Origin of the sequence: Gottfriedia sp. NPDC057991, assembly GCF_042886615.1 — a bacterium.
In the GTDB taxonomy this organism is placed as follows: Bacteria; Bacillota; Bacilli; order Bacillales; family Bacillaceae_G; genus Gottfriedia.
The window spans coordinates 341,179-449,821 of sequence record NZ_JBHVQN010000005.1; the positions used below are offsets into that span (position 1 = coordinate 341,179).

The following is a 108,643-nucleotide window of genomic DNA, read 5'->3' on the forward strand; positions in this document are numbered from 1 at the left end:
CTTTAGATCCTCTTAATCCAGTTTGGAATTTCACATTTACATTAAATGTTTTAGCCTTTTCGCTACGATTTTTTAATGTAATATTGCGAGAATCTGTAATATCTTTATCATCGAAACCATATGATCCGAAGCTAATGCCACCAGTTAATTCTTGAATAGACTTTTGTTTGCCATTAATATATGTCGGTGTTTGGTCTACTACTTCTAATTCTACATTCGAATGAATTGCTTCATATGCATCAACACGTCCACTACCTGCCTCAAATACACTATAAGCTTTTGATAACGGATCAGCCGTGTTCATTAAAATCGATTTAATATCTTCTGGTTGTAAGTCCTTATTTGATTGAAGTAATAATGCTGATACACCTGCTACATAAGGTGTCGCCATCGATGTTCCTGATAAGCGTTCATATGCATATTTATAATCTTCAGGTTTTGATCCATCACTTGTTTTATTATTTACATAAAATGGTACAGTTGAAAGGATCGCCACACCAGGGGCTGTTACTTCTGGCTTAATATCATAATTTACTCGAGACGGACCTCTAGAACTAAATCCAGCTAGTTCATCTGATGCTGTTTGTACCTTTTTAAAATCACCAAAAGTGAATTCTGATTTACCAGCTTTGATTGCAGCTGCAATTTCTATACCCTCTTGATTAGAAATAGAGAATGCTGGAATTGCATCAACTGATTCGCCAAGGAAAGATTGGATTGCACCTTCAGCTTGATTTGTTTCGTCGTTGTACATTAAAACGCCAACTGCACCTTTTGCTTTTGCATTTTTAATTTTATCAATTAATGCAATTGTTCCACGTTTAATGAAAGCAATTTTTCCATTTACATCTTTACCATTGAAGTCTGCTGGATTACCTAAACCAACATCAACTAACTGATATGTTTTACCTTTTAATGATGTTAAGTCATCTGAATAATTTCGAGCTAATTGTCTAACTGAATAGTTTTTGCCATTATTTACTCCAGCATATTGATAAACATCTAACGCGATTGATGATGCACCAACTGTTAATGCTAAAGCTGCAGCACCTGGTGAACCAAGCGTATACATTTGATCGCCGCTATTTCCTGCTGCAACAACTGTAGTCACACCACTTAATACAGCATTGTTTACTGCAATCGATGTTGCATAAAGCGGATCATTTAAGGTTGCACCTAATGACATATTTATAACATCCATACCATCTTGGACAGCACGATCGATTCCTGCAATAATGTCTTCCTCAGTACCAGATCCATAAGGTCCTAGCACTCGATAAGAATAAAGGTCAGCATCAGGTGCCGCACCAACTGTTTTATATTCACTATTCGCTACACCACGTCCACCAATAATACCAGCTACGTGTGTACCATGCTCAGTATAATAAGTTGATGAGCCACTAATTTCAGGTTGACCTGATTTTTTCCAATCTGCATAAGTTGTTTCCATTGGATCATTATCGTTATCAACGAAATCATATCCACCTTTATAAGCATCCTTCAAGTCTGGGTGATGATAATCCATCCCTGTATCTAGAATCCCTACTTTAATTCCTTTACCCGTAAACCCTTCAGCATGTAAGCGATCTAGAGCATCATATGGTGTATAGTTTGCAACATTTGCTTCATCTGCTTTTAGTTGATCATTTTCTTTAGGTGGGTCAATTGTAAAAGTTTGGTTACTCCATACCTTTTTTACAGCTTTAGATTTTAGTAGATTCTTAATTTGATTTGCTGGTAATGTCATGGAGACACCATTGAATGCATGTTTATATGAATGATTAATTTTGTAATCTACTTTTTTACTTTTACTAGTTGTTAAAACTTGGTTAGCATCTTTCGTAAAAGTATCATGATCTTGATCGATCTGCTTTTCTGCATCTGATTTTGTTAAAGTTTTACCTTCTACACTCGCTTCAATTTGAGCGACTTTAACTGGCTTACTAGCAAACTCTACAATGACTTTTGTTTGTTCAGTAGAGTCCAAATTAATATTAGAGGAAATTTGCAGCCCAGAGTCTTCACTAGTTGAAAGCTGCTTTAAAGCTGCTCTTTGCTCTGAACTTAAACTCGCCAAAATATCTTCTGACTTACTTGGACTTGCTGCTAAGGACACATTTGATACTTGTCCAGCAGAACCTAAAATAAAACTAGATGTTAATGCTAATACGGTAAAACTTTTTAGAACTTTACTTCTTTCTCTCTTTTCCCCCATTTTTCTTCCTCCAGTTCATTTTTCTTCTTAGTTTGCCTTTAACGTTAATTACTAGAATTAAGTTTTTTTTGACAACTTCTTCTAGTAATCAACAAAATAGAATGACGTTTGTCGTTTTTTTCTATTAATTATATTATTGTGAATTTTCTTTTTTTAATCAATTGGGTTATAACAAACCCTGATTTATCAACGTTTACTCAATACCCTTTAAAAAAATCGACAAATTACAACATAATTCCCCATCGGAATAAACCAATTTCATGCAATTTACATTCAATCTATTAATTTATTAGCCTATTACCACGAAATAAATTTCTATAAAAGACAAAAAAAGGAGCCATCTCTAATTTCACGGGATGTCTCCTTAACTCTTCTGGAACAATTATTTATAAAGTTTTTAGCCATGTTAATCTAAGTAGTGGGGGCATCTCAGGCAGTACTTTCATTTGTAGATGAGATACTTATCTATTTTTAAAAACAATTAGAATAGTTTATTCGATATTTTAAGATTTAAATTACATTAGCTAGTTTTCCATTTAAAATAATCGACTATTATACAATTCCCGAGGCATAAAATACCCCATCCAGTATGGGTAATTATTAACTTTATTTGCGATTTCCTTGGATTTAATTGCAGTTTTGGCAATTTTAATTGCTATTCTCTAATTTTAATTGCGATTCTCAGATTTTATTTGCAGTTCACTGTTTTTTTGTAACTCGCCAATATTTATTTGCATTGTTGAACCTCTTATTTGAATTTTTCAGCAAAAAAACGAGGGTACCCCTTTTGGGACACCCTCATTTTTTTACATGCTTACAAATGTATGTTCAATTGACTCATACAACTCTGCTGCTTTTTGAAACTCTTTGATCTCTATATAGTATTTATATAATTTCTTACCAAACTGTTCGATATAAAATTTATTATTAGTAGAATAAAAGAATGGGAGTGCCTCATCTGATAGATATTGATAAAATTTTTCACGGGCTCCCTCAGCCTTAAGCTTAAATAGTTTAATCAGTGTAATATGTACTGGGCTTTTTAACATTTTTGCTAATGCTAATGCTCTTTTCATCACACTAAGAAGTATCTCTTTTTCTAATAGTATCCCTTCTGTACATGTCTCTAAATAATTGCATAATCTTCTTAAGTAATTTATTGATTTTTTATTTTCGGTTTCATTAATACTTTCTTCAAAATAATACAATGCAGTTTCATATTCTTCTCGCTTAAAGTATTTCACTCCGAGATTATTTAATAAAATAGCCTTGCGTTCTCGATCGCCTAATACTTCACAGTTATGAATTAAATCTTTATAGCGTTCTACAACTTCACTAAAATTCATTTCTAATTCACTACCGTACTGCAATAGCATAAGTGTTTCAGAACTAATTGCGAATAAATAATTATTCGTTCTTTGAAAAAACTTAAGTGCCATTTCGGCATATTTATACGCTAAGATTTTTGAGCTTCCAAAATGATAGGCAATTGCTAGATGGTGATAGTATTCTTCATTTCGATACTCATCAATGTTGATCATCTTTAATACTTTAATTGCCTTTTGATGGTCTTCATTACTTAGGCTAGTATAGTTCGATATATAGTACATACCTTGAAGATGATAGAATAAATTCTTCTCGAAAGGAGATAAATCACTAAATTCTTTTTTCACATATGTAAGTATTTGCTTAACCATATCTAAATTTTGATAATGAAAATAATATCTTGCTCTTAGTAAATTATAATGGGCTGCATATTGTGAATAATCAATAAAGGGCAATTGTTCAAGTTCTGCTTTAATTTCTACAATTTGAGCTTCTTTTTTCATAACTAATGCGTCGTGCCAAAGATGTAATTTTTTCTCTAAATTATAAAACGATTGGACTTCTTGATTAATATTGATTCCTAAACGATCTGAAAATAAAGCGATAATATCAGGTGAGTATGCCGTCTTTCCTCTTTCTATTTTACTAACATGAGTAGTTGTACATATACCTTCTCCAAGCATCGCTTGAGTTAATCCCATTTTTTCACGATAAAACTTTATGATTTCCCCCTCAATCATATGCACCCTCCTCTATCTCTATAACCATATTTATCTAAATATTCTTTACTAAATTTTAATATCCTTTTAAGGAAAAAACAATTAATGATTTATACCTAGTACTAGTAAATTTTAATCCAAACCCAATACATTATTACTATAAACAAGATAGAATCCAAAAATGAAATCCTACCTTAAAGACTAATTTGTTATTTTTTATTTATTTCTAAAGACCTACTCAGCCAACTATGTTAATTTTCATCTTTCTTCATTTAAACCAAATTCCTTTTTTGACTCTTTTTAATCACTTAACCCACTTATTTTGAAAATTTGCTATACTAAACATGTGTGAAAAAATTTTTTTTGACAAAAATTAATATATACGAAATAATTTTTACGTGAAAGGGTTTTCATATTATTATTAAAAAAAACTCTTTTTTCCTATATAATAATAATTAAGCAAATTATATTTCTTTTCTAAATCTTCAAAATACATTTTTTTCAATTTAATACTATATTAAAAATTTATTTATAACTAAAACTCAATTTACTCGAAAGGTGTAAACAATATGGAACAAACGAACAGCTTAGGTAAAATTCGTTCTTACTATGCGCGATTAAGTGATAAAGAAAAAAAGATTGCTGATTATATATTACAAAACCCAAAGCATATAATTCACAGTACAATTACAGAAGTAGCTGAAGACCTAAACGTTGCTGATGCAACTGTTTTTAGATTTTGTAAACGGATTGGATTTAAAGGTTACCAAGCGCTCAAAATTGCATTAGCATCTGAAATTATGACACCGATCCAGCAAATCCATGAAGAAATTAACGAAACTGACGATGAGATAACAATCGCGAATAAAATATTTCAATCTAATATTCGAACACTTGAAAACACTGCCCAAATTCTAGATAGTGCATCGTTTAAAAAAGCAGTAAATCTTATATTAAAAGCTAATAAAGTTGAATTATATGGTGTAGGTGGCTCATCTGTTATTGCGATGGATGCCTTCCATAAATTTATTCGCACAGGAATAAAAGCAAACTCATACACTGACTCACACTTTCAATTAATGTCAGCTTCTCAACTGACAAAAGAAGATGTGGCGATTGTTATCTCGCATTCAGGCTCAAATAAAGACATCCTTCGTATTTTGCAAGTATTAAATGAAAACGGTACCAAAACGATTGGAATTACAGGTTTCCCAAAATCTACGTTAAGTCAAAATGTTGATGTCTCGCTTTACACCTCTTCCGAGGAAACAGAATATCGACCAGAAGCACTGGCATCTAGAATTGCACAATTAAGTATTATTGATGCATTATACGTAAACTTAATGATCTTAAACTCTCATAAAGCTAAAACATCATTTGAAAAGGTAAGAACTGCAATATCAGAAACAAGATCTTAATATTTTTAGGAAAATCGATGTCTCAAATAAAAGTCTTGAGACATCTTTTTTATGGCATCGCTATCCTACATTATTTAGCGATTTGACTAACAAATGTCTTCATAAATTTCAAAAGTTTCATATGCATGATTGCCATTTCTTCAGGCGTAATTGGTTCTTCTTTTTCTAGCCATTGCTCTATAAGTCCAAAGAATGCCGATGAAATAAATGCAGTTGTATATTCATGTGGAATATCAATCATGTATTCTTCTTCTAATAAATCCACTAGTTTTTCATAAATCGTCTCTTTAATATGTTCCTTCATTTTCTTCGGAAAAGCTGGGTCACCTTTTGTACTAATTAAAATTTTTATAAATCTTTGATTTTCTTTTAAATAATGATATACATTAAGAATAGGTGGATAGACCATATCATTTGAATAAAACTCATTCATTTCTTTTGGCCTTATAAATATAAGCCGATCCTGTAATCCTTCCAATATTTCATTTTGACCTTTTTCCATTAAATCATATTTATCTCTGTAATGTAGATAAAATGTACCGCGATTTAATCCTGCTTTTAAAGTAATATCTCTAACTGAAATAGCTTCGAATCCTTTTTCTTCTATTAAATCTAACAACGTCTCTTTTATTAATTTCTTAGTTTTTGCAACTTTTATTTCTCTCAATGATTGACTCATTTTAGATCATCCTTTTGGAATATGTGCTTACTAAACAAATTTCATAAATGTGTTTAGCAATGAACACATTTGTATGATTTGCTTATTGTGATTTATTAAAACTCATTGTAATATCTTCACATAACAATAGTCAACACGTTGTTCAGTGTTTTTATTATAAAGGAATTAGGAGGTTATTGAAATGAACTTATTTAAACAAAAACAAGCTATATTAGCTCCTATACTAGTGTTACTTGTTGCAATTATTTTCAGTCTAACATTGGCATCGTCCGTTAATCCAACACCTAAAAATCTTCCGATTGCGATTGTAAACGGGGATCAAGGAATCCAAGTTCCTACAAAAGGGAATGTAAATATAGGTGATATGATGGTTTCAAAAATAAACAAACTATCTAAAACGAATAATGGTGAAAAACCAGCGATTAAGTGGATTCAAGTTTCAAGTGAAGAAAAAGTGCGCAAAGGACTAAATGAGCAAAAATACTATGCTGCTCTTATTCTTCCAAAAGATTTAAGTAAAAATCAGGCTTCATTAAAAACAGCAAATCCATCACCAATTACAATTAAAATTTTAGTTAACCAAGGGAAAAATGCAAATGGATCAACGATTGCTAGTCAAATGCTGACTCACTTAGTAGAAAACCTTAACCTAACTACTCATACTGAAATTTTTAACGAATTAAAGAAAAACGTGAGCTCAATTTCAGTAAATCAAGCTGAAGTATTAGCAAATCCGATTGTGGCAAATGTTGAAAATGTAAATGTAATCGGAACACATACAGCAAATGGAAACGCTCCTGTCATCTTAATTACACCACTTTGGATGTCTAGCTTAATAGGTGCAGTTATCGTCTTTTTAGCGAAAAAGAAAACACAAACATCAAATTCAATAAGCAAATTAAAAGTTATTTTTGAACAATTACTATTAGGAGTAGTCCTATCCTTACTAATCGGTTTCGGCATAACATTAATGGCAAAGTGGATTGGCTTCACACTTCCAAACTTCTTGGATGTTGCACTATATTTAACAATTGCTTATTTCTGTTTCCATATCCTAATTTCTGCTGTTATGTCATGGATCGGTTTTGGTGGTGTAGGTATTTTTGCCTTAATCTTCTTCTTCTCAGGTTCTTTAATCGGAATGCCAAAAGAGCTATTACCAGCTTTTTCAAAAGATTGGATTTACTCATGGGTTCCAATGCGATTTGGTGCTGATGGATTAAGAGAAATCTTCTATTTTGATAAAGGATTATCCATGAGTCATCCATTGAGTATTATTATTTGGATTGGTGTAATCTCCGTTGTTCTTTTATCATTATCTGCGTTTAAGCCAAAAAAAGAAGAACTAAATCAAACTTTAACAATGAAATAAATTAAAGTATGAAAAAGGGAAACCAACTCATTTGGTTTCCCTCTTCTTATTACTGATCGAATCCTAAATCTTTTAAAATACTATCTAAAGTCTTTCCTTTATAAGTAGTTTTAGGCTTTGGAGCATTATCAACTGTAGGATTTTGTAATCCAAAATTTTTCACGATAAAGTCCATATCTTTTTTATCTACTACTTTATCAAAGTTAAAGTCTGTTGTAGCTTTATTTGTACCCCAATATGTTTGTACAGCTATTGCATCTAAAATATCGATAACGTTATCTTTATTGACATCTCCAGCAGCTGCCTGAGTTAAATTCCAAAGCATTCTCTTTCCAACAATATAACCACGAACATTATCTGATAAATTCATTTTTCGATACATTGTAAAATGTCCAGGCACATCAACTTTTACAGTATAAGGTTTTGAATCAGCTTTTATGCCTTCAGCAATGTATTGACCATTTTTGTTATAAATCGGTGCATCGACAGTCGTTTTTCCATCATATGAAGTAACTGATACTTTTGCACCGATTGTACTTTGATAAATGGAATAATTCATTTGCCCTGTATTTGGATCAAATAATCCTTCTGATAGTAATGCCCCATCTACTCTTGAATAGGCTTGCTTAACCTTATAAGATTCCATATAAGCGTAGACATTACTTGTCTCTACATTTGCTTGGTCAATTGTTGATGCTGTCATTGTATACCAATCAAAAGGCATACCCTTAATCCACTTTTCTGCTGTTTTCAAATCGAAATTAAATAGTTTTAATTCCTCTGGTAAAGCTTTCGTTCCTGTATAGGTAAACGTAAATGTATAAAGAAGTGTACCAGCTGCAGCTGGTACTGAAGACACTGTAACTTGCGCATCTCCATACTGTTTTACTGCATCATTTACTACGACATTTTGAATTCTCGCAAGATTTGGATCAACTTTTAAATTGATTTTAGTTGTTTTTAAGTTTTTCACATTGTTTGAACGAACACTATAATTGACAATATCACCTGTTGTAACGTTTTGTTTATTTGCTTTTAAGTAATAGTATGGAAAATTTTGATCGACAAATACGATTCTTAAATCATTCGATGCATTTCCAGTAAAGTTTCTTGCTGCATCAAATCCATAAAACGCAACTTGCAGTGGTGTAGAACGCTTTTTAACTAAGATCTTGTCAGTATAGTTTCCGTTTTTATCTGTGTATTTTGGCTTTGCAGGGAAAGCACTATCGTAAAACGAGACAACCGCATTGCTTGATTGATCAACCGGAATACCTAAACGACTTGCTTCAGCAGTTTCAGGATCATTTAAATTAATGTTAAAGTCATATAAAAATTGGCCATTCGAATTAAATTGACTATCTTTGTATTCAATAACTTTTTGATCTAAATTATCAAAGGTAGTCGTCATAGTTGGCACACCAGCTTCAAAAAAGAAATCAGCTGTCTTAGTAAATACTTTACCTTTTTCATTTGTTCCAATCATTTTTAATCGATATTTACCCGCTATTGCATTAATCGGTTCGCTACTAATTGGATTTTTCGCATCTCCAGTAAATGGATAGTAAATCGAATTAAACCCTCTACCATTCGTATAATTTTGGTTTTCATTTAATGTGATTGGTACAAATGAACCTACTAACCCTAGATCCTCACCAGTTTCAGCATCTTGTAGTACTACATCTAATGTTTTCATATGTGATTTTAATGAGTATGTAAAGCTTAAATACGGATTCGCATTTTCTGGCCAGTCCGTATTAGTACCAAACATTGGATTGTTAATCTTAAAGGTATCTATTCCTTCATCAACAAAACGTCCACCAAATGGAATTTGAAACGTTTCCGTTGAATCTACTGTATTTGTAAATGTAATATAGCCTTCGTATGTTCCTTTTTCTGCAGATTTTGGAATGTTTAAGTTAAATTTTATATTCTTTTGACTAATTCCATTTAATTTTACAGAACTAGGACCAGTTAATGTTACATTATTTTTAGCTGCATCTTTAGATCCTCTTAATCCAGTTTGGAAATTTACATCTACATTAAATGTTTTCACTTTTTCACTACGATTTTTTAATGTAATATTACGAGAATCTGTAACATCTTGATCATCGAATCCATAAGACCCGAAACTAATACCACCAGTTAATTCCTTAATTGATTTTTCTTTTCCATCAATTATCGTAGATGTTTGGTCCACTACTTCTAATTCTACATTAGAGTGAATTGCTTCATATGCATCTACTCGTCCACTACCTACTTCAAAAACGCTATACGCTTTTGATAATGAATCAGCTGTGTTCATTAAGATTGATTTAATGTCTTCTGGTTGTAAATCTTTATTTGATTGAAGTAATAATGCTGAAACCCCTGCTACATAGGGTGTTGCCATTGAAGTCCCAGATAAGCGCGCATAAGCATATTTATAATCTTCAGGTTTTGATCCATCAGCTGTTTTATTATTTTCATAAAATGGTACAGATGAAAGAATGGATACACCTGGAGCAGTTACTTCTGGTTTAATATCATAGTTCCTGCGAGATGGACCTCTTGAACTAAATGTCGCTAATTCATCTGATGCAGTTTGTACTTTGCTAAAATCTCCAAAATTGAAATCTGATGCACCAGCTTTGATTGCCGCTGAAATAGCTAAACCGTCGTCATTTGAAACAGAGAATGCCGGAATTGCATCAACTGATTCACCAAGGAAAGATTGGATTGCACCTTCAGCTTTATTTGTTTCGTCGTTATACATTAATACGCCAATTGCCCCGTTTGCTTTTGCATTTTTTATTTTATCAATAATCGCAATCGTCCCACGTTTAATAAATACGATTTTTCCTTTTACATCTTTACCAGTAAAATCAGCAGGATTTCCTAAACCAGCATCAACTAACTGATATGTTTTTCCTTTTAACGATGTCATATCATCTGTATAATTTTGTGCTAATTGTCTTACTGAATAGTTTTTACCATTATTTACTCCAGCGTATTGGTATACGTCTAATGCAATTGAAGACGCGCCCACCGTTAATGCTAATGCCGCAGCTCCAGGTGAACCAAGGGTATACATTTGATCACCTGTATTTCCTGCTGCAACTACAGTTGTCACACCACTTAAAACTGCATTGTTAACTGCGATTGAAGTTACATTCATTGGATCATTTAAAGTTGCTCCAAGAGACATATTAATAACGTCCATATCGTCTTGAACTGCACAGTCGATCCCTGCAAGAATAGCATCAGTTGTTCCACTTCCATATGGTCCAAGTACACGGTAAGCGTATAAATCCGATTCTGGTGCTGCCCCTAACGTTTTATAATCACTATTTGCTTTGCCACGACCACCAATGATACCTGCAACATGTGTACCATGTTCAGTGTAATAAGCTTCTGAATTACTAATTTCAGGCTTACCAGATTTTTTCCAATCAGCGTAAGTCGTTTCCATTGGATCATGATCGTTATCAACGAAATCATATCCGCCTTTATAAGCATCCTTTAAGTCTGGATGGTTATAATCCATCCCCGTATCTAAGATTCCGACTTTAATTCCTTTACCTGTAAATCCTTCATTATGTAAACGATCTAAAGCATCATATGGTGTATAGTTTCCAACATTCGCTTCATCTGCTTTTAGTTGATCATTTTCTTTTGGTGGTTCAATTGAAAACGTTTCGTTACTCCAAACTTTTTTAACAGCTTTTGATTTTAGTAGATTCTTAATTTGATTTGCTGGTAATGTCATCGAAACGCCATTAAATGCATGTTTATATGAACGATTAATTTTATAATCTACCTTTTTACTTCTACCACTAGTTAAAACTTGTCCAACATCTTTCGTAAAAGTATCATGGTCTTGGTCGATTAATGTTTCAGCATCTGATTTAGTTAACGTTTTCCCTTCCACACTCGCTTCAATTTGAGCAACTTTAACAGGTTGGTTCATAAACTCGACAATGACACTTGTTTGTTTTGTAGAATCCAATTTAATATCAGAAGAAATTTGAAGTCCTGATTCTTCATTACTTGAAAGCTGCTTAAGAGCCGATCTTTGCTGTGCAGTTAGGTTAGCAAGAATGTCTTCTGCTTTACTTGGACTAGCCGCATTTGATACATGTGCAAGAGAACCTAAAATAAAACTAGATGTTAAAGCTAACACTGTAAAACCTTTAAGAAATTTACCCTTTTCTCTGTTTTCCCCCATCTTTCTTCCTCCAGTTCGATTTCAACAAAATAGCTAATACAATCAATTACAATATTTTTATTTTTCTGATAAAACCAATTGTAATTAATCATTTAAAATGAACAATTTCAGTTCATTTATCTCACTTAAATTATCATGAATATTCAGTTTTTAATCAAATGTGTTATTCCAAGTCTTGTTTTATAAGCATTTATTCTACGGATGAAAAATTTCAACAAAATCCAACATATTTCTCAATAAAATTAACGTGATTTTTAACCTTTTTATGGCTCATTCTATTCTTTAATAAACTTTTTTTAAATTTTAAAATTAAAATATTGTTAATAATGCTTTTTTTTATTTTTTAAAAGCTTACTGATTACTTTGTGAAATTATAAAAATCGGCTTTGATCAATCAGGTTATCGATATGCTTATTCAACATAATGGCAGTTTAGTGGAATAAGGAATGATAAACATATATTGAGTTTCCTTGTTAATTTAATACTGGTGAAAAATTCTAAATTTTCAATTTGGAAAAAATTACTTGTAGTATAATAGTGTTAGTTAAATTATTAAGGAGAAAAATTGTATGAAAAATTTTGCGGATTTATTAATAGAACACATTCAAAAGAAAGAAACAGCTTTAGTGGTTGGATTGGATCCTAATCCTAAGTATTTTCCGTATTTTTTATTAGAATCTGATGCAACAAATGAAAAGGTTTGTCGTGCTATTCTAAAATTTAATAAACTAGTAATAGATGCTGTACATGAACATGTCGTAGCAGTAAAACCACAATTAGCTTATTACGAAGTGTATGGTAGTTTAGGTATTGAAGTATTAGAAAAAACAATTGAGTATGCACGTTTAAAAAATCTTATTGTAATTCAAGATGCTAAAAGAGGGGACATCGGCTCAACATCAAAGGCGTATGCTGAAGCATTTTTAGGAACAAGTAAGTTAAGTGGTGATATGGTAACCGTTAATCCTTTTCTAGGAAGTGATGGATATATGCCATTTATTGAAACGGCTAATAAATATGGAAAAGGAATCTTTTTATTAATTAAAACATCGAACCCTTCATCATTTGAAATTCAAGATCTGAAACTTGAGAATGGCGAAATACTATATACAAACATGGCAAAAGAGATTAATAAATTAGCATTAAAAACAGTTGGAGAGAATAACTACTCTTTCATAGGTGCAGTTGTAGGTGCAACTTATCCTGAAGAAGCAATGAAAATAAGACAATTAATGCCCCATTCAATTTTTCTAGTACCAGGGTTAGGTGTACAAGGTGGTAAAGCAGAAGATATGAAAGCATATTTTGACGAAAAAGGTCTTGGGGCAGTCATTTCGTCTTCTAGAGGAATTACATATTGTTATTATAGTGAAAGTAATAACGATTGGAAAAACATCACAGAGAACAGTATGCTTAATGAAATTGCTGCTGCAACACGTTCAGCGAAAGAACAAATCAATGATGTTCGATTTTCTAAGTTACATCAAGGTTATTAATTATCAAATTAACCCAAAAATGAATATCGGAATGATAAAAAGGATTTTCAAAAATTGAAGATCCTTTTTTCCTTGTTCAACTAACGCAGTGCGTTAGTTTGATAACATTTTGGAGCTGCGATCAGCTCATTTTTTATTCAACAAAATGGCAGGTTAGTTTAAGAAAGTTATAAACGAGGGGTGGAATCATATGTTTAAAAACAAGGAAGACAGAATGTGGGTTTATTTGGCTGTACCAACGTTTATTATAGGAATCATCATTATATATTATAGTGAACGAAATTATTATCAGTGGATTCTTTTTTGGGCGTTTTTGGCTATCTTTTATATATGGCGTTTTTTCTACAGGAGGAAACGGAAGAAAGAAGAAAAAAAATCTTCTTAAACTAACGGGTGCGATTCTTCAATAGAAGATCGCTTTTTCTTATTCAACATAATGGCAGTTTAGTTGAACAAGGATTTCTGTAAATAATGTCGAATGATATCTATTATGTTGTTGGATTTTTATAAGTAGGGGCTGAAATATGAAAAATAACTTAGTAGCACTATCAATATTTTTCTTAGGTTTATGCATTGTAATTGGAAGTTGGGTAATATCCAGTGGATTAGGCGTTAAAGCAAATGTTTCGAGGATACAGTCTGTTCAGCAGCATCAACTACTAACACAGTCAGAATTAGTTAATTATCTAGGTATAAGTAAGGAGGCAATTCAAAAGTTAACTGAGTTACCTGATGATGTTGATACTACGAGCGGACTTCCATATATAAAAATCGGAGAAAAGTTTTATTATCCTAAGTCAGCGATAGATAAATGGTTGTTAAATGTGGATTTAACTACTATAACTATAAATAAGTAAAATGATTAATCCTAAATGATTAATTATTATTAGTTTTCTAATACAACTAACTGATGCATTAGTCGTACAAGATTTTCTAAATATTGTCTAATCAGACAATATTTTTTCAGTTCAAATAAAACAATAATTATACTAAAACGGACCACACATATTAGACACGTGTGGTCCCTTTAATTTCAGTTTCAGGTATATTACCTGTTCAACTAAATATAAAAGTAGTTTGGTCCCTTTCTAGTATATTAAGTATCAAATAGTTTCCCGTCCAATGCTTCAATATATCTTTTAGCAGAATTATAGACAACAAGCTTTGCATTCTCTTTTACAATCCCATGAAATGCATTATAAATTCTATCAAACGTTAACTTCTCTACAGCTAACGATATCTCTTTTACTTTTTTTGCTGGTAATGGAATTAAATTAGGATAACTGTACATAAAACTTACCCAATTTGGATCTGCAACTACTTGAATAATATCTCCAGTTAACAGTATTCCTTTTTGTTCATTTCCAGCTTTCCATTCTAATACTGCTCCACCTTTAAAGTGCCCGCCTAATCGATGAATATCAATTCCTTTGTTAAGCTCTAACATTTCGCCGGACCAAAAAATAATTCTATCACTTTTTCTCGTAACCCACTCTTGATCATCTTCATGTATGTATACAGGTACATCAAATTTTTCAGCCCATTCGATTTGACTAGAGTAATAGTGTGGATGTGATAGAGCAATCGCATTGATTCCACCTAACCGCTTAATTTCTTCAATCGTCTTCTCATCTATATAAGAGACACAATCCCATAATATATTAAATCCATCATTCTTAATGAGATAAGCAGTTTGACCAATCCCAAACTTAGGACTAATAACGATACTATACAAATTTTCTTCTTCAAAACGAATAATATTTTGATAGTTTTGGTCTTTCATTGATTGTAATGTTGTCCAACTTTGACCACTCGGATTGATGTATTGTCTTTCTTCAGAACAAATTGTGCAGTACTCAGGAGGATCAATAGACTCGTTATATTGAACGCCACAAGTCGTACAAATAAAGTTGAACATTTGCTCTTTCATCTCACTTTCCCTTGAATTTAATCTGACAAATTTAAGGTAAAAATTCCCAGTACAAATAGACACATTTAAGTATAGTAAATCAAAAACTGATTTATTACACTTGAATGTGCCTAAATAAATTATAGTCGGTGCATTCTATTATTTAATTTTCGCAACTTTACCTTTTGTCATTTCAATCAATTCATTTGGTGTTAATTGAAAAATTGCTTTTGGATGGCCAGCAGCAGCCCATACTTCTTTATACTGTAATAGATCCTCATCAATAAATGTAATTACTTGTTTTTTATGCCCAATTGGTGAAACTCCTCCAATTACGAACCCTGTTTGTTCACGTACAAAGTCAGCATCTGCTTTACCTAGTTGATCATTTAGTATTTTCTCAATTTGTTTTTCATTTACACGGTTTATTCCGCTTGCTACTACTAGTACAGCGCTATTTGAGCTTTCTAATTTAAATATAATCGACTTTGCTATTTGAGCCACTTCACAATTTAATGCTTCCGCTGCTTCCTTAGCAGTTCTTGCACTATTTGGTAATTCAATCACTTTATTTGAATAACCTAACTCAAAAATTAAATCTTGTACGATTTGTGCACTTTCTTTTAATGCTTCCACCAACATCACTTCCCTAAAAATTGATTTTTTAATTATTCAATAATAAAAGGTAGAATCCTGCTTTTTTTTTCAAATAAATAAACTACTTCCACCAAATTGAATTAGGATATTCACCTGTACTTATATTAATTGTTTCACCAATTTTAGGTGTGGAATACTTTACCTCATTTTCTTTAGCAGCCTTCACAGCACGTTCAATTGGGTCATTCCAGTCATGAAATGCTAATGTAAAAGCACCAAAGTGAATTGGTACAAGAACTTCCCCTTTTACATCAATAAACGCTTTAACAGTTTCTTCTGGCAGCATATGAATTGCAGACCATCGTTTATCATATTGACCACATTCCATTAATGCTATATCAAACGGTCCATATTTTCCCCCTATTTCCTTAAAATGAGGTGCATAACCGCTATCTCCACTAAAATAAATTTTCGTTTGCTCACTAATAATGACCCACGAACACCACAATGTACTGTTACGATCTGTTAAATTTCTTCCTGAAAAATGTCTTGCTGGCGTACAAGCTAATGTTAATTGATCAAATTTAAATTCATCCCACCAGTTATGTTCAGAAATACGCTCTTTTGGTACTCCCCAGCTCACCAAGTGACTCCCCACGCCAAGAGGAACAATAAATCGATCGACTTTTTGTTTGATTTTTTTTATTGTACCGTAATCTAAATGGTCATAATGATCATGCGATAGTATGACAGCATCTATTTTTGGTAATTCACTGATCTCAATTGGCAAACCTCCACTATATCTTTTACCACCAAATTGCGGAAACGGGGTCGGTGCATTCCCAAACATTGGATCAACTAAAATGTTTTTGCCTTCTATTTCAATTAATAATGCTGAATGTCCAAACCAAGTAATTTTCGAATCTTTACTATCTGAATGAAATCTGGAAACATCAATTTTCTCCATTGGAATCCCAGCTCTAGGAATTCGATTCGGATTTTTCTTAACAAAGTCTCTAATCATAGAAATGTTTGTTTTAAAATCCATACTCATACTCGTAGGGACTTGGTTTATAAACTTACCATTTTTGTAATAATCTAAAGCATAAAATGACTCCATTTGATCCTTTGAATATTTCTTCCCAAAATGAGGATATGTATTTAAAAACGTTAAAATAACGATAACTAATATGACTAAAATTAGTAAAAATAACATTTTATTTCTGCCTCCAAACTAACCTCTACTAAATTTTACACTACCACAAATTTAGTAGATTAAACAAACTTTCAGATTGCTTTTTGACATAAAAAATAACTTTCGCTTGATAAAAAAAGTAAAAAAAGAGAGGGAAAATTCACCTCTCTTTAATCAGTTTCTTCTATTATATATACTTAGTTTAAAGTTCTTAATAAATTAGCCATTTCAATTGCTGAAATACCAGCATCCCAACCTTTATTACCAGCTTTAGTGCCCGCTCTTTCAATCGCTTGTTCAATATTTTCTGTCGTTAATACACCAAATATGACAGGGATACCAGTTTGTAGCGTAATAGCAGCAACACCTTTTGCTACTTCATTACATACGTAATCGTAATGAGTAGTTGCCCCACGAATAACTGTTCCTAGCGTAATGATTGCATCGTATTTTTTTGAATCTGCAAGTTTTTTTGCAACTAATGGAATTTCAAATGCACCTGGTACCCAAATAACATCAACGTCTGATTCTTCTACACCATGACGATATAGGGCATCTTCTGCACCACCAAGTAGTTTTGATGTAATAAATTCATTAAAACGTCCTACAATTACAGCAACTTTAAGTCCAGATCCTACTAAATTTCCTTCAAATTTCATCTTAATCTCTCCCATTTTTAATAGTGTAATAAATGTCCCATTTTTTCGATTTTAGTAATTAGATATTTTTCGTTTTCTGTTTTCATTTCAGTTTGAATTGGCACTCGATTATTTATCTGGATTCCGTGAGATTTTAGCGCATCTATTTTAACTGGATTATTCGTTACTAAATCTAAACTCACAATCCCTAAATCTTTAATAATTTGAGCACTTATCGCATAATCTCTTAAATCTGAATCAAATCCTAAGTTTAGATTTGCTTCAACAGTATCAAAGCCTTCTTCCTGTAACTTATATGCTCTTAACTTATTAAGTAAGCCAATCCCTCTGCCTTCTTGTCGCATATAAACAATTACACCTTTGCCTGCTTCTTCAATCATCGATAATGTTGATTGCAACTGAGGTCCACAATCACAACGACAAGAGCCAAATACATCACCTGTTAAACATTCCGAATGAATACGTACAAGTACCGGTTCACCATCGTCAACTTTACCTTTTACGATCGCAATATGCTCTTTACCATCGATCTTGTTTGTATAACCAATCATCTTAAAATCACCAAAATCTGTTGGTAATTTAATTTCAACTTCTCTTTTTACAAGTTGTTCAGTTTCTTGTCTATAATGAATTAAATCTTTAATTGTAATCATTTTTAAATTAAATTTATTTGCGATTTGAATTAGATCCGGTACTCTTGCCATCGTTCCATCGTCATTCATAATCTCACAAATGACACCAACTTCTTTCGATCCAGCCATTCGAGCTAAATCCACTGCCGCTTCAGTGTGACCAGGTCTCTCAATAACTCCTCCGTTTTTAGCGACTAAAGGAAACATATGCCCAGGTCTTCTAAAATCTGCTCCAGTTGATTTATCATTTAACATTTGTAAAACAGTATGTGAACGCTCAAATGCTGAGATACCAGTAGTAGAGTCGATATGATCAATACTTACAGTAAAGGCAGTACCATGAGAATCTGTGTTTTTTGCTACCATTTCATATAAATCTAGTTTTTTGGCTATCTCTTCAGAAACAGGTGCACAAATTAACCCGCGACCATGAGTGGCCATAAAATTGATATTTTTAGGAGTTGCAAATTCTCCGATTACAACAAAATCTCCTTCATTTTCTCGATCTTCATCATCACAAACAATAATAATTTTTCCATTTTTTAAGTCTTCAATTGCTTCTTCTATTTTAGAGAACATGATCTTACTCCTTTATATATAGCCATTTTGAGATAAAAATGAAGTTGTTATTGCCGTACTCTTTTTCGTCTCATTCATACCAAGCATTTTTTCAACATACTTACCTAATAAATCAAACTCAATATTAACAACATCTCCAACATTTTTACTGCCTAAGATCGTATGTGAACGGGTATGAGGAATTAAAGAGATTGTTACAATATCAGTTTCAACTTCAAATATTGTTAAACTTGTACCATCAATCGTTATACTGCCTTTTTGAAGGCAATATTTAGCAAACTGACTTGGAATATTAATTTTATAGATTACTGCATTTTCCATTGATTTGATGGATACAATTTTACCTGTACTATCAATATGCCCCGATACAATATGGCCGCCAAACCGGCTATTTGCTGCCATTGCCCGCTCTAAATTTACTTTTTGGCCAGAAACCAAAGTACTTAGATTAGATGCTTGAAATGTTTCAGGCATGACATCAACAGAAAATTCATTTTTAGTAAAATTCGTAACGGTTAAACAAACTCCATTTATAGAGATGCTATCTCCTAAATGAACATCCTCTAAAATTATTGATGCGCCAATTGTTAGCAATAAAGTTTTACCTTTTTTTACGATATTTTTTACTGTTCCTATTTCCTCAACGATTCCAGTAAACAAGTTTTTTCACCTCATTTCGAAAAAGCACATTACACTCAAGCCCGATAAATGACTTTGTAAAATCCATCTCTAATTTCATAAATAGTTGATCCAACTTATCACACCCTCTAATTCAAATTAATTTGAAAAAGTGAAAAGCCCCTTAGAAAACTCCTAAGGGGCAATAGATGTTTAAGAAAGGAAGCATACTTAAATAAACGCTAGTACAATCTGAGCTATATTAAAGACAGTATTGTAGCACGTCTATTGTTGTACATTTAAAGTATGCACAACGAACTAAGCCTATACGGATAGTATTTTTGAAAACAACCATACCGTATATGCACTCCATCCTTCTCCCATCCAGACTATACTGTCGGCTCTAGATTCTAACTAGATCAGCAACATATAAAAAATCTATATGAAGCTCACGGGCTTAGTATAAAAATATACAACACCGCCGGTTGGGAATTTCACCCGACCCCGAAGGACACTAATTATCAAATTTGGTTTCATTATAACTAGCAATTATTTGGTTGTAAAGAATTTATGATTCTATTTTCTTTTAAAATGATCTGATAAAAAACAAAATTAAAGCAAAAAAACCTTATAAAATATGGAAAATTGCTCACTCTATTTAGTTAAAAAAAAAATTTTTTTTATTCTTATAAATTTAATCATCATGTTTTATATATTTTCTTGCAACCAATACAAAGGTGTATAAATATTAATATTAAAATAATTACAGAAAAAATTGAATTCTATAATTAATATAGAAAGTAAGACTTATGGATTCCAAAATCACATGAAATTAGCTTAATTAAAAACACAATTGAATTCGTTTTTTCATTTGTATAAAATCAAATTTTTTCATTTTATCATTATATTGTTTATTTACACCATGATTATTAATCCCCTCTTAACAAGATCCCTAGAATACTTAACAATCTCAATTATTAAAGCGTTTTCCATTTGATCAGAAATAGAAATAGATAAACCAGATAACTACAAAACAATATATAATTCTAAAGAAATAAAAAGCACTTCATCCACACTTAAAAAGCAATAATTAAATAGAAATAAATAGCTTTATAAAATACCAAACTGAAAAAAAAGGTATGAAATATTAGTAAATCCCGCTTTTAGAAATAATAATAAATATACAGTATGGGGAATTATTATAAAAGTTAGTTTCAAAAAAAGAAACTTCTTTTAATAGAAGTTTCCTTTCTAACTCATTATTCATTTCCAACTTGTAGAATTTTTTCATGTTGTTTTGAATCTCTTTTTTGTAGCCAAATAAAGTACACTGAAACTAATATGATCAATATTAGAATAACCGGTGAAGAAAATAAAAGTATTCCTAAAAAGCAAATTGCTAGAATAAATGAACCGATTTTAAAAAATACGGAATCAAATAATCGCAAACATGCCAATACTCCTAGTAAAGCGTTGCATAAGAAAAATGCATTTGCAATTGCTACGAGTGTTTGAATACTTAGGAAGTCATTAAAATAAAGAATAAATACAATTATGTGAATGCCAAACAAACTAAATAATGAGCGAGTTGCCACATTATTTTTATTTTTAAAAGAAAGCCATGAAGGTAATAAACCGTTTTTGGCTTGATCGGCGATTAATCTTGATACTGCTCCTATTACTAGAAGAACCGTACTAATACAAAGAGCAATTGTAATTGATGAAATAATTGGAGTTGACCAGCTTCCAAATAAACTCTGAAGTAATGGTGCTAATGATTGATCCATCATATTTCCATTTTTAGAATGAATCCACTGGAAAGCAAATGCAACTGTTAGACTTACTATTGCTATAATCGAGAAACTTAAGACCACCGCTCTAGGAATTGTTCGTTCTGGATTTTTTACTTCTAAAGAATAGCTACCAATGACTTCCCACCCGATTAAAGCCCAAAATAATAAAAGTAAACTTTCCCCAAAATCTGAAACGGTAATTGGATTCGATAAAGTAAAGCTCCCATCAACTGTAATTATCGTATGAATACTCCCAACTATAAGCGTCACTACAATGAAGCTAGACATAAAAAAGGCAAATTTTCCAACGTCGGCAATCCTTCTAGTTAAAATGATATAAACAAAACATAGTATCCCTAAAGCTAGCCACTTTTCATTGAAAAAACTTTGATTCGTCAGTAGTTGTAAGTAATGTCCTGCCGTACCTGTAACTGCAATTGGACCAAAACAAACTGCAAGTAAAAAGAAAATAGCTGATAGATTTTTTATTTGTGTACCAAATGCACGCTCAACTGCCAATGGTACTCCGGAATCTCCTGGAATTAACAAACTTAGCTTACCAAACATAAGTGCAAATATTAAACTTAAACCAAGCATTATAACCCAAGCAAAAATAGCATAATTACCAGCAGTTTCATACACTGCAGGTGGTAAAATGATAATTCCCGAACCTAAAATAGGTCCAATCATTAACCCGCTGAGCAAAAGAAAACCAATTTTTCGATTCCTCATTAATATCCCTCCAAAAGTTATTGAAACAAATTGTAATCTCGTATACTTTAATTATATGAACCGATCTCTCATCGGTAAAATGAATAGTTACGATATAAACCATCGGAAAATCCGATACTTAGGAGGCTATTATGGAAATCCGTCATTTAATTACGTTTAAATCAATTGTTGATCTGGGCGGGTTCTCTAAAGCTGCGGTCCATCTCGGATATGCACAATCTACGATAACTGCACATATACAAGCACTTGAGCAAGAGTTAGGAGTACCTTTATTTGACCGATTAGGTAAAAAGGTTCATCTGACTGAGGTCGGTGAGAACTTTTTAGTTCACGCAATCGAAATGATTCAACTTTATTCAAAAGCAAAAGATGTATTTCAAATGGAAAATGAGGAAGTATCCACGTTAAAGATTGGGGCTCCAGAATCTTTAACGATCTACCGTCTTCCACAAATCATCCAAGCTTTTCGATTACAAAATCCGAAAGTAAATATTATGATGAAATCTGGTTCATGTTGGGAATTACAAGATGAATTACGTCGCGGAGATCTTGATATTGGCTTCTTCCTACAGGCTCCATTAACTGATCCAGATTTGTATACGGAAACACTAATTGAAGAACCACTTGTCATTTTACTACCTCCATCTTCTGATACTAGAACACTTTCATCGTTTACATTAAATGCGAATGAAAATATAATCCTCACAGAACAAGGCAGTTATCGTGACTATTTTGAAGCGTTCCTAAGAAGTAAAGGAATCGCAACTGAGTCCGGAATGGAATTTTGGAGTGTTGAAGCAATTAAACAATGTGTTATGTGTGGACTTGGAATATCCATACTCCCACTCGTAGCAGTTCAAAACGAAATGAATCAACAAAAACTAAAAGTCATAAATTGGGATACAAATTTAGGAAGTGTCTCTACGATCATGTCTTGGCATAAAAACAGATGGCAATCACGTGCTGCTAGAAAATTTATGGAAGTTGTTAGAGAACAATCACCTTTATGGAATCAGTCTATTAAAAGCTAGTTTCTTACTAGCTTTTGTTTTTTGAAATATAGCTCTTCATAATGAAACGTCCGAGCATTAAATGAATTTTGTTGATAAGATTTCCGGACTATTTCTTGAACATTCATTTTGAAGTTCTTTTTGGATGGAGTTATTGAATTTTGTTTAGTTTGGGTCGTTTCTCGGCCTATTTTATTGTTATTTTTCTATTTTTTTGATTCATTCACTCTCTTCATTCATGTTTCGTGACTTTATTTACAGTTATCCAGATTTTAATTGCAGTTCTGACATTTTTATTTGTAGATTTGCCTTTTTTATTTGCAGGCCGACTTTTTTTATTTGCACTTCCTTCGATTTATTTGCAGTTTCAGCTTTTTTATTTGCAGTTCCCAATTCAACGAAATGAAAAACAGCTAGCCCTTTGACTAGCTGTTTTTTATACCGTCTGCCGCTCAATTAATTTAATCGCTATCTCCTCTTGATTAATTTCAGAATTAATCGCTTGAATAAAAAGTTTCTTACCCACTTCCCTTAACGGAATTTCGACTGTTGTTAACTTCATTACTTTCGCAATTGGTTGATTATCGAAACCTATTATCGCTAAATCATGAGGTATAGCTATTCCACGATCATTACAGCAAGTCTGCACACCCGCTGCCACTTGGTCACTTGTTACTAACAAAGCTGTTGGCCTCTCTTTTAAATTTAATAAAGATTGGACGATTCTTTCACCATCTTCAAAATAGTAACAATTATCGAATACAAAATCGTTATTTAGTGATTCATTATATTTACTATGAAAATCAATATAGGCAGATTCTCTTTGTTTACTATTCTTGCCTGTTCTACGACCAATACTATAACCGATTTTCCGATGTCCTTTTTGATATAAATATTCTAATGCAATCATGAAACAATTGTATTGATCGATAAATGTTGAGGAGACCCCTGTATTTCTCGTATCTTCAAATAATACTATTTGTCCATATTGCTTATAATTCTCGATCATTTCAATCGAACAAATTCTAGAACAAATAATGAGTGAATCAATTTGTTTAAGCTGCAGCATCTTTAAAGCCTCAATTTCTCTCTTCTTCTCATAATTTGATTGAAATAGTACTAGCTTATAATTATTTTTTATCGCTTCGTTAGCAATTCCATCAATTAGCAATCCAAAGTACGGATGTTGCGAGAACGGAATAACCACTCCAATTAGATTCGTTTTTCCTTTGCTTAAATTTACTGCATTTTGATTTCGTTGATAATTCGTTAACTCAATTGCATTTAAAACTGCTTTTCTTTTTACCTCACTAACATACGGCTCATCATTTAAAACTCGTGAGACTGTTGTAACCGAAACGCCGGCAATCCTTGCAATATCTTTAATATTAGACATTTTCTCACCTTTTCTAAACTTTTTCTTGCTCTGAAACTAGTTCCATACTTTACTCTGTACTTATAATAAAAAGGAGGTACGAATATGCAAATATTTTTTGGGTTACTATGTTTACTATTTATGTGTAGTTCAATATTATTTTTAGCTTCAATTGCTATCATACAACAAGATAAGAAACGAGTTAAGAAATGAGAACAAAATTGAACAATCAGTTAGTTTATTCAATTTAGTTGTTTTTTATCTTCATCAATCCCCCCTTGATTCACATAATCCTAAAAGATGTCTCACTTTTTATGAATACTATAACTTGGCTATGTAAATAATAAAGTAGGTTAGTTATTAAAGGAGGTATTATGATGGATACTGAAAGAGCATTAGAAATCGTAGCTGCACCTGGTATGATTAATGTAACTTGCGATGGAGTACCAGTTTATATTCAGCATGTTAATAAAAATGAAGGGACAGCAAGAATTTATCCTCTTGATCAACCACAAAATGATAAAGAAGTATCACTAAGTCACTTAAAAGAACATTAATTGATAAAAAAGACCCAAAAATAAACCTCTATTAAGGAGGTTTATTTCATTTTTGGAAAAAAAACCCAATTATATAACTATTTAGTCTGATTTCAACTGAAACCTTTAGGAATATAGAGCTTAATGAGTGCAGTATTACTTATGGCATAACTATTAACTAGTTTATTTTTACTAAACGACTAGGTATTGGGTAATATGTCGAATTTACTACATAATTTAAAAAATATTGAAAAAAAAGTCGAAAAATTCTTTGAATATTTTAATTAGTGTGTTATCATAAAAATCAATTCAAGCAACACACATTATATTATTTCGTAGCTAATTGTCAGAATTTTCTATTTTTTAAGGTAAAATTAGAAAATATTAATCTTTCTAAATAGAAAATTAAAAAACTAACAATAGAGGATTAGAGGAGGCTCATATGAATTTATTTCGAAAAAAATCAGTTAACAGTAGTTCGCCTAGTTCACTTAATCCAGTTCTAGGGGCATTTGATCTTACCATGTTAGGTATTGGTGCCATTATCGGTACAGGTATTTTCGTATTAACTGGTGTAGCGGCAGCCAAATATGCAGGTCCAGCACTTATTCTTTCATTCATTATCGCAGGATTAGCTTGTACATTCGCTGCACTTTGTTACTCTGAATTTGCATCTATGATTCCAGAGGCTGGTAGTGCTTATACTTATAGTTATGTTGCATTTGGTGAAGTCATCGCATGGATATTAGGATGGGACATGGTACTAGAGTATGGACTAGCATCTTCTGCAGTAGCAAGTGGATGGTCTGGATATTTCCAAAGTTTATTACGTGGTTTTGGAGTACACCTCCCTACAGCTTTTACAGGTGCATTCGATCCATCTAATCATACTTATATCGATTTACCGGCAGTAATCATTGTTTTAATTGTAACATTCATTCTTACTAGAGGTGTTAAAAAATCAGCAAAACTTAACACGATCATGGTAATTATAAAATTAGCAGTAGTAGCTCTTTTCATCGTAGTTGGTGTTTGGTACGTTCAACCGCATAACTGGACTCCATTTATGCCAATGGGATTCCATGGCGTAACAGCCGGAGCTGCAGTAGTAGTATTTGCTTACTTTGGATTTGATGCAATTTCAACTGCTGCTGAGGAAGTTAAGAATCCTCAACGCAACTTACCAATCGGTATTATTTCTGCTTTAACAATTTGTACAATCTTATATATTGTCGTTTCTCTAATTCTTACTGGTATCGTTCCTTTCAATCAATTAGGTGTTAATGATCCTGTTGCTTTTGCACTAGCATTTATTCACCAAGATTGGGCTGCTGGTTTCATTTCACTTGGCGCGATCATCGGTATTACAACTGTATTAATCGTAATGATGTTTGGACAAACTCGTCTATTCTATGCAATCAGTAAAGACGGTTTATTACCAGGTAAATTATCAAAAGTTAACAAGAAAACTCATGTTCCTTTAACAAGCACTTGGGTAACTGGCGGACTAGTTGCTGTATTCGCTGGCCTTATTCCATTAAGCAAATTAGCTGAATTAACAAATATCGGTACTTTATTTGCTTTCTCTGCTGTTTCTCTTGGTGTTCTAGTATTAAGAAAAACTCGCCCAGAATTAAAGCGTGGATTCAAAACTCCTTGGGTACCTGTAGTACCAGTATTAGCTGTTATATTTTGTGTATATTTAATGCTACAACTTTCATCATTTACTTGGAAAGGTTTCGTAGTTTGGTTAGTAATCGGTTTAGTAATTTATATAACATACGGATATAAAAATTCTAAACTAAACGGTAAAAATAAGTTTGATAAGGATTCAAATCAAACTGCATAAGTAATAAAATCCCACTATATTAACCTATAGTGGGATTTTTTTGTTCGTTACATATTTTCCTCAACTATCTAGAATAATGATAGATATCTACAACAACAAACTTTACAAAAACAGATTTACTTTGTGATATGATACGACTTAAGAAATTATTTTTGAATGAACAGGAGCTGTTAAAATGTTCCCATTAAAAAATTATTATGAATCATTTATTAAAAAGGATCTTATTGGAGTGAAAAGAGATATCGCATTAAAACGACTAAGTAATTTACTTGCTTGTCAAAAGATTAGTAAAGATACGAAAGAAGTTGTACATATTCGTTATTTTACTTGTACCGAAACACTTCAGCCTACTGACACTTATTTAGGTACAATTGCTGTAAAGTTCCAAAATGGTTATGTAGTTGAAACAGCAATTTCTTTGCCTAAAGAAAAATAATTTATTTATTAAAACTTACATCTAGGTATAAGCCTAATTACATTATAGACTAGTTTCATAGTTGGTAAAAAAACATACGATACATTATCCACCTCTCCTAATTGTAATTTTCAATTAGTTACATGACCCTAAGGGAGTTATCCCTTAAATATCGTATGAAGGAGGTCAAATGTATGAGTACTGGACATCACGGACACCATCTTAACGGTTTTGCTTTAATCGTTGTTCTGTTTATCTTATTAATCATTGTTGGAGCAGCTTGCTGGTCTGGACATGACGGATATGGATATGGACACCACTGGTAATCTTTAAAAACTATAAAACTTCTGTTAAATTTTAACAGGAGTTTTTTTATTATATATTAAGAAGCTTGTACTTGCTTAGAATGAATTGTATTGATATGTACTGACCTTTTTAAGACCAACAGTTTTTCTGTTCCAAGGTATAAGTTGAATTTTAAATGAATACCCAATTACACCACGGTTAATAATATGTTAGGTTTCTATTTTTAATTTTAGAGGAGGTTACATATGAATAAACAGCGTGCTCAAGAAATTGCTTCTTCACCTGAAATGGCTAATGTGACATATAATGGTGTGCCAATTTATATTCAACATGTTGATCAAACAAGTGAAATGGCTAGAATCTATCCGCTAGGTCAACCCGACCGAGAGGAAGAAGTTTCAATCAATAGTTTGTCTGAACATTAATACATAACTAACAAAAAACAAACCTCTTAATTTTGAGGTTTGTTTCTGTATTGTTTCTACCTATTACCAACTTAAGCTTTCAATTAAACTGCATTTTAGGCATTTTTGAATCGTATCTTTTTTCTGGAAATCATGTACACAATTTTTTTGAACTGCATTCAGTTCAATTTTTAACTGATTCATATTTCTTTCCAAATGATTTATTTCTTTTATGATTTCTTCTACCCTATTCATATAAGGCTCACACCCTTATTGATAGATTTCTCCGCCTTGTTTTCTAAATTCAAGTGCTTTTTCTTTCATTCCTTCTTCAATGATTGAATCATTCTGAAGTTCTTCTTGTTTTACTAAATCTCGAATATCTTGTGAGATTCTCATACTACAGAATTTTGGACCACACATTGAACAAAAATGTGCTGTTTTAGCTCCTTCAGCAGGTAATGTTTCATCGTGATATTCAATTGCTCTTTCAGGATCAAGAGAAAGATTAAACTGATCACGCCATCTAAATTCAAATCTAGCTTTAGAAAGTGCATCATCTCTTTTTTGTGCACCAGGGTGTCCTTTTGCTAAGTCAGCTGCATGCGCCGCTATTTTGTATGTAATAACGCCTACTCTTACGTCTTCTTTATTTGGAAGACCTAAATGTTCTTTCGGAGTTACATAACAAAGCATAGCAGTACCAAACCAACCAATCATTGCTGCACCGATTGCTGAGGTAATATGATCGTATCCAGGTGCAATATCTGTCGTTAGCGGTCCTAATGTATAAAATGGCGCTTCCTGACAAATTTCTAATTGTTTCTCCATATTCTCTTTAATTAAATGCATTGGTACATGTCCCGGTCCCTCAATCATAACTTGAACATCGTGTTTCCATGCAATTTTCGTTAACTCACCTAGTGTTTCTAACTCAGAAAATTGTGCTTCGTCATTTGCATCGGCGATTGAGCCTGGTCTCAGTCCATCTCCTAAAGAGAATGTTACGTCATAGCGCTTCATAATTTCACAAATTTCTTCAAAATGAGTATACAAAAAATTCTCTTTATGATGAGCTAAGCACCATTGAGCCAAAATAGACCCACCACGAGATACAATTCCTGTCACTCGTTTTGCCGTTAATGGTATATAGCGTAATAATACACCCGCGTGAATCGTAAAATAGTCTACACCTTGTTCAGCTTGCTCGATTAGAGTATCTCTAAATACTTCCCAGCTTAAATCTTCAGCGATTCCATTAACCTTTTCAAGCGCCTGATAAATCGGAACTGTCCCTACTGGTACTGGAGAGTTTCGGATAATCCATTCACGTGTTGTATGAATATTCTTACCAGTAGAAAGATCCATCATCGTATCCGCTCCCCAACGAGTAGCCCATGTCATTTTTTCTACTTCTTCTTCGATTGAAGACGTGACAGCTGAATTACCTATATTGGCATTAATTTTCACATGAAAATTACGACCGATAATCATTGGCTCACTTTCAGGGTGATTAATATTCGATGGAATGACAGCTCTTCCTATTGCAACCTCATCACGAACAAATTCAGCTGAAACATTCTCTCGAATCGCAATAAATTCCATTTCAGGTGTAATAATCCCTTTACGAGCATAATGCATTTGCGTAATATTTCCATGATCCTTTGCACGTAACGGTTTTCTTTTTAACCCTTTAAATACTTCAACATTATGTTGATCTGGCTCTTTTCTATATCCATTATCTTCAGGCTTTACTTCGCGCCCTTCATACTCTTCAACATCATTTCGTTCAATCACCCAGTTTTGTCTAATCGCCTTAAGTCCCTTTCGAATATCAACTGAGCTAGCTGAATCTGTGTAAGGTCCGCTAGTGTCGTATACTCTAACTGGAGCATTTTCTTCTTCTCCAAAAGTGCCAGTTGTTGGACTTAATTGAATCTCACGCATTGGCACCTTAATGTCAGGTCTAGATCCTTCAACATATACCTTCTTACTCCCTGAAAAACTAGACATGATGGAAAAATTCATTTCATTTACAGAATTGTTCATTTGATTTCATTCCCCTTTTTAATTGGTTTAAAAAGGACGAAATCCAATTCATTTAAAGCATGAAAAAAGCCGGAATCTTATTTTTAAGACCCGGCTAAGTGTTAGCAAAACTACATTAACAATTATGAAATCATTAATGAGAAATTTCTAACTTCCCCACGCTGGTATGAACCAGATCAGGTCCTGAGGGTTAAGAAACTTAATTGCGTTTCTCTCTCAGCCCAACTAATTGGACACCCCTAGTCAATCTATTAAATTGTTCAAACTAAATATAAACCCACAAATTTAAAATGTAAATGTTTTTATTTCCCTAAATTTTTACAGAAATTCCAAATAAAAAAATTTTTTTGTTTTTTTATACTCCCAAAAATACTTGATTTCACTATACTTCAAGCCCAATTTCTGGTAATAAAATTAGACTAGTAAAAATAAATTTAGTATTGAATATTATTTTTTATATGCTATGCTAAGATTAATTTTCATACATATTCATCACTAGGGGATCCCTTGATAAGGGCTGAGAATAAAGTAGTTACTTTTAAACCCTCAAAACCTGAACAGGCTAGTACCTGCGTAGGAAAGTGGCGCACTTTAAACTTTTTTCGCGTGCATTGTAACCACTTTCTTTTTTTAGGAAAGTGGTTTTTTTGTTGAAAAAATTTTGATAATGAAAGAGGCTGGGACATGGAACTTATTGCAATTACAGATGATCAGCACTCAGTCGAAGTACTTGCTACAAAAATAATTCAAATAATCGATGCAGTCGACTATGTACATATTCGCGAAAAGTCGAAAAAGGCAATCGAGCTAATATCACTCTTAAATCTACTAAAAATAAACAAAGTAGATATGAAAAAAATTGTTTTAAATGATCGTTTAGATATCGCTATTTTCTCTAACCTATCAAATATTCACTTGCCAGGACATGGTCTTCCACTTGTTGATGTAAAAGAATATTTTCCTAATTTACGAGTAGGAAAATCAGTTCATACACTTACTGAAGCAATACAGGCAGAAAATGATAAAGCTGACTATATTATGTACGGTCATTGTTTTGAAACAGAGTGTAAAAATGGATTAACACCTAATGGGATTGAACTAATTCCAGAGATGAAAAAAACGTTAACTATACCAATCTATGCAGTCGGCGGATTATTACCTGAACATATTCAAGTTCTAAAAGAGAACGACATTGATGGTATTGCTGTAATGTCTGGCATATTTTCTGCCCGAAATCCTCTAGAAGCTGCGCTGCAATATTTTGAAAGGTGCAAATTCGCTTATGAACAAGAAATATGATGTTGTAGTAATTGGTGGTGGAATAATAGGTTGTTCCATTGCTTATTATCTAGCGAAAGAAAATATTCATGTCGCAGTTCTTGAAGGACAGCAAGTTGGACAGAAAACAACTAAGGCAGCTGCTGGAATGCTTGGTGCCCATTCCGAGTGGGATCAGTCCGAGTCATTTTTTACTTTTGCTAGAAACAGTCAATTAACTTATTTTCAACTTCAAGAAGAATTAAAAGAATTATGTGGAATTGATATTGAACTAAAAACAGGTGGCATATTCAAACTAGCTTATACAGAATTAGAAAAAAAACAATTAACTCCATTACTCACTCAAACTTCGGCACTTTGGTATAACCAGGAGGAGTTAAAAAAACAGATACCTGGCGTCCATCCAAACATAATTGGAGCAGCTTATATTGAAGACGACGTGAATGTATTACCTGTTTCTGCCTGTAACGCGTTTTGCAAGAGTGCTCAAATTTTAGGTGCATCTATATTTGAATATACTCATGTATTTCAGATTCAAAAAAATGATTCACATTATTTAATTAAAACAACAAATGGCAATTTTGAAGCAAAATCTATTGTAGTTGCAAGTGGCGTTTGGAGTAATTCATTGTTTGGGCAGCTTGGATTACATCACGAAATTATTCCCGTTAAAGGTGAATGTATCTCGGTCAGAAGTGAAAAGGTTGTATTAAAACATACTCTTTTCCATGAACAAAATTATATTGTTCCAAGGAATGACGGTCGCCTTGTCATCGGTGCTACGATGATCGATAACGAATGGAATGAGAACCCTAACTTAAGAGGGATTGAGTCATTAATACAAATTGCTAAAAAAATGCTTCCCGAAATTGAAGACATGAAAATTGATTCATTTTGGGCAGGATTACGACCGCGAACGCTCGATTATAATCCCTTTATTGGAATTCATCCCGAAGATGATCATATCTTATTTGCGACCGGCCATTTTCGAAATGGTATTTTGCTTGCACCAGCAACTGGAAAATTAATTCGAGATTTAATCCTTAAACGAAAAGTCGATCGTAACTGGATCGAAGCATTTAAAATCAATCGTTAATTTTTATGTTTTGGAGGTGTAAACACTTGGAAATACGATTAAACGGAAAGAACGTCAACATTTCCATCAAAACCTGTACAATTAAGGATTTGCTTAAAGAATATCAACTAGAAAACCGAATTGTTATTGTCGAGGTTAATAAAGAAATTATTTATAAAGAACAGTATTCATTAACTCATCTCTCTAATGGAGATTCTGTAGAATTAATACATTTTGTAGGCGGTGGCTAATCATGTTAAAAGTAGGAAATCATACGTTTCATTCAAGATTATTATTAGGAACAGGAAAATACCCTTCATTTGAAGTCCAGAAAGAAGCTGTTGAAGTATCGGAAGCCGAGATCCTAACTTTTGCTGTTAGAAGAATGAATATTTTTGAGGAATCTCAACCGAATTTTCTCGAACAATTAGATTTATCAAAGTATAAATTATTGCCTAATACAGCTGGTGCAAAAACTGCCGAAGAAGCAGTTAGAATTGCAAGATTGGCAAAAGCGTCTGGCTTATGCGACATGATCAAGGTAGAAGTAATTGGGTGTGATAAATCATTATTACCAGATCCTATCGAAACATTGAAGGCATCAGAAATGTTATTAAACGAAGGATTTATTGTATTACCTTATACTTCTGATGATGTTGTACTAGCAAGAAGACTAGAAGAACTTGGTGTACATGCGATTATGCCAGGTGCATCTCCAATCGGTTCCGGAAAAGGAATTATTAATCCATTAAATCTTAAATTTATCATTGAGCAATCGAATGTACCTGTTATAGTCGATGCCGGAATCGGGTCGCCAAAAGATGCAGCTTTTGCAATGGAGCTAGGTGCTGATGGAGTCCTTTTAAACACTGCAGTTTCTAACGCAAAAGATCCTGTAAAAATGGCAGTCGCGATGAAACTTGCTATTGAAGCAGGAAGACTTGGTTATGAGGCAGGAAGAATTGAAGAAAAAAATTATGGTGAAGCTAGTAGTCCAATTACAGGGTTGGTGAATTCTTGACAAACCGTTATGCAAAGCAAGAATTATTTTTAGGAAGAGATCGTCAATCAAACTTACAAAAAGCCAGTGCCATTATTATTGGTGTTGGTGCATTAGGCTCATCAATAGCAGAAATGCTTGTAAGAGCAGGCATTGGAAATATAACAATGGTTGACCGTGATTACGTTGAATGGAGTAATTTACAAAGGCAGTCTCTTTATACGGAAGAAGATGCTAGAAATAAACTACCAAAAGTAATTGCAGCTAAAAATCGACTTCAACAAATTAATAGTGAAGTTTCGATTACTAGTTTAATAAAAGATATTACTAGTCTTAATATTGAAGAGCTGATTAATGGTCAAACAATCATACTAGATGCAACAGATAATTTTGAAACTAGAATGGTTGTGAATGATGCAGCAATTAAGCATGGGATTCCTTTTATTTTTGGTGCGTGCGTTGGAAGCTATGGCCTCTCATTTCCTATTATTCCAGGAAAAACGCCTTGTCTTAACTGTTTATTAAATCATATACCTACTTTAAATATGACTTGCGATACAGTGGGTGTAATCAGTCCAATTGTGCAGATGATTGCTGCTTACCAAGTAACCTATGCCTTGCAATATCTTACTAACTATGAACTTTTACCAATTTTACAATCGATTGATGTTTGGAAGTATGAAAAATCTGATATAAACATCGAAAAATTAAAAAATAAAAATTGTGCAACATGTGGCTCTATAAGAAGTTACCCATTTTTAAAAGATGATGACCATATGAAGTCATATGTTTTATGTGGAAGAGATGCAGTTCAATTAAGAGTATCATCTCCTAAAATTCCAACGCTAACTAACCTTTCTGAAAGATTACAAGGGTTAGTAAATGATTTAATTGTCAATCCTTATTTATTGTCATGTACTTATGAAGATCATCGCATTGTATTATTTAAAGATGGTCGAGCAATTATTCACGGTACAAAGGAAGCATCTGTTGCAAAAGAACTCTATCGCAAAGTTTTAGGTTGAAATAGAAAAATACCCTTGCAAAGACTAATAATTTAATAGTCTTTGCAAGGGTCAATTATAAAAAATCTCTATAAATTAATTAGACTCATTCCCCACTGAACCCGCTAATGTTAAGCTAGATTCTTCATCGATTGGAAATTCAATAACTGTTCTTCCAACATTAATACAGCAACTATCATGGAAGGAATCAAAAGCTGAGTTGATATCATCTAACTTAATTCGATCTAAAACTAGATCATCTAGATTAAATTTTCCATCTAAATACAGTTTAGAGATAATTGGGAAATCTCTAAAAGGCTGCGTATCTCCGTAAAAGCTTCCTTTAAGAATCTTTCCAACACGGTGAAAACCACCAGCTGGTAAATTAAGCACCTTAGAAGGGTTAAAGGCACCAACAACTACTACTGTCCCACCTTTTCTTGTTCCTTTCCAAGCACTTTCAGCCGCATTTGTATTTCCTGTACAATCAATTGCATAGTTAACACCAAATCCACCTGTTAATTCTTTTAGTTTTACTTCGGCATTTTCTTCAGCTACATTGATTGTATGTGTCGCTCCAAACTTTTTCGCGATTTCAAGATTAGATTCTTTTACATCACAAGCAATGATTTTAGATGCCCCGGTAATTTTAGCTCCTTGAATGGCATTAACTCCTACTCCACCAATTCCGAAAACAGCTACGGATGAACCAGGCTTTACACCAGCAGCATTGACAGCGGCACCATAACCAGTTGCAACTCCACAACCAATTAATGACGCTTGTGCAAGTGGCATTTCATCAGGAATTTTTACACATGACATTTCAGGGACAACTGTGTATTCAGCAAAAGTAGATAATAGAGAATTATGGTATACCTTTTCACCATCACAGCTTAAACGAGAAGTCCCATCAAGCAATGTACCATCGAACATCGGTCCAAAAGCTGATTCACATAAATGAACATCCCCTGTTATACAAAACTCACATGTTCCACAATACGGAACCCAACTTAAAGCTACTTTATCACCAGGTTTTACATTTTTCACATTTGGACCAACAGCTTCAACAATTCCTGCACCTTCATGCCCAAGAATAGTTGGAATCGGTGTTGTTTCATCATCTAATGCGTTTAGGTCACTATGGCAAACACCAGTCGCTACTATTTTAACAAGTACTTCATTCGCTTTAGGCTCTGCTAGTTCTATCTCTTTTATAATAAGTGGTTCACCGTGTCCGGTCATTACTGCTGCTTTCATTTTCATCTTTTTTTCACCCTTTTATTTTAGTAAGCAAACCAAATTGATTTTGTTTTTGTATAAGATTGTAGTGAGTGAATCGCATATTCCTTACCCCAGCCACTTTGTTTCCATCCACCAAATGGACTTGCAAAGTCATAACATCCATACTTATTAACAAATACCATTCCAGCCTCTAATTTCTTAGCCACGCGATTCGCACGGGAAACATCATTTGTCCATAGGCCGGCAGCTAAACCATAAATTGTGTCATTCGCCATTTCAATAACTTCCTCTTCCGTGTCGAATGGAATGACACAAAGAACTGGTCCAAAAATTTCTTCTTGAGCAATCGTCATTTTATTATGTACGTCTGCAAAAATAGTTGGGCGAACAAAATATCCGTTTGCATTTTCACCTGTCAGATCTCTTTCTCCACCAGCTGCCAGACGTGCGCCTTCTTCTATTCCGCTCTTAATATAATTTAAAATACTTTCCATATGTGCTTCTGAAATTTGAGCTCCTTGATTTGACTCTGGATCAAATTGGTCTCCTAATTTATAACTGTTTGCATATTCAGCTAAGCGACTAACTGCTTTCTCATAAATATCACGTTGAACAAATAATCTTGTTGGTGCAGAACATTTCTCACCTTTATGAGTAAATAGACCATAGAAAGAACGCTCAATTGCTGCGTCCACATCTGGCGCATCACTGAAGATAATATTTGGAGACTTTCCTCCTAGCTCAAGGGTAACAGGTTTAAGATTTGAATCTGCAGAATCGTGAACAAGCTGCTTTCCAACACCTGTACTACCAGTAAAGGAAACTTTATCAACCCCCATATGACGAGAAATATATGAACCTATTTTTCCTTTACCAAGTATTAGATTAAGAACACCAGGTGGTAAAATATTAGCTTCATGAATGATTTCAAATAGTCTAATAGCTGAAAAAGATGTCGTACTAGATGGCTTTAAGATTACCGTATTTCCCATAGCTAGAGCTGGAGCAAGTTTCCATGCAGCCATATCGATTGGAAAGTTAAACGGTACGATTTGACCGCAGACACCAATTGGGTCTCTAGTTGTTACAGACAAAAAGTCGCCTTCAACCGGGTTATTTTCCCCATAATATTTGTCAGTCCAGCCTGCATAATATTCGAACATTTCTAATGCTTCTTGAACGTCGTCATTATATGCCTCTGTATATAGTTTTCCATTATCCAGCGCTTCCAAAGTAGCTAATTCTGCCTGATGCTCTTTCATTAACTCACTAATTTTACGCAAAATTTTCGCTCTTTCTTTTCGAGTTACTTTACGCCACGGACCGTTATCAAAAGCATTACGCGCAGCATCAACCGCTTTATCGATATCTTCTTTTGTTGCACCTTGAATTTTTCCGATTACTTGTCCGTTTGCTGGATTAATCGATTCAATTTCTTCTTCACTACTGCTATCTACCCATTCACCATTGATATATAATTTCTTTGATTCTAGTAACCACTCTTTTGCCCATTCCAATTTTGGCTGATCGATACCCTCAAACTGTTTTTTATTCTCAACTTTAGTCAATTTCAAGTCCTCCTCTATTTACTAATTCCTTCACACCATTCTTACCTTTTTCTTTCATTAATTTTGAAACAGTCGAATATCCATGCTTCTCCTTTAATTCAACGACAGAAGGAATTAAACTATTTGCGTACTCTTTACATTTTTCTTTATTTACATTTATGTCTTCCAAACACTTTTCGCTAAATAAGCTCAGTGAATTTTCTAGCATTTTCATAGCATCGATAATATTTGCTCCAGCTGCACCTTCAAAAATATTTAAATTTAATTCGCCATGCTCTAAAGTTGCCTGTACAACTCGATCGCAACCTAAAACCTGGAAGCAACTTTGGATTAACGTTTCAGGTATTACTGGATTTACTTTTCCTGGGAAGAAAGATGAACCCGCCATTACAGATGGCAAAATAATTTCAGAAAAGCCAGCTTCTGGTCCAGAAGATAAAAGCCTTAAATCTTTCCCCATTTTGATTAAACATGTTGCAAGTAATGCTAACTGATTCGAAACATTTGCTAGATCATCTATGTTTTGTGCAGCATCAATCAAATTTTCACGCTTTTGAAGCTGATACCCAGTTACTTTTGAAAGATTTTGAATAACTAAATCTTGGTATGCTTTTGATGCTCCAGTGCCAGTTCCAATTACGGTGCCACCTAAGTTTACTTTTTTCAGTTCCATCACACTCTGTTCAAGTAACTGATGTCTTCTCGATAACATAGCAGCATATCCACTAATAAAATCTCCTAATTGAATCCTCATCGCATCTTGTAAACAGGTCCTTGAAACCGTTGTTATTTCTATAAATGAATCAACCATTTCCTCGATCGTTGTTTGAACTTTTCTTAAAACTAAATCGAGTCGTGCAAACTCCTTAACAACTGCAAGTCTCATGGCGGTATGACAAACATCAGAGGTAGATTGAGAAGCATTCACATCATCGTTTGGATGAATAGGTGAATAAATCCCTCGTGCTCCCCCATTTAATTCATTGGCTATATTTGCAATGACTTCGTTAATGTTCATATTAGAACCAATCCCTCCCCCGCCATGGAGTATATCAACTGGAAATTGGTCCAAATGTCTACCAGAAATTATTTCTTCACAGGATTGTAGAATAAATGATCCTATGGATTCTTCTAATACGCCTGTTTCTATATTTGTTATTGCAGCAGTTTTCTTAACCAATGCAAGTGACTCTATATACTTTGGATATTGACTTAGAGTTTTTCCAGAGAATGAAAGATTTTGTACTGCTCGAACTGTTTGAATTCCATATAAGAACTGATTTGGTATTTCTACAGTTCCAAATGAATCTACTTCTTTTCTTATTTTCTGGTTCTCAATGACACTAATGAAAATCACCACCTTTTTTGAAGTGAAAACGTTTAAAAAATTTCACATCTTGGCTCTCAAAAACTATAAATAAGGGCCAGTAATTGGAAAGTTCGAATGTTGTATTATGTTCATATTGCGAACAACAAAGTTCACATTAAGAACTATAACTAGATTATAAAACCGAAAAATTATCCGTGTCAAACAAATAATTAAATTTTTTGAAATTTATTTATTATTGTTTTTTTAATATGTAATTAAGCTATAATGAGTAACATGAAGATAAATAATGATGTAAAAACCAAAAAAAATTCAAAGCAAGACCTTTCATCAGTACAAGCCGTAGATCGTGCACTTTTATTACTAAAGATCGTTGCTGACAGTGCAAATCCTATCTCTATAGGGAAACTTGCTGAAAAATCAGACATGAATCGAACGACAGCTTGGAGACTTATTGGAACTCTTGAGAATCATGGATTTGTAGAGCGTGACCCTCAAACTAAGGGCTATCAGCTTGGTTATGTGGTTAATCATCTTGCGTCTAAAGTTCCGCAATACGGTTCTCTTGTTCGACGTGCAAGTAAAAGTATGGAGAATTTAAAAGAGGAAATTCAGGAAACAGTTCTCTTAAGTGTTCCTAAACAAAATGGAACATTAACGATTGAACAAATTGATCCAGAAAACAGTGTTAGATTAGTCGTAGATTATGTTAATGCTTTTCTACCTTTACACTGTACTTCAAATGGAAAAATCCTTTTAAGTCAACTTCCACCAAAAGAATTAGAGATATATCTGGAAAAACCTTTGGAAAAATTGACTCCTTATACGATTACTGAACGTGAGCAATTACGTAAGGAAATTATTAATGTTCGAGAAAGGGGATTTGGCACTTCAATTTGCGAACTAGATGAAAATGAAAATGGTATTTCCGCACCAGTTTATGACAAGTCTCAAAATCTTGTTGCCTTCATAAGTGTTTGTGGACCAAGTTTCCGTTTTACAAAAGAGAAAATGTTATCATCAGTAGATTTATTAATTAGTACTTGTCAACAAGTCACAAAATATCTTGATTAATGATTATTTAATGTTTTTATTAGATAAAAGGCATCTGAATCCCCATTCAGATGCCTTTTAACTTTGCTCTTAAATAATTGAGTTTAGTTTTTATAAAAAATATCATCGTACAATTACATGCAAAATAAATGCTCAAAAATAGTTTGACAATTTTGTGAATTATATTTTATACTCTTCATATATTTCACATCGTGAAAAAAGATGTTCATAATATGAACCTGGTATGATGTTCATTCACTTTTTTTCTTTTTATCTGAAAACGCTACCAATACATAATGATATTTTCATTTTCCTTTTTATTTATTTGCTTTTCTATAAAAAGAGTTAAAAGTTTGTTATTAAAATCTACTATACTATTACTAAGGGGGAAACGAGATGAAAGAAAACCAAACAATCAGAATGGATGATGCACCACTTAATAAGTTTCACATTAAAATGGCTGGACTTACATTTGGAGCCCATTTTAATGACGGTTATATTCTCGGTATAATAGGAACCGCACTCACATTACTTACTCCCCAAATGCACCTTAACGCATTTTGGCTTGGATTAATCGGCAGCTCAGCTTTAATTGGGCTATTCTTAGGAAGTTTAGTTCTAGGTTGGGTATCAGATATTATCGGCAGACAAAAGATATTTGTTCTAAGCTTTCTACTTATTACAATTGCTTCATTACTACAATTCTTTGTAGATAATCCATCACAGTTATTTATTCTACGACTATTAATTGGGATCGGGATTGGTGGAGACTACAGCGTTGGCCATACAATGTTAGCTGAGTTCGCTCCAAAAAAACACCGTGGCGTATTATTAGGTTCTTTTAGTGTAATTTGGACTATTGGATATGTTGTATCAACATTCGTTGGGCTTTGGTTGCAAGATTTAGGACCTGAAGCTTGGCGTTGGATGCTAGCTTCTTCAACAATCCCATCAGTGATTATTTTGTTCCTACGAATCGGAACGCCAGAATCACCAAGATGGTTAATTAATAAAGGTCGTATTGATGAGGCAAGAGAGATAGTAAAAAAATATGTTGGTAAAAATATTGTTTTAGATAATGAAACTCCAGTAAAAGAAGATAGTAACTTTTCTGTTTTATTTAACAAAAAATATAGAAAGAGAACAGCATTTAATAGTCTTTTCTTTGCATGTCTAGTAATGCCTTATTTTGCAATCTATACTTTCCTTCCAAATATTTTAAGTATTATGGACCTTAAGATAGGCTTTGGAACAGACTTCTTATTAAATGTAATCTTAATCATTGGAGCAGTCTTAGGAATCTGGTTTACAATCATCTTTTCTCGCAGAGGTTTCTTAATTAGCTCTTTCATTATTCTTGTAGTTTCCTTATTTGTACTAAGCGTTTCACCTAGCAGTGCAACAACATTAATGATTATATGTTTTGCAATTTTCACATTAATCTTATCAGCTGTAAGTAATCTTGTAGGGGTTTTCCCAGCTGAGAGTTTCCCAACAGAAGTGAGATCTTCAGGAGTTGGACTTGCTACTGCTATTAGTAGACTTGGATCAGCAATCAGTACATTCCTATTACCTTTAAGCCTTTCACATTATGGTTTAAATCTTACAATGCTAGCATTAACAGGAGTTTTAGTCGTTGGAACATTAGTTTCGATTGCATGGGCACCTGAAACTAAATACTTGTCACTTAACGATGCTAGTAAGACTGATGGTTTAAAAAAACCAAATAGTAATTCAACTGATATAAAGTCAAATATTTTATAAAACTATTAATTTGTTAATATATTACTTTTAAAAAATATAAAAAGAGCAGGAAAACAAAGTGTTTCCTGCTTTTTATATTTTTAATTTATGGTACATCCACAACAAATGGCACAATAAACACATCTCCATTTTGTTTAAACTGTCCCCATATTTTATATAATCCTTTTTTAGGAAAACTAGTCATAAACTCTGCTTCAGGTCCACTTGATTTTTCATTCATCGGATGGACATGTAAGTAAGTATTCGTATCACCACTAATCGCAACAACATGACCAATAGCACCCAAATAAGGCTGTAAATCAGTAATCCCTTTTTTTGTTTTAGCATCTTTAATCGTAAATGTCATTTTAACTTCAGCTTTTGTCTCTAACTTATTAAATTTTAAAGTGATCTCTTTTCCATCAATTACTTTTGTTAATATTTTATCTGGTATTAGCGAAACCGGTTTGGCTTGCTCACCTGCCACTTGTATTAATTTTGTTTTTACATTTTTATCAGAGCCCTCAGGTTTAAAATCTGCAAATAATTTATATTCACCACCATTTGGAAAATCTGGTGTGACTGTAAATAATCCTTTCCCTTTATATACTGGATGCACATGGTCAAAAAATGATAAATCCTTACTTACAACAATTAAATGCATTAATTTTTCGTGCTCGAGCTCAAATTTGTTTACTGTTTTCCCCATCAAATTATTAACTTGAATATTTAAGTTTACTTTTTTACCACTTTCAGGATTACCCTTAAACGTAAATTGTACTTTGGTTGAATCTTTTTCATCTTTTGTTTTTTCATGAGTCATACTTTCATGTGTAGAAGCTGTATGAGACATATTTCCACAGCCACTTAAACCGATCACAGTTACGAAACTTAGCAATAATAAAAAGTATTTCATCCAATTCCTCCCCAGTATAGTTAATTTTTCGCCAAATAAAAAGCGAACCAATAAGTTCGCTTTTTTATTTAGATAATGTCATACCCTTGATCTTCAATAGCCTCTTTCACTTTCTCAATTGTTTCAGCGTTTGAAGTATTGAATGTTACTTCTTTGTTTTCCAAACTTACGATTATATTATTTGTACCAGACACTCCTTCTACCGCTTTCATAACTGCAGCTTTGCAGTGCCCACATGTCATACCTTCTACTTTTAAAATTGTTTCCATTACTAAATCCTCCTAAATTTTTATGCGTTTTAATCGTAATGCATTTATGACTACCGATACAGAGCTAAATGCCATTGCTGCACCTGCAATCCAAGGTTGCAATAACCCTAGAGCTGCAATCGGTATACCTAAACTGTTATAAAATAACGCCCAAAATAAATTTTGGCGAATATTATTCATTGTTTTCTTACTTAAGCTAATAGCTTTCGGAATATGTGATAAGTCGCCACCTACTAGCGTAACATCCGCTGTTTCAATCGCTACATCTGCACCAGTACCAATCGCCATACCAATATCAGCTTTTGCAAGAGCTGGAGCATCATTAATCCCATCTCCAACCATCGCAACAATTTTCCCTTGTTTTTGTAATTCTGCTACTATATCTGCTTTTTTCTCTGGTAGAACCTCAGCAAATACATTTTCAATCCCAACTTGATCTGCAATCGCCTGTGCAGTGTGTTTATTATCACCGGTAACCATAAAAACTTCTATTTTTAAATCCTTTAATGCTTTTATCGCATTTCTTGAAGATTCTTTAATTGTATCGGCTACAGCAATAATTCCTTCAAGCTTCTCGTCAATTGCTACTAACATCCCTGTCTTTCCTGCAGATTCAAATACGACTAATTGTTCATCAACTGAAGAAAAGTCGATATTCTTTTCATTCATTAACTTTCGAGTACCAATATATACCTTTTTATTTTCAATCATGGCTTCTACTCCATGTCCAGGGATGGCAATAAACTCTGTAAGATCAGTTAGTTGCAATTCCTGTTTAACAGCGTAGTTTACAATTGCTTGTGCTAGAGGATGCTCTGACATTTTCTCTATACTTGCAACGAGCTTCAATAAATCTTCTCGATGATTTAAATTAATGATATCTGTTACTTCAGGTTTTCCTTTTGTAACAGTTCCTGTTTTATCAAGGATGATTGTATTAATTTTTTGGGTAGTTTCTAAAAATTCTCCGCCTTTGTATAAAATCCCGTTTTCCGCACCTTTTCCACTTCCAACCATAATCGAAGTTGGTGTTGCAAGTCCTAAAGCACAAGGACATGCGATGACTAAAACAGCTATTGCTACTTCAATTGACTTAGGCAAATTTTGTGGATCGATTACAAAAAACCAAATGATAAATGTTAAAATGGCTATGCCAATTACAATTGGAACAAATAGATTCGAAATTCGATCTGCTAATCTTTGAATCGGAGCTTTTGAACCTTGTGCCTCTTCAACTATTTTCACAATATTTGCTAATGCGGTATCCTTACCAACCTTCTCAGCTAGAATCGTTAAAATACCATTTCCATTAACAGTTGCTCCAACAACTTGATCATCAGCCTTTTTATCAACTGGTAAAGACTCGCCTGTAATCATTGATTCATCAACTGTAGATACTCCCGAAACAATGACCCCATCCACTGGAATTTTCTCACCTGGTTTAACAAGTAGTAAATCTCCAACTTTTACAGCTTCCAATGGTACATAAATTTCATTTCCATTTTCTAAAACGATTGCTTCTTTAGCTTGTAATTCCATTAGTTTAGAAATTGCTTCAGTTGTTTTTCCTTTAGCAATATGTTCAAAATATTTTCCAAGTAAAACTAATGTTATTAATACTGCACTTGTCTCAAAATAAAGATGCGGCATATACATACTATTATTTATTGTCTTAATTGACTCAACTAAGCTATAAAAGTAAGCAGCCGATGTTCCAAGGACAATAAGAACATCCATATTCGCACTATAATTTCGAATTGCTTTAAATGCTCCGACGTAAAAATGCCAACCTATAATAAACTGAACCGGAGTTGCAAACAAAAGTTGAAACCATGGATTCATTAATAAATGTGGCATCCATATATTTGTACTAAAAGGCAGATGAGATACCATCGAATACAATAGTGGAATTGAAAGTAAGATTGAAACGATTAATTGAATTCGTTTATTTCTTGTTGGGTCTTTTTCTTTAACTGCATTTTCTTCTTTTACAGCTGCTGCATAACCGATATGACTAATTTTATCAATTATCGATTGAAGTGAACGTACTTCAGGTAAATAAGAAATCGTTGCTATATTCATAGCCAGATTGACATTGATTTGAACTATTCCATCCATTTTCCCTATTACTTTTTCGATTCGAGCTGAACAAGCAGCACATGTCATTCCTTCAATATTTAATGTAACTTTTTCAACTACAACCTCATAACCAATCGTATGGATTTTTTCTATTAAATCAGAAGTTTGATATTGCCCTTTATCATATATAATAGTAGCTTTTTCTAATGCAAGATTCACATTCGCTTTTAAGCCATCCATCCGATTTAAACTTTTTTCGATTCGGGTTGCACATGCGGCGCAGGTCATACCCTCTATACCAAGGGTTAACTGCTTTGCATCATTCATTCTAATCAACCCCCTTTACTTTACGTAACGCTTGATAACCTCCATTAATTCGTTTACCGATTCTTTGCCATTGTTTTCTTTAACTGCCTTAACCATACAATGATTCGCATGTCTTTCAATTAAAGAGAAACTTACCTTTTTCATAGCAGCTTCAACTGCCATAATTTGCGTCAAAATATCTATACAATATCGGTCCTCTTCGACCATTTTTTGAATACCTCTTACTTGCCCCTCTATTCTACGAAGACGTTTCATTAAATCGTTAATTTCGTCTTCACTTCTTGGAACCATTTGATCATCATGGCAATTTTCCATTTTATCACCTCACCATTATTATATACTCGTAGGGGGTATAGGTGTCAATTTTTTATTCTATTTATTTTAAGTTGTCCATATGATGATAAAAAGCGAATAGTTAGGGGGTATCATATATGTTCACCAGTTGGGTATGTATTAGCATAATGCTCTTTATAACAATCATTTCGATCCACCTTAAACCAACAAAAAATGACCAGATGCATCAAATGATGTATATGATGATGATCAGTATGACTACTGGTTTAACAATAGGTGTGCTCATTACACTTTCATATCACCAACAATTTTTCCATTCCTTACTCATTTCGATGGGCGTATCTGCACTCATTGGATTATTTATCGGTTTTCGATTACATTTCCTTGCACTACTTGAGGGGATCTTTACTGGAATGATGGCCGGTATGATGGGGAGCATGATTGTCGTTATGATTTCAATATCAGAAGCACAAGCTTTATTATTAATTTGTTTATTGTTATTAACTTGTTCAGCCCTTTTTTGTTCTACTATGTTTTTAAGTCAGCGATTCCCAAAACTACTATCATCATTCTTTCCAGTAATTATTATTTCTAGCCTGTTGCTCATCTTAACTGTGTTTTATTCTTTTACTCATTTTGGAACTACTACTGTTTCCCAGAGCTATAAAATTAATGTATTGAAAAAATAACAACAATTAAACATCGAAATTAAAAGCCCGTATCATAATTACTAAGTAATTGTCGATACAGGCTTTTATTTAAGTTGCTTTAACATAACAAAGGAAAAATTTGTACTTGAAGAAGAGAATACGATTTATTTTACCTATGGAAGGTATACAGAAGAACATGAATGAATGTGGTTTAAAACCAATACTAATAAAAAAAGCGACTTCAAAAAAAGAAGTCACTTAAAAAAAGAAAGAAAAATTATCAGTAAAAAGATATCATTTAAACCTTAAAATAAGCTTAACTTTTTCACTAATCAAATAGTTTATTGTTTACTTCAAGTTGAAAATTCCCTTACCAGTTTCCATATTTATAGGTAATGATGAATGTTCATGAACTATGACCCAAGTTTCATTTACTTTTTTTAAACCGAATGTGAACCGATTAGTCATTTGACGAAGTTTCTCACCAGATTCATCTTGATGAGCAGCAAAAGTAACAGCACAATGTGCAAATGCCAGATTTGAATTTTCTTCAACTACTAGATCATTAAATTCAACTTTAAGTAAAACACCATCCTCACTCAATCCATTAAACCACTCTACTACATTTTCCTTCCATGAAGAAATACCCTGGCTCTCCCAGTTCCCCCAGCAATCATATATATGAATTTCAGGAGCATACAAGGATAGAAATCTTTCAACATCCTTTTCGTAAACTGCTGTTTTGTAATTTTCAAGAACGTCTTGAACTTTGAAAAAACCATCTGACATTAAGTGCATCCCCTTTACCAATTTCAGAAATGTAAGTATGAACTATAGATACATTCTATATTCAAACAGTTTTCCCTTCTTATAGTAAAATGCCAAATAATAAAGTAGGAACCACTCATCGTCATCGGCCATTATTAAACTAAAACGTTGCGTTAGTTTAATCAGTACTGTTCTATTTTAATTAAATAATCAATGACACAATAATCGCACCAGTACCTACTTAGTGCTGTAGCTTCATAGTAATTTTAGATATAGTAAACCACATAGAAAGAAACATCAATATTGCAAAAAAGTCAGAAACAATAACACTGCGACCTACAAATAAATGTTCGTAATGAAATAATGGGGTATTATAAATGGCAATAATTATTGATAGTGCGGCAAAAATAAGATTAAGTTTCTTCTTAATGATTTTATAGAAAAAATAAAAAAGAGTAGCATGAGCCCAAAACTGTGAAATAAACCAAGCGTGTGATAGCCTTATCCCTGATTTAGTATGGAAAAAAAATAAAACTAAAACTAATAAAATAATAAAGGCAATAACTGGAGCAAATTTGACTATATTTATAAGTCTAAGAAAACGATTATTTAATGTAATCGTTTTTGAATTTGCTTTGAGTAAATCCTTTATAACTAAGTAATTAAAATAAATAAACACTAGACTACAAGTAAATATTAAAAACTGCATGAATTAAACACTCCCGTTTTTTACATCAGCTATTAATAATATCATGAAATTGGTAAATTCTGTTAAACTCACGATAAAAATATCTCTTATTTTTTGGTAGATTAATAAAAAAAAAGATAGTAGGAACAAACATCCTTACTATCTTTACTACTGTTAAATTTGTGTTTTTAATCTAACAATGTATCTTTATATTCATTTATTTATCGAAACTTTATAGCTAACAATTTCATCATAATACTTTAAATGAATTTGTTCTTTATTAATTTCATCTTTAAAATATCGTTCATGGATCAATACTTTTGCAATGTACTCTTTTCGAATATGCTCTTTCGCATCTTCAAGAGCAGTAACTGCTTCAACTAAATCTGCCATTTTATTTATGATTTTCTTTGCATTATATGATTGAATATTAGTATCTAAAGTAGATGTATAATGAACAATTTCATTTAATTCCTCCAGCTTTTTCTTTACGATTTCACTTTCATCTACTAATGTTTGAGGTGTTTCCACTAATTTTTCTTCAATATATGATTTAAAGACTTGATAACCATTCATTTTTTTAAACAGTCTCAAAATCTCTAAACCTAAAATATTAGCTGTTCCTTCCCAGACTGTAAGTACTTGAGCATCTCTTAAAAGTCGAGGTGTCACAAAATCTTCTATATAACCATTTCCTCCATGCATTTCAATCGCTTCGTGGGAGAAATGAATTGCTTCTTCTGCAGTACGCATTTTTAATATAGCAATCAAAAGTCTTACTAATGTTTGCTCCTCGGTTGTTCCATTTTCTTTCCCAACCACTCGATCATATAATGCTACTAAATTAAAGACTGCACTGGTTTGTACTTCCTGAATGGTTGCAAGTTTTGCTAATGTCTCTTGTATCATTGGAAATTTCGTTAATATTTGTCCAAATGCCGGTCTATTTTCAGCATATTTTTTCGCTTCTACATAGGCTCTTCTCATAATTCCAACAGAAGCTACAGCATTACAAATTCTAGATAAATTCAATGCTTCCATCATATAGTTAATCCCTCTAGAAGGATCTCCGATTAGAAACGCTTTCGCTCCATTAAATTCAACTTCCCCTGATGGAACAGCTCTTACACCTAGCTTATCTTTTAAGCGACGAATCGTGAATCCATTATTTGTACCGTCATCATCCTTCCAAGGCACTAAAAATAAACTTAACCCCTTACTCCCAGAAGGCGCTCCCTCAATTCTTGCTAAAATCGTTGTAATCCCACACTGACCTGCATTACTAGCAAAATATTTTTCTCCGTAAATTCGATAGTAATCTCCTTCATTAACTGCTTTAACTACATTGGCTCCAACATCTGAACCACCCTGTCTCTCAGTTAAAAAAGTTGCTCCTTCATATAATTCTAATTCCCCAGTCGATAATAAATGGGGGAGATATTTTTCTTTTAATGCTTCACCTGCATATCTTTCAACTAAAAACGTAGCAGCCATTGATAATGTTACCGGACAATAAAAACCAGCTTCAGTCTGTGATAATAAATAACCTTGGGCATAGGAATAAATGTAATTCCCCTTACTACCAAGTTCTGGTATTGGCTTATGGATATAGCTAACAATCCCTCTATTATAAGTATCTTTTACAGTTTGCTTATAACCTTCATTTACCCAAACATGCGAAATATCATTACCATATGCATCATATTTGATTAAACGCGGTTGACCTTCTCGGTCTGTGTGAATTGCACGTTGATCGATTTCATTCGCACAAAGTTCTCCAAATTCTTCTAATTCTCTATTAGCCCATGTAAAAAAATCTTCTTTAAAATATTTTCTTAAAATCATTTGTAAATTAAGATCTTCTTTATAAAAATTCATGTACTCTCCCTCCCAATATTTTTACTGCATCTCTAATAAATTCCGCTCAAGTTTACCCTTCATTTTAATAATTTCTTCTTTTAATTGGATTAAATCGTTTATTTTTTTATCTAACTCTATAATCTTCTGATTTCCATATTCAATTGTTTTTTGTAATTGTTTTTCACCTGTACGATCAATCGTAAATAAATCAATCATTTCTTTTATTTCTTGTAAATCAAAGCCTAAATGCTTACCTCTTTGAATTAAAAAAATACGTGTACAATCTTTTTGAGAGTACCTTCTTCTACCACTTTCAGTATAGGTAGGCATTAATAATCCGATTTCCTCATAGTATCTAAGGGTTCTATGAGTCGTATTAAATTCATTCGTCATCTCTCGAATTGAATAAAACTTCAAAATGCCCTCCTCCTTCTAGCTATAGATTTATTATAAATCTTACGTAAACGTAAGTTTCAAGATGGATTCCTTCGACAAAAAATTCGAGAATAAGAGACTTTTTAAAGTATTTATTCTTAATGTCTCCTACTTTTCCTGCCTTTTTTTGGTATAACGTTTTAAAGTTCTGCAAAACATAACTTTATCTGTAGCCTAGGGCTTAATAAATTGAATTAGTTCCATAATGGTGAACTAGAAGGAGATTACAATGAGGAAAACAATTGCAGATATACTGATTGATTCATTGATTCAAGCAGGGGTTACTAGAATTTATGGTATTGTTGGCGATTCTTTAAATGCTGTTTTAGATTCAATTAAAAGCTCCAAAAGAATTGAATGGATTGGCGTTCGCCATGAGGAAGTTGCGGCTTTTGCTGCAGGTTCCGATTCACTTATGAGTGGTAGTATCGCAGTTTGTGCGGGAAGCAGTGGACCAGGAAACCTTCATCTTATAAATGGATTATACGATTGTCATCGAAGTCGTATTCCTGTACTTGCGATTGCGGCTCAAATTCCAAGCATCGAAATTGGAAGTGAATATTTTCAACAAACTCGTCCTGAGCAATTATTTAAAGATTGCAGTCACTTCTGTGAAACAGTATATAGAGCAGAGCAAATGCCTCGTCTAGCAACGATTGCTATGCAGCACGCAATTGCAAGAAAGGGTGTATCTGTACTTGTATTACCTGGTGACATAGCTGCGCTAGAAGATCGACAAACAGTTCCAGAACAAGTTATTCATGTTACGAATCCACTGATCAGTCCATCTAAACCTGAATTGGAAAAACTCGCTGGGTTCCTAAATGATGGAAAGAAGGTTACTTTACTTTGCGGAGCAGGCTGTGAAGGTGCACATTCTCATTTAATGCTTCTTTGTGAAAAGTTAAAATCTCCAATGGTTATTGCGCTTAGAGGTAAAGAATTCTTAGAATACGATAATCCATATAATGCAGGTTTAACTGGTTTAATCGGTTATTCATCCGGGTATCATGCCATAATGGACTGTGATGTACTATTGATGCTCGGCACAGATTTTCCATACCGACAATTTTATCCAGATGATGCAGTAATTTTACAAGTAGATGTTCGAGCTGAGCATTTAGGTCGACGAGCTGCACTTACTTATGGACTATGTGGTGATGTAAAAGAGACAATAAGTCAGTTATTACCTCTCTTAACAGATGTGAAGGATTCAAGCCATCTAGAAAAATATGTTTCAGCATACAAAAATGTACGTGAAGATCTAGATAAATTTGCTGTCGGAAAACCAGGACGCACACCGATCCACCCTCAGTATTTAACTAAGGTTGTAAGTGATCTTGCAAATGAAGATACGATCTTTACATGCGATGTCGGCACACCAACATTATGGTCTGCAAGATATTTACAAATGAATGGAAAAAGAAGATTACTTGGATCATTTAATCACGGAACGATGGCTAATGCCATGCCTCAAGCAATTGGTGCTCAAGTTTCTCAACCTGGACGTCAAGTAGTCGCATTATGCGGAGATGGTGGATTATCAATGTTATTGGGTGATTTATTAACGATCCATCAGCATAAATTACCTGTAAAATTGGTTGTATTTAACAATAGTGCGCTAAGTTTTGTGGAATTAGAAATGAAAGCTGCTGGTTACTTAGAAACCGGAACAACTTTAGAAAACCCTAACTTTGCATCATTAGCTCAATCGATGGGGATCGAAGGAATTCGTGTAGAAGATCCTGCTGACTTAGAGTCGGCAGTACAACGTGCGTTTGAGCACAATGGACCGGCATTAATAGATGTTTTAGTTAACCGTCAGGAATTAGCAATGCCTCCTAAAGTGAGTATTGAACAAGCACATGGATTTACACTATGGACATTAAAAGCTGTATTAAATGGTCATGCCGATGATGTGATCGATCTTGCTAAAACTAATCTCTTAGATCGATTCCATCTATAATTAAAGAACCCGTTCGATTTGAACGGGTTCTTTTGTTTATTTAGAAATTTAGTAGTCAATATTCCATACTTACAACGGGTTCATGAGTCACTAAAATAGCTCGCTAATCAAAAGTACTTACTCATAACAGATCCATGAGTCACTAAATTGGCTCGTTGTTCTAAAGTACTTACTCATTACAGCTTCATGAGTCACTCAAAATATCTTGATGATTCAAAATAATTTACTCATAAACAATATGAAAAAAACCCGTCAATTAAAACGGGCTCTTTCTTAAATTTGTTCAGTAAGTTTTCCATTTTCAATATAAACAACACGGTCACATAAATCTAGCATCCTTTTATCATGAGTCACCATTATCGCAGCTTTTTGTCTTTGTTTCACTTCTTTAGACAGCATTTCAACAACAGATCTTCCTCTTTCAGAATCGAGACTAGCTGTAGGTTCATCCGCGAAGATTACTTCTGGATCATTCATTAGTGCTCTTGCAATGGCTACTCGTTGTCTCTCTCCACCTGATAAATTTTCTGGATAGTTTCTCATTCTCTTTGATAATCCTAATTGTTCAAGCAGTTCATTAGCTTTCTTCTCTGCAATTTTGTTTTTTATTCCAGCTAATTCGGCAATTAATAGAAGTTGATCTTTAACCGTTAAATACGGGATTAAATTAGACATTTGAAAAATGAATCCGATTTTAGATAGTCTAAATTCATTCAACTTATTTGCTGGGAGATTACTAATTTCAATATCATCTATTAAAATTCTGCCACTAGTCGGAGATAGTAATGCTCCTGCTATTGAAAGAAAGGTACTTTTACCTGATCCAGACGGACCTACAACTGCCACTAGTTCACCAGCTTTTACTTGAATGGAAACTTGATCTAATACCGTTGTCGCTAAAGAATCTCCATCATTATACGTTTTGCTAATATTATCTAGCACTAGTTTATTACTCATTAAAAAGCCCTCCCTATTGCTTCAATCGCATCAATTTTTACTACTTTTAATAATGATATTAATGAGCCGACTATTGCTACAAATAGGAATAATAATGAACTTCCGATGATTAACTGAGCATCAAATACAAAAGGTAAGCTTGCTGGCAATACTTTAGATAATCCAAATGTGATTGAAATACTTATCAATAGACTTAAAAGCGTAAGTGTTAAAACTTGAAAAATAATATTTTTAGCTAAGTAACTAGTTTTTGAACCAATTGCTTTTAGCACGCCAAATTGATTGATTTTTTGAATCGTAATGATATAGAAAAAGACTGCTAACACAAATGCTCCGATAAAGAATAGAAAAACAATCATCATTAGTAAAGAACCCTGTTCTTCTTTATAACCAGGTATGCCTTTTAATGCTTGATTTTTATTAATTACATCTACTCCTGAGACTTTTTCACTTACCTTTTTTGCAGTACTTTCATTTGTTTTTAACGCAATTGCATTAAATGAATTCTTACTATTTACCATCGACCACTCTTTGTAATTCATATGAATAACTGGTGCATGACTATATGATTGATTCTCCGTAAATCCAACAATTTTAAATTCTTTACCCGAGATTTGATCTGAAATATTGTCTCCAAGCTTGATTCCTTTTTCTTTCAAAGAAATATCTCCTACAACTTCATTCTTTGTTGAATTATTAATCATTTCTCCTTCAATTACCTTTGGAGCAGCTAAACCATTCACATCAATTCCAAATAAGGTAGCATCAATTTTTTTAGATGTTCCATCCTTTAGAAACGTAGTCATTTGAACTCCTAAAGTAGTGGAGTTCTTCTCATCAGTAAATTTCTGAACTTCATTTATTTGACTTTCCGTTAACATTGAATGATTAATTTGTTTACCTGATTCCTTTTGTAAAACAAAATAATTTGAGGCCATGCTATCAATAGAAGAAGCATTATCAAAAGATAATCCTTTCGCTAATCCTGAAACGAATAATACTAGGAATGATATAAGGATCATGATTAGACTAATTAATAAAAAACGTAATTTTGCGTGTTTAAATTCCCTTAATGCAAGAAACACCTGTCATTCATCTCCTTTAACATACTAAATTGGAAAGAGTGTAAAAAGTAGCATCACTCTTTGTAATTTAAAGTATAGGAATGTTAGATGAACAACAGGTGAACAGTCGATTACAATTATAAAATCAGAACTCTTTAATATTAGGTATGGATAGATGAAATTTAGTTCCGTCGCCTACTTTACTCCTTACTTCTATGTGCCCATTATGTAATTCAATGATTTGTTTAACGATTGCTAAACCTAAGCCACTACTGGATTCCTTTCGATTCCTTGCTTTATCAACAATAAAAAATCGATTAAATATTTGTTGTAAATCATTTTCGGAAATGCCAATTCCGGTATCTTGAAATTCAATTTGAACACACGCTTCATTACTACTTAGTTTTATTGAGATTGCCCCACCTTCATGATTAAACTTAATGCTATTCGTCATTAGATTTGTCCAAACTTGATGCAGAAGATTCTTATCAGCATACACAAAAGTTTGTGGTAATTCCAAATCAATGGCCAAGTCTTTGTTCCTCCAACTCCATTCAGTTGTAAAAACTACTTGTTTAATTTGTTCGGCAATATCAAAAGTTGTTTTTTGCAATATACTTTCTTCCTTATCTAATGCGGCTAACGTTAATAATTGTTTACTTAACAAGGACATTCTTTTGCTTTCTTCTTCTATAATCGATAAATAATGATTTCTCTGATTTTCTGTTAATTTTTCAGTTTGTAGTGACTGTGAAAAACCTTGGATCGATGCAAGTGGTGATTGAATTTCATGAGATACATTCGAAACAAACTCCTGACGCATCGCTTCAATTTGTCCTAATTTTTGAGACATATGCGAAAAGTGATTAGCCAGTTTTCCTATTTCGTCTTGGCGTTTAATTTGCAATTGAACATTATATTTTCCTTCTGCAATCTTTTTCGTTGCTTCAGTTAATTTAATGATCGGTTTTACAATATATCTCGTACTAACTAAAACGAATATAATACTTAATACGATTGTCAGTAAAAGGAGTATGGAAAAGAGTATACGCAATTCACCAAATTGAAGCTGTACATTTGGTCGCATAAAAAGAGCCAAATGATTAGTACTCGATTTTATAGGAACACCAACTGTATTGCTCAATGTATTATCAAAAAAACCAGTCACAAATAATGATGTTGGAAATTCGGCAATACCATGATATACATTCCCATTTAAAACAGAATCAATCACTTTACGATCTAATTTCTTTTCTCTAAAAGCCCCTCCATAAAAAGATTGTTTTCCTTGAGGATCTACTAATAAAATTTGATAACCCAATTTACTAATACTTTTTAAGTAATTGCTTAATTCGATATCATTATTTTTTTCATAAAAAGTACCAACATCTAAAGCCATTTTAGTTAATTTTTTATCATTATAAGGCTTTAGATTATAGTGGTAATACACATTTGAAAAAAAGAAAGCCAATAAACTGCTAAAAATCATTACCCCGAGGATTGTAAGAACAATTCTTATGTATAAAGTTTTCACTTATCAGTGACCTCCAATTTATAACCAACACCACGTACAGTTTTTATACTAAAGTCATCCGTTAAAGTAGAAAATCTTTCACGTAAACGTTTAATATGAACATTTATTGTTCGATCATCACCTTCAAAATCAGCACCCCAAATTAATTGGATCAACTCATCACGAGTAAATATTCGATCCGGATAACTTGCCAATTGAGATAATAATTCAAATTCCTTCATTGGCAGCATAAGTAATTTTCCATTACAGTAAACTTCATAGCTTTTTCGATCGATAACGGTTTCGTTCAGTTTTATTTTTTGAGCACTAATCATATTGTATCTTCTTAACAATGCCTTAATCCGGAATAGAATTTCTTTTGGTTCAAAAGGTTTTGTCAAATAGTCATCTGTTCCTACAGCAAACCCTTTTTCTTTATCAGAAAGCTCGCTTTTGGCAGTTAACAATATTACCGGAAAATCATAATACTCTCTTATTTCCTCACAAAGCTGGTAACCATCTTTACCTGGCATCATAATATCTACAATCGCTAAATTAATTTGTTGATTTTCAAGCAATCTAGAAGCTTCATCTCCGTTAGCCGCTTCGAATGTCGTATAGCCTTCAGTTTGTAAATACATTTTCAGTAACTCTCTTATATGAGAATCATCATCTACAATTAAAATTCGAATCATAATTTATCCCCATTCTTTAAAATTAGTACAATTGTTTAAAAAATCATATCATATTTTAATTTTAATATCCTTTTTCTATTTTTCATGGGCAAAAATGCGGATGTATTATAACATGAATAAAAAAAGTTTTGTAATATAGTTTGTCCCCCATACATTTCTTTAATTTTAAACATAAAATTAATATGTAGTTTATAATGGCTGTTTTCGTAAATCTTGTTGCCTTTTAAAAAGATGCCTAGTTGAATTTACTCGGGAGGCATCTCAAATTTTCCCTTTTTCTGATACTCCTACAGAAACCCCACACCTTGTTTCTAATCAGCTTCTTTATTTACTCTGTGTTTTAAAATGATCGGTTTATAAACAACAACCATTTCGAAAAGAGTCAAACATAATAGAATTGTGTTAGAAATAGTAAGATTTGCCCCTACTTTTGATATTATTATTTCAACATAATGTAAAAAAAGTTCCTTTAAGGAACTTTTTTGCATATTATTGAAAAAACTAGTTGCCAATTAATTTTGGTGGCACTTTTAATCATTATTTATAATTTTATTTGCAGTGCAACTTTATTCTTCACACTCCTTCTTTAAAAAAATAAAAGAACTGTCTAAAAAACAGTCCTTTAGTTATGTATTTTAATAACACCTATTAAGAAGTTAGACATTTCGACTGCCTTCTCAAACTCTTTTTCTTCCACATAATAATCATACAACTCCTTACCATATCGTTTCATAAAAATAGTATGATTGCGTGACTTAAAGTATGGAAAAGCTGTTTTTTCTATGTACTGTATATATTCTTTCGTTTTATTTTCAATCGAATAGATTAGTAATGTAAACAGGATTTGATAATGTTGATTCTTTAAATTCTTTGCGATTGTTAGACCTTTTTGTGCACTATTTAATAAGGCAGATTTGCGCATTAATTTACCTTCAAATGAACTTTTAAGATAATTATTCAGTCGTTGAAGATAAATTACTGATGGCTTTTTTTCCAATTGTAATGCTGCTTTATAATATTTTTGCGCTTTTTCATAATCTTTTCTTTTATAATATTCCAAAGCAAAGTTATTTAATAACATCCCTGTTTTATCTGGTGCATTGAGCGTTTCACTATCATGAATCAAATTTTTATATGATTGTTTCAATTTTTTAAATTCTAAGTGTCCATCGTTGCTTGATTGTAAAAGCATTATTGATTCAGCATTTATGGCCCGTAAATAATTACTTGTATCTTTAAAATATTTAAGCGCTTTTTCTGCGTATACATAAGCCATTACCTTAGAATCAACCCATCCATATGCGACTGCTAAATGATAGTAATATTCTGGATTACCGTATTCGTTTAGATCAATCTTCTTTAATGTTTGTATTGCTTTATGATGATTTTCTGTACTTGAATTATTGTAATTATTTAAATAATAAATTCCTATTACATGCAAAAGGAGATTTCTTTCAAAAGGAGGTAGGTCTTTATAGTTTCTTTGTATACTTAGAATAATTGTATGAGTGTTTTTATAGTCGTTCTTTAAGAGATAATATCTTGCTAGCAGCAATTGATACAAAGCATCATATTTTGGCGAATTAATAAAAGGGCTTTTTTCTAGTTCTTTTTTATATGAATCAACTTCCTTCATTCTTAGTTTAATAATTGCTGTATGCCAGTTTAGTAGTTTATTTTCAAGATTTTCAAAGTTAGCAATTTCTTTTCGAATATCAATTTGTAATCGTTCTGAAAACAAGGTAATAATCTCAGATGAGTAAGATGTATTCCCTCTTTCAATTTTTCCTACGTGCTTGGAAGAGCAGATTCCTTTTCCTAGTTCTTCTTGTGTTAGCCCGGCTTTAGTACGATAAAATTTTATAACTTCTCCTTCGATCATTGATTGCTCCTCCTATCCTAAAACTTATACTAAATATACAATAGTTCAACTTAGTTTCCATCATGCTATTCACACAATTTATGAGGATATTTTAATGAAAAATTAATAATTATTACTTAGTATACATTTTAATAAATATAGGAAAAATTTAACAGAAAATAAGAAAACCATGAACAGGCAAACTAGTTCATGGTTTAATTTTATTATTCGTAAACACCTACAGAAGTATATGCATCCATAACAGCCTTCGTTTGAGCAGAAGGTACGCCATTTTTATCTGGGAAGAAATCACGTGATGCCTGAATTACCGCTGCTCTCATTTCTTTAAAGTTAGAATCAGCAGTTAGATATTTTAAAGCTTGGTAGTAAATTTTTTGTGCATTGTTTACGCCAACGCCAGTAATCTTATAGCCGTTATTTGTACCACCTTGTGTAATTAAGTATGCAGCCTTGTTGTTAATACCACTATTAATATGCACTCCACCATTATCTTCAGTACCTAAATATCGATCTTGATAAGTATCTGGGTAGTAACCTGAAGGCATATATTTCGTGCTTACACGTACTGAACCTGGATTGCTTAATGAACGGAGACCACCGTCACCTGGTTTAGTTGGAGTGTAAACATCTTCACCCATTTCCCACTCGTTTACTTTTGTTGTATAGATTTGAACGAATGTTCCAAAGATGTCTGCTAATGACTCATTAAGAGCTCCAGACTCTCCACTATATGTTAAATCTAGGCCAGACTTTTCAATCACACCATGTGTCATTTCATGTCCAATTACATCTAATCCACCAGAAAGTGCGCCTAAAACAACTCCATCGCCATCTCCGTATAACATTTGTTTTCCATTCCATGCTGCATTATTCCATTTAGCTCCCACGTGAACTGTACTAATTAAAGTCATACCTTTGTCATCTAAGCTGTTACGCTTAAATACATTTTGATAATATTTGTTTACTTTATCAGCATTAACATGAGCTGAAACCGCAGCAGGGTCATAGAAGAAGTTAGTTGGGCTAGTTGTTGTTACTTCAAATCCAGTAAATCCTAAAAGTGCTGATAAGATGATAAATGAATTTTCAGGCATGCGATGAGCATCAAATGTTGCTAGTGGTACGATAGTAGGGCTTGTTGTAGAACCAGTAATTGATCCACCATATAAATAGCTAGAACCAGTTGATGCATCTTTTCCAACTGGGAAAGTTTGCATTTTACCAAATACGTCCAAGCCCTTTCCAGTAGTAACTGTAAGTTTTGATACATCAACATTATCAATTGCATTGAAGCTATTAATGATTTCACCATTTGTAGCATCTACAAAATAATGGAAATATCCTGGTGCTGGAACAGAAGTTGAAGCCTTAACTAAAAACGCTAAGTAATACTTCCCTTTATATGGATAGATGGTTAATTGTGTATCAATTCCATCATAATTTTTAACAACTCCGATTTGTGAATCAATACTTTCTTTCGCAGTTGCTACAGCATCATCCTCAGAAATTGTAGCTTCAGTCGGAATAATTGCGCGAGATAATGTTTGATTTACATCACCAAATGATGCATATACATTGTTATTTGTGTCTAATGCTACAGTTTGTCCTGAACCATAAATCGGAATTCCTTTATACTGTTCAATTGTTCTTACATGGTAAGTATCAGTCACACTGTTAGCTTCTTCACCTACAATCTTAAATTGTTCCCATGCAGAACCTGATCTTGCTAGACTTTTTACCTTTGAATTCAGGTACGCTTTTACTACCTCTTCCTTACTTAAAGCTTGATTAACTGTCGCTGCACTTGCTTTTACATTTACAAATGAAGGTAAAGTTGTTAGTCCTCCACTAAATGCCACAGTTAATGCCATTACAGCTGGAATTGCTTTTCTTCTCATTCTTTTCTCTTTTTTCATTTTCAAAACTTTCACCCCTTATTTAATTTTGTTGCGACTGCAATTTTCATTATTGAGAAAATTCAAAATTAAATCAATACGTCAAACCCGGGTTCTTTTTTTAGTGGTTTTATAGCTTTTTATCCTAATAGCGACTAATTCCGACAAAAAACCACCGATAATCGACCCAAAAATAACCCGGTTTCAATTTTCTGACAACTGAGCAATAATGAATTTCAACAGGGCTATTGCAAAGGAGTGAAAATTTGAAACAAGCTAGGAAAAAAGTCTCCATCATCGTATGTTTATGTTCTATTCAATTTTACTTGGCAATGCAAACAGTTGGTCAAACGGAGGCAACCTTTTCTAGTCAGGCATCTTCAGAACAAGTCGTTTCAGCTGCCATTGTGTTTCCTAAAACAATCCAACAATTAGAAATAGCTGCAAAAGATCATTCAACTAGAGCAAATCATTTATATGATTCGATCATGAAGACATCTATTACTGGGACTTACACAGAATTATCAAATTTACTCACTACTGTTCTTAATGAGGAACATGAAATAAATAATGAGATTAAGAGTTTACAAAGTATTCAAGAGCAGTTGAACTCTTATCACAATCAAATTCATGAACTTCCAGAAACTGAACAAAGTAACTATGAATATGAGAGAAAAGGCTATCATGTTGTTAACCAACTAATCCATCAATTAAATGAAACAATTAATCTACAAAAGATAGCGTCTATTAAATCTACAATCCAAACCCAACTCAATGAAAGTAAAGAAAAGATTAATAACGATAATAATGAACCTAAAAATTCTACAGGTGTAAGTCAAAGCCAAAGTTCTAATAGTTCTGATACAGATTCAATACAGAGTAGGGATTCTAATAATTCTGATACCGACTCGATTCAAAGCCAGGACTTTAATAATTCCGATAAAGATTCAATTCTGAGCCGAGATTCTAATAATTCCGATAAAGATTCAATTCTGAGCCGGGATTCTAATCATTCTGATACAGATTTAATTCCAAGCCAGGATTCTGATTATACCAATACGGATACAAAGTCAGATTAAAATTCTAATAATTCAGTAAATAAATTTCAAACGAATAGGTGATCTCTCATGTTGAAGAAAATTTTATCAATTGTAGGTACTGTTTTTAAAAGCATTTCTATTGTCATCTTGTGTTTCTTAGCTTTTATTGTGATTTCATCAAGGTTTACAGGTGGGGATTCTACCATTTTAGGCTATCAATTAAAAGCTGTTTTATCTGGATCAATGGAACCTACATTTCATACTGGTTCAATTATTGCCGTAAAACTAGGTGCAAATCCATCATCATATCAAAAAGGCAACATTGTTACCTTTCACATGGACAATAAGCTGATCACTCACAGAATAGCTGCCGTCCATCATAAAAATGGTGAAACTTCATATAAAACAAAGGGTGATAACAATAACGCCCAAGACTTATGGACTGTGTATCCTCAGAATATTGTAGGAAAATATTCTAATTTCACGATTCCATATGTTGGCTATGCATTAAATTTTGTAAGCTCAAAAGCTGGATCAGCACTATTGTTAATTGTTCCAGGTATCCTTTTAACTCTTTCAGCGCTACGCAATTTATTCCAATTAAGAAAAGAGTTTGAACAAAAAACTGCAGGATGAAGTTGGTTAGATCTCTTAAGTACAAAATAAAAGCTTAAGAGTTTAATAAAAAAACCTTAAGGGGGAAATGAAATGAGTTTTACTAAGAGAATTGGTCAAGTTGTAATGAGTGGAGCAGTCGGTTTATCATTAATTAGTGGAGGTACCTTTGCATATTTCAGCGATACAATTAAAACTGATAATACGTTTGCAGCAGGTACATTAGACTTAGGTATGAACCCTAATGCTGTTGTTAACATTAGCAATTTAAAACCTGGTGATGAAGTATATCGTGAATTTACGTTAGAAAACAATGGAACTCTAGATATTAACAAAGTTTTATTAAACACTAAATATCAAGTTCAAGACGTAAAAAATAATAACACAGAAGACTTAGCTAAGCATATTAAAGTAACGATTATGTACAACACAAGCAGTGCTACAAATGAAATCGTTGAAACTACATTATATGACTTACAAAATCAAACTCCTGATTTAACGGCAATAAATCAATTTGTAGGTAGTACAAAAGATCCAGACGGCATAGCAGCAGGACAAAAAGAAAAGATTTTTGTATTATTCGAGTTTGTTGATAATGGAAAAGACCAAAACCAATTCCAAGGTGACAAGCTAAAAGTTGATTGGACATTTAATGCTCAAACTGGTACTGGTACATACTACGAGGACACTGATCCTAACAGCAACTAATACAAAAAAAGCCACCTATTTCAAATTAGGTGGTTTTTCTTTCATTTTGAAAAGTGAGTTTATCAATTAGTGTCTAACATGATCATTAAAGTTGATTGTGATTGATTTCCACTACAGCCTGTTTATGAGTATTTTATTTTCAATTTCTTTCTAAATTACTTACTCATGAACCTTTTATGAGTAAGATATTTTCATTTTTTTACTTCTTTACTTACTCATGAACCCTTTATGAGTAAGCTATTTTCTTCTTCTTCTTTTTTACTTACTTATGAATCTTTGAAAATTAGAAGTTAATCTCTACTTACAAAGCAAATCTTTCGTTAATTAATTTAGCTACTTCTTCTGCACTCATATTTGTGTTATTTATCTTTAGATAATTTTCTTTCTGAATTTCCCCTTCTATCGAATTTAATCTGTATTTTTCCATTGTCTTTATTAAATTATCTTCAGACCATTCAATATCTCTTTTTGTTGGCTTATGCTCTAATCTGTGCGGAGTTTTATTTCGTACAAGTCTCTCATCTAGTTCTGCTTCAAGTTCAACAAAATAGGTTGTTCCTCCTCTTAATTCAAATATGTTACAAACTTTCTCAACATAATCCCAATCAGATTTTTGATCCAGAGCCCACACATATGTAAAAATAATTCCATATAAGCTACTTTTTGACACCTCTTCAAATATTTCATTTCGAAATAAATTAACTAATCTACTACCTTCCTTTGTTCCATAATCAAAAAACTTACTAACTAAGTCGATTGTCATGTGATTATGAAACAATTTTAAATCTGTTATATTTTCTAGTTCATGTCCTATAGTCATTTTTCCGACAGCTTGAGGCCCGAATACTAATACAAACTTCATGGATCTCTCTCCCAAATATATTAATTTTATATAAGCGCCTACAAATGTAACTGAATTTTTTGACTAGTATATCACACTTGAAATTAATTAACTTGATAATAAACTTCAGCATCCTTAAAAAAACAGAACAATCTGAATGAATTGCATAAGAAATAGTAAAAAAGCAGAAACAAAGAAAAGGAAAATATTCTACGTATATTATCTGTTTACTAAAAATTTACGAAGTTATCAAAAATTTTTTATTACATTTGGGAACTATTGTGTTAAAATCAGCATATAATTTAAAAACTTTCCCTAGGGAAAAACTATTTGATGTGTACAATAAAACAGGTGGTGGGAAACATGTCACAAGAATCACAAGAAAAAGTCATATATAAAGAAGCCGGATGGAGACAGGAACATACACAACCTAGTTTGCAAGAGGTTCATCGTTCATTATCTGTTCCAAAGAAAGCTAGTAATTTCCGTAAGTTTCTAGCATTTGCTGGCCCAGGTTATTTAGTTGCAGTTGGATATATGGACCCTGGAAACTGGGCAACTTCAATAGCAGGTGGATCTGCTTTTAATTACAATTTATTATCTGTTATTTTAATTTCTAATCTTATGGCCATCATTCTACAATCATTAGCTGCTAAATTAGGTATCGTTACCGGTAGAGATTTAGCTCAGGCATGTCGAGACCACTTCAGTAAACCTGTATCATTTATGCTTTGGGTGCTTTGTGAAGCCGCAATTGCTGCATGTGACTTAGCTGAATTAATAGGGTCAGCCATCGCTTTAAATCTATTATTTGGTATTCCGTTGTTTTATGGAATTTGTTTGACAACTTTAGATATATTACTTGTTTTACTTTTACAAAATAAAGGATTTAGGTATATCGAAGCTTTTGTTATTTCATTAATCATATTAATTACTGGTAGTTTTGTTTTTGAATTGATTATGTCTCAACCTGATGTAAAAGCTGTATTTGGTGGATTCATTCCAAGTTCTCAAGTTATTACAGATCCAAAAATGCTTTATATTTCTTTAGGAATTTTAGGGGCAACTGTTATGCCTCATAATTTATATCTTCACTCTTCAATCGTTCAAACTAGAAAGTTTGATGTATCTGATGCTGGTAAAAAAGAAGCAATTAAATTCGCTACAATCGACTCAACAGTTGCATTAATGCTTGCATTGTTTGTAAACGCAGCAATCTTAATATTAGCTGCTTCAACTTTCTACAAATCGGGGCATACAAATGTTGCATCAATAGAAGATGCATTCCAGCTTCTTACTCCATTACTTGGAACAACTTTAGCAAGCACATTTTTCGGATTGGCATTATTGGCTTCAGGTCAAAACTCTACTTTGACAGGTACTCTAGCTGGGCAAATTGTAATGGAAGGCTTTTTAAATATTAAGCTTAAACCTTGGATAAGAAGATTAATTACTCGTTTAATTGCCGTTACACCAGCTCTTATCGTCACTTATTTTTACGGAGCAAAAGGAACTGCGGATTTATTAATACTAAGCCAGGTAATCTTATCTTTACAGTTATCTTTCGCGGTTATACCACTAGTCATGTTCACTAGTGATGCTAAGAAAATGGGTAAATTTGTTAATAAAACTTGGCTTAAATCAGTGGCTTGGTCGATTGCTTCAGTTATTGCAGTATTAAATGTATATTTACTTTGGGCAACATTCTTTAAATAATAAATTGAAAAAAAAAGATTGAACAGATGTTTGAATGACATTTGTTCAATCTTTTTTACTTCACTTTTTAAGAAACTTTGCATTGAAAGTAGAACCGATCATTTAAAAAGATCTAAGTTCTTTAAACGAAAAAAACAGAAAAACCCCTATGATTTTTCTGTTTTTTATGATTTATGACCATCTAGATTTAGATGATAATAACTACTAGCTTGTCTGATAAAATCTAATTCAATTTCTGGAATTGTATATGTTTTTGGCTTTTGATCTTCGGGTAATGATTTAAATCTTTCCCAAGATTTTTTCATGCCTTCTTTAATTTCTGGATCATTTTGACTATAGCGACTATTCATTTCCATCAAAAACTTAACAAGTTCTTGCGCTTCAACACTTTCAATTTTATATCCTTCTTGAACTAGCTCTGTTAACTTTCTTCTAAAATATTGATAATCATTTAAATGACGAACATGATCTCCTTCAGTCCATCCTCGCTTCGCTAATTTATGTAAAGTCTCTTTAGTGTATGACTGCTTGGCGATGTTCCTCATCACTTTACGGTCTTCAGTTGATAAATACTTATTTACCCAATCAGGCTTTAAATTAAAATGTGCCATTTGAATCAACTCTGTAACACTTTCATAATCAATTGAATCAGATTTTAGCGATGTTTCAACCTGCTCAATCACATTAATAATCTGATCAATTTGGTCTTTTTTACCTTTCAACATTGCTTTTTGTTCTTTTAACTTCTTAGATAAATCTAAACTACTTTCCGTTAAAATAGATTGAATATCCTTCAAAGAAAATCCTAAAAATTTGAAAGTAAGTATTGATTGAAGATGGACTAGATCAGAATCTGTGTATAACTTAAAACCCGATTCGTCGGTATTTGTTGGTATTAGTAAACCAATTTTGTCGTAGTATCGCAGTGTTCTAACAGAAATAGAAGTTTTTCTGGCAAATTCGGTTATATAATAAAACTTACTATCCACGATTCCTCCTCCTTTCTTTTCACAGTTTATACGGTTACGTAGCGTCATAGTCAATAGTATTAAATAAAGAAGGGCGTGGGGAATTCTCCGAGCTGTAAATAAACGATGAACTGCAATTAAATTTCTAAAACCGCAATTATGATTAAAAATTACTCATACCAGTTAATGTATTATGACATGAAAATTGTACAATATTGGCTATTCCCACATCGAAAACCTTCAAGTATGCTCTAATTCTTACTATATTGTATAAAATCTACTTATTATTTATAAAAAAGGGCAATCATATCAACTACAAATGAAAAGTGCAGCTATGATCCCTCTACATAGTTCATCAGTTATATTTTCAATACAAAAGGCCGCTCCTTCGTCAGTTAACCCGACATATGGAACAACCCACAATTTCAAATAGATCGAATAAAACCCTAAACTTATTTAAAAAATTTATCAATGATTGAAATTTGTTCATTTGTATTTAAAGCAGGTGCATGACCAACTTTAGGTATTGTTTCCATTTGGAATTTTTGCGTTTCCTTCATTTTTAATGCTACATCAAGTGGCAAGACGTCCGAAACTTCTCCTCGTATGAGTAAAATCTTGGACTGAATAGCTTCCCAGTAATTCCACAAAGTTAGATCTTCCGTATGCTGAAATTGTAATACAATTTTAGGATCATAATCTGGTCCTATTCCACCCTCATCTCTTCTACGGCAAGAATTTTGCGTAAAGTCATTCCATTCTTCTTCGCTCGAAACACCAAATGAATGATAAATTAACTTATAGTAATTCTTCAATTCAGTAAATGTTTTAAATTGAGGTGGTGTACCAACATAGCTAATAATTCTCTTAATTCCTTCAATATCTTGTGGTTGGTTTTCTGAAGCACCTGCCCCAATATCATTTAATACTAAATGAGAAATACGACTTAGATGTTTCGGCGTACCAGCAAGTCGCATTCCAATTGCTCCACCCATTGAAGTCCCTACCCATCGAACTTGTTCAATTTCTAAACGATCTAATAAACCAATCGCTATATTTACATAGTTTTCAAAACAGTAATCTTGCTCAGGAGAAGTACTCCACTGACTTAATCCTCGTCCGATCGTATCTGGGCAAATTACATGGTAATCCTTAGCTAAATGACGAGCTAAAATATCAAAATCCCTACCATTCCTAGTTAAACCATGCCAACAAACAACTGTTGGATTTTTTCTTTCTCCCCATTCTGTAAAATGAAGCTCCATTCCATTAATCGGTTCAAACCGAGACTCAGGATAAAAAATATCAATCACTCCATTCATTTTAGTGTCCACTTTATGTAATATTCGATTTTTATAAAAATATCCCTATAAAAAAAACAGAGAAAAAAATGAAACCATTCAGCTTTATTTAAATAATAATAATGACAAATACAACACAATCATGAATATCAAAAAAGAAAATAGAATTGATACAAGAATAATTGAATTATGTGTAGGTAAAAATTTTCCATTTTGAATTTCTTTCCGCTTTTTACTGTATTGAATAGTAGCTAACACTCCAGTAATAAAACCAACAACACATGCATATATGCCAAGAAAAATTGCTAATGTATTAATGAATTGGTTATCACTAATTTTAATTGTAAAGTGTAGTGAAGTTGTTAAAAATCCTACACCAGTAATTGAGATTGCAGTACGCAGCCATGCTAAATATGTCCTTTCGTTTGCTAGATGCTGTTGTGCATATTTAACACTTTCATCTGAGAAATCTTTTACTTTATTTAAAGAAACCATATTAAATTACCCCTATCAAAGATTTATAGAGTGATAAACTTGTAGAAACCATATCTAAGTTTTAGTTTAAACTTTAAAATTTAAGATTTAGTAAAGTTGAGATTACGTTTTGATAAAATTGAAATGGGGTAATGTAGATTTAGATTTTTTATTAGGTGAATAACGGAAGGAGAAATTAACAGAAGACTACTATATAAATAGAACAAATAACGTCATTAGACTGAGCTTTCAAAAATAAAACGGTCAAAAAGATGGTAATTCCGTCCATCTTTCTGACCGTTCAGCTAACTATTTTTCTGTTTGATGGAATTCATTTTGAACCTTTTCCAAAAGGTTTTTATCAGTTATTAAACGATAGCCCGTCAGAGCCAAAGCTTTTGCGCCCGTTACTAGAGCATGATCACCAAGTGGCGATCTCGCAGCTTCACGGAATTCATTCGTATGAGCAATTAAATCATCAGGTCCTATTTTAATATATGCGTGAGAAGTCGGAACTACATGGCTTACATTTCCGGCATCAGTAGATCCAAGCCCGCCGCTTTTGCTATTCACTATTTCCCCCAATAGGCTTAGTTCTTCACCTAAAATCTCATCAAGAGATTCATTAATAATAAAATCATGGACTTCATTTTGGAATCTTTCAATTTTCACAGTACTACCAGTTGCAAGTGCTGCTCCTTCGGCAATATTACGAATCTTAGTAGATACTTCCTCCGTACGCTTCCAAGTACTAGCGCGGATGAAAAATCTCGCTGAAGCATACTCTGGAATAATATTTGGTGCATCGCCTCCATGAGTGATAATTCCGTGTATGCGAACATCACTAGAAAGCTGCTGACGAAGGGCATTAATGCCATTGAATAACTGGATTACTGCATCTAAGGCATTAATTCCATGTTCTGGTGACCCAGCAGCATGAGCTGCTCTTCCATAAAAATGGAAGTCTAATGGATCGACTGCCAAAGATGGACTCGACAAACCTGTTTTACCACTTGGGTGGAGCATAAGAGCTACATCAACACCTTCTAGTAAACCATTTTTTACGAAACTCCCCTTTGCACTTCCGTTTGGCCCACCCTCTTCTGCAGGTGTTCCAAATATGACAACCTCTCCGCCAGTCCCAGAGATGACTTCAGCAAGAGCGATTCCTGCTGCTACACTTGTTGTCCCAATAATATTATGTCCGCATGCATGACCAAGACCAGGTAGCGCATCGTATTCTGCTAAAAAAGCGATGGTTGGGCCTTGCTTAGATGACGTTTTCCTTGCTACAAAACCTGTTTCATGTCCCGCAATATTACGTGTTACATCGAAACCAGCTTCTTCTAGAATTTTAGTATGTGTTTCTGATGCAAAAAATTCTTGATTGCCAATTTCAGGTTTCTCATGAATTTGGTGGCTAATTTCAAGATAGGTTTCCTTCGCTTCCTCAATACTTTTCACAATTTGTTCTCTTTGTGTTTCAATTTGAACTGTCATTTAAACGATCTCCCTTCTATTCTTTTAAATAAGCATGAACTAGCTTTATAGACTTTTAATTTTATCAATCGAAATGACTACCGGAACCGTAGCGCCTTTGTCACGTTTAATAATGTAATCATGAACTTCTTTTGATTGATAAGACTTTACAATCTTTGCAAAGTCCTTGTCATCTTTATTCTTCGTACGAGATGCAATAACATTGATATACGGCATAGCTGCTTTATCATTAGGATCTTCCTTATAAAGTGGATCCTTTGAAGGGTCTAAGCCCGCTTGAACGGCGAATCCATTATTGATGATCGCTGCTGCCACATCATCTAATGATCTAGCTGTTTGCCCTGCAGCAATCGGTTTGATTTTTAAATGCTTAGGATTTTCTTTAATTTGTTCAATACTTCCTTTAGGGTCAAAATTATCTACTAAACTAATTAACTTTGAAGATTGTAATAGTTTAAGTGCACGGCCAGCGTTCGTAACATCATTTGGTATCGTAATCGTTGCTCCATCTGGAATATCACTTAGCTTTTTAAATTTATGTGAGTATATCCCCATTGGCGCAATCACCGTCGAGCCAATCGCTGAAATATCTAAATTATGATCGCCTTTAAATTGGTTCATATAAGTAATCGTTTGAAAAGCATTTAAATCAAGGCTACCGTCATTTAGTGCTGTGTTAGGCTGAACATAATCTGAAAATGATATAATTTTCAATTTAATCCCTTCATTTTTCACTTGTTTTTGTACAATATTCCAAAGTTCATAATCATCACCGTTAATACCAATCTTAACTGTTCTCTCTTTTCCATTACCTGATGATGCATTAGAACCACATGCTGATAATACCGAAACCGTTAATAATAATGCTGCAAAAATAGTAAAAAACTTTTTCATCCTCTTTTCCTCCTTACATATCTTGACCACGTATTTCCTAAACTTTGTATGAGTTGAACAATAACTACTAGTAATACAACTGTAATGACAATAACCAATGTTTCAAAGCGCTGATAACCATATGTAATAGCTAAGTCACCTAATCCCCCAGCACCAACGGCACCAGCTGCCGCGGTCGATCCAATCAATCCAATCGTTGCAGTTGTAAATGATAGAATCAACGATGGAATCGCTTCAGGTAAAATAAACTTCACGATGACTTGAAACTTTGTTGCTCCCATTGAATAGGCAGTTTCCAGCACTCCCTTATCCACTTCTAGCATGGAATTCTCAATCAATCTTGCCAAATAAGGTCCTACAAAGATTGAAAGCGGAACAATTGCTGCCACTACGCCAATGGACGTTCCCGTCAATAATCTAGTAAACGGTATAATGGCAACTAGTAAAATAATAAATGGTACAGATCGAACAATATTTATAATGGTATTTAGCAACGTAAATAAAGGTTTGTTTTCCATTATATGACCTGGCCTTGTTACAACTAGGATAATACCTAAAGGCAATCCTATGATTGTGCCAAAAATAAATGACCCTAGTACAGTTAGAAATGTATCTTGAGTTGCCTGCAAAAACTGCGGCCAAAAGAATTCCCAATTAAGCTCCATTTAACTCAACCTCCCTTACATCTATCCCCTTTTCCGAAATAAATTTAATAGCTTTTGCGCTTTCCTCTTTTGTTCCTTCTAGTGCCACAAGCAAATTCCCATAAGGTCTTTCTTGTAGCTCTGTAATCGATCCATAAAGAATGTTTAAATGTATATCAAATTTTTTAAGAACCTCTGATAATAGTGGATTGGCTGCCTTGTCACCTAGGAAGACTAATTGATAATATTTCCCCTTTGATAATGTTTTCGATAACCTAGACGGCACCTCATTTTGTAATACAGTGTTAACAAAATTCTTTGTAATACTTTTTTGTGGATTCGTAAAAACGTTGTAAACATTGCCTTCTTCGACAATTTCACCATTATCAATGACGGCCACTTTATCACATAAATCACGAATTACACTCATTTCATGGGTAATAAGGAAAATTGTAAGATTATAGGATTTATTTACCTTCCTTAAAAGCTCTAATACATTCTTTGTTGTTTCAGGGTCTAATGCAGATGTAGCTTCATCACATAACAAAAGATCTGGGTCTGTTACGAGTGCCCTTGCAATTCCCACTCTTTGCTTTTGTCCCCCCGATAAGTGCCCCGGAAATACATCTTGCTTCCCTGTAAGTCCAACAAATTCAATTAATTCCATTACCTTTTCCTGAACATCCCGTTTCTTCTTTCCTTCAAGGTATAGCGGCATTGCGATATTATCAAATACCGTTTTGGCTGAAAGTAGATTAAAGTGTTGGAATACGACACCAATTTTTCTACGTGTCTTACGTAACTCTTCATCTTTTAATGTCATTAGGTTCAATCCATCGATCAGAACTGAACCTTCTGTTGGCTCTTCAAGTCTATTTAAACAACGAATTAATGTACTTTTTCCTGCTCCAGAAAAGCCAATGATTCCATAGATCTCACCTTTCTCAATTTTCATATTAATATTATTTAAAGCTTTAATTGGTGGTCTTCCAGGATAAACCTTGGAGACATTTTTAATCTCAATCAAATTCCTTCCTCCAATGCAAGTTATTACAAATACTATAACTTAGTAAACACATTTGAAAACTAGGATTTATATTTATGTTTCCCCCATTTTTCTCCTATGGCAACACATCAAAAAACCCCCTTCTTATCCAATAGGACAGATAAGAAGAGGGGTTATAATATATAAGCCACTTTACTTCTTATCTTTCAAATCGCTTGAACGATTTGCAGGAATTAGCACGGTATTTGTTACGAAACAACAAACCCGTTGCCGAGGTATCGTAGGGCCAGTCCCTCCACCTCTCTGGATAAGTAATAGAATTTATTAAGTTTTTAAATTATTGAGTTCATGTTATCTCTCTTTTTATAATACGTCAAGAATTTTTTAAAAATTTTTTAGAAAAAATTATGTTTGAAAATAGCATTTTTTTACGAGCACTGTTTGAATCGGGTCTTATGTCCTTCATATTCAAATCAAAAAAACTATTTCATATACCGTTTGAAATAGGTCGGTATGCTTATTTTTTTTGAATTTTTATTAGTATTTCATTTAAAAGAAGACCAAAAAAAGCAGACAAGGCTTCTTCGATAAAAGAGAACTTGTCTGCTTAATTGAATCATGCCTACCATAATGCAGGCTTTACTACCATAAACCATAGCATAACCATCAAAAGAACGATGTAAATCCAAATAGATCGACGAAGCTTCTGAATCAGCATTCTCCGGTCATGGGTTGGTTCACTGAATTTCCGAATGGTCGGTGAAAAGGCTCTAGCTAGAAAAAATAATGAACTCACCAAAAGAAGAATGGTCATCACAATCCAAGATGTTTTCCACGACCAATGGCCCACTAGTACCAACAAGACCCCTGATCCAACCAGTACATGCCCAGCATGCTTTGCTAATCTGACAGCAAACCGGAATACATCCAAATAGCTCTGTTGTATCGCGGACTGCGAGGTATGCAGCTTTTTAATGATCGGAATCAATACAAAAAAAGGGCCGATTGATAAGATTACACTAGCAATATGTATGTAAAGAAGCAATCTATACAGCATATAAATTAATCTTGGATGAGACGGAACTCATGAACCCATACCCTCATTTTTGGAAGCCAAGGCATTCCAGGGTGTATTGACAGGATCGATTGCTTATACTCTTCTACTGTCGTATAGCCTTCCTGCTTAGCATCCTCATCAGTCAATTCACCTAAGGCTTGCGAATAAACTCGTTCAACAACATACTGGCGATTTTGAAGGGTCATCACTTCCCCAACATCTGCATATCTCCCGTTGCGGCGAGTAGCAGTTTTTTGTCCTGCCAATACTTTTTCGACATCCTCTTGAAGTGTAACAAGGCGTTCAATTGAACATGTTTTTGGCGGTAAAGCGTTCGTTTCATTTTGATTTGACATTTAATTCATTCTCCATTTCAAATTAAATTTATAGTAAAGGCTATTTAAAAAAACGACTAGTTCCATTTTAATTAATTTAGTACAAAATAAGCAAATTTTATTTAAGAATATTGCAACAAAAAGCACCGTACATGTAGCACCATAATAAAGTCCAATAAAAAAACAGAAAAACTCCCAAAATAGTTTTTCTGTTTTTTTACAGTTAATCCTTATTCAACTAACCCATGATTTAATAATCGTAAACCAAATTTTCAAAGCAGTAAAACCAATTAAAACTGCCAGAATCCCTCGTAAAACCTGCGTTTTTGTTTTTTTGCCTATTTTTGCACCTAATGGTGAAGCGATTAAGCTTGCAATTACAACAATAATTGTAGGCAATACTTCAACTTGACCAGTAGAGATTTTTCCGATCGTTACGCCAATTGAAGAGATAAATGTTATGGCAAGTGAAGAAGCGATTGTCACACGAGTTGGTATTTTTAAGATTGTTAACATGATTGGTACTAGCAGAAATGCTCCTCCTGCACCAACAATACCTGCACTAGTTCCAACGATAAATGCCAGACCTGCAGCAAGCCATACATTAATTGAAATTTGACCATCTGATGACATCTCGACGTTTTTTCTAGGAATAAACATTAAAACGACTGCAATCATTGCTAAAATTCCGTAAACAAGATTAATTCCATGTTCTGAAAGAAGATTTGAACCAAATCCTCCAAGAAAACTTCCTATTAGTACACTTATTCCCATACTTAATATTACTTTTTTGTTTAAAAAACCGCTTTTACGATAGCTTAATACCCCACCTAAAGTAGCAAATACTACTTGGACGGCACTTATACCTGAAACTTGATGTGGAGAAAAAGCAGCAAATCCTAATAATGGAGGAATAAATAAGAGCATTGGATAATTTATAATCGCTCCACCAATCCCTACCATTCCTGAAATAAAGGACCCAAAAAAACCAACTAAGAAAAGTACTAAAACTAAGGTCCACTCCATTTTAAGTCCCCCTATAATAGAAAAGGAGATGTAACTCTCCTTTCAGTGTATATACACAGTTCTATAAACTTGAATTTCAGACTGATTGCAAGCGCTTGTCTTTCGAGGCGCGAAGCCTGGTGAGGAGCGGAGTTACCCTAGACGGTAATGAGCACCGCAGACAGGCGAAGCAACGAAGAAAGCGAGCGTTTGGCGGGCAGTCTGAAAGGAGATGTAACTCTCCTTTTCCACTTAATCTATTAATTCATCCCTTTTTAATCCAAAATTTTAAAACATTGTCTTCTTCGGTATAATTTAATAATTCGTGTCCACCTGATTTAGCCCAAGCTGCAAGGTCGTTTTTAGCACCTTTATCAGTGACATGAATTTCTAGAACTTCTCCTGCTTCAATCTCTGCAATTGCTTTTCTTGTTTTTACAATTGGAATTGGACAAGCTAAGCCTTTAGCATCTAATAATTTTTTAGTTTCCATTTCTATTTCCCTCCAAGTCTCATTAACGTACTGCACAGCGATTTGGACCAATTTCCATTTCTCTCTGTTTTTCTTCATTTAAGTTAATTTTACCCATATTTGCTTCACGGATTTCTTGATATGAGTTTGGTTGTGGTGGTAAGTTCTCAGTTACTAACTTTCTAAATTCACTTTCACTCTCAATGTTCAACCCATGATTCTGATCAAATAAATATCCGAGTTTTTTATAAACACTACCGTCTTCGTTCAATTCACTAATCACCATAAAGTGTGATGGAAGCACGACTAATTCAAGCGATAAATTTCGGTATTTTTTATAAAGGGTTTCGCGTAAGTCCCCTACCCAATCCTCTGCCATTCCAGCAAGATCAGGTCTTCCAATTGAATCGATAAATAAAATATCACCAGAAAGTAAAAACTTTTCATCAATAACAAATGAAGTTGAGCCGATTGTATGTCCAGGTGAATAAATAGCCTCAATACTGATTGCTGTTTCACCAATCATTACCTTATTCCCATCTTCTAATGGACTATATTCAAAAGTAACCTCTTTAGCATCCTTTGGCGGTAACCAGTATGTTGCGCCCGTAATCTCAGCAATTTTTCTTCCACCAGAAATATGATCTGCATGAAGGTGAGTATCAAATACATTTGTGATTTTTACGTTCTTCGTTTTTGCAAAATTAATGTAGATATCCGTCATTCGAGTAGAATCAATAATAGCAGCCTCATTATTTGAGATAACCATGTAGGATAAGCATCCCTTACCGATTCTGACAAATTGATACAGCTGTCCACCATTTTTCAAATTTGCAATTTTAACTGGTTCTAGATATTCACTCCACTCTTTCATACCGCCTTTAAGGTAAGCTACGTCTAGTCCCTCGTCTGAAAGCATCTCTGCAATCATGATGGATGATCCTTCTTTAGCACACACAACTAAAACATCTGTACTTGTAGGAATCTTATCTAAAATGTCTTCAACCCCATCAAGTAAATCAAAATAAGGTATATTTAAATGTTCAAAATTTGAACCTTCTATTTTCCAATCTTTATAATCATCAGTATTTCTTACGTCTAAAATAAATAGTTCTTCTTTATCAAATATTTTTTTTGTAATCTCTTTTGCAGACATTGCTGTGACTGCCATCTTACATACCCCCTACAGTATATTTTTATTCAAAAAAAATTAGATTAACCTTTTATGCTTACAGTTTCCCCAGACCACTCGGTCATTCCAGGAATTACATTAAACACATTAGTAAAACCACTCGAAACTAGCAATTGAGCAGCAAGATCACTACGGTTTCCTGTTCTGCAAACGATATATATTTCATTATCTTTATTTAACTCTGTCATACGGTTCTCCAATTCACCTAAAGGGATTGATACCGCATTTGGTATATGATTAAATGCATATTCTGCTTCTTCTCTTACATCTAAAACGATTATATTTTCGTTTTGTAGCTTTTGACTTAATTGATCGTTCGAAATGACGTTTTCAAATCTTTTTTCAATTGTATTTTCATCTGAAGATTTTCTTAAATAATGAAGTAATACTTCGCCATTTTCGATTGTTCCTAAATATTGATTTCCCGTGCTTTCTGCCCAAGCTTTAATGTCTGCTTTAGATCCTTTATCAGTCGCTTGAACCTCGATTACTTGCCCACTTTCTAATTCCTTCATTGCTTTTCTAGTCTTCACAATCGGCATTGGACAAGCTAATCCTTTTGCATCTAATTTCACGTTTGATTTAATCAGTTCCATCTGACAACCTCCATACTTAAAATACCACTCGGGGTATTTATTTAATCAAAAAAATTATTCTACGTTTCCTTCCCAAGAAAGCATTCCGCCGACCATATTTTTAGCGCTAAAGCCATGAGATTGAAGGAATTCCGTTGCACGACCACTTCTAGCACCTGAACGACAAACCATAATATATTCTTTTGATTTATCTAATTCGTGTAATCGAAATTCGATTAATCCAAGAGGAATATGAATAGCTTCTTGAATTTTTCCAGCTGCAACTTCATCTACTTCACGAACGTCGATAATATTTACTTCTTTTCCAGTTTTTAATTCATTTTCAAGCTCAATCGTAGTAATTTCTTTCATGTTATTCAATCCTTTCTAATTAAATAAATAAGTTAACTTGACCTTCTTCTGCTTCACCAATGTAGGCTGCAACACCAGCATACTGAATATCTTCTAATAACTCTTCGGTTTGTAGACCTAACAGATCCATTGTCATTGTACATGCTACTAAATTAATATCTTGTTCTTGGGCCATTTCAATTAATTGTGGTAAAGGCAATGCATTATGCTTTTTAATAATATCCTTAATCATCTTTGGTCCAAAACCAGCAAAATTCATTTTCGAAAGTCCCATTTTATCTGCGCCTCTAGGCATCATCTTTCCAAACATCTTTTCAATAAAACCTTTTTTTGTTGCTACATGTTCACCTTTTCGTAAAGCATTTAATCCCCAAAATGTATGAAAAATAGTTACTTCATGATCAAATGCTGCTGCACCGTTCGCAATAATGTAGGCAGCCATTGCTTTGTCATAATCTCCACTAAATAAAATGATATTAGTTTTCTTAGTTGTCATATTCTTTCTCCTTATCGTTCTTTATACCCACTAGGGTATATTACAAAACAAAAAAATATATCTTATATATACTATTACCCCTATGGGTATATGATATTAAAAATAAAAAATTGTGTCAAACCATATATTATCTACTTTTTACAAGTAAATTTACTGCTTCTTTCACTAAATCTTCGGCATCTTGCCCGTTTTCATTCGCATTTCGGACACAATCAACTAAGTTTGAGCTTACGATTACGCCAATCGTACGATCCAAAGCTGATTTAACTGCTGATAACTGTGTAATGACATCTTTACAGTCTTTGTCTTCTTCCATCATTTTTAAAATTCCACGAATCTGACCCTCAATCCGCTTTATTCTATTTTTTATTGGATCATCATACTTCATTAAATCACCCCTAACTCAGAAAACTAAATAAAGCTTAAGCATTTATTTTAGAATACATGTGCAATATTCTTACTTAGAATATATACCCCTTAGGGTATGTTGTCAATCATTTATTTTTATATAAATTATCCTCTTTTAGTGAGTTAAAAGTAGAACATCAACAAAATAGATCGTAATAATATGATCTTTTTCAAAGAGTTGAAATATATTTTAGTCAATATTGAAAAAACATTAAATGAATTTCTATAAAAAAAAGTCCCTTTATTATTGTTTTATCTGTCATCTTATTGATAAATACGTGATTTTGGTTGATAAAAAAATTTTAACTAACTTGCAAAAATTAAAATATCTTCTTTTTTGACGATCAATATTTGTAAAGATGTGTGGTCATCATCATAAGTTATTTGATTATTAAAGGGTAATTCATTAGTTCCTATTCCATTGTTTTTAAGATTATTATTTTTTTATAAAGAACTTGATTGGAACGAAAGGGTGCCAGGCTTCTATGGGAGAAGCGGGAAGGCTGAGACCCCGTAGGCGGCGCTGAGGAGGCTAAAGAATCTCGCCCCATGGAAAGCGAGCACACTGTAGTGGAAATCAATAGGACACAACTTACTTATCAATGATTAATCCAACAATTTATTTGACAAATTCTTTTTTCAACAGCATGAAAAAAGATCACAATAATATGATCTTTTTTCGCGTTACCTTGAAATTTTAAGACTTTACAGCCATTTCCATCTCAAAATAAGTACCTACTTCCATAACTGCTTCGTCTTTATGAATAAAGTCATTTTTCTCTTTTAAATAAATATAGTCTTTAGACCATTCACCAATGTTTTGAATAATATCTTTTAAAGCATTAGTGAATATGACTACTTCTTCATTCGTCGTCGTTGGATGAACACTCATGCGAATCCAACCAGGCTTAACACTAATATTGCCATTATCGATTTCATCTGTAATTGCTTTAGACATTTCTCTTGTTATATTTAGTAGCATATGTCCATAAGTACCCGCACATGAACAGCCACCTCGCACTTGAATTCCGTAACGATCATTTAATAACCTAACTACTAAATTATGATGAATATCTTTTAAATAAAAAGAATAAAAACCTAATCTTGGATTGCTTGAGTCTTCGAGTAACATTACATTTTCAATTGTTCTAAGCTCATCTAATACGATGTGTGCCAATTCTTCTTCACGATTTAATATATTCGCTGTACCCATTGCATTTTTCACCTTAATTGCAAGAGCTGTTCTAATTGTTTGCAGAAAGCCTGGAGTACCTCCATCTTCTCTTTCACGAATATTGTTAATGTATTTTTTCTCACCCCATGGATTTGTCCATTCAACAGTTCCTCCGCCTGGATGATCTGGAATTTTATTTTGATACAGAGAAGAGTCAAATATTAAAACTCCACTACTACCAGGTCCTCCTAAAAACTTGTGTGGAGAAAATAGAATTGCATCAAGTTTTTCCATTGGATCACTAGGATGCATATCAATGTCAACATATGGTGCAGAAGCTGAGAAATCTACAAAACAAACGCCATTATAATCATGCATTAGTCTAGCTAGCTTATGATAAGGTGTAATTAAACCAGATACATTAGAACAAGCACTGAATGATCCGATTACTTTTCGTTTATTTTTATAAAACTCAAGTCGTTTTCTTAAAAATTCTAAATCAACTACGTTGTTCGCACAATTAGGTACAACTTCCACATCACAAATTGTTTCTAACCACGAAGTATGATTGCTATGATGCTCCATGCTTGTTATAAAAACAACTGGTCTTTCTTCCTCAGGTATACTTAAACGGAAATTGAAATTTTCATGTATTTTTAGCCCTAAAATACGTTGAAACTTATTCATAACGCCAGTCATTCCTGATCCATCTGTTATGATTGTGTCGGAAGCGCTTGCATTAACATGTTCCTTTATGATCTGTAATGCTTCATGATAACAATTCGTCATCGTGCTTCCAGTTATATTTGATTCCGTATGCGTATTTGCAACATAAGGCCCAAAAGTTGAAACTAATTTTTCTTCAACAGGTCCATATAACCTACCGCTCGCAGCCCAATCTAAATAAATAATTTTCTTTTCACCAAATGGCGATAAGAATGTTTTTTCATTTCCAATAATCTCTTTTCTAAATTGTGAAAAATACTTTTCTAAATTCAATTTTATCGCTCCTAATGAGAATATGTTTTGTGCTTTTTAATCGGAAGGCTCTGTTTAGGTAAATAAGATAAAACCGAGTATTCCAATACCCTATTGGGTATTATATAAAATGCACTGAAGCCAGTCCGCTCATGACGGAGTGGCTTTTTTAAAGTAATTTATCAATTTTTAAACAGAACCAATTAAAAAGAAAATATCTTGCGTCAAAATCTAAATAGAAAACTTATTTACATATACAAATATATGTCAAATTATTCAGCATTAAAAGAATTTTTTCACTTTTAAAATATTAGTAAAATTTTACACTATCTATTTTATTTAAAAAAGGACCCTTTTTGATAGTACTCTTTCATCATTTTTTCTGGGACCATACTACCACCTGTCCCCCAAATGACATGGGTACTATTCTTTATTTTTTTCAACAAATTATTTTTTAGTAAATAATTTTTGCCCTCATTAAATAATTTTATTGGACCGATCATACCAGCTAGTGCTGACGGTTCTAAATAAAGATCCTCAGTATCAGCTAACTCTTTTAACATTGTATATAGTTTTTCATCACTAATTGTATAGCTACCGCTTAAAAAAGGCTCAATGATCTTTCCTACAAAGCCAGATGGTCTCCCTACAGCTAGGCCATCTGCATCTGTTTTATTATCAATACCGAAATCTTGTACAGAAACTTGATCATGAAGTCCAGTCATTAATCCCATCAACATACATGGAGAATGAGTTGGCTCGGCAAAGAAGCAATGAACATTATCTTTAAATAATAGTTTCAATCCAAATGCGACACCACCAGGACCTCCCCCAACTCCGCAAGGTAAATAAACAAATAGTGGATGATTTTCATCAATTGTAATGTCTAATTCTTCAAATTGCTTTTTTAAACGTGAAGCTGCTACTGCATATCCTAAAAATAAATCATTTGAATTTTCATCATCTACAAAATAACAATTAGGATCTGCTTCTGCTTGTATTCGACCTTCTTCTACTGCTTTACTATAATCCGCCTCGTACTCAATGACATTTACGTTTTTACTTCTAAGTAAATCTTTTTTCCACTGCTTTGCATCCGCTGACATATGTACCGTTACTTTAAAACCTAACTTTGCACTAATAATTCCAATACTCATACCTAAATTACCTGTAGACCCTACTGCAATTGAGTAGTTTGAGAAAAACTCTCTAAAAATATCACTATCTATTTTTGAGTAATCATCATCAATCGTTAATAATTGATGCTTTAAAGCTAGGCTTTCGGCATGCTTTAATATTTCATAAATGCCACCTCTTGCTTTAATTGACCCTGAGATTGGTAAATGACTATCACATTTTAAAAATAATTCTCCTAATATAGTTTGTTGAAAATTTTTCTCTAATGATTGTTTCATAGAAGGAATTTGTACTAAAGGAGACTCAATAATGCCATTTGTATCTTTTGTTTCTGGAAAAACCTTTGAAATATATGGGGCAAACCTTTTTAATCGTTCATCCGCGTCGTTTACATCATCTTGAGTAAGTGGTGACTTGTTAATTGCTTTTTGAAACATCTCAAAATTTGGATTCAACCAAAGATATTCCTCTAATTCAATCAGTTTTTTTAAGATTGGATAATTTTCTATATATGCCTGTATATCAATTCTTTCCATCTATTTTCCTCCTAGCCTTAAACAGTTTATATGTAGTTTATCAGATATTATTACTAGAACAGTAACGTTGTTTTCAAAAAGAGTTTCTAGAATAGCTTTGATTGTTAATCTTTTGTAAATTCCCATCAAAAGAGATTGGTTTAGATTTTGATTCAAACTATACTATTTCTATGTATCAGTTGTTGGAGGGAAATATGAATCCTAATCATAAAAATAGTAAGTTATATCTTTTGTTAGAAATACTTATTGTTTCTACTAAACTAGGTTTAACTTCTTTTGGTGGACCAATAGCTCATTTAGGTTATTTTCGCGAAGAATATGTAAGAAGAAAAAAGTGGATTGACGATCAAAACTATGCTGACTTAGTAGCTTTATCACAATTTTTACCCGGACCAGCAAGTAGCCAAGTTGGCATTGGAATTGGCTTAATACGTGCAGGGGTCTTAGGAGGCATTGTCTCATTTATTGGATTTACATTACCATCAGTAATTGCACTTATCTTATTTGCATTATTACTACAAGACTTGGATATAAAAAATTCAGGTTGGATCCATGGACTAAAACTAGTTGCTGTTCCGATTGTTGCACAGGCTATTTTAGGTATGGTGAAGAACTTAACGCCTGATTTAAGAAGGAAACTACTTGCTTTGTTTGCATTGATTGTTACATTAATATGGCAAACAGCATTCTCTCAAATTGTTGTCATTTTAATTTCTTCAATTGTAGGTTTTTTTCTATATCAAGATAATGAAAATAGTGATAAAACTACACTCACTACTAATATCTCGAAAAAGTTTTCTGTGTTTTGTTTAGTTATATTTTTTATTTTATTGGCAATATTGCCTTTAATTAATTCCATATCATCATCTAAATGGATCGCTATATTTGATCGTTTCTATAGAGCAGGATCAATGGTATTTGGTGGAGGCCATGTTGTTCTTCCTTTACTTGAACGTGAATTTGTTCCTACTGGATGGCTAAACAAAGAAACATTTTTGGCTGGATATGGTGTCACGCAGGCTGTACCTGGACCATTATTTACGTTTGCGGCCTATTTAGGAACTATAATGATGGGCTGGCGAGGAGGTTTAATTGCAACAATTGCCATCTTTTTACCCGCTTTCCTTCTTATTTTAGGTACTTTCCCATTTTGGTCTAGTATGCGTCGTAGTTCGAAATTAAGGAGAGCTTTATTAGGTGTAAACGCAGCAGTAGTTGGAATTCTAGTTTCAGCTTTTTTTAATCCAATATGGGTAAGCTCTGTATTTTCGATTTTTGACTTTTTAATCGTAGCGATCTTATTTAGTATGTTAGTAATAATGAAATTACCACCGTGGGTTATTGTACTTGTAGGAGCAATTAGTGGAGAAATTTTATCTAGAATTTGAATTTTATTTTGTTTATTATCTATTCAAACTTTAAGAAAACAGCCCCTCCCCAATTTTAAAAGAAGGGCAAATCCAATAAAAAAGCAGGAAATCTCATACAATGATTTCTGCTTTTTTATTTTCAAATTATTTTAACAATACAGCAATATTTCTCGCAGTTCTTTCAATATTTTCAAATGCGTTTTTCATCACATCTTCAATCGGTAAGATTGCAGGAATCGTAGGAAAAATGGCATCGATTCCTTGTTTATACAATTCCTCTATCCCATCACCAATACTACCACAAATTGCAATTACTTTCGCATTAGATGGGGCACAAGCAGCCGCCCCAACAGGTGCTTTACCATAAATTGTTTGTCCATCCATTCTGCCTTCGCCTACAATTACGATGTCAGCATCCTTACATACTTCTTTAACATTTAATTGTTCAAGAACTAGTTCAATCCCTTTTTTTATTGAAGCATTTGCGAATAGCATTAGGCCTGCACCCATGCCCCCACCAGCTCCACTACCAGGGATCTCTGAGACGGATTTATTTAGATAATGCTCAGCAATCTGATAGAAATTTCCCATTGCTTCATCCATTGTAGCTAATTGAGCCTTAGAAAGTCCTTTCTGTGGTCCAAATATATAGGTTGCTCCATTTCTACCAATTAATGGATTAACAACATCTGCCGCAATAGTGATTTTCGCTTTATCTAAAAGTGGTGACTTTTTTTCATCAGACATTGAAGCTACTTTTAGCAATGCCTCACCATTACATTCAATTTCCCCACCATTTTGATCGAAGAATTGGTAGCCTAGCGCTTGAGCCATTCCAATCCCACCATCATTTGTTGAGCTACCTCCAACACCAACAATAAGCTCAGAAGCTCCACGCTCAATAGCATAAAGAATTAATTCGCCAACACCAAAGGAAGTAGTTTGTAATGGATCACGTTTTTCAGGGGGTACAAGATGCAGACCACAGGTTTCAGCCATTTCGATAAATGCCGTTTTATTATCCTTAGAAAATGCAATTTTAGCTTGAACAGTTTCATTAAGTGGGCCTGTTACATTAATGGTTTCTACTTCTCCGCCATTTGATGCGATTAAAGCTTGAACAGTGCCCTCCCCTCCGTCAGCCAATGGTAATAAATGATACTCTGCTTTCGGGAATACGGAATGAAAGCCTTTATGAATGGCATTAGCTACATTCGTTGCATCTAAGCTTTCTTTAAAGGAATCAGGTAATATAACTACTTTCATTTGTCTTCCTCCTTAAAGTGTTGCGATAATTTGATCTGCTAAGTTAATTAACTCTCCATTAATTTCAATCGCAACTTCTGTATCAGTTTGTTTAGTCACCGTTACAGATTCGTGCGTAATTGAAATCTCAAGATTTATACCTTGCCAATGGAAGGGGAAAGAAAGTTTGTCCCAATTTTTAGGTAAGTTTGGATTAATCTTTAACTTATTAGTTTCCACCGTTATGTTTGCAAAACCAAAGATTGTTGCTAACCAATTAGCACCTAGTGATGCTGCATGAATTCCTTCATCGGATGACTTCGGATTAGGTCCTAAATCGATTAAGCAAGCTTCTTGAAAAAGTCGATAAGCATCTTCTTTTTCTCCACATCTTGCGGCAACAATTGCATGAATCGCTTTACTAAGTGATGAATCATGAATTGTATGCTCCTCATAATAATGCAAATTCTTTTTGACTACATCTTCTTCAAATAAATTTGGGAATAGATATAGTAACATAACTACATCAGCCTGTTTTAAAATCTGCATCTCATTTATTTCTTGTCGTGAATAATCAAAGAGTATTGCCTGACTACCTTGTGTCTGTTTATAAATCGATAAATCAATTTCAGGTTTTGTTAAAAATGTATCATCCTGTGGAATAATCTTGTCTTCGTTTGGTTGTGGTAAGTAAAGTCGATTTAAAAAGTCATTTCCGCTCTTAACTAGGTCTTCTTCGATTTTATTATATTTTTCCATATAGCTTAATGCTTGTTGAACATTATAATTGGCCATATAGTTCGTATAAGCATTGTTGTTAATATGTTCTGTATATTCATCTGGTCCAATTACGTCATTAATTGAAAGTACTTCATTTTCATCAGTCGTACGACTAATCCAAAAACGTGCAGTTTCCTTTAACAATTCTAGACCTTCATTTGCCATAAATACTTCATCAAGTGTATTTTCATAGTATTGACATACTGCAAAAGCAATATCAGCTACAATATGATGCTCAGCTACAGCCGAAGCAACCTTTTGACGAGTACCAGTTAATATATTAATAGCTGCATATTCAGGAGTTTCCTCCATTCCAGAGTATGCACTTTCCCAAGGGAAAAGAGCTCCAGCATAGCCATTTTTAGTAGCCTTATCTTTTGCTTCTTTTATATGAAGATATCGATATGTTAATAATTTTCTTGCTACTTCTGGTTCGGTGAATAAGTGAAAAGGTGCAATAAAAATTTCCGTATCCCAAAATACATGTCCTTTATATCCTTCACCTGTTAAACCTTTTGCTCCAACACTAAACCTTTCATCATGTGATGGTGTCATGATTTCAATATGGTAAAGTGAAAAGTCGATTACGATTTGATCAATCTCTTCCTTTGAAGAAATGCTAACACGCTTTTGTTCCCAAAAATGATTCCACTTTATAGCTGAACTTTCTAGTAGACGCTCGTATCCAGCTGATTTATTTTCTTGAACAGCCTGAATACTAGCTTGTGCAGGTTCTTCTTTTACCTTATCAATTGAAGTATAGATTGCACTTATTTTTTCTAATTCGAACGGCTGATCAACGATTAAATCTTGTTTAATGATGGCCATAAGTTGACGATTCTTTGCCACAAAAGAAACATCACTTGTACTAGGTACATTACACGATGTTGCTAAAGCGATTGTATGATTACTTTCAGTCGTTCTATATACAGCATGCATTATTTTTTTATCGATCACACGAATATTGTCTTCTAAAAGGTGTTGCTTTCCAAAATTAGATGTCTGTGCATCAATACCAGTTGTTATTTTAATTGATGCATCGCAATCCAAACTAATCACAGTAATTTTTGATGCAAGTAAATGTAAATTATCTTTTGAAACAAACCGTTGAAATTTTAAACAAAAACGGTTATCATCTTTGTTTTTCCATACGACTTCTCTTGTTAGTTCACCATTTTGCATATTTAAAATACGCTCATAAGAAAGGATTTCACCTGTAAGGACAGAATAAATCTCACCATTTATTTCAATTTTCATACCAGTTATATCTGGTAAATTTACGATTTCTGTAACATCATTTGATGTGAATTTATTATAAATTCCTGCTACGTACATTCCTCGAGTTTGTTCTGAATAATATTCCTCATGACTTGCTCGTAAACCTAAATATCCATTTCCTAAAGCCATAATCGTTGCGTATTTATTAATAGATTGTAAATCAAATTTATTTTCGTTAATTACATTTACTTTTTTCATAAAGATATACTCTCACCTTTTTCAGCTGATTGATAGATCGCTTCAACAAGTTGTTGGATAGCATAACCTTGTTTTCCATCTGCTAACATGACATTCTTACCTAAACAACGATCAACAAAAGCAGCCATGCTTTTCGAATGGCGGTCAGGATCAGCCTCTTCTCTCTTTAAAAGAGTTACAAGCTCTCCTTTATCATCTGTGTAGATTTCCGCAGGAAACATCAAAGCACCAGCTTGATCTCCACAAAGTTCGACATTCATTTCTGATTTTTCTTTTATATTCAATGCAAAGGATGTTTCTAATTGAATTAAGCATCCATTTTCTAATTCAATATAAGAAAATAAAGAATCTTCTACTTCAAATTTTGAAGGATCCCATTTACCGAATGCACCTTCATCTTTCTTTTGACCAATTTTCTGAAACATTTTTGCTGTTACTTTTTTAACTTTTGGATAGTCCAAAACGTACAGAGCAGTATCAAGCATATGGATTCCTAAATCGATTAGTGGTCCTCCACCTTGTATTTCTTTATTAGTAAAGTTACCCCAACCTGGAATTCCATTTCGTCTTAAAGCCTTTACTTTAACAAAATAAATCTCACCTAATATACCTTGCTTTATATTTTCTTTTACGATCGATACATCATCAGCAAAACGATGATGAAAATCATAGGCAAGTATACGTCCCTTCGCTAGCGCTGTTTCAAACATCTTTCTAGCATCTTCAGCTAAGATAGCAGGTGGCTTTTCACAAAAAACATCACAATTATTTTCTAATGCTTGCATAACACTTTCAAAATGATATTTATTCGGTGTGCAAACACTAACAATTTCAGGACTTTCTTTTGCATACATTTCAGTAGCATCAGTGTAATAGTTAGGAATATTATTACGCCCAGCAAAGCTCCTTAGTGATTCCTCATGTACACCAACTACTGCAACAACTTCTGTATCTTCTCTAGTTTTATAGTAAGCAACGTGAACTTTTTCAGCTATTTGTCCCCCGCCAATAATAGCTACTCTCTTCTTAATCACAATGCTACTCCTTTCAACTTAAAGCTTCTTTTATATGATGAAATGCTTTAATGTACTCATCCTCTAAGTTATTTCCACGTACTCGACATTCAAATGTTAAATAAGCATCATAGCCATCTTTATTTAATTGCTCAAAATGCTTTTTAAAATCTAATGATCCACTCCCCGGTTGGAAGCGATGATTATCTGCAATGTGAATATGTTCAACTAACTCACGATTATTGTGAAGTGCTTCTGATATGCCATCTTCTTCAATATTCATGTGATAAAAATCAGCAATTATTTTCACATTTTTAAACTGATTATCTTCAATATATTTACGTGCATCAGCTAAAGTATTAATCATATGATCTTGATATCTGTTTAATGGTTCCAAGTAAATTGTAGTTCCCGTTTCACCTGCTACTTTATCTAGAAATACTAGTGATTCAGTTACAGCTTTTCGGTCACCCTCTAAGCTTCTTGGTGAAGTCATTGGTGGTAAACGGAATGTAAACATCCCCCATGCTGCTGGAACGACAATCCCTTTTCCTCCTACCTCTTTTAATGCTTTTAAAATCTCTTCAATATCAGCCAACCCTTTTAATCGACGCTCTTCAATAAAGTCACCAATCCAACCATAATAACCACCACAAGCTGTAGTTACAGGTAAACCAGTCACTGCAATTGCTTCTTTAACCTCATCTAAATGATCAACTAAATATTTGCCATCAATTTCAAAACCTTCAAAACCAATTTCCTTTAAATAGTTAAATTTTTCTTTTATGTTTTCTGGGAAAAAGGCTTGATTTTGAGTTCCAATTTTCATCTTTATTCACTCCTAAATAGAAGGGAGTGCTAAACACTCCCAAAACTCTTCTTTTACTTATTAAATTGAACACCCATCTTAATACTTAGTTCAGGTTTTTGATCAACAAATTCCATATATGATTCAGCAACTTCATTAAATGAAACAACTGGTTCAATTAAATCTTCACAATTTAAATACCCGTTCATTAATAATTCCCAACAAGTATTTTCGATGCGCTTACGTGACCAACGAGGATAATCTGGGTTTGGTTCACTACTGCCTCGTGAAAATACGATTTTTGCATTGTTAAAGTGAGCTTCACGACCAAGGTTAAATCCTTCTGGGAAAGGTTTAGCAAATGCGATATAAGAAATTGTTCCACCGTATGCAATTCCTCTTAATGCCGCTTGAAGGGAACTTGAAACACCACTAGTTTCAATAATTGAATCTGCACCTAATTTATTTGTTATTTTTTTAATCTCGTATCCTAAATCGCAATTTATTGGATCAAAGCAATAGTCAGCACCATTTTTTAAAGCGATATCACATCTGTGACTAATCGGATCTACACCAATTACAATACTAGCGCCAGCTTTCTTTGCTAATTGGATGGCAATTTGTCCGATCGCACCCAAACCGACAACTACAACATAATCACCCGCTCTAACATTTGCGTCTCTAACTCCGCTCATCGCAAATTGTGCTGGATCATAATAAACTGCATTCTTCCATGAAGAACCTTCAGGCATTTTACGTAATTTATAGTTATCTACAGCATTAACAATTACAGTTTCCATTATTGGACCATAAGTACAAACTTGATCACCTAATTTATACTCAGTCACCTCATCACCAATTTCACAAATGCTACCTACAACCATATTTCCTAATTGAAATTCACCAAATACGATTCCACGTGCAGAACCTTCTTCACGGGGCATAAACATTTTCCACTCTTCATTGAACTCTTCATCAATAAATGGACTAAGTCCTCTAAAATCAACCACTTCCGTACCATGCTTTGGTGATGCGAATTCTACTTTAATTTTTACTTCATTAGGTTGTACTTGGCGATCTTCGTACTCGACTAATGCTGCTATTCTCGGTTCAACTGCTACTAATTTTTTCATTTTATTTCTTCCTTTCAGTAAAAAATTGTTTCGAATTAACCTTTTACTCCACCTTCAGTTAAATTCCCTTTAATAAAGTGCTCGGATAATGCATACATAATAACGACTGGTAAAGCAGTAACTAAAGATGCTGCCATCATACGACCCCACACATAATCTGGTGTACTAAATAAAGTATTTAAACCGATTGGTAACGTAAAGTTTTCTGAACTTGATAAGAAAATTGATGCAAATAAGTAATCATTCCATGCAATCATAAATGCATATACGAAAACAGAAACGATTCCCGATATTGATAAAGGAATAATAATATAGAAAATTATTTTTAATCGACTAAGACCATCAATCATAGCCGCTTCTTCTAAATCTTCAGGTATTGTATCGAAATAACTCCTTAACATAAAAATCGCTGTTGGAAGGGTCTGCACAATCATCGTAATGATCAATGCCATTTTTGTATCATATAAGCCAAAGCCAGAAATTATTTTGAATAAAGGAACTACTAGTAAAATCCCTGAAAACATATATACAGTGTAAAAACTAGCATTAATTGTGACCCTTCCTTTAAATTTCAGTTTCGATAATGCGTACGCTCCTAATATTCCAAGTACTACTGATAATGTTGCTGCTATTATTGAAACGATTAAACTATTTTTGAAGTAGTTTAAATATGGGAAAATTGTTGGGTTAAAAATGTCAATATAATGCTGGAAAGTCCATTCATGTGGCAATATTGTCGGATTTGTTGCAATTGCTTCTTTTGAACTTTTTAATGACGTCATTAGCATAATAAAGAATGGAAATAACATGATTCCTAGTATTAGGATCAGCACAACGTAGAAACCAGTTTTCTTAATAATTTTATTTCTTTTGCTACTTACTGCTGCCATTTAAGTTCACCCTCTTTCTTGATACGATAATAACAATGAATAATATGATGAATAAGATTACTGAAATTGACGATGCTTTTCCTAGATTATTGAAAGCAAACGCTGTTTCATATAAATAAATACCTAAAATATTTACTTTGTTTGTTAATAAATAAACATCTGTAAACATGTAGAACATCCAAATAAATCGTAAAGTTACAACCGTTAGTAATACCGGCATAATCGCTGGTAAAGTTACAACTTTAAACTTTTGCCAAAGTGAAGCCCCATCAATATCAGCAGCTTCGTATAATGTTTTATCAATCGTTTGCAAGATTGCTAAAAACGAAATAAATGCATAAGGGAAATACTTCCAAATAGCGAAAACGACTACAATAATAAAACTACTAACTGGATTGTCAAACCATAATGGTGCACTTTTAAATAGATGGAAAACATCCGTTCCTAAGTAATTAATAATCCCATATGAGTTATTAAACATATATTTCCAAGCAAAAACTAATGAAATAGATGGAGTTACATAAGATAAGATAATTAAAGATCGAGCAGTTTTACGAAACTTAAATGGTCGATTAAAGAATAACGCAACACCTAGACCAATTACAGTACTACCAGCTACAGTTAATACTGTATATAGAATAGTAATTCCTAAAGATTTATAAAACTCAATATCCTTAATAACATCCGTGTAATGAGACAAACCAACAAACTTAGCTGGTAGTCTAGGGTTAATTGGCTGATCAAAGAAACTTATTTTAATATTAGATAACATCGGATAAGCAACTAGTAATAATAGTAGGAAAATACTTGGTAAAAGTAGTGCCATGGCTAGCTTTATATCAGATTTTTTTCGGACAATCGGTTTCATACTACCTCCTAAAAAACAATCTATTCTCTCATTTAATAGATTGGTGATAAAGAAAAGTTGTTTAAAAAGCAACTTAGCTTGCTTTTCAAGCGTTCGTTCTTCTTAAACAACTTTCAGTAATTAAGAAATTTAAATTGAATTAAAAGTTTATTTAATTACACCTTTTAATTTTTCTCCCGCTTCTTTAATAGCAGAATCTACGCTTTTTCCACCAACAGTCACTTCATTAATTAACTTAGCAACTGCTCCTGAACTTGTAACATCACCCATTTTTAAGAAGTTCTTGTTATCAACAAGACCAAATACTTGAATGTTATCAAACGCGCTAGCGATTTCAGTTGAAAGTTCACCAAATGAATTTACAACTTTATTTTCTTTATATTCTTTGCTTTCTGTTACATCTTTATTTACTGGTTGAGATCCACCTGGAGACATTAATACTAACTTCGTATTATTTTCAGGTTTTGCCATAAACTCTACTAATTTTTCTGCTGCAGCTTTTTGATCATCATCTAAACCAGAAGATATCGTGTAAGCAGAAACTGTTCCATAAACTGCTTTTGTTTTTTCAGTTGGAATTACAAATCCAATATTGTTTGTTTTTCCTTCTTCATATACTGAAGGAAGAATATAAGTAGAATAAACAGCCATTGGAGCAGATCCATTCATGAATGCATCTTTTACTTCTGTAACATCATTAGAACCTGGCATTGTGTATTTTGATAATTCTTTGTAGTAACTTACAGCTTCTTTCATTTCAGGTGTATCTAATGTTAAATTACCTTTGCTATCGAACATATTTGCATTGTTTGATAAAGCGAATTGTGAGAAGGCTTGCTCAGAAAAACCACCTTCAACAGTTGGAAGTGCAATACCGTATTTTTTATTTCCACTATTCGTAAAGGCCTTTGCAATCTTTAAAACATCATCCCAGTTTTTAGGTTCTGTGAATCCTTTGTCGGCAAGCATTTGCTTGTTATACCAAATTCCTTGTACCCAACCGCTAATAGGAACACCTGTATAATTTTTTCCGTCCTCAGTTTTTAAAAGTTTTAACGCACCTTCATAATACTTATCTTCCCCAACTTTAGAGATGACAGATTTAACTGCATCTTTATCAATTAATTCGTCCTTGTCCATAACTTTTGCATAGTCTTGTCCAACTTCAATTACTGCTGGAAGTTTACCAGAGCTTGCTAATGTTACAACCTTTGTATTGTATGCATCTTCCTCAACTGGAACTTGCTTTACTTTAATATTTGGATTTGCTTTTTCAAATTTTGAAATTAAGTCTGTAATAACTGCTAATCTTTCTTGTTCAACAGAAGAATGCATAAATTCGATCGTTACTTTACCATTCTCTTTTTTACCACCACAAGCTGTTAATCCAACAGCTAACATTAAAACCAAGAACATACTTAGAAATTTCTTCATTGTTCTTCCTCCTAATTTACTGGTTTTAACCAAATGTATTGATATGGATCTAAAGAAATAGATTCATTAAATTCTTCAACTTCTTCAGTTAAAATATTTTTGTACTTTCCATTGAAACCGCATAAAACTTTTTCATTTGATAGATTATGAAGAATGACAATGCTATCATCTTCCTCTACTCGTTTAATAGCGAATACATTTTCATTCAAATCAAGTACTTCCATTTTTGTATTCGGATTAAATAGTTTTTCTTCTTTACGTACTTGAATAATATTTGTAAGTTCTGTAAAAATCTTATTTCTTAATGATCCAACTTCATTTAATTCTTTTTCAATTTCAACAAATGAATATTTTTGACGATTTATCGAACGATTCATACCTGTTCTTTCTACACCTGCATAATCATTTCTTGAACCAAGCATACTTTGAATATAAATTGCCGGTACACCTTGGAATGTTAATAAAATTGAATGTGCTAATAGGAATTTCTTTACTCTTAGTTCATCACTCGATGATTGTTTATTTAAAGCATCTAAGTAAGTTACATTAATTTCATATGGACTTTCAGTACCATCTGAATTTTTCTTATAATTTACAAGTGCACCTTCTACTTTTAAATCTTCTACTAATGAAAGTATTTCTTCTTCAGGGATAATTCCACGAATCGGATTTAAACCAATTCCATCATGAGAAGCCAAGAAGTTGAAGAAGGTTGTTTCTTCTCCAGAACCTTCAAGATTTTTTGCCCAATTTGTTAATGCACTTCCATTCCCTTTATGAAGTGAGTATAAAACTAATGGAGGCAGTGGAAATTGGTAAACCATATGTGCCTCATCATGTCCGTTACCGAAATAAGAAATATTATCTAAATGAGGTACATTTGTTTCAGTAATCATTACTGTACCTTTTGCAGCTTCATCTAATAAATCACGGAATAATTTAACGATTTCATGTGTTTTTTCTAGATGGATACAAGAAGTTCCAACTTCTTTCCACATATATCCTACAGCATCAAGTCTTACATATTCTGCTCCTTGTTCCAGGTAAAATAGTAAAACATCAACCATATCTAATAAAACCTGTGGATTACTAAAGTTTAAATCAATTTGATCGTCACTAAACGTTGTCCAAATGTATTTTTCCTCACTATTCGCTAATTTAAACTTTGATAGCAATGGAAGTGCTCTAGGTCTAGTTACTGAGCTTAAATCAATTGATGGATCCATTCCAACGAAGTAATCTTTATATTTTGAATCACCATTTAAATAGCCTTGGAACCATTCACTCTTACTAGAAATGTGATTACATACATAATCAAACATGATTCTCGCTGATTTTGATAAATTCTCAATATGTGACCAATCTCCTAAATCTGGATTTACTTTTTTATAGTCAACTACAGAAAAACCATCATCGGATGTATAAGGATAAAAAGGTAAAATATGAACAAGTTCAAATTTATTTGCTAAATGTGCATCAAACATTTTTTTAAATGTTTCTAATGTTGGTTTTCCCTCTTCTTGAAACTGATCGCCATAAGTAATTAATACAACATCTGACTCATCCCAATTTTGTTTTCTTTTTTTCGTAATTTTTAATTTAGCTTCTTCAATTCGTTTCTCTATTAAGCTATTAATCTGATTTATGTCTTCATTTTCATAAATAAAAGCTAATCTTTCTTTTATTTTACTCATATGATCCCTCCTTGTGGTATCGCTCCCACAGAGATGTAAAAAAAATTGGTACACGACTGGTACCGCTCCCAAATTCAATATATTATAGAAAGCGCTTACTGTCAATTTAAAATATTTATAAAAATTTATTTTTTTATTAGCAATCAATTTACTTTAATAGAATAATTTAAATCGTTTTATTTTTATTACTAAATAATTAGTATTGCTACTTTTTTCTATTCTCCCTATAATTGCCCTAGTAATGTTTACAACATGAAACAAGTTTAATTTAACTATTCGCTGTTCACAGTCTTGACAAATTTAAAAATAAATCGTTACTATCAATGTATATTATGAACAATATTTTTTTGGCAGCCGCTCCTAGCTATTCGTTACAAAAAAATATTTTGATATAATTTTCCCGAACATTACAGGTTCTTAACTTTTTTAAAAATAATTAATAACGATAAAATGTAAACGTTTTTACTAAAATCACTTTAAACAAGAATGGAGTATACAAATGGGCCCTACTATTTATGATATTGCTCGTGTAGCTAACGTTTCAAAGTCCACTGTATCTCGAGTACTAAATAATAAAGATAATATTTCAGAAGAAAGTCGTAATCGAGTAATGAAGGCAATTGAAGAATTAAATTATCAGCCAAATAAATTAGCTCGAGCACTTACATCATCAGGTTTTGATGCAATATTGGTGATGTCTCGTTCTACAAAAACAACTGCCGGAAATACGTTTTTCTCTGAAATTATTCACTCTATTTCAACGAGATCAGAAGTAGAAAATTTCGATGTCATTATTCAGACATCTAAAAATAGCAAAGATGAATTAAATAAATGTATCGAGAAAATTCGTGGGAAAATGATTAAGGGTATTCTAATGCTGAGCTCACCTGCAAATGAAGACTTTTTCAAAGAATTAGATAAATATGAAATTCCAGTAGTAGTTATTGGAAGAGTAGAAGGAAATTATCAACATATTTATTCAGTAGATACTGATAATTTTAATGATAGCTATCAATTAGTCCAACACTTAATCAATCAAGGACACACTGACATTGCATGTCTTCATTCTTCTCTCGATTACCATGTATCGATTGACAGATTGGAAGGATATAAAAAATGTCTAATTGATAACGGAATTCCTCTTCGCCCTGATCGAATTATTGATAGTGGTTATACAATGGAAAGAGCATATGAAGTTTCAGAATCACTTTTGAAATCTAAAGATTTACCTACTGCAATTTTTGCAATAGATGATCTAAAGGTTATTGGACTTTATAATACAACTGCAAAGTTAGGAATATCTATTCCGAAAGATATATCAATTATTGGATATAATAATGGGATTTTTTCACCTTTATTCTCACCACCTTTAACTGGGATTGAAATTCCGATTAAGAAGCTTGGTGAAATAGCTACAGACATACTGTTTAAGCGAATAAAAAATGAACCTGAAAAATCAGAGCACATTATTGTTCCAACAAAGCTGGTCGAACGAAAATCAGTTGCCAAAATAAATTGATTGAAATAATGGGGGTACCATTTTGAATAAACAAATTGAAGCGATTATTTTTGACTTAGATGGCGTAATTACTGATACTGCTGAATTTCATTATTTAGCATGGAAAAAACTAGGTGAAGACTTAGGAATTCCTTTTGATCGAGAGTTTAATGAAACGCTAAAAGGAGTAAGTAGAACAGATTCATTAGAAAGAATCCTAAGATTAGGAAACAGACAAAATGATTTCTCCGAGTCTGAAAAAAATGAGTTAGCAACGCAAAAGAATGCTCATTATGTTGAACTAATCCGTAATATTTCTGAAAAAGACCTATTACCAGGAATCGAATCTTTCTTAATTCAAATCAAGAAAGCAGGCATTAAAATTGCAATGGCTTCGGCTTCAAAGAATGCATTAATGGTTGCTAATGCTTTAGGAATTACCTCTTATTTTGATCACATTGTTGACGCTGCAACGGTCACTAATTCAAAACCAGATCCAGAAGTATTTCTAAAAGCTGCTAAAGCAGTTTCGGCTTGCCCTGAAAACTGTATCGGTGTGGAGGATGCAGCTGCAGGTGTTGATGCAATTAATGCTGCAAATATGTTCTCTGTTGCAATTGGAGACTCTACTATTTTAAGCCATGCAAATTTTGTTTTATCATCAACAGAAGAATTAGAGCTTAATAGAATTATTGATAAGTATTTAGCATCATAAATTATATAAGAATAACTTATTTATCTATAAAACAAAAAAAAACGAAAATCTCATTTTAAAGATTTTCGTTTTTTTTATTATGAAAATATCTCTTCTTGTTTTCCAACCAACTCAATCTCAAAACCTAAATCTTCTAGCATTGCATGATCACTATTTGTCTCCTGACCCTCCGTAGTCAAATAATCACCTATAAAAATACTATTAGCAGCATAAAGGCCAAGAGGTTGTAAACTACGTAAATTTACTTCGCGTCCTCCAGAAATACGAATTTCTTTTGTTGGATTAATGAATCGGAAAAGTGCTAACACTTTTAAACAATAACGCGGATTTAATTCGTTCACGCCCGCTAGTTTCGTTCCATCAATAGCATGTAAAAAGTTTACTGGAATAGAATCTGCATCTAATTGTCGTAATGACCTTGCGATTGAAATAACATCTTGTTTTGTTTCCTTCATCCCAATAATAGCTCCGGAGCACGGAGATATACCTGACTGTTTAACTTTTTCAACTGTATCAATTCGATCTTGATAAGTATGGGTTGTCGTTATGTAATTATGATGCTCAGCTGAAGTATTTAAATTATGATTATATCGATCAACACCTGCTTCTTTAAGTTCATTCGCTTGTTGATCCTTAATAAGCCCTAAACAAGCACATACTTTCAAACCATATAATTCTTTAATTTCCTTAACTGCATCAGTAACAACATTTACATCTCGGTTCGTTGGTCCTCGTCCACTTGCAACAATGCAATATGTACCTGCTTTTAATTCAAAGGCGCGCTTTGCCCCATCAAGAATTTCTTCTTTAGATAAAAAAGGATATTTCTCAATCGGTGCACTAGAAATTGAAGACTGAGAACAATAGCCACAATCCTCAGGACAATAACCACTTTTAGCATTAATGATCATATTCAGTTTAACTTTTTTTCCATAATAGTGTTTCCTAATGATAAATGCACCGTGTAAAAGTGAAAGTAAGTCATCATCTTCACATGACAATATGCTTAAAGCTTCCTCATCTGAAATTTCTTTACCTAGAATAACCTCTTGCGCTAATTTAGTCCAATTCATATGATCACTCACCATTTCATTGATTTTTCGTTAATAATTGCTGAAATTCTAAAATAGATGTTTCTGTAAAGAAATCCATCTGCTCTGGTATGACTCCAAGAATGTTATGACCTGTTAATTTTTCTAGCATAACTAAATTATCTTTTTCCATTTCACTCATAACTGTTGGTACTTTATTAATTAATAAGCCCATTAGATTAATTTTGTGTGATTTTAAATATTCAGTTGTTAATACTGTATGATTAATTGTTCCTAGCTTTAATGATGTAACAAGGATTACTGGTAAGTTTAATAGTTTTATTAAATCAATCGTTCCAAAATTTTCTTTTAACGGAACCGCAACTCCACCCGCTCCTTCAACAAAAACAACATCATGCTTATTTTCTAATTGCTTATATTTTTCTAAAATAACTTGCTCATCAATAAAAACATCTTCTAATCTACTAGCTAAATGTGGTGAAACAGGTGTTTTCATTGTGTATGTACTGTAGTAATCATGTTCTTCTGATAGTTCTAGTTTCTCTTTATAAAAGGCAACATCTTCACCTATGATTCTATTGTTAATATCGACTACTCCACTTTGAATTGGCTTATAAGGAATTGCATTGATTCCTTTGTTTTGCAAGCAAGCCACCATTTGAGCAGTTACATAAGTTTTTCCAATATTCGTATCGATCCCAGTAACAAAATATCCTTTTCCCATCTTAAGCAGCCACCTTTTTTTCATTTTCTCTAGCTTTTGCAAAATGAGAATGTAGGCGCACCGCCAATACTCCTCCAAAAACAGCTAGTAACAAATCTTGCCCAATACTATATACGAGTCCCATCATTAGAACTTGTTTTAATGAAACCGGACTATCTAACCAAGTGTTTAATGAAATGTATACATATGTAATGCCTAAAATATAAACAATCATTAAACCGATTACATTCGCAAAAATAAAATTCTTAAGTTTTGGTTCCTTCATTTTTTCAACGATCGATCCAATTACAAACGCAGCAATAATGAAACCGATTAAATAGCCAAATGTTGGTTTTAAAACATATTCTGGCCCACCACCCGAAGCAAATACTGGTATTCCGATTAATCCAATTCCAACATACAGTAGTTGACTCATCATCCCTTTTTTACTTCCTAAAAGGCAGCCCGCTAAAAATACGAATAGTATTTGAAGCGTAAAAGGAATCACTGGTAAAGGAATCTTTATAAAGGCTCCAATCGATGTTAGCGAGGCAAATAATGATATTGCTGTTAATGATAGTGTCCTATTTTGCATTGTATCCCCCCTATTAGTTTATGAGTTTGACAAATTAGCAAAATTTGACAAACCAACAAAATTAAATTAACATGCAATTGAAATATATGTCAACCAAACTATAATTTTAGGTTAACATATAAAACAGGTGGGGGAACATATATGAATCATGAACTCTATCAAGATTTATCTAAAAAAAATAAACAGTATCTTTGGCACCCATTTACCCAAATGAAGGATTATATAAACGAAGATCCGCTAATTATTTCACATGGTAAAGATCGAAAACTATATGATGTATTAGGCAATGAATATTATGATGGAGTATCCTCTATTTGGTTAAATGTTCACGGTCATAATATTCAAGAATTAAATGAAGCTATTCATGAACAATTAGAGAAGGTTGCTCATTCAACACTTCTTGGAATGGCCAATATACCTGCGATTCTTTTAGCAGAGAGACTAGTTGAAATTTCTCCTATCGGCTTAGAGAAAGTTTTTTATTCAGACTCAGGAGCTACCTCTGTAGAAATTGCGATTAAAATGGCCTATCAATACTGGCGAAACTTAGGGAGAGCCGGTAAAAATACATTTGTTACGATGAAGGAATCTTATCACGGAGATACAATCGGAGCAGTGTCCGTAGGGGCAATTGATTTGTATCATCAAGCATATAACGAGTTACTGTTTCCAAGTATAAAGGTTTCCTATCCACATCTTTATCGTTCAAAATATGTGGGATCTGAAGAAGAAATAATAAATTCCTATTTAAACGAGGTGGAAAATTTATTTATCGAAAAGGCTAATTCAATTGCGGCATTAATTATTGAACCAATTGTTCAAGGAGCAAGTGGTATTATTGTCATGCCAAAAGGATATTTAAAAGCAATACAGGAACTATGCATAAAATATGATGTATTGTTAATAGCTGATGAAGTTGCTACAGGATTTGGTCGAACCGGTAAAATGTTTGCTTGTGAGCTAGAGGGAGTTACGCCAGATATTTTAACTTGCGGAAAAGGATTAACAGGCGGCTATTTACCTGTAGCAGCAACTTTAACGACAAACAGAATTTATGATGCATTTTTAGGTACATACGAAGAACAAAGAACTTTCTTTCATGGTCACAGTTATACAGGTAATCCCCTTGGATGCGCTGTTGCATTAGCGAATTTAGATCTATTTAATACAACACAATTATTACACCATGTCGAAAAAATCTCGTCTTATGTCCAAGAGAAACTGATGCAATTTAATGAATTAAAACATGTTGGAGATATACGTCAAAGTGGCTTGATGATTGGAATTGAACTAGTAAAATCAAAGGATACTAAAGAAGCTTTCCATTGGAACGAACGAATTGGTGTGAAAGTAACGAAAAGAGCAAAAGAGCTTGGACTACTCACCCGTCCCCTTGGAAATGTTATTGTAATTATGCCACCATTAGCGTCAAAGGAATCGGAGCTTGATGAAATGTTAGATATTCTTTATCGTGCTATTTCTGATATTACAGAAATGTAGACTAGTCACTTGAGCTAATAAAACCAAACGTATTTAACTCGTTGTTAAATTTATAAATCTTTTAAAGGTTGAGTTAGAATGGCTTAATCATCATTAAACTTCCATAAAAAAACAGAAAAACTTTTCATGTTAGTTTTTCTGTTTTTTATACTAATAGTCTATATAGTTTTTTAAGTAACTTCTTTAATTCTCTTCAACACTCTCATTAACAATAAAGCAGTAAATAATGCAATCACTCCATTAATATAAAATGAAGTAGTAGCTCCAAATTGTTGCCATAACCACCCTGTTAGCAACGAAGCTGGAAAAAATCCGATTCCGGAAACCATCGCATAGAAACCGAGTGCCGTCCCCCTCGCATCAGGGCTCGCTAATTCTACGACAAGTGCTTTTTCAACCCCTTTTGTTAATGCTGAATAAAGTCCGTATAGAATAAATAGAATGACTAGACCAATGGCTGAGTGAACTTCTGCAAATCCGATATAAACGATTCCATATAAAGCATAACCAGCCGTTAGTATTCCTCTGCGTCCATATTTATCGGAAAAAGCACCTGAAATATAAGAAAAGGAAGAAGCTGTTAAATGAAATAGTAAATACATCAATAATACACTTTGATTCGAGAATCCAAGATTTGCCACTCTTAATAACAAAAATGAATTGGATGAATTTACAATTGTAAACAATAGTACAATTAATAATAGTTTCTTTATATTGGAATCTAAAAGCTCCCATTTAAAATCTAACTTTCTTGCTGGCTTATTTGGTTGCTCAATTGGTTTATTTATTCTTTCCTTTACACTAAATAAAATAATCCATCCAATTGTTATCGGAACCAATGAATATAAAAACACATCCTTAATGTTTTTATTTCCTACCACATGCAAAATAACAATGGCTGTTCCTATTCCTAAAGCAGCTCCTAACATATCCATCATTTGATGAATACCGAAAACTCTACCTTGCTTATTTTTCCCACCAGATTCTGATATTAAAGCGTCTCTTGGAGCTGTACGAATTCCCTTTCCTGTTCGATCAACTAGCTTCCAAATGAAAACTCCGATCCATGAACTTGAGATAATTAGTACAAGCCTTCCTATACCTGATAACCCATATCCTACAATCGCCAAGTTTTTTCTGTTCTTCAGTCGATCTGAACGCTTACCAGAATATAACTTTAATACACTAGCTAGACTTTCCGATAAGCCGTCAATAAGACCGATTATGAAAGGACCTGAGGCTGAAAGAATAATGGGGATTAACGGTGTTACCATGTAAGTACCCATGTCTGTAAAAAAGCTGACCAGACTTAATATCCATACATTCTTACCTCTCATAATCCATTACCTCCTTAAATCGTAATAAAGGAAGATTACAGTCACTCGACTTGCGTTTTTAACAATTTTTCCTTACGTATATTCTCTTTCAACAGCGAGACAAATCGAAACAACTCAAGTGAGAATATGATTCCACTTAACCAAACTGAGCTGAATACAAACCCAGCAGCAATGTCACTAGGCAATAAGTGGTGCAAATAGACGCTGCTTATAGAAAATAGTAAAACAACAAAAATAAAACAAAAGAACATTACGATATTAAGTAAATAAGCTTTGTTATGTCGAATTAACATAATAATGAAGTAACCTAATACTGTCAAAATCAACATAGATTTTTCATTTGGAAAGTTTTTACTTACATTACTACCTAACATAAAGTTGAAGATCCAAGGAACCCCTTCGGATAGGATAAGAATCCCAGCTAAACTAGCGATAAAAAAGAGCAATTCTAGCCATTTATTTTTGTTGTTTATTAAAATGACAAGGATCGTAGCAAGCGAGACTGCCAACAAAACCTTCCATGTCGATAATGAATAAATAAAGTTCATACTCCCATGCCAATTTTGATTAAATAAATTAAAAACAATGGTCTTGAATACGGAATTGAATTTATTAAATTCATTACTAATTTTGTCCTGAATTAATCCAATCATTAAGATAAAGAACGTAACGAAAAAAATTAAACATGTTAGGATAATCAACTTTAATTTCATGAAACTTTTAAATCTCTTGAAACTTGATTCAAAAATTAATAGTAATGACTCTTTAATTATTACCTTATTTGCTTTAACAACAAAGAAAGTGAGTACTATAAAACCTAATAGTATACTACCTAATACTAACCACTTTTTAATTTCTACTTGATAGATATCCCATTTTGGTCCCATGATCTGACCTAACCATATAAAAGTTCCAATCCAAAGAAATACACCAATATAGGAAAAGATAGCAAAGGATCGATACGGTAATTTAATGATTCCAGATATGATGCTTGCGAAATGTCTAATCCCTGGAATAAAGAAAGATACTAATAATAATACCTTCCCATATTTTTCATACCATTTTGACATCTTTTCGATCTTTTCTGGACCCATATGGATATAGTGTCCAAATTTGCGAAAAAACGGTGTACCAAGTTTATATCCTAGCCAATAGGAGATGGTTATCCCAACAATTCCTCCAAGCCAGGCAGAAATAATGGACAAAACAATATTCATTTTTCCATGAAAACATAAAACTCCTACATAACTCATCAATGCTTCATTCGGAATAGGTACTATAATCAATTCCAACATTAATGATAAAAATAGGATTACATAGCCATATTCATTTAATAAATGGATGATTTCGTTCATTTTAAAACCTCAATCTTCAATACTCATGTACTGATTATTTTCACTTAATCTTTTCTAGTGGAAATACTACCTCTACTTCCGTTCCTACATTTTCAACACTTTTAATATTAATTTTCCCATTATGCAAGCTAATTATATTTTTAGCAATTGAAAGACCAAGTCCAGTACCACCACTGGTTTCACGACTACGCGCCTTATCAACTCGATAAAATCGTTCAAAAATATTTTCTAATTCTTCCTCTCGTATCCCAATTCCGTAATCTTTTATTGAAAGAATAGCTGCTTCACTACTACAACTAATGCTTACCTCAATTTTGTCTGAACTGTACTTTATTGCATTATCTAAGAAGATAATAATAACTTGTTTAATTTTAAGTTCATTACCTTTAATTAATATTTTCTGTTTTTGTGCGTGTAGAGAAATTTCTCGTTTATAAACATTTTGCAGTTGTACTAAAGTCGAATTACATAAAGCAACTAAATCTACTGGATTCATTTCGATATTCTTTAAATGTTCCGATTCGGCCAAAGTTAATAGCGTTTTTGTTAAATCTTGCATACGGTTGGCTTCGGAATAAATCGTTTCTATTGCTTCCGTCGCCATTTCCTCATTTTTCAAACCACGTCTTCTTAATAAATTAGCAAAGCTACTAATGACAGTAATCGGAGTTTTTAACTCATGGGATGCATCTGAAACAAACTGTTTCTGTTTTTCGATGTTTTCTTGTAGCCTAGTGATCATTCGATTAAACGTGCTTGCCATTTTGTGTAATTCATCTTTCGTTTCATTTTTTATTAAAATCTTTTTTGGAACCCCACTTTTTTCAATATCTTCCATTGTAGTAATCATAGAAGTAATTGGGTTCATTATGATGCGTGTTAACCATCTTCCAGCCATCATAGATAAAATTGCAGAAACACCAGTAACAATTGCCATTATTGTTAATAACAGATCTTTTCGACCTTCAAGTCCTACTAATAACTCACCAATTTCGAGCGTTCCAATCACCTTTTGGTCCTGTAAAATTGGTACTCGTACGACTATATTTTGATGCTCACTAAAAGGGATTAGCTTCGTTTCTTCTTTTTTAGTGAACTTAGGCTTAATACGATTCAATAGTTTATCATTACTAATTTCTGTCACTATTTTTGAGTTTGGATCAATGATTCGAATATAAGAATGATTAGACATAAATGGATATAATGCTTCTTCATTTATCACCAATGAGTTATGGATTCCATGTTTTTTTAAAATTTCATGCGCCTTTTGACTTACGACATGCTCTTCCATATTGACAGTCGTTTTCATAAACAAATAAAAAACTAACCCGTTAATTAAAACTAGAATGATTAAGATCCATGAAGTAATTAACAAATTTATTTTAGTCGTTATTTTCATCTTAACCCTTCCTCATTGTGTACCCCACACCTCGTATAGTTCGAATTAAAGGAACGTCAAAGTCCTCTTCAATTTTCTTTCTTAAATGTCTAATATACACATCAACAACATTGGTTTCACCTTCATACTCATAACCCCAAACGGTTGTTATGATACCTTCTCTTGTCAAAATTTTATTTTGATTTGTTAATAGATAAACTAATAAATCATACTCTTTTGGTGTTAATGAAATGACTTTATCATTCCTCTTTACTTCCCTAGCTTCTAAATTAACAACTAAATCCTCAATCGCTAAAGTCGGATCTTCGTCTTCGCTTTTCTTAAATTCATGAACAAGATTACTTGATCGTAAACACGAACGTATTCTTGCTAATACTTCTTCGATTTCAAAAGGTTTCGTAATATAATCATTTGCACCGTAATCAAGTCCGATAATTTTATCATGTGTCGCATCTCTAGCAGTTAATAAAATGACAGGTACAAATTGATTTGTTTTTCTTATTCTTCTTAATACTTCGATTCCACTCAATTCAGGTAACATAACATCTAATAAAATTAGATCGACATTCTTGCTTAGAGCTGCCTCTAAACCTGCTTTTCCATTATGTTCAACCAACACTTCATAACCTTCATATTCTATTTCTAATTTTAAAACTCGAGCTATATTCACTTCATCTTCAATAATTAAGATTTTCTTCATTTAACTCACCTATTTTCTATTAATAGTTTTAGTGTCTCGAAAAACTCTATTCTATTTTTAAGACTGATTCTAGTCTTAGAAGTTCCTTATATACATGCCATTATAGAACGTTTAATTCGTATTTTTTTCATTTTAATCTAATTTTAATTGATTATTCATTAAAGTTTCAGTTAGGAAATTTACAATGACATGGAATTGATTTATGAAATAATTTTCAATATTACATAAAAATTTAAGGAGGTATCAGATGAAAAAATTTATAGAAGGGACCATGCAAAGAGCAATTTTAATGATTGTTTGCGTCGTAATGATCGTAACTTGGGGTGCTATTTCAGCTTACCAAATGCAACGCGATTATTTACCAGGTATAAACAATTCAACGCTTACTGTAAGCATGCGTCTACCTATGTACCAGGCTGATCAAGTAAAACAAAATATAACTAATAATCTTGAAAGTGCTGTAAGAACAACAGAAGGATTACAAGATATTGAAACAAGCTCTTATGATGGTGGCGTTTTTATGAGTCTGTACTTCCCAATGAATACAGATATGAAGCAAGCCGAAATTGATGTAAATAGAGCATTAGAAAATGCGGACATTCCTCCGACAATTACATCTAAACCTCTAGTTACAAGACTTACAACTAGTTCATTTCCTATTTTAACTTACAGTTTAACTAGTGATAAATTAGATGACAATACATTAAAATCAATTACACAAATGGATATTGTTCAGCACCTTAAAACGGTTCCTGGTGTATCGGATGTATCAGTATTCGGTGGAGCAAAAGACGGATACGTACTAACAGTTAGAACGAAAGACCTAGCAAAAAATAAACTTAATTTAGACGACTTAAATAAAGCCTTAGCAGTATCAATTCCAGCCTTCCCTGAAGGGGCTATCTTACAAAACCAATTGTCTATTCCAGTTAAATTTGATGGATGGAATTTAAACGAGAAACAACTCGGTGATGTAAAAATCAAAAATTCAGATGGTAATCAAGTTCCACTTTCGGCTTTTGCAACTGTTACTCACGCCCTAAATGATGTAAAAACTGTTGCAAGAACAGATGGAAAAACAAGTGTTCAATTAAACGTTATTAAAACTCAAAGTGCAAACATTACAGACGTAGCAAAAAATGTGAAAGAAAGAATTAAAGGTTTACAACAAGTAAAAGATGGTACTGTAAAGTTAACTCCTCAATTAGACCGTGAAAAAGAATTAAATGATTCACTAAATGGTTTAATTCGCGAAGGTTTACTTGGCTGTCTTTTCTCAATGGTTTGTGTATTCTTCTTCTTCCGAAATGTTAGATCAACATTAACCATTGCAATTTCATTACCAATTTCTTTATTAGCAACAACAGCTATTCTAAAATCAATGGGCATTACACTTAATATCTTAACCGTTTCAGGTTTAATTGTTGCAATGGGTCGTATTGTTGATGATTCCATCGTTATCCTTGATAATATGTACCGTAAAAGAGAACAAAATCCTGATAAATCATTACTATTTTCATTAAGTTCGGCAGTTTATGAAATGACACCTGCTATTTTAGCATCTACGCTTACGACAATTGCTGTTTATATTCCAATCGCCTTTGTAGGTGGAACAATCAGTGCTTCATATAGCGGTTTTGCATGGTCAGTTGTTATCTCTTTAATTATATCGTTCTTTGTAGCAATTCTTGTTATTCCAGCACTTGCACTAATGGGTTGGAAAAATAATACAAAGAAAACAAAAGCTGTTTCGTTAGAACCAATCATGCAGCCTATCTTAAAAAATACAATTAAAAAGAAAAAATTAACTATTACTATATCCGTACTATTATTTATTTTTGCTGCAGCATATGGATCATTTTTACCAGTATCATTCTTGCCAACTGCTAAGACTGGCCAAGTCGCAATTAAACTTGAATTACCTCAAGGTAGTACATTAATGCAAGTTGATACAGAAGTTCAAAAAGTGGAAAATCAATTAAAAGAAAATCCTAAAGTAAAGTCGTATACTGCTAATTTTGGTTCGACTAATACACCTCAAGGTGACGATGTATTCGACCAAGGTGGTGGTTTCCTACAAAAACCTAATGTAGCGAATGTTGCTGTTGTTTTAAAAGACCCAAAAGAAGCAGATACAATCATTAAACAACTTGGAAATCAACTTCCAAAATTATCTAACAACGTAGCTTATACTGTTTCAAGTCAAAGTATTGCCGGTGACGATTCTTTATTGAAAGTCATATTTACAGGCTCTGATCAGGCTACACTAGACAAAATTGCAGACCAAATGAGATCAAAACTTGTGAAGATTGATGGATTAAGTGTTGATGGAAAAGTAGATTTAACATCCGGTCTTCCAAAATATAAAATTACATTTAATCAACAAGCAATTGATCAAAATGGAATTCAATTAGCAGATGTAATGAAAGTGACTAACCGTTATATGTCACAGTCAAAAGATGCTACATTTGTAGTTGACCATGTAAGTCTGCCAGTTGACATGTATCTTGATCAAATTAGTAGTGGAAAAACTCAAGTTCAATTAAATGCATCACCAGAAGATGTCATCAATTCGCTTAAAAATGAAACTTTCCTAACAAGCAGTAACAAAACTGTCAAACTTGACCAAATTGCGTCTATTACGAAAGATACTGCTCCTTCAACGATTAATGAACGTAATGGAGAGCCTTATTCAATCGTTACAGGTCAAATTACTTCAAATGACATTAGTAAAGTTGCCAAACAAGTTGATAACGTCATTAGTAAACAAGATCTTCCAAAAGGAGTAAGTTACTCTATGGGAGGTATTACTCAACAAGTTAAAGAAATGATTTTTGATATGTCGATTGCCGTAGCGTTCTCTATACTTTTAGTTATGGTCATTACTTCATCATTATTTAAAGGCTGGAGAGCTCCAGTTTCAGTATTATTAAGTATCCCACTAGCATTAAGTGGTGTTGTTATCTCTTTAGTAATAGTAGGTGGAGAGTGGAACTTAGCAGCACTAATTGGGGTCTTAATGTTAACAGGAATTGTAGTGACAAATGGGATCGTACTAGTTGATAAAATTGAACGTAATCGCAAAAACGGTATGAATATTGAAGACGCCGTTATCTCTGGTAGTCTTTCAAGGATTAGACCAATCTTAATTACAGCAGCTACAACAATTTTAACACTATTACCATTAGCATTTTCACATCAAAGTGATACTGTCATTTCACAAACATTAGGAATTGTAGTAATAGGTGGGATGATCACCTCTACTTTAAATAGCTTTTTAGTAATACCAATCATTTATCAATGGTTGCATAAAAAGCAGTCAAATAAAGTAATTTCAACTGAAGAAATTAATTCACTTTAACTACACTAAAAAGGTAACTCTTATTTTTGAGAGTTACCTTTTTTAGTTTTAGAATTATATTTTTTGGACTAACATCTTGTACATATTTTCATCTAAATAAATAAAGTAAATATAGTCAAAGACACTGACAAGCTGTCCTATTTGTACATATTGATAGTTTGAAGACCTAAATAATTCAATTTTAATGGGTGATATATATTGAAAAATTGTAAATGTGACTCTGAGCCATGTAGATGCGAACCTAGACCTCCGTGCCCACCAATTAAGCCACTTGTACCACCGAAGCCACCAAGTCCGCCGCCGAAGCCACCAAGTCCGCCGCCGAAGCCGCCGAAGCCGCCGTGTCCGCCGTGTCCACCATGTCCGCCATGTCCGCCATGTCCTCCATGCAAATGTTGTTGCGAACATAAGAGATGCGATTGTCATGAGCACAAGAAATGTGATTGCTGCGAACACATGAGATGCAATTGTCATGAGCACAAGAAATGTGATTGCCACGAGCACAAGAAATGTAATTGCTGTGAACACAAGAAATGCGATTGTCATGAGCACAAGAAATGTGATTGCCACGAGCACAAGAAATGTAATTGCTGTGAACACAAGAAATGCGATTGTCATGAGCACAAGAAATGTGA

Annotated in this window: 95 protein-coding genes and 4 riboswitches (1 of these 99 cut by a window edge); of the genes, 28 read left to right on the forward strand and 67 right to left on the reverse strand. The window is 33.1% G+C overall.

The features are described 5' to 3' along the window. Window positions 1-2,215: the 5' portion of a S8 family serine peptidase gene (locus tag ACFVR2_RS18160; RefSeq protein ID WP_387364743.1), read on the reverse strand. The gene continues 1,946 nt to the left of window position 1, outside the view; 2,215 of the gene's 4,161 nt are visible here — the first part of the coding sequence; it begins with the start codon at window positions 2,213-2,215; its stop codon lies beyond the left edge, outside the window. An 806-nt stretch (window positions 2,216-3,021) separates the two neighbouring features. Next, a complete protein-coding gene (locus tag ACFVR2_RS18165) occupies window positions 3,022-4,281 on the reverse strand; it encodes a helix-turn-helix domain-containing protein (RefSeq protein ID WP_387364746.1) in 1,260 nt (419 codons plus the stop codon). Window positions 4,282-4,829: 548 nt separating this feature from the next. On the opposite strand from ACFVR2_RS18165, the gene ACFVR2_RS18170 reads away from it, so the two are divergent. Beyond that, a complete protein-coding gene (locus ACFVR2_RS18170; RefSeq protein WP_335473299.1) occupies window positions 4,830-5,678 on the forward strand; it encodes a MurR/RpiR family transcriptional regulator in 849 nt (282 codons plus the stop codon). 70 nt (window positions 5,679-5,748) lie between these two features. Here ACFVR2_RS18170 and ACFVR2_RS18175 read toward each other — a convergent pair whose 3' ends face one another. Next, window positions 5,749-6,357 carry a TetR/AcrR family transcriptional regulator gene (locus ACFVR2_RS18175; protein ID WP_387364749.1) on the reverse strand — a complete coding sequence of 203 codons (609 nt, stop codon included), beginning with the start codon at window positions 6,355-6,357 and terminating at the stop codon, window positions 5,749-5,751. Between the two features lie 181 nt (window positions 6,358-6,538). On the opposite strand from ACFVR2_RS18175, the gene ACFVR2_RS18180 reads away from it, so the two are divergent. Then, window positions 6,539-7,729 (forward strand): YhgE/Pip domain-containing protein, encoded by a 1,191-nt coding sequence (locus tag ACFVR2_RS18180; RefSeq protein ID WP_387364752.1) that lies wholly within the window; start codon window positions 6,539-6,541, stop codon window positions 7,727-7,729. A gap of 49 nt (window positions 7,730-7,778) precedes the next feature. On the opposite strand, the gene ACFVR2_RS18185 is transcribed toward ACFVR2_RS18180, so the two are convergent. Next, entirely contained in the window at window positions 7,779-11,936 is a 4,158-nt protein-coding gene (locus tag ACFVR2_RS18185) for a S8 family serine peptidase (protein WP_387364755.1), read from the reverse strand. Between the two features lie 569 nt (window positions 11,937-12,505). Between ACFVR2_RS18185 and pyrF the strand changes: the two genes are divergently transcribed. Together pyrF and ACFVR2_RS18195 are read left to right on the forward strand one after the other, a co-directional pair. Further along, window positions 12,506-13,432 carry an orotidine-5'-phosphate decarboxylase gene (gene pyrF / locus ACFVR2_RS18190; RefSeq protein WP_387364758.1) on the forward strand — a complete coding sequence of 309 codons (927 nt, stop codon included), beginning with the start codon at window positions 12,506-12,508 and terminating at the stop codon, window positions 13,430-13,432. Window positions 13,433-13,956: 524 nt separating this feature from the next. After that, entirely contained in the window at window positions 13,957-14,289 is a 333-nt protein-coding gene (locus ACFVR2_RS18195) for a helix-turn-helix domain-containing protein (RefSeq protein WP_387364761.1), read from the forward strand. A gap of 239 nt (window positions 14,290-14,528) precedes the next feature. On the opposite strand, the gene ACFVR2_RS18200 is transcribed toward ACFVR2_RS18195, so the two are convergent. From ACFVR2_RS18200 to ACFVR2_RS18230, 7 genes are all read right to left on the reverse strand, one after another. Then, window positions 14,529-15,350, reverse strand: coding sequence for an MBL fold metallo-hydrolase (locus tag ACFVR2_RS18200; RefSeq protein ID WP_387365083.1), 822 nt, complete (start codon window positions 15,348-15,350; stop codon window positions 14,529-14,531). Window positions 15,351-15,500: 150 nt separating this feature from the next. Continuing rightward, complete coding sequence (locus tag ACFVR2_RS18205; protein WP_387364764.1) at window positions 15,501-15,983, reverse strand: YbaK/EbsC family protein; 483 nt, start codon at window positions 15,981-15,983, stop codon at window positions 15,501-15,503. A gap of 76 nt (window positions 15,984-16,059) precedes the next feature. Next, window positions 16,060-17,154 (reverse strand): MBL fold metallo-hydrolase, encoded by a 1,095-nt coding sequence (locus ACFVR2_RS18210; RefSeq protein WP_387364767.1) that lies wholly within the window; start codon window positions 17,152-17,154, stop codon window positions 16,060-16,062. Between the two features lie 176 nt (window positions 17,155-17,330). Beyond that, complete coding sequence (gene ribH, locus ACFVR2_RS18215) at window positions 17,331-17,792, reverse strand: 6,7-dimethyl-8-ribityllumazine synthase (RefSeq protein WP_088014180.1); 462 nt, start codon at window positions 17,790-17,792, stop codon at window positions 17,331-17,333. A gap of 17 nt (window positions 17,793-17,809) precedes the next feature. Then, window positions 17,810-19,003: a bifunctional 3,4-dihydroxy-2-butanone-4-phosphate synthase/GTP cyclohydrolase II gene (locus tag ACFVR2_RS18220; protein ID WP_387364770.1), complete on the reverse strand. Its 1,194-nt coding sequence runs from the start codon at window positions 19,001-19,003 to the stop codon at window positions 17,810-17,812. A gap of 12 nt (window positions 19,004-19,015) precedes the next feature. Then, the gene (ribE, locus tag ACFVR2_RS18225; RefSeq protein WP_387364773.1) at window positions 19,016-19,663 is read right to left on the reverse strand and encodes a riboflavin synthase; all 648 of its coding nucleotides are present in this window, start codon (window positions 19,661-19,663) and stop codon (window positions 19,016-19,018) included. A gap of 326 nt (window positions 19,664-19,989) precedes the next feature. Next, a riboswitch (FMN riboswitch) is annotated at window positions 19,990-20,137 on the reverse strand. A gap of 743 nt (window positions 20,138-20,880) precedes the next feature. Further along, window positions 20,881-22,146: an APC family permease gene (locus ACFVR2_RS18230; protein ID WP_387364776.1), complete on the reverse strand. Its 1,266-nt coding sequence runs from the start codon at window positions 22,144-22,146 to the stop codon at window positions 20,881-20,883. 131 nt (window positions 22,147-22,277) lie between these two features. On the opposite strand from ACFVR2_RS18230, the gene ACFVR2_RS18235 reads away from it, so the two are divergent. Next, on the forward strand, window positions 22,278-23,177 hold the full coding sequence (locus tag ACFVR2_RS18235; RefSeq protein WP_387364779.1) for a LysR family transcriptional regulator: 900 nt from the start codon (window positions 22,278-22,280) through the stop codon (window positions 23,175-23,177). A gap of 415 nt (window positions 23,178-23,592) precedes the next feature. On the opposite strand, the gene ACFVR2_RS18240 is transcribed toward ACFVR2_RS18235, so the two are convergent. Continuing rightward, window positions 23,593-24,552, reverse strand: a complete 960-nt coding sequence (locus ACFVR2_RS18240) for a LacI family DNA-binding transcriptional regulator (protein WP_387364782.1) — start codon at window positions 24,550-24,552, stop codon at window positions 23,593-23,595. Between the two features lie 356 nt (window positions 24,553-24,908). Between ACFVR2_RS18240 and ACFVR2_RS18245 the strand changes: the two genes are divergently transcribed. From ACFVR2_RS18245 to ACFVR2_RS18265, 5 genes are all read left to right on the forward strand, one after another. After that, a complete protein-coding gene (locus ACFVR2_RS18245) occupies window positions 24,909-25,088 on the forward strand; it encodes an H-type small acid-soluble spore protein (protein ID WP_056471502.1) in 180 nt (59 codons plus the stop codon). Between the two features lie 421 nt (window positions 25,089-25,509). Continuing rightward, complete coding sequence (gene bcaP / locus ACFVR2_RS18250; protein WP_387364786.1) at window positions 25,510-26,916, forward strand: branched-chain amino acid transporter BcaP; 1,407 nt, start codon at window positions 25,510-25,512, stop codon at window positions 26,914-26,916. 175 nt (window positions 26,917-27,091) lie between these two features. Continuing rightward, the gene (locus tag ACFVR2_RS18255; RefSeq protein WP_025672087.1) at window positions 27,092-27,352 is read left to right on the forward strand and encodes a hypothetical protein; all 261 of its coding nucleotides are present in this window, start codon (window positions 27,092-27,094) and stop codon (window positions 27,350-27,352) included. Between the two features lie 173 nt (window positions 27,353-27,525). Continuing rightward, complete coding sequence (locus tag ACFVR2_RS18260; RefSeq protein WP_097976661.1) at window positions 27,526-27,657, forward strand: YjcZ family sporulation protein; 132 nt, start codon at window positions 27,526-27,528, stop codon at window positions 27,655-27,657. A 225-nt stretch (window positions 27,658-27,882) separates the two neighbouring features. Next, window positions 27,883-28,062: a small acid-soluble spore protein H gene (locus tag ACFVR2_RS18265; protein WP_387364790.1), complete on the forward strand. Its 180-nt coding sequence runs from the start codon at window positions 27,883-27,885 to the stop codon at window positions 28,060-28,062. 63 nt (window positions 28,063-28,125) lie between these two features. Here ACFVR2_RS18265 and ACFVR2_RS18270 read toward each other — a convergent pair whose 3' ends face one another. Together ACFVR2_RS18270 and thiC are read right to left on the reverse strand one after the other, a co-directional pair. Beyond that, on the reverse strand, window positions 28,126-28,296 hold the full coding sequence (locus tag ACFVR2_RS18270) for a hypothetical protein (protein ID WP_387364793.1): 171 nt from the start codon (window positions 28,294-28,296) through the stop codon (window positions 28,126-28,128). Window positions 28,297-28,311: 15 nt separating this feature from the next. Then, window positions 28,312-30,090, reverse strand: a complete 1,779-nt coding sequence (thiC, locus tag ACFVR2_RS18275; protein ID WP_387364796.1) for a phosphomethylpyrimidine synthase ThiC — start codon at window positions 30,088-30,090, stop codon at window positions 28,312-28,314. Window positions 30,091-30,226: 136 nt separating this feature from the next. Beyond that, window positions 30,227-30,341, reverse strand: a riboswitch (TPP riboswitch). Window positions 30,342-30,577: 236 nt separating this feature from the next. Further along, window positions 30,578-30,687: riboswitch (TPP riboswitch) on the forward strand. A gap of 87 nt (window positions 30,688-30,774) precedes the next feature. On the opposite strand from thiC, the gene ACFVR2_RS18280 reads away from it, so the two are divergent. Genes ACFVR2_RS18280 through ACFVR2_RS18300 form a run of 5 tightly spaced genes read left to right on the forward strand, consistent with a single transcriptional unit; the run spans window position 30,775 to window position 34,468 of the window. After that, window positions 30,775-31,389, forward strand: a complete 615-nt coding sequence (locus ACFVR2_RS18280) for a thiamine phosphate synthase (protein ID WP_387364799.1) — start codon at window positions 30,775-30,777, stop codon at window positions 31,387-31,389. Then, entirely contained in the window at window positions 31,373-32,464 is a 1,092-nt protein-coding gene (gene thiO / locus ACFVR2_RS18285) for a glycine oxidase ThiO (protein ID WP_387364802.1), read from the forward strand. The genes ACFVR2_RS18280 and thiO overlap by 17 nt, the downstream gene beginning before the upstream one ends. Before the next feature lie 26 nt (window positions 32,465-32,490). Beyond that, the gene (thiS, locus tag ACFVR2_RS18290) at window positions 32,491-32,694 is read left to right on the forward strand and encodes a sulfur carrier protein ThiS (protein WP_387364805.1); all 204 of its coding nucleotides are present in this window, start codon (window positions 32,491-32,493) and stop codon (window positions 32,692-32,694) included. Window positions 32,695-32,696: 2 nt separating this feature from the next. Next, entirely contained in the window at window positions 32,697-33,464 is a 768-nt protein-coding gene (locus tag ACFVR2_RS18295) for a thiazole synthase (protein WP_098427196.1), read from the forward strand. After that, on the forward strand, window positions 33,461-34,468 hold the full coding sequence (locus tag ACFVR2_RS18300; protein ID WP_387364809.1) for a ThiF family adenylyltransferase: 1,008 nt from the start codon (window positions 33,461-33,463) through the stop codon (window positions 34,466-34,468). The genes ACFVR2_RS18295 and ACFVR2_RS18300 overlap by 4 nt, the downstream gene beginning before the upstream one ends. 75 nt (window positions 34,469-34,543) lie before the next feature. Here the strand turns inward: ACFVR2_RS18300 and ACFVR2_RS18305 are convergent, their stop codons facing one another. Genes ACFVR2_RS18305 through ACFVR2_RS18315 form a run of 3 tightly spaced genes read right to left on the reverse strand, consistent with a single transcriptional unit; the run spans window position 34,544 to window position 38,614 of the window. Next, window positions 34,544-35,710 (reverse strand): Zn-dependent alcohol dehydrogenase, encoded by a 1,167-nt coding sequence (locus tag ACFVR2_RS18305; protein WP_387364812.1) that lies wholly within the window; start codon window positions 35,708-35,710, stop codon window positions 34,544-34,546. Window positions 35,711-35,730: 20 nt separating this feature from the next. Continuing rightward, window positions 35,731-37,257, reverse strand: a complete 1,527-nt coding sequence (locus ACFVR2_RS18310; RefSeq protein ID WP_387364814.1) for an aldehyde dehydrogenase family protein — start codon at window positions 37,255-37,257, stop codon at window positions 35,731-35,733. After that, window positions 37,250-38,614, reverse strand: coding sequence for a lyase family protein (locus tag ACFVR2_RS18315; RefSeq protein ID WP_387364818.1), 1,365 nt, complete (start codon window positions 38,612-38,614; stop codon window positions 37,250-37,252). Before ACFVR2_RS18315 ends, ACFVR2_RS18310 begins: the two co-directional genes overlap by 8 nt. Window positions 38,615-38,860: 246 nt before the next feature. On the opposite strand from ACFVR2_RS18315, the gene ACFVR2_RS18320 reads away from it, so the two are divergent. Continuing rightward, complete coding sequence (locus tag ACFVR2_RS18320) at window positions 38,861-39,658, forward strand: IclR family transcriptional regulator (RefSeq protein WP_387364821.1); 798 nt, start codon at window positions 38,861-38,863, stop codon at window positions 39,656-39,658. 375 nt (window positions 39,659-40,033) lie between these two features. Next, window positions 40,034-41,401, forward strand: a complete 1,368-nt coding sequence (locus tag ACFVR2_RS18325; protein ID WP_387364824.1) for an MFS transporter — start codon at window positions 40,034-40,036, stop codon at window positions 41,399-41,401. An 85-nt stretch (window positions 41,402-41,486) separates the two neighbouring features. On the opposite strand, the gene ACFVR2_RS18330 is transcribed toward ACFVR2_RS18325, so the two are convergent. The 4 genes from ACFVR2_RS18330 to ACFVR2_RS18345 form a co-directional block, all read right to left on the reverse strand. Next, window positions 41,487-42,296: a hypothetical protein gene (locus ACFVR2_RS18330; protein ID WP_387364827.1), complete on the reverse strand. Its 810-nt coding sequence runs from the start codon at window positions 42,294-42,296 to the stop codon at window positions 41,487-41,489. A gap of 68 nt (window positions 42,297-42,364) precedes the next feature. Continuing rightward, complete coding sequence (locus tag ACFVR2_RS18335; protein ID WP_129691419.1) at window positions 42,365-42,565, reverse strand: cation transporter; 201 nt, start codon at window positions 42,563-42,565, stop codon at window positions 42,365-42,367. A 12-nt stretch (window positions 42,566-42,577) separates the two neighbouring features. Then, complete coding sequence (locus ACFVR2_RS18340) at window positions 42,578-44,971, reverse strand: heavy metal translocating P-type ATPase (RefSeq protein WP_387364831.1); 2,394 nt, start codon at window positions 44,969-44,971, stop codon at window positions 42,578-42,580. A gap of 15 nt (window positions 44,972-44,986) precedes the next feature. Beyond that, the gene (locus tag ACFVR2_RS18345) at window positions 44,987-45,286 is read right to left on the reverse strand and encodes a metal-sensing transcriptional repressor (protein ID WP_331221353.1); all 300 of its coding nucleotides are present in this window, start codon (window positions 45,284-45,286) and stop codon (window positions 44,987-44,989) included. A 116-nt stretch (window positions 45,287-45,402) separates the two neighbouring features. Between ACFVR2_RS18345 and ACFVR2_RS18350 the strand changes: the two genes are divergently transcribed. Continuing rightward, complete coding sequence (locus tag ACFVR2_RS18350; RefSeq protein ID WP_387364835.1) at window positions 45,403-45,954, forward strand: hypothetical protein; 552 nt, start codon at window positions 45,403-45,405, stop codon at window positions 45,952-45,954. A 309-nt stretch (window positions 45,955-46,263) separates the two neighbouring features. Here the strand turns inward: ACFVR2_RS18350 and ACFVR2_RS18355 are convergent, their stop codons facing one another. The 4 genes from ACFVR2_RS18355 to ACFVR2_RS18370 form a co-directional block, all read right to left on the reverse strand. Beyond that, window positions 46,264-46,704 (reverse strand): YybH family protein, encoded by a 441-nt coding sequence (locus tag ACFVR2_RS18355; protein ID WP_387364838.1) that lies wholly within the window; start codon window positions 46,702-46,704, stop codon window positions 46,264-46,266. A 220-nt stretch (window positions 46,705-46,924) separates the two neighbouring features. After that, window positions 46,925-47,392, reverse strand: coding sequence for a hypothetical protein (locus tag ACFVR2_RS18360; RefSeq protein ID WP_387364841.1), 468 nt, complete (start codon window positions 47,390-47,392; stop codon window positions 46,925-46,927). A gap of 192 nt (window positions 47,393-47,584) precedes the next feature. Beyond that, the gene (locus ACFVR2_RS18365) at window positions 47,585-49,249 is read right to left on the reverse strand and encodes an acyl-CoA dehydrogenase family protein (RefSeq protein ID WP_387364844.1); all 1,665 of its coding nucleotides are present in this window, start codon (window positions 49,247-49,249) and stop codon (window positions 47,585-47,587) included. A gap of 21 nt (window positions 49,250-49,270) precedes the next feature. Next, window positions 49,271-49,648: a MerR family transcriptional regulator gene (locus tag ACFVR2_RS18370; RefSeq protein WP_387364847.1), complete on the reverse strand. Its 378-nt coding sequence runs from the start codon at window positions 49,646-49,648 to the stop codon at window positions 49,271-49,273. 247 nt (window positions 49,649-49,895) lie between these two features. On the opposite strand from ACFVR2_RS18370, the gene poxB reads away from it, so the two are divergent. Beyond that, complete coding sequence (poxB, locus tag ACFVR2_RS18375; RefSeq protein ID WP_387364850.1) at window positions 49,896-51,632, forward strand: ubiquinone-dependent pyruvate dehydrogenase; 1,737 nt, start codon at window positions 49,896-49,898, stop codon at window positions 51,630-51,632. 273 nt (window positions 51,633-51,905) lie between these two features. Here the strand turns inward: poxB and ACFVR2_RS18380 are convergent, their stop codons facing one another. The 6 genes from ACFVR2_RS18380 to ACFVR2_RS18405 all read right to left on the reverse strand — a co-directional run bounded on the left by ACFVR2_RS18380 (window position 51,906) and on the right by ACFVR2_RS18405 (window position 59,641). Further along, on the reverse strand, window positions 51,906-52,589 hold the full coding sequence (locus ACFVR2_RS18380; RefSeq protein WP_098427187.1) for an ABC transporter ATP-binding protein: 684 nt from the start codon (window positions 52,587-52,589) through the stop codon (window positions 51,906-51,908). Beyond that, entirely contained in the window at window positions 52,589-53,674 is a 1,086-nt protein-coding gene (locus ACFVR2_RS18385; protein WP_387364854.1) for an ABC transporter permease, read from the reverse strand. The genes ACFVR2_RS18380 and ACFVR2_RS18385 overlap by 1 nt, the downstream gene beginning before the upstream one ends. Window positions 53,675-53,798: 124 nt before the next feature. After that, on the reverse strand, window positions 53,799-55,187 hold the full coding sequence (locus ACFVR2_RS18390) for a sensor histidine kinase (RefSeq protein WP_387364857.1): 1,389 nt from the start codon (window positions 55,185-55,187) through the stop codon (window positions 53,799-53,801). Next, window positions 55,184-55,861, reverse strand: coding sequence for a response regulator transcription factor (locus ACFVR2_RS18395; RefSeq protein WP_387364860.1), 678 nt, complete (start codon window positions 55,859-55,861; stop codon window positions 55,184-55,186). Before ACFVR2_RS18395 ends, ACFVR2_RS18390 begins: the two co-directional genes overlap by 4 nt. A gap of 622 nt (window positions 55,862-56,483) precedes the next feature. Next, window positions 56,484-57,743, reverse strand: a complete 1,260-nt coding sequence (locus ACFVR2_RS18400) for a helix-turn-helix domain-containing protein (protein WP_387364863.1) — start codon at window positions 57,741-57,743, stop codon at window positions 56,484-56,486. 203 nt (window positions 57,744-57,946) lie between these two features. Further along, a complete protein-coding gene (locus ACFVR2_RS18405) occupies window positions 57,947-59,641 on the reverse strand; it encodes a M4 family metallopeptidase (RefSeq protein ID WP_387365086.1) in 1,695 nt (564 codons plus the stop codon). Window positions 59,642-59,904: 263 nt separating this feature from the next. On the opposite strand from ACFVR2_RS18405, the gene ACFVR2_RS18410 reads away from it, so the two are divergent. From ACFVR2_RS18410 to ACFVR2_RS18420, 3 genes are all read left to right on the forward strand, one after another. Next, window positions 59,905-60,717: a DUF4047 domain-containing protein gene (locus tag ACFVR2_RS18410; protein ID WP_387364866.1), complete on the forward strand. Its 813-nt coding sequence runs from the start codon at window positions 59,905-59,907 to the stop codon at window positions 60,715-60,717. Between the two features lie 48 nt (window positions 60,718-60,765). Further along, window positions 60,766-61,314 (forward strand): signal peptidase I SipW, encoded by a 549-nt coding sequence (gene sipW, locus ACFVR2_RS18415; RefSeq protein WP_387364869.1) that lies wholly within the window; start codon window positions 60,766-60,768, stop codon window positions 61,312-61,314. Between the two features lie 72 nt (window positions 61,315-61,386). Next, a complete protein-coding gene (locus ACFVR2_RS18420) occupies window positions 61,387-62,001 on the forward strand; it encodes a TasA family protein (protein WP_387364872.1) in 615 nt (204 codons plus the stop codon). Between the two features lie 301 nt (window positions 62,002-62,302). On the opposite strand, the gene ACFVR2_RS18425 is transcribed toward ACFVR2_RS18420, so the two are convergent. After that, entirely contained in the window at window positions 62,303-62,863 is a 561-nt protein-coding gene (locus ACFVR2_RS18425; protein WP_387364875.1) for a shikimate kinase, read from the reverse strand. A gap of 342 nt (window positions 62,864-63,205) precedes the next feature. On the opposite strand from ACFVR2_RS18425, the gene ACFVR2_RS18430 reads away from it, so the two are divergent. Continuing rightward, a complete protein-coding gene (locus tag ACFVR2_RS18430; RefSeq protein WP_387364878.1) occupies window positions 63,206-64,558 on the forward strand; it encodes an Nramp family divalent metal transporter in 1,353 nt (450 codons plus the stop codon). A 164-nt stretch (window positions 64,559-64,722) separates the two neighbouring features. Here the strand turns inward: ACFVR2_RS18430 and ACFVR2_RS18435 are convergent, their stop codons facing one another. The 18 genes from ACFVR2_RS18435 to ACFVR2_RS18520 all read right to left on the reverse strand — a co-directional run bounded on the left by ACFVR2_RS18435 (window position 64,723) and on the right by ACFVR2_RS18520 (window position 81,082). After that, complete coding sequence (locus ACFVR2_RS18435; RefSeq protein ID WP_387364881.1) at window positions 64,723-65,547, reverse strand: MerR family transcriptional regulator; 825 nt, start codon at window positions 65,545-65,547, stop codon at window positions 64,723-64,725. Window positions 65,548-65,978: 431 nt separating this feature from the next. Then, window positions 65,979-66,848, reverse strand: a complete 870-nt coding sequence (locus ACFVR2_RS18440) for an alpha/beta fold hydrolase (protein ID WP_387364884.1) — start codon at window positions 66,846-66,848, stop codon at window positions 65,979-65,981. Between the two features lie 84 nt (window positions 66,849-66,932). Then, the gene (locus tag ACFVR2_RS18445; RefSeq protein ID WP_387364887.1) at window positions 66,933-67,322 is read right to left on the reverse strand and encodes a YidH family protein; all 390 of its coding nucleotides are present in this window, start codon (window positions 67,320-67,322) and stop codon (window positions 66,933-66,935) included. Window positions 67,323-67,610: 288 nt separating this feature from the next. Beyond that, entirely contained in the window at window positions 67,611-68,801 is a 1,191-nt protein-coding gene (locus tag ACFVR2_RS18450) for a M20 family metallopeptidase (protein WP_387364890.1), read from the reverse strand. Between the two features lie 45 nt (window positions 68,802-68,846). Next, window positions 68,847-69,695, reverse strand: coding sequence for a MetQ/NlpA family ABC transporter substrate-binding protein (locus ACFVR2_RS18455; RefSeq protein WP_387364893.1), 849 nt, complete (start codon window positions 69,693-69,695; stop codon window positions 68,847-68,849). After that, complete coding sequence (locus tag ACFVR2_RS18460) at window positions 69,692-70,360, reverse strand: methionine ABC transporter permease (protein WP_387364896.1); 669 nt, start codon at window positions 70,358-70,360, stop codon at window positions 69,692-69,694. Before ACFVR2_RS18460 ends, ACFVR2_RS18455 begins: the two co-directional genes overlap by 4 nt. Next, complete coding sequence (locus ACFVR2_RS18465; protein WP_387364900.1) at window positions 70,350-71,366, reverse strand: methionine ABC transporter ATP-binding protein; 1,017 nt, start codon at window positions 71,364-71,366, stop codon at window positions 70,350-70,352. Before ACFVR2_RS18465 ends, ACFVR2_RS18460 begins: the two co-directional genes overlap by 11 nt. A gap of 175 nt (window positions 71,367-71,541) precedes the next feature. Beyond that, window positions 71,542-71,659: riboswitch (SAM riboswitch) on the reverse strand. A 308-nt stretch (window positions 71,660-71,967) separates the two neighbouring features. After that, window positions 71,968-72,402: a hypothetical protein gene (locus tag ACFVR2_RS18470; protein ID WP_387364903.1), complete on the reverse strand. Its 435-nt coding sequence runs from the start codon at window positions 72,400-72,402 to the stop codon at window positions 71,968-71,970. A gap of 5 nt (window positions 72,403-72,407) precedes the next feature. Further along, window positions 72,408-72,758 (reverse strand): ASCH domain-containing protein, encoded by a 351-nt coding sequence (locus ACFVR2_RS18475; RefSeq protein ID WP_387364906.1) that lies wholly within the window; start codon window positions 72,756-72,758, stop codon window positions 72,408-72,410. A 213-nt stretch (window positions 72,759-72,971) separates the two neighbouring features. Further along, the gene (locus tag ACFVR2_RS18480; protein ID WP_387364909.1) at window positions 72,972-73,763 is read right to left on the reverse strand and encodes a sulfite exporter TauE/SafE family protein; all 792 of its coding nucleotides are present in this window, start codon (window positions 73,761-73,763) and stop codon (window positions 72,972-72,974) included. 244 nt (window positions 73,764-74,007) lie between these two features. Continuing rightward, a complete protein-coding gene (locus ACFVR2_RS18485) occupies window positions 74,008-74,235 on the reverse strand; it encodes a sulfurtransferase TusA family protein (protein ID WP_387364912.1) in 228 nt (75 codons plus the stop codon). A gap of 22 nt (window positions 74,236-74,257) precedes the next feature. Further along, window positions 74,258-75,385 carry an MBL fold metallo-hydrolase gene (locus ACFVR2_RS18490; protein ID WP_387364915.1) on the reverse strand — a complete coding sequence of 376 codons (1,128 nt, stop codon included), beginning with the start codon at window positions 75,383-75,385 and terminating at the stop codon, window positions 74,258-74,260. Between the two features lie 44 nt (window positions 75,386-75,429). After that, on the reverse strand, window positions 75,430-76,002 hold the full coding sequence (locus ACFVR2_RS18495) for a sulfurtransferase TusA family protein (RefSeq protein WP_387364918.1): 573 nt from the start codon (window positions 76,000-76,002) through the stop codon (window positions 75,430-75,432). A gap of 54 nt (window positions 76,003-76,056) precedes the next feature. After that, the gene (locus ACFVR2_RS18500; RefSeq protein ID WP_387364921.1) at window positions 76,057-76,353 is read right to left on the reverse strand and encodes a rhodanese-like domain-containing protein; all 297 of its coding nucleotides are present in this window, start codon (window positions 76,351-76,353) and stop codon (window positions 76,057-76,059) included. A 19-nt stretch (window positions 76,354-76,372) separates the two neighbouring features. Beyond that, window positions 76,373-76,849: a DsrE/DsrF/DrsH-like family protein gene (locus ACFVR2_RS18505; RefSeq protein WP_129691387.1), complete on the reverse strand. Its 477-nt coding sequence runs from the start codon at window positions 76,847-76,849 to the stop codon at window positions 76,373-76,375. Window positions 76,850-76,976: 127 nt separating this feature from the next. Continuing rightward, window positions 76,977-77,237: a metal-sensitive transcriptional regulator gene (locus ACFVR2_RS18510; protein WP_387364925.1), complete on the reverse strand. Its 261-nt coding sequence runs from the start codon at window positions 77,235-77,237 to the stop codon at window positions 76,977-76,979. A 717-nt stretch (window positions 77,238-77,954) separates the two neighbouring features. Beyond that, on the reverse strand, window positions 77,955-79,430 hold the full coding sequence (locus tag ACFVR2_RS18515; RefSeq protein WP_387364928.1) for an aminotransferase class V-fold PLP-dependent enzyme: 1,476 nt from the start codon (window positions 79,428-79,430) through the stop codon (window positions 77,955-77,957). A 314-nt stretch (window positions 79,431-79,744) separates the two neighbouring features. Beyond that, complete coding sequence (locus tag ACFVR2_RS18520) at window positions 79,745-81,082, reverse strand: D-serine ammonia-lyase (RefSeq protein WP_387364931.1); 1,338 nt, start codon at window positions 81,080-81,082, stop codon at window positions 79,745-79,747. A gap of 194 nt (window positions 81,083-81,276) precedes the next feature. Here ACFVR2_RS18520 and ACFVR2_RS18525 point away from each other — a divergent pair, with 194 nt between their 5' ends. Continuing rightward, window positions 81,277-82,470: a chromate transporter gene (locus tag ACFVR2_RS18525; RefSeq protein ID WP_387364934.1), complete on the forward strand. Its 1,194-nt coding sequence runs from the start codon at window positions 81,277-81,279 to the stop codon at window positions 82,468-82,470. A gap of 126 nt (window positions 82,471-82,596) precedes the next feature. Here the strand turns inward: ACFVR2_RS18525 and ACFVR2_RS18530 are convergent, their stop codons facing one another. The 9 genes from ACFVR2_RS18530 to ACFVR2_RS18570 all read right to left on the reverse strand — a co-directional run bounded on the left by ACFVR2_RS18530 (window position 82,597) and on the right by ACFVR2_RS18570 (window position 93,793). Next, the gene (locus tag ACFVR2_RS18530; RefSeq protein ID WP_387364937.1) at window positions 82,597-83,718 is read right to left on the reverse strand and encodes a glycerate kinase; all 1,122 of its coding nucleotides are present in this window, start codon (window positions 83,716-83,718) and stop codon (window positions 82,597-82,599) included. A 12-nt stretch (window positions 83,719-83,730) separates the two neighbouring features. Next, window positions 83,731-85,953, reverse strand: coding sequence for a glycoside hydrolase family 65 protein (locus ACFVR2_RS18535; RefSeq protein WP_387364940.1), 2,223 nt, complete (start codon window positions 85,951-85,953; stop codon window positions 83,731-83,733). Continuing rightward, complete coding sequence (locus ACFVR2_RS18540) at window positions 85,950-86,984, reverse strand: Gfo/Idh/MocA family protein (RefSeq protein ID WP_387365089.1); 1,035 nt, start codon at window positions 86,982-86,984, stop codon at window positions 85,950-85,952. The genes ACFVR2_RS18535 and ACFVR2_RS18540 overlap by 4 nt, the downstream gene beginning before the upstream one ends. A 16-nt stretch (window positions 86,985-87,000) precedes the next feature. Further along, complete coding sequence (locus ACFVR2_RS18545; protein ID WP_387364942.1) at window positions 87,001-87,795, reverse strand: sugar phosphate isomerase/epimerase family protein; 795 nt, start codon at window positions 87,793-87,795, stop codon at window positions 87,001-87,003. 53 nt (window positions 87,796-87,848) lie between these two features. Further along, the gene (locus tag ACFVR2_RS18550; protein ID WP_387364945.1) at window positions 87,849-88,907 is read right to left on the reverse strand and encodes a zinc-dependent alcohol dehydrogenase; all 1,059 of its coding nucleotides are present in this window, start codon (window positions 88,905-88,907) and stop codon (window positions 87,849-87,851) included. Between the two features lie 35 nt (window positions 88,908-88,942). Beyond that, the gene (locus ACFVR2_RS18555; RefSeq protein ID WP_387364948.1) at window positions 88,943-89,797 is read right to left on the reverse strand and encodes a carbohydrate ABC transporter permease; all 855 of its coding nucleotides are present in this window, start codon (window positions 89,795-89,797) and stop codon (window positions 88,943-88,945) included. Then, the gene (locus ACFVR2_RS18560; protein ID WP_387364951.1) at window positions 89,781-90,665 is read right to left on the reverse strand and encodes a carbohydrate ABC transporter permease; all 885 of its coding nucleotides are present in this window, start codon (window positions 90,663-90,665) and stop codon (window positions 89,781-89,783) included. Before ACFVR2_RS18560 ends, ACFVR2_RS18555 begins: the two co-directional genes overlap by 17 nt. Window positions 90,666-90,812: 147 nt before the next feature. Then, on the reverse strand, window positions 90,813-92,099 hold the full coding sequence (locus ACFVR2_RS18565) for an ABC transporter substrate-binding protein (RefSeq protein WP_387364954.1): 1,287 nt from the start codon (window positions 92,097-92,099) through the stop codon (window positions 90,813-90,815). An 11-nt stretch (window positions 92,100-92,110) separates the two neighbouring features. Next, on the reverse strand, window positions 92,111-93,793 hold the full coding sequence (locus ACFVR2_RS18570) for a sugar phosphorylase (protein WP_387364957.1): 1,683 nt from the start codon (window positions 93,791-93,793) through the stop codon (window positions 92,111-92,113). A 499-nt stretch (window positions 93,794-94,292) separates the two neighbouring features. On the opposite strand from ACFVR2_RS18570, the gene ACFVR2_RS18575 reads away from it, so the two are divergent. Beyond that, window positions 94,293-95,312, forward strand: a complete 1,020-nt coding sequence (locus ACFVR2_RS18575) for a LacI family DNA-binding transcriptional regulator (RefSeq protein WP_387364961.1) — start codon at window positions 94,293-94,295, stop codon at window positions 95,310-95,312. Between the two features lie 22 nt (window positions 95,313-95,334). After that, on the forward strand, window positions 95,335-96,006 hold the full coding sequence (gene pgmB, locus ACFVR2_RS18580; protein ID WP_387364964.1) for a beta-phosphoglucomutase: 672 nt from the start codon (window positions 95,335-95,337) through the stop codon (window positions 96,004-96,006). A 77-nt stretch (window positions 96,007-96,083) separates the two neighbouring features. On the opposite strand, the gene bioB is transcribed toward pgmB, so the two are convergent. From bioB to ACFVR2_RS18595, 3 genes are read right to left on the reverse strand one after another with little or no spacing between them, the layout of a single operon-like run. Then, window positions 96,084-97,079, reverse strand: coding sequence for a biotin synthase BioB (bioB, locus tag ACFVR2_RS18585; protein WP_387364968.1), 996 nt, complete (start codon window positions 97,077-97,079; stop codon window positions 96,084-96,086). Between the two features lie 16 nt (window positions 97,080-97,095). Then, window positions 97,096-97,782 carry a dethiobiotin synthase gene (gene bioD, locus ACFVR2_RS18590; protein WP_387364971.1) on the reverse strand — a complete coding sequence of 229 codons (687 nt, stop codon included), beginning with the start codon at window positions 97,780-97,782 and terminating at the stop codon, window positions 97,096-97,098. A gap of 1 nt (window position 97,783) precedes the next feature. Continuing rightward, entirely contained in the window at window positions 97,784-98,356 is a 573-nt protein-coding gene (locus ACFVR2_RS18595; RefSeq protein WP_387364974.1) for a biotin transporter BioY, read from the reverse strand. A gap of 141 nt (window positions 98,357-98,497) precedes the next feature. On the opposite strand from ACFVR2_RS18595, the gene bioA reads away from it, so the two are divergent. Continuing rightward, a complete protein-coding gene (gene bioA, locus ACFVR2_RS18600) occupies window positions 98,498-99,856 on the forward strand; it encodes an adenosylmethionine--8-amino-7-oxononanoate transaminase (RefSeq protein ID WP_387364977.1) in 1,359 nt (452 codons plus the stop codon). A 170-nt stretch (window positions 99,857-100,026) separates the two neighbouring features. Here the strand turns inward: bioA and ACFVR2_RS18605 are convergent, their stop codons facing one another. Genes ACFVR2_RS18605 through ACFVR2_RS18620 form a run of 4 tightly spaced genes read right to left on the reverse strand, consistent with a single transcriptional unit; the run spans window position 100,027 to window position 104,647 of the window. Further along, complete coding sequence (locus ACFVR2_RS18605) at window positions 100,027-101,193, reverse strand: MFS transporter (RefSeq protein WP_387364980.1); 1,167 nt, start codon at window positions 101,191-101,193, stop codon at window positions 100,027-100,029. A gap of 41 nt (window positions 101,194-101,234) precedes the next feature. Beyond that, window positions 101,235-102,548: a VTT domain-containing protein gene (locus ACFVR2_RS18610; protein WP_387364983.1), complete on the reverse strand. Its 1,314-nt coding sequence runs from the start codon at window positions 102,546-102,548 to the stop codon at window positions 101,235-101,237. A gap of 40 nt (window positions 102,549-102,588) precedes the next feature. Beyond that, a complete protein-coding gene (locus ACFVR2_RS18615; RefSeq protein WP_387364986.1) occupies window positions 102,589-103,947 on the reverse strand; it encodes an ATP-binding protein in 1,359 nt (452 codons plus the stop codon). A 1-nt stretch (window position 103,948) separates the two neighbouring features. Beyond that, window positions 103,949-104,647 (reverse strand): response regulator transcription factor, encoded by a 699-nt coding sequence (locus ACFVR2_RS18620; RefSeq protein ID WP_387364989.1) that lies wholly within the window; start codon window positions 104,645-104,647, stop codon window positions 103,949-103,951. A 247-nt stretch (window positions 104,648-104,894) separates the two neighbouring features. Between ACFVR2_RS18620 and ACFVR2_RS18625 the strand changes: the two genes are divergently transcribed. Next, a complete protein-coding gene (locus tag ACFVR2_RS18625; protein WP_387364992.1) occupies window positions 104,895-108,008 on the forward strand; it encodes an efflux RND transporter permease subunit in 3,114 nt (1,037 codons plus the stop codon). A 137-nt stretch (window positions 108,009-108,145) separates the two neighbouring features. Here the strand turns inward: ACFVR2_RS18625 and ACFVR2_RS18630 are convergent, their stop codons facing one another. Further along, a complete protein-coding gene (locus ACFVR2_RS18630; protein WP_387364995.1) occupies window positions 108,146-108,400 on the reverse strand; it encodes a hypothetical protein in 255 nt (84 codons plus the stop codon). Between the last annotated feature and the right edge of the window lie 243 nt (window positions 108,401-108,643).

Bases quoted from the DNA above. Each gene is read 5' to 3' on its own strand.
- ACFVR2_RS18165 (WP_387364746.1), bottom strand. From the start codon at position 4,281: ATGATTGAGGGGGAAATCATAAAGTTTTATCGTGAAAAAATGGGATTA.
- ACFVR2_RS18170 (WP_335473299.1), top strand. From the start codon at position 4,830: ATGGAACAAACGAACAGCTTAGGTAAAATTCGTTCTTACTATGCGCGA.
- ACFVR2_RS18175 (WP_387364749.1), bottom strand. From the start codon at position 6,357: ATGAGTCAATCATTGAGAGAAATAAAAGTTGCAAAAACTAAGAAATTA.
- ACFVR2_RS18180 (WP_387364752.1), top strand. From the start codon at position 6,539: ATGAACTTATTTAAACAAAAACAAGCTATATTAGCTCCTATACTAGTG.
- ACFVR2_RS18185 (WP_387364755.1), bottom strand. From the start codon at position 11,936: ATGGGGGAAAACAGAGAAAAGGGTAAATTTCTTAAAGGTTTTACAGTG.
- pyrF (WP_387364758.1), top strand. From the start codon at position 12,506: ATGAAAAATTTTGCGGATTTATTAATAGAACACATTCAAAAGAAAGAA.
- ACFVR2_RS18195 (WP_387364761.1), top strand. From the start codon at position 13,957: ATGAAAAATAACTTAGTAGCACTATCAATATTTTTCTTAGGTTTATGC.
- ACFVR2_RS18200 (WP_387365083.1), bottom strand. From the start codon at position 15,350: ATGTTCAACTTTATTTGTACGACTTGTGGCGTTCAATATAACGAGTCT.
- ACFVR2_RS18205 (WP_387364764.1), bottom strand. From the start codon at position 15,983: ATGTTGGTGGAAGCATTAAAAGAAAGTGCACAAATCGTACAAGATTTA.
- ACFVR2_RS18210 (WP_387364767.1), bottom strand. From the start codon at position 17,154: ATGTTATTTTTACTAATTTTAGTCATATTAGTTATCGTTATTTTAACG.
- ribH (WP_088014180.1), bottom strand. From the start codon at position 17,792: ATGAAATTTGAAGGAAATTTAGTAGGATCTGGACTTAAAGTTGCTGTA.
- ACFVR2_RS18220 (WP_387364770.1), bottom strand. From the start codon at position 19,003: ATGTTCTCTAAAATAGAAGAAGCAATTGAAGACTTAAAAAATGGAAAA.
- ACFVR2_RS18230 (WP_387364776.1), bottom strand. From the start codon at position 22,146: ATGAGGAATCGAAAAATTGGTTTTCTTTTGCTCAGCGGGTTAATGATT.
- ACFVR2_RS18235 (WP_387364779.1), top strand. From the start codon at position 22,278: ATGGAAATCCGTCATTTAATTACGTTTAAATCAATTGTTGATCTGGGC.
- ACFVR2_RS18240 (WP_387364782.1), bottom strand. From the start codon at position 24,552: ATGTCTAATATTAAAGATATTGCAAGGATTGCCGGCGTTTCGGTTACA.
- ACFVR2_RS18245 (WP_056471502.1), top strand. From the start codon at position 24,909: ATGGATACTGAAAGAGCATTAGAAATCGTAGCTGCACCTGGTATGATT.
- bcaP (WP_387364786.1), top strand. From the start codon at position 25,510: ATGAATTTATTTCGAAAAAAATCAGTTAACAGTAGTTCGCCTAGTTCA.
- ACFVR2_RS18255 (WP_025672087.1), top strand. From the start codon at position 27,092: ATGTTCCCATTAAAAAATTATTATGAATCATTTATTAAAAAGGATCTT.
- ACFVR2_RS18260 (WP_097976661.1), top strand. From the start codon at position 27,526: ATGAGTACTGGACATCACGGACACCATCTTAACGGTTTTGCTTTAATC.
- ACFVR2_RS18265 (WP_387364790.1), top strand. From the start codon at position 27,883: ATGAATAAACAGCGTGCTCAAGAAATTGCTTCTTCACCTGAAATGGCT.
- ACFVR2_RS18270 (WP_387364793.1), bottom strand. From the start codon at position 28,296: ATGAATAGGGTAGAAGAAATCATAAAAGAAATAAATCATTTGGAAAGA.
- thiC (WP_387364796.1), bottom strand. From the start codon at position 30,090: ATGAACAATTCTGTAAATGAAATGAATTTTTCCATCATGTCTAGTTTT.
- ACFVR2_RS18280 (WP_387364799.1), top strand. From the start codon at position 30,775: ATGGAACTTATTGCAATTACAGATGATCAGCACTCAGTCGAAGTACTT.
- thiO (WP_387364802.1), top strand. From the start codon at position 31,373: ATGAACAAGAAATATGATGTTGTAGTAATTGGTGGTGGAATAATAGGT.
- ACFVR2_RS18295 (WP_098427196.1), top strand. From the start codon at position 32,697: ATGTTAAAAGTAGGAAATCATACGTTTCATTCAAGATTATTATTAGGA.
- ACFVR2_RS18305 (WP_387364812.1), bottom strand. From the start codon at position 35,710: ATGAAAATGAAAGCAGCAGTAATGACCGGACACGGTGAACCACTTATT.
- ACFVR2_RS18320 (WP_387364821.1), top strand. From the start codon at position 38,861: ATGAAGATAAATAATGATGTAAAAACCAAAAAAAATTCAAAGCAAGAC.
- ACFVR2_RS18325 (WP_387364824.1), top strand. From the start codon at position 40,034: ATGAAAGAAAACCAAACAATCAGAATGGATGATGCACCACTTAATAAG.
- ACFVR2_RS18330 (WP_387364827.1), bottom strand. From the start codon at position 42,296: ATGAAATACTTTTTATTATTGCTAAGTTTCGTAACTGTGATCGGTTTA.
- ACFVR2_RS18335 (WP_129691419.1), bottom strand. From the start codon at position 42,565: ATGGAAACAATTTTAAAAGTAGAAGGTATGACATGTGGGCACTGCAAA.
- ACFVR2_RS18340 (WP_387364831.1), bottom strand. From the start codon at position 44,971: ATGAATGATGCAAAGCAGTTAACCCTTGGTATAGAGGGTATGACCTGC.
- ACFVR2_RS18345 (WP_331221353.1), bottom strand. From the start codon at position 45,286: ATGGAAAATTGCCATGATGATCAAATGGTTCCAAGAAGTGAAGACGAA.
- ACFVR2_RS18350 (WP_387364835.1), top strand. From the start codon at position 45,403: ATGTTCACCAGTTGGGTATGTATTAGCATAATGCTCTTTATAACAATC.
- ACFVR2_RS18355 (WP_387364838.1), bottom strand. From the start codon at position 46,704: ATGTCAGATGGTTTTTTCAAAGTTCAAGACGTTCTTGAAAATTACAAA.
- ACFVR2_RS18360 (WP_387364841.1), bottom strand. From the start codon at position 47,392: ATGCAGTTTTTAATATTTACTTGTAGTCTAGTGTTTATTTATTTTAAT.
- ACFVR2_RS18365 (WP_387364844.1), bottom strand. From the start codon at position 49,249: ATGAATTTTTATAAAGAAGATCTTAATTTACAAATGATTTTAAGAAAA.
- poxB (WP_387364850.1), top strand. From the start codon at position 49,896: ATGAGGAAAACAATTGCAGATATACTGATTGATTCATTGATTCAAGCA.
- ACFVR2_RS18380 (WP_098427187.1), bottom strand. From the start codon at position 52,589: ATGAGTAATAAACTAGTGCTAGATAATATTAGCAAAACGTATAATGAT.
- ACFVR2_RS18395 (WP_387364860.1), bottom strand. From the start codon at position 55,861: ATGATTCGAATTTTAATTGTAGATGATGATTCTCATATAAGAGAGTTA.
- ACFVR2_RS18400 (WP_387364863.1), bottom strand. From the start codon at position 57,743: ATGATCGAAGGAGAAGTTATAAAATTTTATCGTACTAAAGCCGGGCTA.
- ACFVR2_RS18405 (WP_387365086.1), bottom strand. From the start codon at position 59,641: ATGAGAAGAAAAGCAATTCCAGCTGTAATGGCATTAACTGTGGCATTT.
- sipW (WP_387364869.1), top strand. From the start codon at position 60,766: ATGTTGAAGAAAATTTTATCAATTGTAGGTACTGTTTTTAAAAGCATT.
- ACFVR2_RS18420 (WP_387364872.1), top strand. From the start codon at position 61,387: ATGAGTTTTACTAAGAGAATTGGTCAAGTTGTAATGAGTGGAGCAGTC.
- ACFVR2_RS18425 (WP_387364875.1), bottom strand. From the start codon at position 62,863: ATGAAGTTTGTATTAGTATTCGGGCCTCAAGCTGTCGGAAAAATGACT.
- ACFVR2_RS18430 (WP_387364878.1), top strand. From the start codon at position 63,206: ATGTCACAAGAATCACAAGAAAAAGTCATATATAAAGAAGCCGGATGG.
- ACFVR2_RS18440 (WP_387364884.1), bottom strand. From the start codon at position 66,848: ATGAATGGAGTGATTGATATTTTTTATCCTGAGTCTCGGTTTGAACCG.
- ACFVR2_RS18445 (WP_387364887.1), bottom strand. From the start codon at position 67,322: ATGGTTTCTTTAAATAAAGTAAAAGATTTCTCAGATGAAAGTGTTAAA.
- ACFVR2_RS18450 (WP_387364890.1), bottom strand. From the start codon at position 68,801: ATGACAGTTCAAATTGAAACACAAAGAGAACAAATTGTGAAAAGTATT.
- ACFVR2_RS18455 (WP_387364893.1), bottom strand. From the start codon at position 69,695: ATGAAAAAGTTTTTTACTATTTTTGCAGCATTATTATTAACGGTTTCG.
- ACFVR2_RS18460 (WP_387364896.1), bottom strand. From the start codon at position 70,360: ATGGAGCTTAATTGGGAATTCTTTTGGCCGCAGTTTTTGCAGGCAACT.
- ACFVR2_RS18470 (WP_387364903.1), bottom strand. From the start codon at position 72,402: ATGCTGTATAGATTGCTTCTTTACATACATATTGCTAGTGTAATCTTA.
- ACFVR2_RS18475 (WP_387364906.1), bottom strand. From the start codon at position 72,758: ATGTCAAATCAAAATGAAACGAACGCTTTACCGCCAAAAACATGTTCA.
- ACFVR2_RS18480 (WP_387364909.1), bottom strand. From the start codon at position 73,763: ATGGAGTGGACCTTAGTTTTAGTACTTTTCTTAGTTGGTTTTTTTGGG.
- ACFVR2_RS18485 (WP_387364912.1), bottom strand. From the start codon at position 74,235: ATGGAAACTAAAAAATTATTAGATGCTAAAGGCTTAGCTTGTCCAATT.
- ACFVR2_RS18490 (WP_387364915.1), bottom strand. From the start codon at position 75,385: ATGGCAGTCACAGCAATGTCTGCAAAAGAGATTACAAAAAAAATATTT.
- ACFVR2_RS18495 (WP_387364918.1), bottom strand. From the start codon at position 76,002: ATGGAACTGATTAAATCAAACGTGAAATTAGATGCAAAAGGATTAGCT.
- ACFVR2_RS18500 (WP_387364921.1), bottom strand. From the start codon at position 76,353: ATGAAAGAAATTACTACGATTGAGCTTGAAAATGAATTAAAAACTGGA.
- ACFVR2_RS18505 (WP_129691387.1), bottom strand. From the start codon at position 76,849: ATGACAACTAAGAAAACTAATATCATTTTATTTAGTGGAGATTATGAC.
- ACFVR2_RS18510 (WP_387364925.1), bottom strand. From the start codon at position 77,237: ATGAAGTATGATGATCCAATAAAAAATAGAATAAAGCGGATTGAGGGT.
- ACFVR2_RS18520 (WP_387364931.1), bottom strand. From the start codon at position 81,082: ATGGAAAGAATTGATATACAGGCATATATAGAAAATTATCCAATCTTA.
- ACFVR2_RS18525 (WP_387364934.1), top strand. From the start codon at position 81,277: ATGAATCCTAATCATAAAAATAGTAAGTTATATCTTTTGTTAGAAATA.
- ACFVR2_RS18530 (WP_387364937.1), bottom strand. From the start codon at position 83,718: ATGAAAGTAGTTATATTACCTGATTCCTTTAAAGAAAGCTTAGATGCA.
- ACFVR2_RS18535 (WP_387364940.1), bottom strand. From the start codon at position 85,953: ATGAAAAAAGTAAATGTAATTAACGAAAATAAATTTGATTTACAATCT.
- ACFVR2_RS18545 (WP_387364942.1), bottom strand. From the start codon at position 87,795: ATGAAAATTGGAACTCAAAATCAAGCCTTTTTCCCAGAAAACATAAAA.
- ACFVR2_RS18550 (WP_387364945.1), bottom strand. From the start codon at position 88,907: ATGAAAAAATTAGTAGCAGTTGAACCGAGAATAGCAGCATTAGTCGAG.
- ACFVR2_RS18555 (WP_387364948.1), bottom strand. From the start codon at position 89,797: ATGGCAGCAGTAAGTAGCAAAAGAAATAAAATTATTAAGAAAACTGGT.
- ACFVR2_RS18560 (WP_387364951.1), bottom strand. From the start codon at position 90,665: ATGAAACCGATTGTCCGAAAAAAATCTGATATAAAGCTAGCCATGGCA.
- ACFVR2_RS18565 (WP_387364954.1), bottom strand. From the start codon at position 92,099: ATGAAGAAATTTCTAAGTATGTTCTTGGTTTTAATGTTAGCTGTTGGA.
- ACFVR2_RS18570 (WP_387364957.1), bottom strand. From the start codon at position 93,793: ATGAGTAAAATAAAAGAAAGATTAGCTTTTATTTATGAAAATGAAGAC.
- ACFVR2_RS18575 (WP_387364961.1), top strand. From the start codon at position 94,293: ATGGGCCCTACTATTTATGATATTGCTCGTGTAGCTAACGTTTCAAAG.
- bioB (WP_387364968.1), bottom strand. From the start codon at position 97,079: ATGAATTGGACTAAATTAGCGCAAGAGGTTATTCTAGGTAAAGAAATT.
- bioD (WP_387364971.1), bottom strand. From the start codon at position 97,782: ATGGGAAAAGGATATTTTGTTACTGGGATCGATACGAATATTGGAAAA.
- ACFVR2_RS18595 (WP_387364974.1), bottom strand. From the start codon at position 98,356: ATGCAAAATAGGACACTATCATTAACAGCAATATCATTATTTGCCTCG.
- bioA (WP_387364977.1), top strand. From the start codon at position 98,498: ATGAATCATGAACTCTATCAAGATTTATCTAAAAAAAATAAACAGTAT.
- ACFVR2_RS18605 (WP_387364980.1), bottom strand. From the start codon at position 101,193: ATGAGAGGTAAGAATGTATGGATATTAAGTCTGGTCAGCTTTTTTACA.
- ACFVR2_RS18610 (WP_387364983.1), bottom strand. From the start codon at position 102,548: ATGAACGAAATCATCCATTTATTAAATGAATATGGCTATGTAATCCTA.
- ACFVR2_RS18615 (WP_387364986.1), bottom strand. From the start codon at position 103,947: ATGAAAATAACGACTAAAATAAATTTGTTAATTACTTCATGGATCTTA.
- ACFVR2_RS18620 (WP_387364989.1), bottom strand. From the start codon at position 104,647: ATGAAGAAAATCTTAATTATTGAAGATGAAGTGAATATAGCTCGAGTT.
- ACFVR2_RS18625 (WP_387364992.1), top strand. From the start codon at position 104,895: ATGAAAAAATTTATAGAAGGGACCATGCAAAGAGCAATTTTAATGATT.